The sequence below is a fragment of the Sneathiella sp. genome (assembly GCF_036844445.1).
Lineage (GTDB): Bacteria > Pseudomonadota > Alphaproteobacteria > Sneathiellales > Sneathiellaceae > Sneathiella.
Genome location: NZ_DAIUFV010000007.1, coordinates 1 through 112,535 on the forward strand (window position 1 = coordinate 1; position 112,535 = coordinate 112,535).

Consider the following 112,535-nt stretch of genomic DNA (forward strand, 5'->3'; position numbering starts at 1 on the left):
CTAATCTGCTTTCCGATATTTTATTCACCGAAATTCTCCGACTTCAGGCATTCTGGCTTCCATACCCCAATTCCAACGTGAGAATATGCCGGTATAGCCTGTCCGGGTGATACCTTGAGAAAGGGCTACAAACCACAAATTGCTTGCGAATAAAATATAATGTTATCGTTAATTATTCCTGAAACTATGACTTTAACCGCAAATGTCCGTCCTAAAAAATAAAATTTATATCAGCTACCGGGCCGCGTTTGCCGCATGGGTACTGGGGATCATTGTCCTGACGGTGCTTTCCCTGCTTCCGCCGGGGAATGAGCCTGAATTTACCGGGCTGGTGAATGATAAGATTCGTCATTTCTCCGCCTATGCCATTCTTGCCCTGATAGCCTGTCATGCGGGACGAAACTGGCGCGAGCGCCTTATCTTATGCCTGATAAGCTTTATGGTAAGCGTTGCGATCGAATTTCTCCAGCCTTTTACAGGGCGCGACTTCGAAGTTCTGGATATTGTGGCAAATTTGTCGGGGATTGTCGCCGGAACGGGCGTCATGGCGCATCTTCTCCATCGCCGCGCCCGCCGGGAGACCGCGGCCGGCACCTGAAAGAGCCAGAGCTGCATCATATCCGGCGCGGCCGCCTGTCATGCTGCGGTCCGCAGCTCCCGCCCCGTGCGGGCCACCTCCGCCATGATCGCCTCCGTCGTCTCGAGCCGGCGGATGGCGAGGAAGAGGTCGTTGGCCGCAGGATAGGTCCGGCCGAGCAGCTTGATCCATTGTTTAAGCCGACCGGCTTCGCGGGGCGGCGCCTGCATCTCGCGGATCTTTCCCTGATAGATGCCGATAAGCTCGAGGATGTCCGGCCACTCGAACGCGGCGCCGGAGGCCGGCGTCTCCGCACAAATTTCACGGCCGAGCGAGGGGCGCGCGATCACTCCCCGCCCGACCATCACATCCGCGCAGCCGCTCACTTCCCGGCACTTTTCATAGTCGGCCCGCGTCCAGATCTCCCCGTTGGCGACAACCGGGATGCGCAGGCGTTCGCGGATCGGTCGCAGATATTCCCAATGCGCCGGCGGACGATATCCTTCGAGCTTGGTGCGGGCATGGACCGTGAGCTTTATAGCCCCGCCCGCCTCCGCCGCCAGCGCATTATCGAGCGCAAGCCCCTTATCGGTGAAGCCGAGCCGCATCTTCGCACTGACCGGCACCTCGCGCGGCACGGCGCCGCGAACGGCGGAGACGATCTCATACAGGCGCTCCGGCCATTGCAGCAGGGTGGCGCCGGCGTCATGCCGGTTGACGGTTTTTGCCGGACAGCCGAAATTGAGGTCAATCCCGGGGGCGCCGAGCTCCGCGGCAAAGGCTGCGTTCTCCGCCATAACGGATGCCTCCCCGCCCATGATCTGGACATGCACCGGCACGCCAGCCGACGTTTTGCCGCCCGTTCTAAGCTCGGGGCAGAGCTGGTAGAAGACGGACGCAGGATAGACATGCTGGCTGACCCGCACAAATTCACTGACGCAGAGATCAAAGCCGCCGATCTCCGTCAGCATATCGCGCATATAAACGTCGACGACCCCTTCCATCGGGGCGAGCGTGAGAGTTGCCACCATTTCTTCCCTTATTTTCCCGATCCGAGTTTAATGGTAGAATCGGGCCAACTCCAGATAATTGAAGATGGGGCAGTCATAGGGGCGGCCCGAAGCAAAAGGAAGCGGAAAATGACGGAATTACTGAACGGCCTGGTCGGCACGCATGGAAATGTCACGGACCTTCAGGAATTCACCGATGAAGACGCCGCTTTTGAACGCATCCGCGTTCTTTACAGGGAGAATGCCGACAAGGTGAAACGCCGGTTCGGCGCATTCGAGGGCGGCGACAAGACCAGCCCGGCGGAGCCCGGCTTCTATCCCTATCTCGGGCTGACCGTGGAGACGACGGATATCAGCCGCACGGGCAAGCGCGCCTACGGAAAGATTGACGCAGCGGGAACCTTCGGAACGACGCTGACGCAGCCGGAGTTGTTCGAAAGCTATCTGAAAGAGCAGATAAGGCTGATCCTCGGCAATCATCAGCGCCCCGTCTATGTCGGCCTCAGCGATCGGCCAATGCCGCTGCCGTTCGTTATCGAGACCGCGTCGGCGAGTGTCTCCGCCGACGATATGCCGGCGCTTCAGACCATCTTCACCATGCCCGATCTTGCCAATATCAACGACAATATTGCGAACGGCACCAATGTCTGGGTGGAGGGAACGCCGCGCCCGCTCGCGCTTTTCCCGGCCGAGCGGATCGATTTCTCGCTCGCCCGGCTCTATCACTACACCGGCACCCAGCCGATGCATTTCCAGCGCTTCATCCTGTTCACCAACTACCAGCGCTATGTCGACGAGTTCGTCGAATTCGGCAAGAAGCAGGTGTCGGAAGGAACGGAATACACCGCCTTTGTCGAGCCCGGCAATGTAGTAACGCCCAACCCGCGCCTTTCCCCCGCCCCGCCGAGCGGGACCGCACCCGCTCACCTGCCGCAGATGCCCGCCTACCATCTGGTGGCCGAAAAGCATATGGGGATCACGCTCGTCAATATCGGCGTCGGGCCGGCCAACGCCAAAACCATCACCGATCATATCGCAGTTCTGCGGCCGCATTGCTGGCTGATGGTCGGCCATTGCGGCGGCCTGCGTCACAGCCAGCGCCTTGGCGATTTCGTGCTCGCCCACGCCTATGTCCGCGCCGATCATGTGCTGGATGAGGATATTCCGCCCGAAGTTCCCCTCCCCGCCATTGCTGAAATCCAGGTCGCGCTGACGGCGGCGGTTGCGCGCACCACCGACAGCGGCGGGGTGAAGGAGTATTTGCGCACCGGCACCGTCTATACGACCGATGATCGCAACTGGGAGCTGCGCCACAAGGAGCTTGCGGTCCGCTTCAACCAGAGCCGCGCCATCGCCGTCGACATGGAAAGCGCCACGATCGCGGCAAACGGCTTTCGCTTCCGCGTTCCCTACGGCACGCTCCTCTGCGTCTCCGACAAGCCGGTGCATGGCGAAATCAAACTCGCCGGCATGGCCAACAAATTCTATCAGGATCGCACGTCCATGCATCTGCATATCGGCATCGATACGTTGCAGCAGCTTTGTCGCCAGGGCGTCGAAAGCCTGCATTCGCGCAAGCTCCGCAGCTTTGAGGAGCCGGCGTTTCGCTAGAGGTGCGGCGCCGGCCGCTCAGCCGCGGCGGTGCGAGGTGAGATGGGGGATCAGAATGCCGGCGAGATGCGCGCAAAGGGCCGGCGACAGGTCGTGCCCCATGCCCGCGACCAGCTCGAGCCGGGCGCCCGGGATCAGGCGGGCCGTGTCTTCCCCCGCCGCATAGGGCACAAGCGGATCGTCGAGCCCGTGGATGACGAGCGTCGGCGCTCCGATATGCGGCAGTTCGGAGACCCGCGGGTTGGATGCGAGCACCGCCGCATACTGGCGCATGTAACCGCTCGGGCAATAGCAGCGCCGGACGCAGGCGCGAATATGCGCCTCCAGCGCCGCACGGTCCCAGCGATAGCCGGGACTGCCGATCACGTCATTGACCTGCAGGCCGAAGGCGACCACGTCATCCTCATTCTGGCTGGCCGGCGCCGCCATCAGGACCGAGGTCGCCGCCGCCGTCGGCGGCGGCAGGTGGCGGTTACCGCTCGAGGACATGATCGACGTCAGGCTGTAGAGCTTTTCGGGGTAAAAAATCGCCGCCAGCTGCGCAATCATCCCGCCCATCGACATGCCGACGATATGCGCCCGCTCAATGCCGAGGCCCGCGAGCAGCCCGGCGACGTCGGCGGCCATATCGCTCAGATGATAAGGGACGCTCGGCGTCTGCTGCGTCTGCACCTGCTGCAGGATCCGGCCCATGTCCGGGAGGCCCAGCTGCTCCATCTTCTGGGAGAGGCCGATATCACGGTTGTCAAAGCGGACGACATAAAAGCCCTCGGCGGCAATCGCCTCGCAAAAGGCGACGGGCCAGTCGATCAGTTGAAACCCGAGCCCGGCAATCAGCACCACCGCCGGATCGGCGGCCGCGCCGAATGTTTCATATTCGAGGGAAATACCGTTAGAGATCAGCTTTGCCATCGTCCCCGCGCCCCTTCAGCGGATAAAAAAGCGGACCAGAAGGCCCGCTTTTGTCGAAATCATCCGATTTTTGCGTCAGGACGCGGACTTGATCCAGTCCTCGATCGCGCTTTTCGGAGAGGCCCCGACTTTCGTTGCGGCGATTTGCCCGTCCTTGAACAGAATCAGCGTCGGAATGCCGCGTACGCCGTATTTGGTCGGGGTCTGCGGGTTCTCGTCGATGTTGATCTTGGCGACCTTGAGCTGCCCCTTCATCTCAGTGGCAATCTGATCCAGCGCGGGAGCGATCTGCTTGCAGGGGCCGCACCATTCCGCCCAGAAATCAACCAGAACCAGGCCGGAACTGTCCAGAACATCTTCCTTGAAGGAAGAGTCGGTAACTTTGGTAGTGCTCATAATTATCCTCTTTCAGGCAAAAAATCTGAGCCTCCTGCGCACCCGAGGGAGAACTCTTTGGTCGTAAATGTACGTGTCACATATTGTAACGTCAAGTGAACATGATCACATTCTGTCCGCCGGCAAGACCATCAAATGCGGCCCTTCAGTCCATAAAAGCGCGCATTTTACGGCCTTATCGGGGTGCATTTCCTGCATTGCGCGGCGGTAATGCGCCATCTGCCTTATATATATGAGCGGCACATCGGCAATGTCCCGGGGCGAGGGGCGGTTCGTTTTGTAATCGATTATCAGAATCTCCCGCTCCCCGATCAGAAGCCGGTCGATCTGGCCGGTGACGACGCGGCCATCGAAGACGCCGCTGATCGGAACTTCGGCAAGACTTCCCGGCGCAAAAATTGGCGCGAAATCGGGATCATTGATGACTTTCAGCGTCTCGTTCAAAATCTCCGCCTGCTGCTCTGCATCGAGCGCATGGAGCGGTCGGGCGAGCCAGCGCCGGGCGACGGTTTCGCGGTCCTCCGCCCGCACCGAGGGCAGGGTTTCAAGCAGCCGATGGATCAGCAGGCCGCGATGAAAGCGCCGTCCGCCGTCATCGCCAAGCGGGGAGCTGCCGGGTGTATCATCCTCCTCGCGCGAGGGCGCAAGCGGCCGGGACGGGATGGGCTCATCCGGCGCCTTTTCCCCGATCCATGCCGGCAGTGGCACCACTATGGTATCAGATGTCACCCTTTCCGGTGCCGTTTCGGTCACCTTGCCGCTCGACCACCGCCGCGCGACCTCGCCCCAGGGAAGCTCGACCTCATCGACCCCCTCACCGAACGCCGGATCGATCAGATTATACCAGCAATCAGCCGGGGGCCTGGTCTTGCCCTCCCAGCCGCAGATATAAAGGCGGTCTTCCGCCCGCGTCAGCGCCACATAGAGCAGGCGCTTTCGCTCCTCAAGCGCGCGCTCTTTGGCAAGCTCGCGCGCGGCCCTGGTCGCGGGATCGTCATTTTCCTTTTTGACCGGCCAGAGCGGGAATGCAGGCGCGTCCTCTGTCCACAGCAGCGGATCGCTCGCGCTCGTCCCCTGACAGGTGTCGGGAAGGAACACGATTGGTGCCTGCAACCCCTTGGATCCATGCACCGTGAGGACGCGCACCTCATCCCGCCCCTGCTCCATATCTCGCTTGATCTCCGCGGCGCCCGCCTCGATCCAGTGCAGAAAGCCCTGCAGCGAGGTTGCTTCGGTCCGCTGATAGGCGAGCGCAAGAGAGAGAAATTCCTCGATCGGTTCCGCCGCCTCCGCGCCAAGCCGCCGGAGCAGCGCCCGCCGCCCGCCGAGGCGGCCCAGAATATCGGCAAAGAACTCGTAAACCGGCACATAATCGGCGCGCGCCAGCAATTCGGAGAGGAGTGCGCGCGCGGTATCGAACAGCGCAAGCCCCGGCCTGTTTTCACGAAGCGCCCGCCACAGGCTGTCTTTGCGGCCATAGGCAAGTTCGAAAAGCTGGTTGTCGTCGCAGCCGACAAACGGGCTTTTCAGCACGACCGCGAGGTTGAGATCGTCCTCCGGCAGCAGCACGAAGCGGGCGAGCGCCATCAGATCCATCACCGCAAGCTGATCGGTCAGCACCATCCGGTCGGTCCCGGCGACGGGAATGTCGGCGAGCTTCAGCGCCCGCACCATACTTGCGAAGAACCGGTTGCGCTTTTGCACGAGGATCATGATGTCGCGCGGCCGAACAGGCTCGCCCGTCGCGCTCAAAACCTCACCGCTGTCGAGCCAGAGCCGGATCTGGCTCGCGATCCGCCGCGCCAGTTCAGCGGGAGGATTGCTATCGGGCGCCTGCGTCATCGGCGCGTTCCACGGATCGGCGTCGGTGTCTTCAGGCGGCTTGACCGTCGGCCATATCTCGACGAGGCCAGCCGCCCCCATGCGCCGGACGAAATGTTTCACCTCATCGCCTGCGGAGGTGAGCCCGCGGCGCGCCTCAACGGGCGCAAAGACGTCATCGACAAGCCTGAGTACGCTCATCGCCGAGCGGAAAGAAAGGTCGAGCGGAACGTTCCGCCATTCCTTGCCGGCCGCAGTGGCCTTTTCTTCAAAGCGCCGGCGCATGATATCGAACGTCGCCGGATCGGCGCCCTGAAAGGAATAGATTGACTGCTTTTCGTCGCCGACGACAAAGAGCGTCCGCTCGCTGCGCGCCGCCCCCTCGCCTGCAAAAAACTCCTCCGCCAGGGCGGCGATAACCTGCCACTGCTCCGGGCTCGTATCCTGCGCCTCATCGACAAGGATATGCTCGATGCCGCCATCAAGCTTGAACATGACCCAGGGCGTTACGCCATCACCGATAAGCAGATCGCGGGTTTTCAGGATCAGATCGTCATAATCAAGCCGTCCGCGACGGGTCTTTTCCGCCTCGTAGCGCTCGATCAGCGCAAAGCCGAGCCGCAGCAGCGCCGAGGTGGAGGAGAACACCCGCACCTTGTTTATCTGTTCTTTAAGCGTGATAATCCGCTGGCGCTCTTCCTCGAGGATGTCGAGAATTGACGGCCAGGCTTCGACGACTTTTTTTGTGGCGAGCCGCGCGACAGGCTTTCCATCCTTGGTGAAATAGGCGGAGCAGTAGTCGTCCATCAGCTCCGCGCGCCGCTCCGGCTGGCCGAGCCACAGCGCTATCTTTTCCGCCCGCGCGATATCTCCGTCGCTCCCCATCAGCAGATACTCGACCGCCCGGCGGAGCGCGGCGCCGTTGATAACCGCCTCGCTGGAGGCGCGAGCGATCACATGCGCCTCCGTTTCCATCGGATCGATGCCGATCCGCTCGGCGAGGTGGAGGATCACCGAGTTGACACTGCCGAAACGCCGGCGCAGGGACAGGAAACGGCTGCGCTCGCTGCTGACAACCTTGAGGAGCTTTTCGACCTGCTGCTCGGCGGATTTTTCACCGATCAGGCGGAGCGCATCGCCAAGCGCCGCATTTTCCGGCCGCTGGCTCGCAAGCAATGTGTCATCACGGGCGATCTGCATGATCTCGGTGGCGGTGCGCTCATCCATAACTTCAAAATTGGGCGCAAGCCGCGCTTCGAGCGGAAACCGGCCGAGGACGGATTCGCAGAAGGAATGGATGGTCTGGATTTTGAGCCCGCCCGGCGCATCGAGGACGCGGGCGAACAGCCGGCGCGCCGCAATCCGCTGCGCCTCAAGGGGCGATGTGCCGAGGAGATCGGCAAGATTCTGATCGAGCGCGGCGTCCTCAAGGATCGACCATTCCCCAAGAACAGCGTTCAGCCGGTTCGACATTTCTGCGGCCCCGGCCTTGGTGAAGGTGATGCAGAGGATTTTTTCCGGCGGCGTTCCGGCCAGCATCAGGCGAAGGCAGCGTTCGACCAGCACCCGCGTCTTGCCGGATCCGGCCGATGCCGACACCCAGACGGAGCTTGCCGGATCCGCGGCCCGCTTTTGCCGGGCGATGCCCTCGGCGACAAGTGCGTTATGCGTCATTCTCCCGCCCCTTCATCCCCGCTCGACCATTCCTTGACCCGGGCGAGATGCTCGTAATCATTGAAGCGATACGGCAAATCCGGGCGCGGCTGGCTCAAATAAGGCGTCGCCTGGCGGTCATATTGTGCGACCAGGCGTTGCAGCCCTTCATAGGCGTCGCGCGCCAGATCCTCGGCCGGCGGGGCCTTTGCGCCGCCCGCTTTCGAGAACTCCCCGGCCGGATCACCGCCGGTCAGCTTGACATAGGCAAGCTCCGCGACCGGCGCGGGATCAACGCCCGGAAACCCGTGCCGCGCCAGCATCGCCGCCTCCAGCGCGAGCTGCGGCGAGACGCCGGTTGTCACCTCCTTCACCGACGGCGGACTGCCGGTCTTATAATCGAGAATGGAGAGAGCCTCACCCGAAAGGGCGCGGTCGATCCGGTCAGCCGTGCCGCTTAACGTGAAGCTCGCCTCGGGCGCCGGGATGGAAATCTCACCCTTGATCTCCGTCAGGAGCGGCTTGTAATACCGCCGCCGTTCCGTCTCGAAGCGGACAAACCAGGCCGCGACACGCTCAAAACGCGGCCACCAGAATGCCCAGACGGACGGGTAGCTTATTGCATCACCAAAGGCCTCGCGGCCAAAGTCGATCAGCCTCGCCACCGAATCGGACGGCAGCCGGTCGGGATATGTCTTTACGAACTTCTCAAGCGCAGCGTGAATAAAGCTGCCGCGATCGGCCATCGAGGGATCCATCGCAATCTCATCGAGCGGCGTCAGCTTCAAGATCTGCTCGGCGAAGATCGAGTAAGGATCCTTGATCCATTTTTCAATCCTCGTCACCGAGAGGCGGCGCGGGCGGGCGGACACCGGCGGCGTCGGACGTGGCGCCGGGACGGGCGCATACTCCTCCGGCTGGTCAAGCGCGCGCTGCCAGCTCGCGATCCGCGCGGCATCGGCGCTTTCAAGTTTCAGGCCGAACTTCGCGAGCAGCGTCTCAAGCCGGAGCAGCCAGCGCGAGGGAACGGTCGGGGTTCCATCAACTTTTCCGGCGCGCGTCAGGACCACCTCGCGCGCGCCGAAGGCCTGCTGAAAGTCGTGCGCGGAAAGGCCAATTTTCTGCTCCGGCAGGGGCAGTCCGAATTTCTGCCGCATCGGACGACTCATCCATGGATCGCTACCCGAATCCGGCGGCCAGCTCCCCTCATTGAGGCCGCCGAGGATGACGAGATCGGCGCGCCCGAGCCGCCCTTCAATCGGGCCCCATATGCGAAGGCGCGGATGCAGGCCAAAGGGCGGGCGCACCATCCGCCCGCGCATCAGCGTGTCGAGGAGCTCCGGCCAGGCTGCAGGGCTGAAATCCTCAAGCACGTCGGAGGCACGGAGAAGCTCGGCGAGGAATGTCGCCGCCGCCTCGCCGAAGCTGCCCCGCCAGAGCGCGGACTTCGCCTCGCCCTCGGGCATTGAGAGCGCCTCGGCAAAGCGGATGAAATCCTGCAGAAACTCACTGAACGCGACGTCTTTTTCGCCTGCACGCGCTTCAAGCGGCGCGGCGCACTGACGGAGGTCGTCGAACCAGCCCTGCAACGCATCGCTCGCGGCGGAGCCGGCGAGGGCGCGGGCAATCCCGTCAAATCCCGGCGCCGGGCGCGGTCCGCGAAGGACAGCCCGCTCCAGATCACGGACATGACGGCGGAAGACATCTGCCGCCACGCCGCGCGCCGCAAGCGGATGCTTCAGCGCGGCAAGCAGGGCGACCGGCTCCGCCTCGCTCTCGATCATCCGCGCGACCAGCCGCAGGAAGACACCGGGCGGCGACTGGTCAAGGCTCGTTCCGGCGCTATCGTCCACCTCCACCTGCCAGCGCCGCAGCTCGGCCCCGACGCGGCGCGACAGATCGCGGTCGGGCGTGATCAGAACGGCTGTTTTCTCAGGAACTTCCAGCGCTTCCCGCATCAGGAGGGCAATCGACTGCGCCTCGCTTTGCGCATCCGGAGAGTTGAGAAGCCAGACCCCGGCAAGGGCATCCGCGGCCGGCGGAGCCGCCTCCTGCCATTCATCCGTGGTCTCGGCCGGGCGCAAGGCTTCGGAAAGAAAGGCCATCCGGCCGGCGCTTGAGGAAAGGGCCTCTGTATCCGTGAGATCGACGACATCGGCGCGCGTTATCCCGATCCGTTCCAGCAGCAGGGAAAGACCATGCTGGGCATGGGTCGGATCCTGCCGGACGGCCTGCCAGCCTTTGTCATCCATATGCCGATCGAGACCGGGGAGGACAATCGCGCCATTTTCCATCAAAGCCACCGTTTGCAGCAGATCCGCCGTCGCCGGGATCGATCCGGTCGAGCCGACCGCATAGACCGCGCCCGCGGGCGGCCTCTCCTGCCAGTGCCGGACTTGCGCGCGCAGCAGCAGATCGCGGCGGAACGCCGGGTCAATCGCGCCTTCCGCCGCAAGAATGGCGGGCCAGTGAACGCTCAATATCTCGAGAAACTGCAACGTGATCTGCCAGTGCGCGGCATATTCCGACGGAACGAGATGTTCAAGGTCCTTCAGGTCCAGCCCCTCGGTATGGACCTGATCGAGAAGGCGCGCGAGCGCCGCCGCGAGGCTTGCTGCCTCGGCAACGCCCATACCGCCTTCCGCCCGCGCCTGAATGAGACGGCTGAGAAGGAGCTGTCGGCGCAAGGGATCGATAGCGGGCGGCAGCGACAGCAGCGCTTCGCCAAGGTCGCCCGCGCCGATATCGCTCTCAAGCAACAACTCGTCTTCCTCGACATCCCCGATGGGGCGCATCCGCGGCAGGATCAGGGGCTTTCCGTCTGTCTCACGCAGGAACGCCTCCTGCAGCGCGCGCGCCGCGCGCCGCGTCGTGGTGAGGATGGTAACCGCGCTGAGATCCGGCCCCGCAGCGTCGTGACGGCGCAAAATCTCCCGCGCCAGCACATCAACGAAGCTGTACTCCGGCGGAATGTTGAATACCGTCGCTTTTTCTGCCTTGCCCGCCATTATCCCCCGTCAATCCTCCGAGTTGCTTCGCGCACCGCGTCGGGCGTTCCGACATGCAGCCACGCGCCGTCATGGACAAGACCGTATAGCCGCCCCCCGGCAAGCGCCCTGTCATAGATCACATTAAGGGAAAAGGCGCCCGCGGGCACCCGATCGAAAAGCGACGGGCGCAAAAGCTGCACGCCGGTAAAGAGGTACGGCGCCGCCTCCCCCGCTGCGCGGCGGCGAAGCCGGCCGTTTTCGTCAAGGTGAAAGTCGCCCGCCCCTGCGTAACCTACGGCGGTCGCGACCGGGTGCAGCAGGAGAAGCGCATCCATCTCGGCGTCGTTCCAGCGGCTGTGCATCCGGCGGAGCGCGGAGTTTGAGGGATCGCGGACAATCACATCCGAATTCATGACGAAAAAGGGATCGGGACCGAGGAGCGGCAGCGCCTTCTGCACCCCGCCGCCGGTTTCAAGGAGCGCCGCCGTTTCATCGGAAACGGAAATATCGAAACCCGTCATCTGATCGAGATAGGCGGAGATCTGATCACCAAGGTGATGCCGGTTCACCACCACCCGCCGGATGTGCGCGGCGCGAAGCAGATCGAAGCAATAATCGATGAGCGCACGCCCGGCGACCTTTACGAGCGGCTTCGGCGTCACATCGGTGATCGGGCGAAGCCGCATACCGAGCCCGGCCGCGAGGATCATCGCGCGCATCCTGTCGAGCGGCGGCAGGGCCGTCATGATTTCCCCTCCCCGATGGTAAGGCGCAGCCAGTTATCGAGCGCGGCGAGACCCGAGTGGGCAAGATTGGCGCCAAGATAGCCCTGCATGCGCGGGATCATCCCGAGATACCGCGTCTTGCCCTGCTCCCGGGCAAGGCGGATAAATATCCCCATGATCCTGAGCGCCCGATGCGCCCCGAGAATGGCATAGGAGAGCCGGAACTCCTGCTCCGGCAGGCCGGTCGCATCGAGATAGCGATAGATCATCTCCTCGGCCAGCGCATCATCGACCTGCCGGCGCGCGTCCTGCAGCAGTGAGGCGAGATCATAGGCGGGCGGGCCTTTGAGGGCATCCTGAAAATCGAGCAGGCCGAGCGCCTGCACCCCCTCCCGGTCTTTCAGATAGAGCAGGTTTTCCGAGTGGAAGTCGCGAAGCAGCATCACCTCGGGCCCGACACGAAGGCGCGGCAACAGATTGCGCCAGATATCCTCGTAAAAAATCCGCGCTGTGCTGCCAAGCGGCGCGCCAAGTTTCTCGGGCACGTAATAATCGAGAAACATTTCGTTCTGCGCCATGATATAGGCATCGGAAAACTCGGGCAGAAAATCAGGCGGCGGCATCTTTCCGAGATCAACCAGAAAATCAACGGCGAGGCGATAGAGCGCCGCTTCCGGCGCGCCTTTTTCCATCAGCCGCGCGAAAATATCATCGCCCAGATCCTCAAGCAGGAGGAGGCCGCTCTTTCGATCCTCGGCGAGGATCGCGGGCGCGCTGTAGCCGCGGAGGCGGAGAGCGACGGCGATATCGGCAAAAATCCCGACATCTTCAGGCGGCGGCGCATCCATCAGGATGAGGGGGCCGCTTTCCGTCCAGAGCCGCGCATACCATCGCGACGACGCATCGCCCGCGAGCGGCGTGATATCGGCGTCCGCATATCCCGCCGTGCGGAGAAACGGGAGGATCAGCTCATTGCGCACCGAGCATCTCCTCAAGCAGCAGCAGGCGTCGCCGCCACCGGCTGTCCCCGGCGAGGACGAAAAGACGCGCCTCCCCGCCCCCCTCGCCCGCAAGAGTGATGGTAATGCGCAAGTGATCCGGCGGGAGATAGCGACCGAGCCGGTCCGGCCATTCGATCAGCGATACGCCATTATCGAACGCCTCGTCTATGTCGAGTTCAAGCGCGTCATCGGGGCTTTCGAGACGATAAAGATCATAATGGTAGAGCGTGAAATCGGCAAAATCATAGACCAGCAGCAGATTGAATGTCGGGCTTGGCACGTCGATATCCTGCCCGGCCAGCGCCTGTATGAGCGCCCGGACAAATGCCGTCTTACCCGCACCCAGCGTTCCGTCCAGCGCAATCACATCGCCGGGCTGCAACAATCCGGCAAGCGCCGCCGCAAGTCGCGAGGTATCGGCGAGAGAGGCGCCACGAAAGCGATATATTTCCGGATCTGTCATGGCGCGTCAGGAATTTCCCGCCCTCGCCTGCACGGCGACGGCAATGGAGCGCGGCAGGTGACAGGAAACCGTAGTGCCGACATTCTCTTTCGAGGCCAGCTCCACATGTCCGCCATGCAGCTCGATGAAGCTTTTGACCAGCGAGAGGCCAAGGCCCGCACCGGCATTCTGCCGCGTCGTGTTGCCCTTCGTGAAGCGTTTGAAAATATGCTCAATCTGGTCCTCGGCAATGCCCTTGCCATTATCGCGCACGCTGATGACGAAGCTTTCCGGCGTCTTGCGCGCCGAAAGGGTGATTTCGCCCTTGGCCGGCGTGAATTTGATCGCATTGCTGAAGAGGTTGAAGACGACCTGCTTGATCCGCCGCTCATCGACCTCAAGCAAGCCGATGTCAGGATCGATGTCGGTGCGGATGTCAAGATAGCGGTTCTTCGCCCGCTCCTGTACCATCGCAACGACATTCTGAAGCGCAAGCGCGATATCGACAGGCTGCCGCTCCAGCTCCATCTTGCCGGCCTGGATATTCGCCATATCGAGAATATCGTTGATGAGCAGCAGAAGATGGCCGGAACTGTCGAGAATTCCCTTGCCATACTCCGCCTGCTTGTCGTTGAGCGGGCCGAAAAATTCCTTCACCAGAATTTCGGCAAAGCCGATGATGGTGTTGAGCGGCGTGCGCAGCTCGTGGCTGACGCTCGCGACAAACTCCGTCTTCATCCGATCCGCCGCCTCCAGCGCTTCGTTGCGCTCACGCAAGGCCCGCTGCGCGCGGAGTTCATGCGTCACGTCGATGTAGGTGAAAAGGACGTTCCCATCCGGCAGCGGGACGCGGTTGTAGTCGATGATGGTGTCGCCGATATATTCCAGCCGCCCGCTCGTCGCATCGCGGCGCGTGACGTTGGCGATAAACTTCTCGCGCACCTCCGCCGGCCAGATGCGGCCCGTTTTCTCCTGATGATATTCAATAATCTGCGAGATATGGAGCTCGCCGCGCAAAAACTCCTCCTCCAGCCCCCACATGTTGCAATAGGCGGCATTGAAGAGCTTTAGCCGCCCGTCCGCGCCGAACACCGCGACCCCTTCATAGAGATTGTCGAGCGTCGCACGCTGCACGGCAATCTGGGTGTTGCGCGCGCGCTCCAGCACCACCTTGTCGGTCACATCCTCGAAAAGGAATAAGAGGCCGCCGAAGGGATGCGGCGTGATCAGCGTGCGCAACACCGTTTCGTCGGGAAGCTGGACCAGCTCCTCCCGCGTCTCGATGACATTGGTGAAGAGGGCCCGGCGCTTTTCCTTATAGGCGGCGAAATCCGCCTGCTCCGGCAGGCGGCGAAGCTCGCGCTGCATATCCAGCACTTCGCTCAAGCTCGGCTTGCCATAGAGAAACTCATCATTGATCCGCCACAGCTTCACATAAGCCTGATTGAAAAATTCAAGCCGCTGGTCGGGGCCGTAGATCGCGATTGCCGTCGCGATATTCTCCAGCACATCGGCATGGCCGTCGATATGGCGTTTCAGCTCATCGGCAAGTTCCGCCTCGGCCGTCGTGTCGAGGGCGAAACCGGCAAGCTCGTTGTCGAATTCGAGCGGCGTTTCAATAACGGTGAAACTCCGCCGGTCGCCGTCAACGATATAGCGCCGCGTCTCGCTCTGGGTGAGGCCGGTGACGCGCGCCCGCGTCGCCAGCTTGCGGGCCTGATCGGGATCGCGGCTGGAGGCGAGCTCCGGCACCTGCGCCATCCCGTCTTCAAATTCGACGACCTCGCGATACTTGCGGTTCTGCCAGATGATCTTCGAGCTCTGGTCCCGCCGCCAGACCGGAATGGGGGCGGCATCCAGAAGCTCGATAAAGCTGTCGCGTTCAGCGCGCGCAGTCGCGAGGGAGGATTTGAGGGCGATGATATCGCTGCCGAGCCTGTCGCGCTCCGCATTCAGCGTCTCGATCGTCATTTCCAGCGACTGCAGCCGCTCCGCGTCGCGATCGCTCTGGCTGAGCAGGGAAAGTGCTTTCTTGCGCATCACATAGACGGCCATCAGCAAGCCGATAACGGCCAGTGTCAGCAGCCACAAGAAAACCAATTGTGTGGAAGTAAATTGTTCTATCATCCCCGCCGGCACATGAATTTCACTCTATCGCCCACCATTATGGCGCTGGCTTTTATGAATATGCCACCCCCCTGGTACGCATAACGCGCCAAAGAATAGAAAAAAAATGGCCGGAGGGATAGCCCCGCCAGCCATTTCTGTTATTTGGAGCGTGTCGGGCCCCGCCGCCTAGTAGCGATAATGGTCCGGTTTGAACGGGCCGGCCTGCGGAACGCCGATATAGTCAGCCTGCTTCTCGCTGAGTTCGGTCAGCTTCACACCGAGTTTGCCAAGATGCAGGCGGGCAACCTTTTCGTCGAGATGCTTGGGCAGCACATAGACCTCATTCTTGTACTCGGCATGGCGCTCCCAAAGCTCGATCTGCGCCAGCACCTGATTGGTGAAGGAGGCGCTCATCACGAAGCTCGGGTGGCCCGTCGCGCAGCCGAGATTGACCAGCCGTCCTTCGGCGAGCACGATCAGCCGCTTGCCGTCGGGGAATTCGACCTCATCGACCTGCGGCTTGACATTGTGCCAAGGGTAGTTGCGGAGCGCACCGATCTGGATCTCCGAGTCGAAATGCCCGATATTGCAGACAATCGCGCGATCCTTCATCTCCCGCATGTGATCGATGGTGATGACGTCGATATTGCCGGTCGTCGTGACGAAAATATCGGCGAATTTCGTCACGTCATCAAGATGCACGACCTCATAGCCTTCCATCGCCGCCTGCAGGGCGCAGATCGGGTCGATCTCCGTCACCAGAACGCGCGCGCCCTGGCTGCGAAGCGAGGCCGCGGAGCCCTTGCCGACGTCGCCGTAGCCGCACACGACAGCAACCTTGCCCGCGATCATCACGTCGGTGGCGCGCTTGATGCCATCCACGAGGCTTTCCCGGCAGCCATAGAGATTGTCGAATTTCGATTTGGTGACCGAGTCATTGACGTTGATCGCCGGAACTTTCAGCTTGCCAACCTTCGCCATCTCGTAGAGGCGATGAACGCCGGTGGTGGTCTCCTCGGAAATGCCGCGAACGTCCTTCATGAGACCGGGATAGCTGTCATGCATGACCTGCGTAAGATCGCCGCCGTCATCGAGAATGAGGTTCGGGCGCCAGCCGTTCGGCCCCTCGATCGTCTGGATGATGCACCAGAGCGCTTCTTCCTCCGTCTGTCCCTTCCAGGCGAATACCGGAACGCCCGTCGCGGCGATGGCAGCGGCGGCCTGATCCTGCGTCGAGAAGATATTGCACGAGGACCAGCGCACTTCCGCGCCGAGCGCGGTCAGCGTCTCGATCAGAACCGCCGTCTGGATCGTCATATGCAGGCAACCGGCGATTCGCGCCCCTTTCAGCGGCTTGGCATTGCCAAACTCTTCGCGCAAGGCCATCAGTCCCGGCATTTCCGTTTCGGCAATGGCGATTTCCTTGCGTCCCCAGTCGGCCAGCGACATGTCCGCAACCTTAAAATCCTCAAGTTTTGTCATATTAAATCTTTCGCTTTTACTATGAATTTAGCGGAACGCCCGGCCTGACGGGCGGATCATGGTTATTGGGGATGTATAGCAATCCCGCGAGCTCTAATCAATAGGCATATAAAGAAATCCTTATATCATTATAAGAATTTCCTCCAGCGGAAATCGCGTGATCGCAGTCACTCTTCGCCGAACTTGTTTTCGACAAGCTCGGTAAGCGCGGCGAGCGCTTTGCGGGCGTCCGGCCCCGACGCCGAGACCGAAATGGTCGATCCCGTCGCCGCCGCCAACATCATCAGGCCCATGATCGAGATCCCGGAGACCTCATTCTCGCCTTTCGTCACCACAACCTCAGCGTCAAACTGTTCGACGCATTTGACGAACTTGGCGGCCGCACGGGCATGCAATCCTCTGGCGTTCCGAATGACAAGATCACGTTTCAAGGGCAGAATTCTCTTAGAGGGGAATGTCGCCGCATATCGGCATCAGGATTTGCTGGCCAGCAGGTGGGATGCCACGTTGATATATTTGCGGCCGGACTCTTGCGCGGCGGCAACGGCGCTTTGCATGTCGTCATCGCCGCGAACACTCGCCAGCTTGATCAGCATCGGCAGGTTGATCCCGGCAATCACCTCGACATTCGCCTTCTCCATCACCGAGATGGCAAGGTTGGACGGCGTGCCGCCGAACATGTCGGTGAGCAGGATCACCCCTGACCCGGTTTCGACCTCCTCAATGGCATTCAGGATATCCTGGCGCCGCTGCTCCATATCATCGTCCGGTCCGATGGAGATGGCGCGCACCTGCGTCTGTGGTCCGACCACATGTTCGGTCGCATTGACGAATTCCTCCGCCAATCGCCCGTGGGTTACCAGCACCATTCCAATCATATCGCCCCCGTTATCAGTTGAATGGTATTTAATTATAGTGCGTTACTGTCTCTCGCGCCCGGCAGGTCGCGATGAACGCGATTTGCAAAATAGCCGGAATTTGCAACGAGGTCATGGATTTTCTCCGCGACCCATACCGAACGATGCCGCCCGCCGGTGCAGCCAAAGGCGATGGTCAGATACGACTTGCCTTCGTCGACATAGCGGGGCAACAGAAAGGTGATCAGCCCTTCAATGCGCGCCATGAATTCGTCATAGGCCGGATCGGCGGCAACGAATGCGCCGACATCGGGATCCTGCCCCGTCAGGGCGCGCAGATCATCCTTGTAATGCGGATTTTGCAGGAAGCGCACATCGAACATCAGGTCGGCTTCGCGCGGGATCCCTTTTGCGTAGGAGAAGCTCATCACCGTAACGCTCAGCCGCGACGCCGGTTGCAGGCTGAAATATCCCGTCAGGATGCGCTTCAACTCGGGCTGCGACAGATAGCTGCTGTCGATGCGGACATCCGCCGCCTCTTTCAGACCGGCGAGCCGCTCAATCTCCAGCCGGATGCCGTCGGCCACCGGCCGGTCCGCCGCGAGCGGATGTTTGCGGCGCGTTTCCGTAAAGCGCCGCTGCAGGATCGCTTCATCACAATCGAGGAAGAGAAGCCGCACCCTGTTGGTCCCGCGCGCGCGGAGTTCGCCGATAATCTCCAGCACCTGTTCCGTCGAGAAGCCGCGGGTGCGCAGGTCAATTCCGATGGCAAGATTGTCGCCCGCACCCCGTCCCGCCTCCTCCACCATGCGGGTCAGCAGGAACAGCGGGATATTGTCCGCGACCTCCCAGCCCATATCCTCGAACTGATGCAGCGCCGTGCTCTTTCCGGCGCCGGACAGGCCTGAAACAATGACGAGCTGATTTAAAGATCCCGACGCCGAATTCATGTCACTCATATCCCGTCAGCAACGGATCCTGCCGAAGCGCCAGCCGCACGATCGCCGGCGCCGACGCCATGAACGGATCGATCAGGCGCCGCGGCACCCCGGCTTCCGCGAACATCACTATATCGGGCTCCGGCACGCGGTCAATGCTCGCATAGGGCACCAGATCAAAGACGAGCGCGAGCGGAATATCGGAAATCGCGTCAAGCTGCATCAGCCCAAGGCCGCGAACTTCGATCTTGCCGAATATCGCCGGCGGAGACGACAGAAACGCGACGTCGCCGCGCACGTGGATCTCGGTGTAGTCATCCGCAATAAGCCGGGCGCCGCCATCGATCAAGCGCAGCGCGAGATCGGACTTCCCCGCCCCGGAAGGTCCGCGCAAAAGGACGCCCCGGCCGTCAATTTCGACGGAGCTTGCATGACATCGTATCATGCGCAGAACCTACGCCAGCGCCTCTACTTTGGCAACTTGATTAGGAAGATGGCGCCTCTCTTCACACCGTTGTCATCGAGGCGGTTGCTGGCCGTGATCGTCCCGCCATGCGCCTCGACGATCAGGCGGGAGATGCTGAGCCCGAGCCCGGAATGCCGGCCGAAATCCTCTGACTTCGGCCGTTCGGTATAAAAGCGGCTGAAAATGGCGTCGAGCTTGTTTTCCGGAATGCCGGGCCCGTCATCCTCGACCGAGAGCTCCGCCCCGGCCGGAGCCGGCCGCAGGCGAATTGTCACCTGGCCATGTTCGGGCGAGAAGGAAATCGCGTTGTCGATAAGGTTGCGCAGCACCTGCCCGAGGCGGCCCGGCAACCCGTTGACGATGACAGGCTGCTCGCCGCGGATAAAGTTGAAGGAGATCGAGGAGAACATCTGTGTTGTCCGATATCCATCAAGCACGCTCTCGACCAGCTTGCCAAGATCGACCGGCTCCCCTTCCGAGCGGGAGAGCTCCGCATCGATCCGGCTTGCCGCGGAGATGTCCGTGATCAGACGATCGAGCCGCTGCACGTCGCTTGCCAGCACGACCCGCAGGCGCTCGCGCGTCTCCTCATCCTTCACCCGCTCGAACGCCTGTACCGCCGTGCTGAGCGAGGTGAGCGGGTTTTTGAGCTCATGGGCGACATCTGCGGCGAACGCCTCGATCGCATCAAGCCGGTCATAAAGCGCCGATGTCATCGCCCGGAGCGACGTCGAGAGATCGCCAATTTCGTCTTTACGCTCCGAAAAGTCGGGAATGACGATACGCCGCCCGATACCGCGGCGCACCTTGTCCGCCGCTTCCGCCAGCATATGAATGGGCGCGGCAATGGTGCGCGCAAGGAAAAGTGACAGCAACAGCGTGATGACCAGCGTCACCGCAAAGACAATCAGCGTCGTGACCTGCGCCGAACGCACCGCCGCGTCGATGCTGCTGCCATTTTCGGTCAGCAGCAACCCGCCGAGAATATGTTTGAAACCCTGTACCGGCACCGAGACGGACAGCATCAGCTCCCCCTTCTGCGTCTGGCGCGTCATGCGCGCATTGTCGCCGTTAATGGCGATACCGACTTCCTGGAAATCGGCGCCGCTCGGAATAGGGTTGGTCGGGAACAGCGGATAGTCGTAATTGTCGGGGAAGAGCGCTTCCCAGCCGTCATAAAGCTCCTCGAAAAAGACCCGGATCGGGCTTTTCACTTCCGGCGGCGGCAACTCCTCGGAGACGATATTGCGGCCCGCCGAAATCAGCCGCCGGCTGTCCGCAATCAGCACACCCTCGCGATCAAACAGCAGCGCCGGCGTATTGGTAATGATCGAGAGGCGCCGCAGAACGCGTTTGATCTGGGTGGAATCAAGGGTCAGCGACTGCACCTGCCCGTCGATGGAGACTTCCTGCAACGCCGCCTCGCCGAGCGCGCCCGCGATCATCCGCCCGTTCGTCGTCAGCGACTGGAAACGGGCTTCGATCAGACCGTCGCGGAACTGGTCAAGGTAAAGGATCGCCCCGGCAAGAAAGACAACGGAAAACAGATTGATCGCCATGATCCGGCGACCGAGCGAAGAAAACGGCCCGCGCCGGATCTTCTGCTCTTTCTGCTTTTCCCGTCTTTGCGCCTTCCTAGCAGGAACGGATTTACCGATATAAGGCTTGGCGTCTGCGTTCATAACGTCCCAGCGGCTACGGGGTTATTTTTCCTTGAAGCGATACCCGACGCCATACAGGGTCTCGATAGCGGAAAATTCGGGATCAACCGACTTAATCTTCTTGCGCAACCGCTTGATATGGCTGTCGATGGTTCGATCATCGACATAAATATTGTCGTCATACGCCGCGTCCATCAGCTGATCGCGGCTTTTTACGTGACCCGGCCGGAGCGCGAGGGCATGCAGCAGCATGAACTCGGTCACCGTCAGGGTCACCTCCTTGGCATCCCAGAAGCAGGCATGCCGGATACTGTCAAGCTTCAGCTTACCGCGGACGAGGATATCCTCCTCCGCCTCGCCGTTGCTTTCCTTGACCGCGCTGTGGCGGCGCAAGACCGTGCGGATACGCTCGACCAGCAGCCTCTGCGAAAAGGGTTTGCGGATGTAATCATCGGCTCCCATTTTCAGTCCTAAGAATTCGTCGATCTCGTCATCCTTTGAGGTCAGGAAGATAACCGGCAGGCCGCTCACGCGTCGCAGCCGGTTCAACAGCTCCATCCCATCCATTCGCGGCATCTTGATATCGAGCACGGCAAGATCCGGCGGGTTATCGACAAGGCCCTTCAGCGCCTCTTCCCCATCCGAATATTTGGTGACTTCGAACCCCTCGCTCTCCAGCAGAATGGAAACGGTGGTGAGAATATTCTGGTCGTCGTCGACCAGGGCAACTTTCGTGGCCATTTCAGTCCCCGGTTTCATGTCATCACCCTATTCTATGACCTGTTGCTGTTCATTGCATCTACATTTAGTCAAAATAAGGCAAGAGAATGTCCAAAGCGCGGAAGGCTCCTTCTTCGGGCGCAAAAAATCCTCCGCCGGAAGAAATTTTCTTCCTCCGATGACTTTTTATTTGCCTTCCTGCGACTTATTCGCAATTACTGCCGTATGAATGACAAATCGAACACCGAAACTCGCACACGCACCGTGCAGGGCCTGATCCGGACCGCATCCACCGTGACGCTCGCGACCCGCATGGCCGCGGATGGAAGTCCCTATGCCTCCCTTGTCCTGATGGCGACGGATCCGCGCGGCCGCCCGTTGCTGCTGCTTTCCGATATGGCTGTTCACGGACAGAATATTGCAAAAGACCCCGCCGTTTCCCTGCTGATCGCGAGCGATCCAAAGGGGCGCGATCCGCTGACGCTGTCGCGCGTTTCCCTGCAGGGCACGGCGGAAGTCATTGCGGATGAGCGGCTGCTCGAACGCTTTATCCGCCGCTTTCCACCCGCGAAACTCTATGCAAAATTCAAGGATTTCAGGCTCTATCGGGTCAATGTCAGCGCCGGCCATCTGGTTGCCGGTTTTGGCGATATTCACTGGCTGGACCCGGCCGACTTCATCCTGCCGGAGGGAGCGCTGGACAACCCGGAGGTCGAGAATGGCGTGATGGATCATATGAATTCCGACCATGCGGACGCCGTGCAGGAGCTGGCCGCTTCAGTCAGTGATCATGCCGGGGAATGGGAAATCTGCGGCGTCGATGAAGCGGGAATCGACCTCAGATGCGGCTGGCTTTATGAACGGCTGCTTTTTGAGCAGCCGGCGACCGGCGCGGGCGACATGCGGATCCAGATCATAGAAATGCTCAAAAAAATCAGAAAATTAACGGATTTTTCAGTCCACATGCGCTAGTTTCGCGTCAACGGATCAAATATCCGCCTTTTCGGGGGGAATAATGTGGGTTTGCGGGCCGCTTTCGTGATCAGAGTGGTTGCGCCTTTATTTTGCCCCCATTATTCTGTATGGAAAAGCAAAGTCAAAGCCCCCCTCAAATAAAGCAGTGGAGAAATAAACGTGGAGCAATTCGGACCTCATAAAAGCCGCTTCGGGCTTGAAGCTAATGGTCTTGGCAAAGTTGGTCGGTCATACTGGAACCTGTCGGTGCCCGCCCTTTATCAGGAAGCAATCCGGAGGGGGGAGGCTTCACTTGCTGCGGGCGGCCCGCTGGTCGCCCTGACCGGGCAGCACACCGGACGTTCGGCGAACGACAAATTCATCGTCAAAGAGCCGGGCAGCGAGAAGAATATCTGGTGGGGCAGCGTCAACAAGCCGATCGAGCCCGCGAAATTCGCCGGGCTGCACAAGAAGATGCAGGACTATCTCGCCGGGCGTGATGTTTTTGTCCAGGATTGCTACGCCGGCGCTGATGTCAATCACCGGCTGCGCGTCCGCATCATCACCGAATGCGCATGGCACAGCCTTTTCGCGCGCAACATGTTCATTCAGCCGCCGGCGGAAGAACTCGCCGATTTCCAGCCCGAATTCACCATTCTTCAGATCCCGTCCTTCGAGGCCGACCCCAAAGTCGATGGCACCCGCTCGGAAGTCTTCGTTCTGCCGAACTTTGCCGACAAGCTCGTGATCATCGGCGGCACGTCCTATGCCGGGGAAATCAAGAAGTCCGTTTTCTCCATCCTCAACTATCTGCTGCCGGAGAAAAATGTCCTGCCGATGCACTGCTCGGTCAATGTCGGCGATGATGGTGCCTCTGCGGTCTTCTTCGGCCTCTCCGGCACCGGCAAGACCACCCTTTCCGCCGATGCCAGCAAGATGCTGATCGGTGATGACGAACATGGCTGGTCGGACGAGGGCGTCTTCAACTTCGAAGGCGGCTGCTACGCCAAGGTGATCAAGCTCTCCGCCGAGGCGGAGCCGGAAATTTTCGAGACCACCCGCCGTTTCGGCACCGTGCTTGAGAATGTCGTGATGGATCCGGACACCGGCGAGCTCGATCTCGACGACAACCGCTACACCGAAAATACCCGCGCGTCCTACCCGATCGACTTCATTCCGAATGCGTCCGAGACGGGCGTTGCCGGCAACCCGGCCAACGTCATCATGCTGACGGCCGATGCGTTCGGCGTTCTGCCTCCGATCTCCAAGCTGACGCCGGAACAGGCGATGTATCATTTCCTCTCCGGCTACACCGCAAAGCTCGCCGGCACCGAAAAAGGCCTCGGCAATGAGCCGCAGGCGACCTTTTCCACCTGCTTCGGCGCCCCCTTCATGCCGCGCCACCCCGCCGTCTATGCCAAAATGCTCGGCGAGAAGATCGCCAAGCACGGCGTCAACTGCTGGCTGGTCAACACCGGCTGGACGGGGGGCGAATACGGCACCGGTCATCGCATGCCGATCGCCCATACCCGCGCGCTGGTAAACGCTGCGCTCGATGGCACGCTCGCCAAGGTCGAGACGGTGAAAGATCCCTATTTCGGTCTCGCCATGCCGACCTCCTGCCCGGGTGTGCCCTCGGAGATCCTCAATCCGCGCAACACATGGGCGGACAAGGACGCCTATGATGCGAAGGCGCAGGATCTTGTCGGGCGCTTCATCAAGAATTTCGAGCAGTTCACCGATTATGTGGACGACGACGTCCTGCAGTCGGCGCCGAAAACCGCCTGATCTGTCAGGCGCGTGACGATCTACCCCGCCCGGCCCGGCCGCGGCGGGGTTTTTTTGCGCCTAGCGGCGAAGGAGTCCTTCCGGTTTTGTGACGAGGAAGAGCGTCAGCAGGCAGAACGCCGCAACATCGCGGTAGGCGAGATCGAGATAGGCCGACCAGGCGGTTTCAAAAAAACCAAGCGCCGCCGATGCGGCGAGCGCGCCTGAGAGCGAGCGCAACCCCCCAATCACCGCGATAAACATTGATTTAAGGCCGATCATCATCCCCATAGTGAAGCTCGCGCTCCCGTAGAGAAGCGCGATCAACGTCCCGCCGATGCCTGCCATCAACGTCGCAAGAACGAAAGACATGGTGAGGACGAACGACAGATTGACCCCGCAAAGGGCTGCCATCCTGATATCATCGGCAATTGCCCGCCATGCGCGCCCGAAGGAATGGCGCTGCATCGTGACAATCAGCAGGAGAACGGCGCCAAAACCGATGATGAGCGTCAGGATCTGCATCAGCGTTGCCTGCACGGGGAATGTCCCGCTCGCGACAATCGGGACGGGATCGGCAAATACCGGCCGCAACCAGAGATCGCGTGATCGGTTGATCAGCCGCATCCCCTCCTCCAGGGTGATCGCGACGGCAATCGTCGAAATCAGCATGATTTGCATGCGCCGCCCGATCAACGGGCGGATTACCGCATGATGCAGTGCAAAGCCGAGCAGCGCGGTGTTCGCAAGGGCGATTATGCCGCCCGCGATAACAATGAGAGAGAGCGGCCAGAACGTCACGCCCTCCAGCAGGGAGATCATCATAATCGTCACGCAGGCCGCCCACATGCCAAGCGCGCCGAAGGCGAAATTCAGACGGTTCGTAACGCCATAGAAAAGAACGAACGCGGCGGAAAACAGGGCATAGATCACGGTCACCTGAAGCGCGTTCAGAAGCTGTTGCAGGATGTAGAGCAAGGGCAACGCCGCTCCCCTCCTTCCGCATAGACAATTACCGCGGCGAAGCGTATCATAAAAAGATCATAGACCAGAGAGATTCCTTCCATGCGGAAACCGGCTCTGATCCTGTTGCTCGCGGGGTTCCTGCTGAGCGCCTGCGGCGAGGATACACAATCGCCCTATCTCGAATTTACCGGCGGCGGTTTCATCTTCAACTACCGCATCGCCGAGGCTTTTTATGGCTTCGTCGCCAAGCCGAAGCGCGCGATACCCGAGGGCAGCGAAATTATCGCCGAGTTTGAAAACCCGTCCGGCGGCGATCCGATCATTGTGACGGCAACCGTCAAACCCTCGCAACTGCAGTATATGCTGCGCACCCCGGGCGTTGAAGGCGTCGTGAAGGATCGCCCCTATAAAATCATCGTCACCTTGATGGAGCCCGGTAACCCCGCGCCGCTCGCGGTTTATGAAAAGGAATACCGGTCCAATATCACACAGGCGGATCTTCCCGCTGTTGCGCTCACTACCGGGCCCGGATATCATCCGAACCCGGAACTTTATGACGAAAAAGAAAAAGGCTTTGTGTTTCCAAAGACCGGCAGCCGTTAGAGATTTCTTTCTTGCGGAACCGCAATGTTGAGAGCGCAAACGCCAGTGTTGTGTGCGGCGTGACAGATAATGCGGGGAACAGCCGGGTATGTGGGAAATATCGCTCTCTGTCCTTCCCATATTTCTCCTGCTCGTCCTTGGCAACCTGTTGCGGCGAAACGGCTTTCCGGGCGGTGATTTCTGGCACTACGCAGATCGCTTCGTCTATTGGGTGCTCTTTCCGGCGCTTCTTTTCGTCAATACAACCACCGCCCCTTTCACCAATGAACTGCTTGGCACCTACGCCATCGCCCTTCCCGGCGCGCTGCTGATTACCGGCCTGCTGTCGCTGCTGACTGTCCGGCTGCTGAAGATTGATCCGCGGGTCGGCGGCTCGATATTCCAGGGCGCGACGCGGCACAATACCTTTATCGCCTTCGCCGTCGCCGAGTATCTCTTCGGGGCGGAAGGGCTACTGCTCGCGACCGTCGCAACCGCCGTGCTGGTGCCGCCGACCAATCTTTACTGCGTTTCCGTCCTTGTCGGCTATCAGGGCGGCGGGCACGGGACGTCGCTGAAACGCCGCCTCGTGCAGGAGCTGCTTCGTAACCCGCTGCTGATTGCCATTGCGCTCGGCGCTTTTCTCAACCTTTCCGGCATCGGCCCCCTTCCCGTCATCAGTACGGTCGCGGGTCTTCTTTCCAAGGCCGCCCTGCCCTTTGCGCTCCTTTGCATCGGCGCGGGCCTGCAGATGCGCGCGGTGCATACGGGCGCGGGCTATGTCGCGCTTTCGGCTGTTCTCAAGATGGTGGTTTTCCCGCTCGTCATCACGGGCGTCGTGCTCATCACAGGGCTTCAGGGAACGGCCGCGATGATCCTCATCATCTATGGCGTAATTCCGACGGCGAGTTCCGGCTACGCGCTCGCCAAGCTGCTCGGCGCCGACGCCGATGTCATGGCCGGGATAATCACGGTTCAGACATTGATCTCGATGATCACGATGCCGCTCTGCCTTACTCTTGCTGCCTATTTCTTCCTTTAGGCGCCGCTCAAGCCGGTGATCGTCGGATGATCGCCGCAAAGGGCGCAGGCGGGGTTCTTCGGGATGCGGATCTTACGAAATTCGGCGTTAAGAGAATCGTAGAGAAGCAGGTGCCCGGCGAGCCCTTCGCCGATGCCGAGGAGCTCTTTTACCACCTCCGCCGCCTGCAACGATCCGATCACGCCGGGGAGTGCGCCAAGCACCCCGGCTTCTCCGCAGGTCCGGGCAAGCTCCGCCGACGGCGGCGCAGGGTAGAGACAGCGGTAGCAGGGTTTGTCCGGCTCATATGCCTTGAAGCAGCTTACCTGGCCGTCGAATTGCAGCATGGCGCCTGAGATAAGCGGCTTTTTGGCGAAATAGCACGCATCGTTGAGCAGAAAGCGCGTCTCGAAATTATCGGTCCCGTCAGCGATGACGTCATAATCGGCGAGCAGGTCCAGCGCATTCTCGCTCGTCAGTCGCTCGTTGTAGCGGATAACCGTCACATCAGGATTTATTCGGTCGACCGACCTTGCGGCGCTATCGGTCTTGAAAGCACCGATTTCCGCCGTTCCATGGATAATCTGCCGCTGCAGGTTGGAAAGCTCGACATGATCATTATCGATAGCGCCGAGCGTCCCGACGCCCGCCGCCGCGAGATAGAGAAGCAGCGGCGCACCGAGACCCCCTGCCCCGACAACCAGCACTTTCGCACCCAGCAGCTTCTGCTGCCCCGCGCCGCCGATTTCCCGGAGGATGATATGGCGGGCATAGCGCTCCAGCTGGTCGTCGGTGAGCGCCATGGCTCAAAGCCCGTCGAAAAGCGCCGTCGTCAGATAACGTTCCGCGAAGGACGGAATGATCACAACGATGGATTTCCCGGCCATATCGGGACGCTCGGCAATCTCGAGCGCCGCCGCGACGGCCGCGCCGGAGGAAATGCCGACTGGAATGCCTTCGAGGCGCGCAACTTCGCGGGCGGTCTCAAACGCCGTCTCATTGCCGATGGTGAGAACTTCATCGATCAGGCTGACATCGAGGTTTTTCGGCGTGAACCCGGCCCCAATTCCCTGGATCTTGTGCGGCCCCGGCTGCCCGCCGGAAAGCACGGGACTGTCTTCCGGCTCGACGGCAACAATACGAACACCCGGAGCTTTCGCCTTCAGCACCGATCCGACGCCCGTCAGCGTGCCCCCGGTACCGACGCCCATCACGACCACATCGACTTTCCCGCCGGTATCGGCAAGGATTTCATCGGCAGTCGTCAGCTTGTGAATGGCCGGATTGGCGGGGTTTTCAAACTGCTGCGGGATGACCGCATTGCCGATCTCCGCCTTCAGCTCCTCGGCCCGCGCGATCGCTCCGTTCATACCCTTCGCCGCCTCGGTCAGCTCGAGATTGGCGCCGAGCAGCTTCAGCATCTTGCGCCGTTCCATCGACATGCTTTCGGGCATCACGAGCGTCAGATTATAACCCTTCGCCGCGCAAACGAACGCGAGCCCGATCCCGGTATTGCCCGATGTCGGCTCGATGATCGCCGTGTCCTTGTTGATGACGCCCGCCTCTTCCATGGATTCGATCATAGCCGCCGCGATCCGGTCTTTCACTGACGCCAGCGGGTTGAAGAACTCCAACTTCAGCAGGATGTTCACCTCATGCGGGATCTCGGCCGTCAGGCGCCGGACACGGACAAGCGGTGTCGCGCCGATGGTGTCGATAATGGAATCGTAAATCTTACCGCGTGGGGCATCAGTTTGCATGTCTTGCCTCAATTAATTGTTTCGTTTGTCAGATTTCAAAATGGGACGCATCGGCCGTGGATTCAACCTCGCCCTTTTCAAGCGCACGTTGACAGAGATCCTCCAGCGTGACCGCATCGAGCTGCGCGAGCATGGCGGCCTGCGCCTCCTCCCACAGTGGGCCGACGACCGTGCGGCCGATTTCGGAGGCGAAAATCTGCGTATCCTCTTCCACTTCGGCAGCGCTGATGACGCGAATGACATCGCCCGCCGTTATCCGGCGCCGCTCGCGCGCAAGGCGATAGCCGCCGCGCGGGCCGCGAACGCCCTTCAGAATTCCGCCATGCACAAGCTGCTGCATGACCTGTTCAAGGTAGCGCAGCGGAATGCCCTGACGCTTCGTCACTTCCTTGGACTGCACCGGATCGGGGCGGGCATTAAATGCGATATCGACGACAGCTTCCAGCGCATAGAGCATTTTCCTCGGCAGATGCAGCATCCTTATCCCGCCCTTTCCGTAACACCTGTTGAACCGAAGCCGCCGTCGCCGCGCGCCGTCTCATCAAGCGCCGAAACTTCCTGCCAGGCGGCCTGCAGCACCGGAGCGATCACCATCTGGGCAATGCGATCGCCGCGCGCCACGCGAAAGCTTTCCGCGCCGAGATTGAGAAGGATGATGCCCACCTCACCGCGGTAGTCCGCGTCAATCGTCCCGGGGGTGTTGGGCAGCGTGACGCCATTTTTAAGCGCAAGTCCGGAGCGCGGGCGGATCTGCGCCTCAAATCCGCGCGGCAACGCCATTTTGAAGCCTGTCGGGATCAGGGCCCGGCCGCCCGGCGGAATATCGACCGGATCGGTTACGGCGGCGCGAATGTCCATCCCGGCGCTTTGCTCGGTCTCATAGGCCGGCAGCGGCAGACCGGCGCCGTGCGGCAGGCGCGTTAAAGAAATCGTGATGCCTGTCATTCGCCATCCTCTTGAAAATACACGGAAATGCGGCGTGCAAGCTGTTGCGCCACGGCAACCTTGCTTTGCTTGGGCCAGTCCTCCACCTCCTCGCGGGTAATGAGGAAGATACGATTCTCATCGCCGCCGAAGGTTTCCGTTCCGGCGCTGACATCATTTGCGAGAATCCAGTCGCAGGCTTTTTTATCGAGCTTGGCGCGGCCATTCTCCACGATCTGCTCCGTCTCCGCGGCAAATCCGATCACGAGGGTCGGGCGCGCGTCGGTCAAACGACCGACTGTGGCCAGAATATCGGGGTTTTCGGTGAGCGGAAGGTCGGGCAGGCAGCCATCCAGCTTCTTGATTTTCTGCTTCGCTTCCGTTGCCACGCGCCAGTCCGCGACGGCAGCGGCGAAGATTGCGGCATCGGCCGGCAGCGCAGCCATGACGGCGGCCTGCATGTCTTTTGCCGATTCAACATCGTGCCGGCGTACGCCGCGCGGCGTCTCCAGCCGGGTCGGGCCGCTGACGAGTGTTACCTCAGCGCCGAGATCCGCGAGCGCCGCCGCGATTGCATATCCCTGCTTGCCCGATGAGCGATTGGCGATATAACGCACCGGGTCGATAGCCTCTCGCGTCGGGCCGGCGGTCACCAGAATTTTCCGCCCGCGAAGCGGCTGGTTCGCCGACCTTTTGAAGAAATCGACAATGGCCGCGCAAATCTCCTCGGGCTCGGCCATGCGGCCGGGGCCATATTCCCCGCAGGCCATATCGCCCTCATCCGGGCCAATGGTGAGGATGCCGTCCTGCTGCAGGGTTTGAATGTTGCGCCGTGTCGCCGGATGCTGCCACATCCGCACATTCATCGCCGGCGCGATCAGCACGGGCTTGTCCGTCGCGAGCAGTGCCGTCGTCGCCATGTCATTGGCATGGCCACCCGCCATCTTGGCCATCAGATCGGCGGTCGCCGGGGCGACAACGACGAGGTCCGCGCTTCGCGAAAGCTGAATATGGCCCATCTCCGCCTCGTCAATCAGCGAGAAAAGATCGTCATAGACCTTCTCGCCGGTCAGGGAGGCGACCGAAAGCGGCGTCACAAACTGCTTGGCCGTCGCGGTAAGGATTGCGCGGCTGCGAATCCCCTGCTTGGCGAGCAGGCGGATCAGCTCGAGCGACTTATAGGCCGCGATGCCGCCGCCGATAATCAGCAGAACCGTTCTGTTATCCATATTTGCGTCCAAACCAAGTCATTATAATTATTTTACTTATCTTTTATGTGAAAAATAATTATTCCACACTCTACAGGCAAGGAAATTTTTTGCAAAAACCGCAATTGATTGAAACGCGATTGCAACTCTTGCGTGGCTATACCAGCAACGCGATCAGGGAAGCGGCGGCGGCGCCGAGAATGCCGCCGCCCACGACATAGACAGCACGATCGCGCCGCCACTGCGCCAGCTTTTCGCGAAGCTCATCGAGATGGTCCCGGTTTCTTTCACGCGCCTCCATTTCCGAAAGCAGCGTATCCGCCTTGGTGACGATGGCGGGGAACTTCTGGAGCACGGCGAGCCCGTCTTTCACCACTTCTGCGGCATGCGCTTCGATGCCCATATTTTCCCGCATCCAGTGCGCGACGGTCGGCTCCGCTGCTTCCCAGAAGTTGATGTCCGGGTTCAGGCTCTGGGCGACGCCTTCGGCGGTCACCATGGTCTTTTGCAGCAGGAGAAGCTGCGGCTGGGTTTCCATCTCGAACGTTTCGGTGATCTGGAACAGCTGAACGAGCAGGCGGGCGATGGAGATTTCACTGACGGGGCGGCCGAGGATCGGCTCGCCGATGGAGCGGCAGGCCTGCGCAAAGCTGTCGAGCGATTTGTGCGGCGGCACGTAGCCGGCGCGAAAATGGACGTCGGCCGCGCGGCGATAGTCCCGGGTCAGGAAGGCATGCAGCATTTCCGCCATGAAAAGCCGGGTTTCCCGGCTCATCCGGCCCATGATACCGAAATCCACGGCGACGAGACGCCCGTCCGGCGTGACAAAAAGGTTGCCGTGATGCATATCCGCATGGAAAAAGCCATCGCGCAGCACCTGGTGCAGAAATACCCTTATGACAATATGCGAGAGCGCCTCGAGGTCATGTCCGGCAGCAATCAAGTCGGCTTTTTTGTCAATACTGATGCCGATCACCCGGCTTTGCGTCATGACGCGCTTGGCAGTCCGCTGCCAGTCAATTTCGGGGACACCGAAGGCGGGCTCATCGATGAAGTTTTCCGCCAGTTCGGACGCCGCCGCGGCCTCCATGCGCAAATCCATCTCCAGCTCGACGGAGTCGGCCAGCGTCTCGACAATTTTGGTGAGCCGCAGCCGCCGGGTCTGCGGCTGATACCGCTCCGCCAGTTCGGCAAGCCAGAAGAAAAGCCGCAAATCGCGCTCGAACGCGAGTTCGATGCCGGGGCGCAGGATCTTGACGGCGACATCGCGGAAGACCTCCTCAACCGCGTCGGGGTCATCCTCGGTCGGGGCGGGGACCAGCTCGCGGACCTTCGCGAAATGCACTTGCGCAATCGAAGCGGCCGCCGCCGGCTCACGCTCGAAATCGACAAAGAGCGACTCCAGCGGCGCCTGGAGTTCATATTCAATGGTCTCGCGCGCAACCTCAAAAGGGAAGGGGGGGAGCCGGTCGCGGAGATTGCCAAGATCCTGCACAAGTTCTTCGCCGATCAGGTCAGCGCGCACCGACAGCGCCTGGCCGAGCTTGATAAAACTCGGGCCGAGATCGCGAAGCGCGTTGGCGAGCCGCTCCCCCTCGCGCAGACCCTGGCTTCGTGATGCCCCGAAGGCGAAGAGCGGCATGACTTTCCGCAGAAGCACCAGCGCAATCGGCAGCCGCGGAAAGCGGTCGAGAAAAAACAGCGCATCGTGCCGGGCGAGGGTGCGGGCGACATAGAGCAGCCGCAGGGAATTGTTGATTGTCCGGATCACTGAAGGATGCTCCTCGGAAACGCCGGCCTAAAGGCGCCAGCCGGAATGCAGCGCCGCGATCCCGCCGGAGAGGAGACGATATTTGACCTGACCGAAGCCCGCCTCCCGCAACATTTCGGCAAAATTTTCAGCATCGGGAAAAAGCCTTATGCTTTCAACGAGATATTGATAGGACGCCTTGTCCTTGGCGACGATACCGCCGATTTCCGGCAAAAGTTTGAAGGAGTAGAAATCGTAAAACTGCTTGAGCAGCGGCGCTTCGACCTTGCTGAATTCGAGGCAGAGGAAGCGCCCGCCAGGTTTCAGCACGCGATAGGCTTCCCTTAGCGCGAGCGGGATGTCGGTCACGTTGCGGATGCCAAAGGCGATGGTGTAGGCATCCACCGATTTGTCAGTGAGCGGCAGCTTTTGCGCATCCCCATTAACCCAGTCGAGGCCATGCAGCCGCCCCTGGTCAATGGCGCGGTCCTGGCCGACGCTCAGCATCGCGTGATTGATGTCGAGGACGGTGACATGCCCCTCACCGCCCACGCGGTCGAGAAAGCGGAAAGCGATATCGCCGGTGCCGCCGGCAACATCGAGAAGATGCTGTCCCTTCTGCGGCATCAGCCAGTCGATCATCGCCGATTTCCACAGCCGATGGACGCCGGCGCTCATCAGATCATTCATCAGATCGTAGCTGCCGGCAACGCTGTCGAAAACGCCGCGAACCAGCCCCGCCTTCTCCTCCCGCCGGACTTCGCGAAAGCCAAAATGGGTGCTGTCCGATGAATTTTCCGTTGGTGTCATATGCGTTCCGCCCGCCGTCGCTGCAATGGCTTCTGTTTCCTCGAAACAAGAGCATAGCGCAAGGCGTAAAATAACGCTACTGTCGCGCCATGCCTGAATTGCCTGAAGTCGAAACCGTTTGCCGCGGTCTTGCCGACGCATTGATCGGCGACCGTTTTACGCGCATCACGCTGCGCCGCGAGAATCTGCGTTTTCCCTTTGCCGCAGGTTTCGCCGAAAGCCTGACGGGGCCGCGGATCGAGACGGTCGGTCGGCGCGCCAAATATATTCTGATGCAGTTCGAAGGAGACACGGCGCTGATCGGCCATCTTGGCATGTCGGGAAGTTTCCGGATTGAAAAGGATGTTGATCCGGGCACGCCGCTCGATCCGCACGATCATGTGATCTTTGAGACGGAGCGGGGGCTTCGCATTCGCTATCACGACCCGCGGCGGTTCGGCTTTCTGCTTCTTGCCGACCGGGCGAGCCTTCTTGATCATCCGCAGCTTCGCGGCATCGGCCCTGAGCCGCTCGGCAACGAGTTCAGCGGGCCGATCCTCGCCGAACGGCTGGCAGGTCGAAAATCGCCGGTCAAGGTCGCCTTGCTCGATCAGTCGGTTGTTGCGGGGGTGGGCAATATCTACGCCTGCGAAGCGCTGCACCGAAGCGGCATCTCGCCGCGGCGTCTCGCGGCAAATGTCGGGCGCGCCCGGGCGGAGCGACTCGCCGCCGCCATCCGCCAGGTGCTGGAGGAGGCGATCGCGTCCGGGGGCTCGACGCTTCGCAATTACAGCCAGACCTCGGGCGAGCTCGGCTATTTCCAGCATCATTTCGATGTCTATGATCGCGCCGGCACCCCGTGCACGACGGCGGATTGTACGGGCGTTATCGAGCGCATAACCCAGGCGGGCCGCTCGACTTTTTTCTGCCCGAAATGCCAGCGCTGACACCTGAGTTTAGCTGGACAACGATTTGTATCTGCCCATAATGGGCGGAATTTCGCGACAAGACAGAGGACAAGTCAATGGCCTATAAAAACATTATCACCGAGACGAAAGGCGCGGTCGGACTCATCCGTCTCAACCGGCCGAAAGCACTGAATGCACTCTGTGCGGAGCTGTTCGTGGAAATGGCGGACGCGCTCGACAAGTTTGAAGCGGACGACGCCATCGGCGCGGTCGTGGTCACGGGCTCGGACAAGGCGTTTGCCGCCGGCGCGGACATTCTCGAAATGCAGCCCAAGACCTATATGGACGTTTACATGGGCGATTTCCTTTCCAATGATGCGGAACGGCTCGCGCGGTTTCGCAAGCCGACGATTGCGGCGGTAGCCGGCTATGCGCTCGGCGGCGGCTGCGAAGTGGCGATGATGTGCGATTTCATCCTCGCCGCCGACAATGCGCAGTTCGGCCAGCCGGAAATCAAACTCGGCACAATTCCCGGGCTTGGCGGGACGCAGCGCCTGACCCGCGCCGTCGGCAAGGCGAAAGCCATGGAAATGTGCCTGACCGGGCGCATGATGGGCGCCGAGGAGGCAGAGCGCGCCGGGCTGGTCAGCCGCATCGTGCCGCTCGCCGATCTGGTTGATGAAGCCATCAAGGTCGCCGGCGAGATCGCCAAGCTGTCGCAGCCCATCGTCATGATGTGCAAGGAGAGCGTCAACAAGGCCTATGAGACCACGCTGAAAGAAGGAATCATGTTCGAGCGCCGGGTGTTCCATTCGACCTTCTCGACGGAAGATCAGAAGGAAGGCATGGCGGCCTTCGCCGAAAAGCGCGCGGCGAACTTCAAGAACCGCTGATTTTGCGCGCCATAAGCCGGCGAAATCCGCATTTTTCACGGGCGGGCCGGAATTTTCCCGATTCCGGCCGATTATTCCTATTCTTCTGTTGACGGGAAAATTTCCGCTGGTTATAACCCGGCTTCCGAATTTCGAAGCTAAAAGACAGGATTGTCATGGCGCATCATAAATCTGCATTGAAGCGGATCCGGCAGACCGAAGTCCGCACCGAACGTAACCGGGCTCGTCGCAGCCGCATCCGCACCTTCGTGAAGAAGGTCGAACTGGCTGTGACCGAAGGGGATCATGGCAAGGCAACCGAAGCCCTGCGCGCCGCGCAGTCCGAACTTGCCCGCGGCGTTACCAAAGGCGTTCTGAACAAGAACACCGTATCGCGCAAGATTTCCCGCCTTAACGCGAAGGTGAAAGCTCTCTCCGCCTGATCGGGAGAATCACGAGAATCAAACCGCGGCGCCCCTTCGGCCCGCGGTTTTTCTTTTGACCAAAACACGCGATTTGCGAGCAATGCCACATCCATTTACGCGCCAACTTTTACCAGTTAACGCGGTTCCATCGGAAGCCTTCACAACATATTGTGGGTCAAGAAGTTGTTTGGACAAGTGGCAAAATTATTTTTGTCAATTTCCGCTGCCCTCCCTTGCGCCCCTCTTGTGGATAAGATTAATCTGCCCTCCGTTCTCAAGTGAGAGCTCCCGAACCGTCATCACCTACAGATGAATGGCCACAGGACGGATTTGATCCGGGGGGACGGGTCGTATCCGGGCTGGTTGTTTCGGGTGTCTGGTGGATGAACGTAAGTGTTGCGTATGATGTCGGCGGCCGCTGGAGCCGTAGCAAAGTTGAGTTCTCATCAATCATGTTCGCACTAATCTGGACCATGTTCAGCATTGCAGTGAAGGGATCTTTGAATGACTAACGGGGGAACGTCCGGCGCAAACGCGACCTACGCCGGGGATATTACAGTTCAGGAAGCCTGGGAGATGCTAAAAAACGAGCCGGAGGCTGTCCTGATCGACGTCAGAACCAACGCGGAATGGGCCTATGTCGGCCTGCCGGACCTTTCCGAACTCGGCAAACAGGTCCAGCCCGTCTCCTGGGTGCTTTTTCCCGACATGGCGAAAAACCCCCAGTTCGTTGACCAGATTTCCGCCCTGCAACCAAACAAATCCGCCCCGATGATCTTCCTCTGCCGCTCCGGCGTGCGCTCCATCGCCGCCGCCGAAACCGCGACCCGGGCCGGTTACAGCCGCGCCTACAATATCCTCGAGGGATTTGAAGGCGGCCCCGATGCCGAAGGACACCGCGGGACAACAGGTGGCTGGAAAGCCGCCGGCCTGAAATGGAAACAAAGCTGATGACGTCACGTTCTGAGGCTTTTGCAATGACAGACAACGAGATCTGGAAAAGAATAAGAGAAAAACTGCGCAGCGAATTCGGCGAGGCGACCTTTAACTCCTGGCTGAAGAATATCGAACTCGAAAAGATCGACGGCGATACGGTCTCCCTCACCCTGCCGACGCGCTTCCTGCGCGACTGGGTATCCAACAATTACGCGACCCGCATTCGTCAGCTGTGGTGCGCCGCAGACAGCGCGATCCGCAATATCGAAATCCGCGTCAAGCCGCTCGATCGGAAAAACAGTGCCTCCCAGAAGCCGACCATCGGCTTCGCCGAGACCGGATCGCCCTTTATCGGCGGCGCCACGCCCATCATCACCGAGGTTGCGAACCCAGATCCGTCGCTGATGTCCTCGCTCGATCCGCGCCTGACGTTCGATAACTTCGTTGTCGGCAAGTCCAACGAGCTTGCCCATGCCGCCGCCCGGCGGGTGACCGAAGCGAAAGATTCAATTCCGTTCAACCCGCTCTATCTCTATGGCGGTGTCGGGCTTGGCAAAACACATCTGATGCACGCCATCGGCCACGCGATTGCCACCAATAGCCCGCAGAAGAAGGTGCTCTATCTCTCGGCGGAAAAGTTCATGTACCGCTTCATTCGCGCGCTGCGCTACAAGGACACGATGAACTTCAAGGAGCAGTTCCGCTCCGTCGATGTGTTGATGATCGACGATGTGCAGTTCATCGCCGGCAAGGACAGCACGCAGGAGGAATTCTTTCACACCTTCAACGCGCTGGTCGACCAGAACCACCAGATCATCATCTCCGGCGACCGCTCGCCGACCGACCTTGAGGGGATGGAGGAGCGGATGCGCTCGCGCCTCGGCTGGGGTCTCGTCGCCGATATTCACCCGACGGACTATGAGCTTCGGCTCGGCATCCTGCAATCGAAGGTGGAGCAGGGGAATATCGACATTGAGCCCCGCATCCTCGAATTTCTCGCCCATCGCATCACCTCGAACGTGCGCGAGCTTGAAGGCGCGCTGAACCGGGTGCTCGCCTATTCCGAGCTTGTCGGCCGGGCGGTCACGCTTGAAAGCACACAGGAGGTGCTGCGCGACCTGCTGCGCGCCAATGACCGGCGGATCACGATCGAGGAGATCCAGAAGAAGGTCGCCGAGCATTTCAACATCCGCATGTCCGACATGCATTCGGCCCGCCGCGCCCGCGCGGTGGCCCGGCCGCGGCAGGTGGCGATGTATCTTGCCAAGCAGCTCACCTCGCGCTCGCTGCCCGAGATTGGCCGCAAATTCGGCGGCCGCGACCATACGACGGTGATGCATGCGCTTCGCAAGATCGACCAGCTGCGGGAGCAGGACGTGGCGCTCTCGGAAGATATCGAGCTTCTGCGCCGGATGCTGGAATAAAGCGCCCATAGCGGCTATGCTCACCGCGTGCGCTACCGGATATCGCCGGGGCGGCTTCCGGCGCCGGTGACCGGATGTTGTTTGTATAGGAAGTTTTATGTCACAAGCCTCCGAGGAACGCGCCGTTCGCTGGGGTGAGATCCTCAACCGGGAATATGGCCTTGCGCTCGCGCTGGTCTCCCTCGGTATCTGGCTGCATGCGGCCGACAGCCTTCTCGTTGCCACCATGGTTCCCGCCATCGTCGCCGATATCGGCGGGGAGGAACTTATCTCCTGGACTGTCGCGCTTTACGGCATCGGCTCCATCGTCGCCGGCGCCGCAAGCGGCCTTCTCGCACTGCAGTTCGGGCTTCGCCTGCCGATGACGCTGGCGTCCTTCCTTTTCATGCTTGGCTGCATTGTCAGCGCCTTTGCCCCGGAGATGTGGGTAATGCTGATCGGCCGGCTGTTGCAGGGCATCGGCGGCGGCGGCCTGATGGCGCTCGCCTTTGTCGCGGTCAGCTCGCTTTTTCCCCGCCGGCTGATTGCCCGCGCGATGGGCGTTATCAGCACGCTTTGGGGCGTTTCGGCCTTTATCGGACCGCTGGTCGGCGGGCTGTTCGTGGAATATGGGACATGGCAGGGCGGCTTCTGGTTTTTCGCGGTGCAGGCGCTTCTGCTCACCATCTGGGTATGGGTTGCGCTCCGCCGTCACGGTCTGCCTGAAGAGCGCCTGCATTTGCGCTTCCCCGTCTGGCGGCTGTTCTGGCTGTCGATCGGCGTGCTTTTCATCGCTTTCGCCGGGATCGAAATCTCCCTCCTGAAAACAACGCTTCTCGTCGTCTTCGGGATCCTCGCGCTGATCGCCTTTTTCTACTTTGACGGCCGCGAGAGCGACAGCCGGATGCTGCCGGCGCGGCCACTTTCGCTGAAAAATCCGATCGGCGGCGCCATGATCCTCGTGCTCGCCTTTTCCGCGACGCTGAACGCGCTCTCCGTCTACGGTCCCTATGTGATCACGATCCTGCACGGCTATCCGCCGCTCGTTGGCGGGCTGATCATGGCCTGCATGTCCATCGGCTGGTCCGTCGTCTCCTTCATGCTGTCGGGCAGCCCGGAGACGCGCGACAATGCCATGATTGTACTCGGCATGCTGCTGATCACCCTCAGCCTGCCGGGCTATGCCTACAGCCTGCCGTTCGGACCGCTCTGGCTGATTGCGCTGTTCGCCGTCATGCAGGGGGCCGGGTTCGGCGCAGCCTGGACGTTCATCCTCCGCCGCGCCATCCGCCTCGCGCCGGAAGCCGATCATGAACGGGTCTCCGGCGCCATCCCGACACTGCAACGCCTCGGGATGGCCATCGGCGCCGCCTATGCCGGGATCCTCGCGAACGCCGCAGGCCTCGACGGCGACGCCGATCTCTCGGTTATTTTCACCGTCGCATGGCTGGTTCCCGCCGCCCTTCTGCCGGCCACCCTTGTCGGCCTTGTCGGCACTTACGCCTTTGTTCGCGCGCGAAATCACGGCTGACCCGGACTGACGGGGGCCACCCGGCCAAAGCCGCGCGGTCCGACCGTCAGGGCAGGGCGCAGGCTGGCCGCCACAACCCTCTGATAAGACAGGCTATTTTCACCTCGATCAAACGACCGATCGGGGATGCCGCCGAATATTGACCGGTGGTCGTGCAAAGACGCATGCCATGGCGCCTTCTGGCTCCCTCGGAATTTCGATTCAAGGTTAAGAATCAATTTCTTAACATTGACTCTAATTCCCGCGAAAAGGGGAGAAATAAGTTGATGTTAGGGGCCATTTTCGGGCATAATGGCGAACCTTTATGAGTAACAAAATCAAAGCTGATCGAGCCCATGAAACTGACTATCGAACGGACCGCCTTGCTGACTTCCCTGAGCCATGTGCAAAGCGTTGTCGAGCGCCGCAATACCATCCCGATCCTCGCCAATATCCTGATGGACGCACGCGACGGGTCGCTCGGCCTGACAGCAACCGATCTTGATATCGCGATCAATGAAAAGGCCGCCGCAACCGTGGCGCGCGAGGGCGCGACGACCGTTCCGGCGCATCTTCTCTACGACATCATCCGCAAGCTTCCCGAAGGCAGCCAGGTCGAGCTTGACTACGCGCCGGAGAAGGGCAAGATTTTCATCCGCAGCGGGCCGTCCAAATTCGATCTCGCCTGTCTGCCGCAGGATGATTTTCCGGTCATGGAAACGAACCAGCTTCCGGTCAATTTCACGCTGCCCGCGAAAACCCTTAAGCGGCTCATTGACAAGACCCGCTTCGCTATTTCGACGGAAGAAACCCGCTACTATCTCAACGGCATCTATTTCCACACGGCGGAGGCGAACGGCACGGCGATGCTGCGCGCGGTTGCCACCGACGGCCACCGGCTGGCGCGCGTTGAAACGCTAGCCCCCGCCGATGCGCAGCAGATGCCGGGCGTGATTGTGCCCCGGAAAGCGGTGAACGAACTCCTCCGCCTGCTCGATGAATGTGAGGATCCCGTCGCCATCTCCCTTTCCGAGACGCGCATCTGCTTCTCGTTTGATGACACCCTGCTGACATCGAAGCTGATCGACGGCACATTCCCGGACTATGAGCGGGTCATCCCGGCCAATAACGATCGCATGCTCGAGCTGGACGGCAAGACTTTTGCCCAGGCCGTTGACCGCGTTTCCACCGTTGCGACCGAAAAGACCCGCGCGATCAAGCTCTCGCTCAGCAACAATCTGATCACCCTCTCGGCAACCGGCGCGGATGCCGGCAGCGCGACCGAAGAGGTGAGCGCGACCTACGGTGCGGATGATATGGATATCGGCTTCAACTCGAAATATCTGCTGGATATCACGAGCCAGATCGATGGTGAGAACGCCCGCTTCCTGTTTGCCGACGCCGGCTCGCCGACCATTGTCCGGGACACGGCCGACGAGGGCTCCCTCTATGTTCTGATGCCGATGCGGGTGTAGTGCAATTCCCACGTCCTGCCCTCAGCCGGGTGTCCGGATGCCGGGTGTCGCCAGGGAGGAGCCGGTTGTGTCCGCCTATGTTATCACGCGTCTGATTTTGACGGATTTTCGCAATTATACACAGTTGAAAGTTGACGTTGATAACCGTCCTGTCGTGCTGACCGGCGCCAATGGCAGCGGCAAGACGAACCTGCTGGAAGCCATCTCCTTTCTGACGCCGGGGCGGGGGTTGCGACGCGCGAAACTGCTGGACGCGGCGCGGGCGAAAGGCGGCGGCGGCTGGGCCGTGGCGGCGGATGTTCATTCCGATGCCGGAGCGCACAAGCTCGGCACCGGCCTTGTGATTGAGGGCGCAGGCGGCGAGGCGATCGAGCGCCGGCAGGTGCGGATCGACGGGCAGACGATGAGCGGCACCGCGGCGCTTGCCGATCACCTGCATGTCGGCTGGCTGACGCCGCAGATGGACCGTCTGTTTCAGGAAGGCGCGGCCGGGCGGCGGCGCTTTCTCGACCGGCTCACCTTCGGGTTCGACCCGGCTCATGCCCGCCGCATGACCACGTTTGAAAAGGTGATGCGGGAGCGGAACCGGCTGCTCAAGGAAGGGCGGATGGACCCGCACTGGCTGACCTCGCTGGAGCGGAGCCTCGCGCAGACCGGAACGGCGATCGCGGCGGCACGGCGGGAGACGGTGGGGCGTCTCAACGGCATCATGGACGCCGCGGGGCCGGGATCCGGCGGCCGGGCCTTTCCGAAGGCGGTCCTCGAGACCGAGGGGCTGCTCGAAGGCTGGCTTGAGGATATGTCGGCCCTCGCGGCGGAAGACAGATATCGGGAGGTGCTGGAAGCCTCCCGGCGGCAGGATGCAATCGCCGGTGTTACGGGCCAGGGGCCGCATCGCAGCGATCTTGCCGTAACGCACAGGGAAAAGGGAATGCCGGCCGGGCTTTGCTCGACCGGCGAGCAGAAGGCGCTGCTGATCTCGATCATCCTCGGCGATGCGCGGCTGCAGGCGGGGCTGCAGGGACGGGCGCCGATCCTGCTGTTGGACGAGGTGACAGCGCATCTCGATGCGACGCGGCGCCGGGCGCTGTTCGACGAGATCGAGGAGATGGAGATACAAGCCTGGATGACAGGCACCGACTTTGCCCTGTTTTCCGAGCTGGGAGACCGGGCGCAATTTATGACGGTTGAGAACGGCACGCTTCGCCCGACAACCGATCGCTAAAAGGAATGACGACGTAATGAGTAGCGAAAATCAGTTGCAGACAACCGAATATGGCGCGGAATCCATCACGGTCCTGAAGGGCCTCGATGCGGTCCGCAAGCGCCCCGGCATGTATATCGGCGACACCGATGACGGCTCGGGGCTGCATCATATGGTCTATGAGGTGGTGGATAACGCCATCGACGAAGCGCTGGCCGGCTATTGCGATATGGTTTATGTGGCGCTGAACGGCGACGGATCGGTGACGGTGCGCGACAACGGACGCGGCATTCCGGTCGATATCCACGCCGAGGAGGGCGTCTCCGCAGCGCAGGTGATCATGACGCAGCTTCATGCGGGCGGCAAGTTCAACGACAACAGCTACAAGATCTCCGGCGGTCTGCACGGCGTTGGCGTCTCGGTCGTGAACGCGCTTTCGACACGCCTCGACCTCACCATCTGGCGCAATGACAAGGCGTATCGCATCAGCTTCTCGCATGGCGAGCCGCTCGGCCCGCTCGAGGTGGTCGGCGACGCGGTCGGCCGGACGGGGACGGAGGTTACCTTCACCCCGTCGCCCGAGACCTTCACCAACATCAAGTTCGACTATGCGACGCTGGAACATCGCCTGCGCGAGCTCGCCTTCCTCAACTCCGGCGTCTATATCCAGCTCAATGACCTCCGCTCGGCCGAGCCGGTCAAGACGGATCTGCACTATGAAGGCGGGATTGCGGCCTTCGTGAAATATCTCGATCGTTCGAAAACGCCGCTGATCTCCGAGACGATCAATCTGACGGCGGAGAAGGACGGCGTGACGGTGGAAGCGGCGCTCGAATGGAACGACAGCTATCACGAGAATGTCCTCTGCTTCACCAACAACATCCCGCAGCGCGACGGCGGCACGCATCTCGCCGGTTTTCGCGCGGCGCTGACCCGCGCGATCAACCAGTATGCAACGGCGAGCGGCATCACAAAAAAGGAAAAGGCGACAATTACCGGCGATGACGCGCGCGAGGGGCTGACCTGCGTTCTCTCGGTGAAGGTGCCGGATCCGAAATTTTCGTCCCAGACCAAGGACAAGCTGGTCTCGAGCGAGGTGCGGCCGATTGTCGAAAGCTCGGTTTATGATGCGCTCAGCCAGTGGTTCGAAGAGCATCCGGCGGATGCGAAAACCGTCATAGGCAAGGTGGTCGAGGCGGCCGCGGCGCGCGAAGCCGCCCGCAAGGCGCGCGAGCTGACCCGGCGCAAGGGCGCGCTGGATATCTCCAGCCTGCCCGGCAAGCTCGCCGACTGCCAGTCGCGCGATCCGGCGGTCTCCGAGCTGTTCCTCGTCGAGGGTGACAGCGCCGGCGGCTCGGCCAAACAGGGGCGCGACCGGTACAATCAGGCGGTTCTGCCGCTTCGCGGCAAAATCCTCAACGTCGAGCGGGCGCGCTTTGACCGGATGCTCTCGTCCAACGAGATCGGCACGCTCATCACGGCGCTTGGCACCGGCATCGGGCCGGAGGAATTTGATGTCGAGAAGGCCCGCTATCACAAAATCATCATCATGACCGACGCCGACGTCGACGGATCGCATATCCGCACGCTGCTGCTGACCTTCTTTTATCGCCAGATGCCGGAGCTGGTCGAAAAGGGCTATCTCTATATCGCCCAGCCGCCGCTCTACAAGGTGACGAAGGGGAAATCCTCCGTCTATCTCAAGGACCAGAAGGCGATGGACGATTACCTGATCGAACAGGGCATGGAAGACGTTATTCTCGAACTTGCGTCGGGCGAACAGCGCGGCGGCGAGGATCTGCGCAGCCTCGTCAACAGCGCCCGCCAGGCCCGCGACCTCATCGATGCGATTGCGCGCTTGCAGAACCGCGCCGTGGTCGAGCAGGTGGCCATTGCCGGCGCCCTCAATGACGAAGTGCTGAGCGACCCGGTTCGCGGACCCGAGGCGGCGGCGTTTATCGCAAGGCGCCTTGACGCCATCTCCTCGGAGACGGAGCGGGGCTGGACGGGCGAGGTCCTGCCCGATTTCGGCCTCAAGTTCAGCCGTGAGGTGCGCGGCGTGACCGAAGTCCGGATCGTCGACAGCAATCTGATCAACTCCGCCGAGGCGCGCCAGCTCGATCTCATGAAGGACGAGCTTCGCGTCATCTACGCGCAATCGTCGGTCTTTATCCACAAGGACAAGCGCGAGATCATCAACTCGCCGCTCGATCTGATGGAGGCGGTGACAAATCTCGGCAAACGCGGCCTGACGATCCAGCGCTACAAGGGCCTTGGCGAGATGAACCCCGAACAGCTCTGGGAAACCACGCTCGATCCAGAGGCGCGCACGCTGTTGCAGGTGCGCATCAACCATGGCGACGAAGCAGACGAGGTGTTCGCCACGCTGATGGGCGATGTCGTGGAGCCACGGCGCAATTTTATTCAGGACAACGCGCTGAACGTCAGCTTCCTCGATGCCTGACGGGGATATGGCCCCAGTCGGGGAGCGGGCGCGAGGGAACAGGACATGACACCCCCGCCCCCCTGTTCGCGGCGACGGTGGAGTTTTCAATCCCCGATCCCGATGGCAATTGTCTCGCCTTTCATGAAACGCAAGGCGGATAATGGCGCGCTTCGTTGTGCCTCGCGATAAAGGAGACGGGAAATATCTCATTTTTGCCTTATATCTCGAGTAATGCTGCTCGCGCGCTGGTGGCGTTGGCTGTGAGTAACAATCGAGTTTTGTAATGAAGAAGGCAACAAAAGGGTCGGGCAAGAAAACTTATCCGCAACGCGGAGCGGCGCCGGCAGCAAACAAGCCGGGAAAGAAGACGGCCCGCACCGGCGCGAAAAGCAGCGCGAAGGCGTCCGGCCAGCCGCGGCGGCGGAAGCCCGCCCGCAAAAGCAGCACGCGCAGCCTCTGGTCGCCAATCGTCAACTGGGGCGGGACGGTGCTCCTCTGGTGCCTGTTGATCGGCGGGCTTTTCATCGGATATTTCGCCCTCACGCTCCCCGACATTTCCGGCATCGGCGTCATCGAGAAGCGTCCGGCCATGGTGCTGGAGACCCGCGATCACGTCCGCTTCTCGACTTACGGTGATCTCTACGGCGATATGCTCTCGATTGATCAGATCCCGAGCAACATGAAACGCGCCATCCTCGCCACCGAGGACAGCCACTTCTACAGCCATTTCGGCATCAATCCGATGAGCCTCGCGCGCGCCGCCATCCGCAACTATCAGGCAGGACGCATCGTCCAGGGCGGCAGCACCATCACGCAGCAGCTTGCAAAAAACCTCTTCCTGACGCCGGATCGCACCATCGGGCGGAAAATCCGCGAAACCCTGCTCGCCTTCTGGCTGGAGGCGGAATACAGCAAGGATGAAATCCTCGCGCTTTACCTCAACCGCATGTATTTCGGCTCCGGCACCTACGGCATCGACGCGGCGTCGCGAAAATATTTCTCCAAGCCCGCGACGCAGCTCTCGACGGCCGAGGCGGCGATGCTGGCAGGCCTTCTGAAAGCGCCCACATATTATGCGCCAACGCGCAATCTGCAGCGCGCGCAGGAGCGGGCGAGCGTCGTCCTTGCGCGTATGGTGGATGAGGGCTTTCTCTCGGCGGCGGAAGCGCAGGCGCTTCGCGCAAAGCCGGCGGTTCTTGTCAACGCGAGCCAGGATTTCCGCAACGTCCGCTACTTCTCCGATTGGGTGGTGAGCGAGGTGCAGGCCTATATCGGGCGCACCGACAAGGATCTCATCATCACGACGACGCTCGATCTCGATATGCAGAGCGACGCCGAGCGCGCCCTCGAAGCGCGTCTCAAGGCGGAGGGCGCCAAAATGAACGTGAGTCAGGGCGCTCTTGTCGCCATGACGCCGGACGGTTCGGTGAAAGCCATGGTCGGTGGCCGGTCCTATTCCAGCTCCGTCTATAACCGCGCGACGCTGGCGCGGCGCCAACCCGGATCGGTCTTCAAGACCATCGTCTATACCGCCGCCTTTGAGAGCGGTCTCTCGCCCGATGATATTTTCAACGACGGCCCGATCAATATCAACGGCTGGACCCCTGCCAATTACAGCCGTCTCTATAACGGCGATATGTCGCTCCGCGAAGCGTTTGCCCGCTCCATCAATACGGTTGCCGTCAAGGTCACCGAGCATGTCGGCCGGGGCAAGGTCGCGGATATGGCGCGCAAACTCGGCCTCAGCGGCGACCTGCCGCTGCATCCGTCGATTTCACTTGGCACCAATGAGGTGTCACTCCTTGAGATGACCGCCGCGAATGCGGTGCTTGCTAATGGCGGAACTGCGGTGCTCCCTTACGCCGTGCTTGAAATTCGCGAGCGGGACGGCACCGTTCTTTACAAGCGTCAGTCGTCGGGGCAGGGCCGGATCGTCAGCCCCGCTACAGTGAACAAGATGCGCGATGTCATGAGCGCGGTCATCGAATGGGGCACCGGAAAGGCCGCGAACCCCGGCTTTGCCGCCGCCGGCAAGACCGGCACGACGCAGGACTACCGCGATGCGTGGTTTATCGGCTTCACCCCTGAACTTGTCGCCGGTGTCTGGTTCGGTAATGACGACGGATCGCCAACGAAAGGCGTGACGGGGAGCAATCTTCCGGCTGTCGCCTGGAAAGATTTCATCTCCCGCGCAGGGACGAGCAAGGCGGTCGCCTTCACCCGGCTCGAGGTTGAGAAGCAGGAGGAAGAAGGGGGGAGCCTGTGGGAGAAAATTGTCCGCGCCTTCTCCGCCCAGAATGCGTCGAGCAGCGGCTCAGAGCCCTCTGGAAGCGGCAGCGGCAGCAGTGGTGCCCGCAGCGGCGACGGCGCATCGGCGCCCGCGAAACGGCCCACAGAGCCTGATTTTCCGGGCAACGCGCCGCGCCCCTGAGCATCTATGATACGGGAGAGCTAGTTCTCCTCATGACCCTTTCGGCTGCCAATGAGCAGCCTGAAGGCGGCGACCGAAAGACATCCCATTGAGGCGATCGAGATGACAAGCGAATATTGCGTGCCGTCATAAAGCGCCGCGACGATATAGCCGAGCAGCGCCCCAAAGCCCATCATGATGAAGCCGGAAAGGGCGGAGGCGTAGCCCGCCAGCATCGGAAAGGGCGCCATAGCGCCGGCCTGCGTCTGCGGCAACACCATGCCGAGCCCGACCGCGGTGACGACCATGGGGAGAACGACCGAAAATTCCGTTCCGACGCCGGCAAGCGCAGCCCCCAACATGATAAGGCCGCCGACGGCAACGATCAGCGTGCCGATCCCGATTGAAGGATTCATGCCTTTTCGCTTCGTGAAATAGGGGCCGAGCAGCGTTCCTGTCATATATCCGAGCACCATGGCGGCAAAGTGGTAGCCGAAGACCTCCGGCGCGACGCCATAGACATTGATCAGGACAAGCGGAGAGCCGGAAATGAAGGTGAACAGCGCGCCAAAGACAAAGCCGCCCGTCAGCGAATAGCCGATGAACTCACGGTTGGCGAGAAGGCTGAGATAATTGCGCAGAATGCTGCCGGGCTTCATGGCATTAAAATTGAGCGTCCGCAGCGACTCTTCGACAAAGAGCGCGGTGACCAGCACCACGATCAACGCGACCATCGCCGGCACGATGAAAACCGCCTGCCAGCCATAGAGCACGGCGATATAACCGCCAAGCACCGGCGCAACCGCCGGCGCAAGGCCCATCACCGTTCCCATGCGCGACAGCTGGATCGCCGCCTGTTCGCGGACAAAAAGATCGCGAACCATCGCCCGCGGCGCGACAAGGCCGGCGCACACGCCGAAGGCCTGCATGAAGCGGAAAAAGGTAAGCTGCTCAATCGTTTGCGAGAATGCGCAGGCAAAGCTCGAAAGGACAAAGATCCCCAGCCCGAGAATGAGGACAGGCCGCCTTCCGAAACGATCGGTGAGGGGGCCGTAAATGAGCTGGCAGGCGCCAATCCCGAAGGTGAAAATACTGAGAGTGAGCTGCACATCCGCGGGGCTTGCGCTGAAATGTTTCGCAAGATCGGGGAAGGTCGGCAGGTACATGTCGGTCGAGAGCGGCCCGAGCGCGACGGCGGTGGCAAGGTATATCGTGAACAGCGCAGAGGCGGGATAGAGGGGTTTCATTGCACATACTCAAAAGGAAATCGCCCTCTCATAACCTGTCCTCAGGTTCCACGCCATATTTATGTAAGTCCGCGCCATTTATTCTCAGCCACTTGCGCGCCGCCGGGACGCCGGGGTGCATCTCGTCAACCAGCGCCCAGAAAGCGGCCGAATGGTCCATATGGCGAAGATGCGCAACCTCATGCGCGACGATATAATCCATCACCTCTTCGGGCATGAGCAGCAGCCGCCACGAGAAATTGAGCCGCCCGGTCGAGGAGCAGCTTCCCCAGCGCGACGCCGGATCGCGCAGCGTGATCCCGCTGTAGGATGTGCCGATGCGGGCGGCATATTTTTCGGCGCGATGGCTGATTTCCTCCTTCGCGACCTTGCGCGTCCAGTCGCGCACCCGGCGCGGCAGATGCTCCGCCCCGCCCGCCACGAGGATCTCGCCCGCTTCCCGCCAGACGAAGCCGCGCCGGTCCGGCGCATGGGTAATGCGATGCGGCACGCCGAGCAGCGGCAGCACCGCGCCGTCGCGGAACGGAACGGGCGCCGGTAGCCGGTCAAGATGGGCAACGATCCAGTCGAGCTCCCGCTCAACGAAGGCAAGCCCGGCCTTCAGCGAGACACGGGGAGGCAGATTGAGGACAATGCCGCGCTTCGGATCGATGCGAAGGCGAAGGCGGGCGGAGCGCGCAGAGCGCCTTATCTCCAGAAGATGGGTCCGTCCCGCGACCAGAAGATGCGGCCGCGGCCCGCCAACCAGGCGAGGGGCAGGCATCTCAGTCAACGTCGGCGTCCGGCCAATCAACAATGTGATCTTCCACATCCCCGGCGCGGCGCTCGGAGATGACGCGTCCACGCACGGAGACGCCCGCCGCATGCACCGTTTCGGGATCGCCCGAAATGAGCGGATGCCACCAGAGCAGGGGTTTGCCCTCATAGATCCGGCGATAGGCGCAGCTGCGCGGCATCCAGCGAAGGTTCGGGATAATGTCCGGCGTCAGCGTGACGCAATCGGGCACAAGGCGCGCGCGTTCCTCGTAGCGGGTGCACTGGCATGTGCCGAGATCCAGCAGCCGGCAGGCGACATTGGTATAGGAAAGCTCAAGCGTGTCTTCATCTTCCAGCTTGAGAAGGCAGCATTTGCCGCAGCCGTCGCAGAGCGACTCCCACTGTTCGCGCGTCATATCGTGCAGCGCGACAGTTTCCCAGAATGGTTTCTCATTCACCTGATTTCAGGCCTTTTCCGTTTGCGGGGGGCGTCACCGATCCTGTCGCGGTTTCGGTGAGGCCGGTTTGGCGACAACTTTACGCGCTGAGCGTTTTGCCGCTGTCGTCTTTGCCGCAGTTTTAGCCACTGCCGGCTTTTTTGCAACCCTTTCGGCCTTTGCTGCCGGAACGGGCGCGGGAGTGGCGGCTTTCACCGGAGCGGCCGCCGGGGCGGCGGCGGCTTTAGAGGCTGTCGCGCCCGGCTCGTGGCGGCGGATAAAGTCACTGATCCGCGGGGCAATTTCATTGTTGAAGCGACGGCCGTTGAAGACGCCGTAATGACCGACGCCCTTTTGCTCGTAATGGGCTTTCATACTGTCGGGAAGCGCCGTGCAAAGGTCATGGGCGGCGACGGTCTGACCGATGCCGGAGATATCGTCGAGCTCGCCCTCAACCGTCATCAGCGCGGTCCGGGTGATAAGCTCCGGCCGGATCAGGTGATCCTTGCGATACATCATCTCGCCCTTGGCGAGCGCCTGCTTCTGAAACACCGTCTCGATCGTCTGCAGATAATATTCCGCCGTCAGATCCATCACCGCGTTATATTCGGCATAGAAGGTGCGGTGCCGGTCGGCGCTGTCGCCGTCGCCTTTCACCAGATGCTCGAACTGCTTGATATGCGCTTCCATATGGCGGCCGAAATTCATGCTGACGAAGCCGGACAGCTGCAGGAAGCCGGGGTAGACGCGGCGAAAAACGCCCGGATGGCCGAACGGGACATACTGGATCACCGTCCGCTCAAACCACTCGATCGAATGGTTCATCGCGAGCTTGCAGGGCTCGGTCGGATGGCGGCGGGTATCGATGGGGCTGCCCATCAGCGTCATGGTGCGCGGCACATTCGGGTTGTTCCGCTCATGCATCAGCGCAATGGCCGCCAGCACCGGCACGCCAGGCTGGCAGACCGCCATCACATGCGTATCGGGGCCAAGAAAATTAAGATAATCAATGATATAATCAATATAGTCATCGAGGTCGAAGCGACCCTCGTAAATCGGCACATTGGCGGCATCGCGCCAGTCGGTGATGTAAACGTCATGCTCCTGCATCATCCGCTCGACGGTGCCGCGCAGCAGCGTCGCGAAATGTCCCGACATTGGCGCCACGATCAGAAGCTTCGGATCCTTGCGGCGCGTGTCGCGCTTGAAATGCTTGAGCTGACAGAAGGTCTTGCGATGGAGAATTTCCTCGCTGACCATCACCTCTTTCCCGTCGACCAGCGCATAGGTCAGCCCGAACGCCGGTTTTCCGTGATATTCCGTCGTTTCCACAAAGAGATCGAGCCCGGCCGCGAGGGTCTGGGCGGGAGGCGTTTCCGATGCCGGATTGAACGGGCTGCGCAGAATATTGCTATAAACCTGTGCCGCCATTCGGACAGGGGAAAGCGCCAGTTTCTGAAGTTCCTGGAGTTGATAAAGCATACTTCGCTCTCCTGATTGCCGCGGCATCCCGGTTCCGGGAGATGCACGCCGCATTTGCTAAATTTACGCCGCACCGCAACATAAATATAGGCACGCTTTCCGCTGTTGTCAGTATTTTTTGCCGATTTATCGAAAATTTGATTAGGATTGAGGCGCATAATTGTGGAGAATGAGCCATAAAAAACGACACGGGGCACGCAATGCGGTTCTGCTGGATTGCCGTTATACTGCTGTTTGTTGCGATACCACAGGGCTTCGCACAATCGCTGCTTGGCGAGGACCAGGTTTTTCAGAACGCCGCCTATGGCAATTCCGACGCGGTGGAACAATATCTGCTGACCGGAAACAATCCCAACAGCCGCGATCTGAAAAAGGTGCCGCTGCTGCATCATGCGGCGATTGCGGGCGTGCCGAAAACGGTACAGACGCTGCTGCGTCATGGCGCACAGGTTGATCTCACGGATTCCCTTGGCAATACCGCCCTGATGCAGGCCGCGGCTTACGGATCAACTGCGGCCGCGCTTATCCTGATTGAAAGCGGGGCAAAAGTGAATAGCGAGAACCGGCAGGGCGAAACCGCGCTGATGAAGGCGGCAAAAACCGGAAACCTTGAAATCGTGAAAATCCTGCTCGAGAACGGGGCGATAGCGGAGCGCACCGATTTCACGGGGAGGACGGCGCTCGATCATGCGCGGCAGAACCGTCATCCCCGTGTCGTTCAACTCCTCGGCAGCACGAAATCCTGACTGCCCGCGGGGGGATTACTTCCTCTCCGCTTTAAGCAGCGCTTCCTTGAGGCCTTCGGCCTGTGCGTTCGAGACGGTCCGCTCGATCACGATCTGGCGCGCGGAGGCCCGCTGACCGTAATAGGACTCGTTGGAGTCGGTGTTGGAGGAGAGCACCGATCCTTCCACCGATGCGCCGATGAACAACCCTTGAGAAATGGCGAAGGAGAAGACGTCGACATCGAGATTGGTTGTCGTCGAGGCGCCAAGCGTCGTGCCGACCGGGCCAACCGCGGCGCTGAGGTCGCCGCCGAGTTTCACCTGGTTGTTAATGATCGCTTCAAGGCCCTTCTGCGTCATGATGACGAGGATCAGCTCATTGACCTGGGCGCCGAACTGAAGGCCGACGCTACCCTGACCCATGGTATAGAAGGCGGGGGACGACCAGTTCCCTGCCTCATCCTTGGCAAGGAGAACGCCGCTGCCGCCCGCGCCGCCAACGAAAAAGCCAGCCTTGAAGACCTGCGGAAAGATGACGACACCCTTGGCGACGCCAAGAAGGGAACGGAACTGATCCATTTCAGATCGTGCAGCGACGTCCGAGACGGTGAACTTGGCTTTCTCAACCAGCTGGTCCTGCGCTTCACCGGCAAAGGCGACCGTGCCGGAGCCGAGCATGAAAGCACTGACACCCACGCCTGCGAGCGTCAGAAACTTGCGACGGTTTGCCGTTATTGTCGTATACATCTGGTTATTCCCTTTTGACTATTCGTTGGAAAACAGAATACTGATAAAATCCAAGATAGCGGAGCAAAAATGGCATTTATATGTCTAAAATTTCTGTTATATCGGCGCTGAGTTCAGAGTGCCTGTGAGTATTTCGCCCAGCACGCCGCCAGATCCGCTCGTGATCGAGGAGAGCGAGACCCTCGCCCTCGGTTCAAGCGGGGTGCGGCTTAAAACCCTCGTCTATATCCGCTGGCTTGCGGTTTTCGGCCAGGCACTGACGGTGCTTATCGTCCATTTTGTTTTTGCCCATCCGCTGCCGCTGATCCCGATCGGCCTTCTGATCGGCGCAAGCGCGATCCTCAATATCCTCGTCACGCTGAACAGCAAGCCTGCCGCCCGCATTCCCGATCGGGGGGCAATTTTATATCTCTTCTACGATATCCTGCAGCTCGCCGGCCTGCTCTATTTCACGGGCGGGCTGACCAACCCTTTTTCCGTCCTGTTTCTCGTTCCCGTCACCATTTCGGCGACCAACCTGCCGCGGCAGGGAACGGTGTTTCTCGGCCTCGTCACCTTCGCCTGCATCACGGTGCTTACCGTCTTTTTTGAACCGCTGCCGCTGCCGCCAGAGTCGCTTGTTCTCTCAAACACCTATCTTTTTGCGCTCTGGTCCGCGCTGGTCCTTGGCACCGCTTTTCTTTCCGGCTACGCCTGGCTAATCGCGACCGACTCGCGCAAGATGTATGATGCGCTGACCATTGCCCGCGCCGAACTTGCACGCGAGCAGCAGCTTTCGGCCGTTGGCGGTATCGCCGCCGCCGCCGCGCATGAGCTTGGCACGCCGCTCAACACCATCCTCCTGATATCGGAGGAGCTCCGCCATTCACTGCCCGCCGGGAGCGATGCGGCGACGGACGCCGAGCTCTTGCATGATCAGGCGCGAAAATGCGCGGCCGTCCTTGCGCAGCTGTCGCGCGGGCCGGAAACGGGCGAATTCCTGAAAGATTCCGCGCATCATAATTTCCTCGCCCTCAACAACCTGTTTTCTGTGATCGCCGATAAATATCGCGATCAGGGGAAACGGTTTATCATCCGCACCCATGGCGACGAGGCGGACATCCCGCATCTTTACCTCAATGCCGAGCTGCGCCACGGCCTTGGCAACCTGATCAGCAATGCCGCTGATTTTGCGCGAAGCCGGGTGACAATCGACCTTTACTGGACCGATCGGCTCGTCCGGGCGGAAATCCGTGACGACGGGCCGGGGTTTTCCGAAGAAATACTGAGCCGGCTCGGCGAGCCCTACATGTCGAGCCGCCTCGGCAAGGGTGGCATGGGGCTCGGCGTTTTTATCGCCGAAATGATGATCCGGCGGAGCGGCGGCGAGCTTGGGTTTCGCAATCACCCCGACGGCGGAGCGGTCGCGGAAATCATCTGGTCCCGCCGGACGCTTGAAAAATCTGATCCATTCAGTAACTGATTAATATATGCTAGTCTCCAAGCAGACTGCCGCGAGCGAAACAGGCCCGAACCAAAAAATGAGCGACGTATGAACGACAGCAAGTCCCTGCTTATCGTTGATGATGATGAAGTGTTTCTGAACCGTCTTGGCCGAGCGATGGAACGGAAAGGATTTTCACCGATCCTTGCGAACTCGGTCGAAGAGGGGAAGAAGCTGGCGGCGGAGCGCGTGCCTGAATATGCGGTGATCGACCTCCGGCTGGAGGATGGCAACGGCCTTGAGGTGGTGGAGGCCCTCCGCAAGGTGAATGAGGAGGCGGTGATCGTCATGCTGACCGGCTATGGCAATATCGCGTCCGCCGTTGCGGCGGTGAAGGCCGGCGCCATCGATTACCTTGCCAAGCCCGCGAATGTCGAGGACATCGTGAACGCGCTGATGGCAGAGAGCGACTCGCTGCCCATGCCGCCGGAAAATCCGATGTCGGCGGATCGCGTCCGCTGGGAGCATATCCAGCGCGTCTACGAGCTCTGCGATCATAATGTTTCCGAGACCGCGCGGCGTCTCAACATGCATCGGCGCACATTGCAGCGGATCATGGCGAAACGCTCGCCGCAATAGCAGAATGGATCTTGCAGTTCCAAAAAGCATTCTGGTGGCGGGCGATGCGGCAACGGAAATGGCCCGCCTCCGGACCGAAAGCGTCGATCTCATCATCGCGGATCCGCCCTATAATCTCGGCAAGAACTATGGCAACAATATCGATCTCAAGACGGCGCGCGACTACCGAAGTTTTACGGCGGCGTGGCTTCGCGAGAGCGTCCGCATCCTGAAGCCCGGCGGCTCGCTCTATTGCTTCATGGGGGTGCGCTTCATCGCGCGTCTCTATCTGATGCTGGAGGAGGAGTTTTCGCTCACCCCGCAAGGCTGGATCACCTGGCACTATACGCAAGGCATGGGGCGCAAGCGCGGCTTCTCTCCGCGTCATGAGGATATTCTCTGGTTTTCCAAGGGCCCGGATGCCTGCTTCAATCTCGACGACGTTCGCGTGCCGCAGAAATATTTTCGCAAGCGCAATAACATGGCCGGCGCCAACCCGGGCGATGTCTGGCAATTCAGCCATGTCCATTACTGCGCGGCGGAGCGATTGCCGCACCCGACGCAGAAGCCCGAAGCGCTGATCGAGCGCATCGTCCGCGCGTCCTCCTGCCCGGGCGATCTCGTCCTCGATCCCTTTTTGGGGAGCGGCACCACGGCGCGCGTTGCGAGCGTGCTCGGCCGCAGCAGCATCGGAATAGATATCAACCCTGATTATATCGATATGGCGAAAGCCCGCCTTGCCGCGCCGTTCGATGGTTTCGACAGCACCGACCCGCGGGCGGCGCGCATCTCGAAAGACCTGCCAAAGGAATGAGAAAGCAGGGATTGCGCACTCGGTATTTGCAGGTCGGGCAAGATTATACTAACTATACTTCGTTCTTTTCTTTTTAGGCGTGAGGCTGCTTGGACCCGCTAGACTACTTTAACCGCGAGCTTGACGATCACCGGGCGGTGCAGAACCGAACGCAAGAGACGCTGGCCGCGCCGTTTCAGGAGATGCTCCGTCTCTGGGTCGCGGCGATCGAGCGCGGCAACAAGATCCTGTTCTTCGGCAATGGCGGCAGCGCCGCGGATGCGCAGCATCTCGCCGCCGAACTTGTCGTCCGCTTTATCTCCGATCGCAAACCGATCGCGGCGATTGCGCTCAATACCGATACCTCGGCGCTTACCGCCGGCGCGAATGATCTTGGTTATGATGAGGTTTTCGCCCGCCAGATCGACGCCCTCGGCGCGCCCGGCGATGTTGTGGTCGGCATCACCACCTCGGGCACCAGCCCCAATGTGGTGAAAGCGCTCCAAATGGCGCGGGCAAAGGGTCTTGTGACGACTGCCTTGACTGGGCGCGACGGCGGGCTGATGCCGGAGCTTGCCGATGTCGCGCTGATTGTCCCGGCGACCTCGACCCGCCGCATCCAGGAGATGCACATCACCCTTGGTCACATGCTCTGCGGAGCGCTTGAAAAATCGCTGAAACTGGTTGACTGATCACATGGAAAACCGCTCCTCTCTCCTCGACATCATGGATCGTGCGGCGACGATCGAGGCGCTCGTGATCGGTGACGTTATGCTCGACCGCTTCGTCTACGGCCGCGCGCGGCGTATTTCACCGGAAGCGCCCATTCCCATCCTCAGCATCACGCATCAGTCGCAGATGCCGGGCGGTGCCGGCAACGTGGTCCGCAATATCGCCTCCCTCGGCGGGCGGGCGCATCTTGTCTCTGTCGTTGGCGATGATGCCGAAGGGCGGGAGCTGGAGGCGCTGTTCAACGCCCATGCCGCCATGACGCCCCATCTGGTCAAATCGGTCGGTCGTCCGACCACGGTCAAATCGCGTTTTGTTGCCGATGGCCAGCAACTTCTGCGCAGCGATCATGAAGCGACGCACCAACTGCAACCGAAAACCGCCGGGAACCTGCTCAACACCTTTCATGACGTCGTGACATCGGCGGATATCATCGTTCTATCCGATTATGCGAAGGGCGTCCTCTCCGATACCGTGCTCCGTCATATCATCGCTTACGCCAATGAGAAGAAGATTCCCGTCATCGCCGACCCCAAATCCCGGGATTTCAGCCGTTATCGCGGCGTCACGCTGCTGACGCCGAACCGAAAAGAGATGGTCGAGGCGAGCGGTATGCCGTGCGATACCAATATCGAGGTCGAAGAAGCGGCGCGCAAGATGATCGAGACGGCGAAGATCGAGGCCATCCTCGTCACCCGCTCGGAAGCGGGCGTGAGCCTTATCACCCGGACGGAGGCCCATCACATCAGCGCCGAAGCGCGCGAAGTGTTTGATGTCTCGGGCGCGGGCGACAGCGTGGTTGCCGCGCTCACCCTCGCCTTTGCCGCCGGGGCATCGCTCCTTGACGCCGCGCGCATCGCCAATCTCGCGGGCGGGATTGCCGTTTCCAAATCCGGCACCGCCGCCGTCACCAAGGCCGAGATCCGCCAGACGCTACAGGCCATGGAGATGGGCGGCGTCGATGCGAAGGTCGCCCCGCTTGAGAGCGCGCTCGAGCGGACACGGGACTGGCGCTCGCGGGGGCTGAAAATCGGCTTCACGAACGGCTGCTTCGATCTTCTGCATCCCGGCCATATCTCGCTGATCCGCCAGGCGAAAGCCGAATGCGACCGGCTGATCGTCGGCCTCAACACCGATGCCAGCATCCGCCGGCTGAAAGGCGAGGGGCGGCCGGTCACCCATGAGAGCGCGCGGGCGATCGTGCTCGCCGGTCTTGCCGATGTCAATCTTGTCGTCCCTTTCGACGAGGACACGCCGCTTCGCCTGATCGAGGCGATCCGGCCCGATGTGCTGATCAAGGGCGCCGATTACACGCGCGAAACGGTCGTCGGCGCGGATATGGTTGAGGCCTACGGCGGGCGGGTTTTCCTTGCCGCGCTGGAGGAGGGTTTCAGCACGACCCGCACCATCCAGAAAATGCTCGGCAAATCGTAAGGAGCAGGCAGACATATGGCAAATCTGGTACTTGTCACCGGCGGCGCGGGGTTTATCGGCTCCAACATCGTGGCCGCCCTGTCGACACGCGGCGAGAAAATCATCGTCTGCGACTGGCTGGAATCCAGCGACAAATGGAAAAACATTGCTAAATCGACGATTTATGACATCGTCTCGCCGGATGATCTCGACAGCTGGTTCTTGCGCAACGACAGCCGACTCAAGGCGATCATTCACATGGGCGCGATCTCGGCAACCACGGAAACCAATGGCGACCTTATCGTGAAGCGCAATTTCGCGCCGACGCGCCTTCTCTGGCGCTTTGCGACCGACAATGCGATCCCCTTCATCTACGCCTCCTCCGCCGCGACCTATGGCGATGGCAGCGCCGGTTTCGACGATGTGATGAGCGAGGAGGCGCTCGCCCGGCTGCAACCGCTCAATCTCTATGGCTGGAGCAAGCACGCATTTGACAAATTCGTTGCGCGCGAGCTCGCCAAAGGCGCCGTGACGCCGCCGCAGTGGGCCGGACTCAAATTTTTCAATGTCTACGGGCCGAATGAGTATCACAAGGGCAGCATGAAAAGCGTCATTGCGCAAAGCTACCCGAAAGTCATCGCGGGCGAGGCGGTGACGCTCTTCAAATCTCACCATCCGGATTATGAGGACGGCGGCCAGCTTCGCGATTTTGTCTATGTCAAAGACTGCGTCGACGTGATCCTCTGGCTGCTCGACAATGCGCATGTCAGCGGGCTGTTCAACCTCGGCACCGGCAAGGCGCGCAGCTTCCACGACCTCGCCGCCGCCGTTTTCAAGGCCGCGGGCAAGCCCGAAAACATCACCTATATCGACACGCCGCTCGAGATCCGCGACAAATACCAGTATTTCACCGAAGCCAATATGCAGAAACTCCGCGCAGCCGGCTTCGGCGGCAATTTCCGGAGTTTGGAGGATGGCATCACCGACTACGTCCAAAACTATCTCGCGAAAGCTGATCCGTACCGGTGACGCCACATCCATTGGCGACAGTCGCCTAAAGCAACTGCAACCTGTCGTTTATGGAGAGTTCACCCGCAAGCAGCCGCCTCGCGGCGATGCGGGCGAAGCGGAGGGTGACGTTGCGGCGGCGCGCGGCGTTAAGCTGGAAATCCATCGAGGGGCGGAGGATGGCGCCGGTAAAACCGTCGGTGATAATGAGGCCGTTTTCTTCCGGGATCAGGGTTTTCGGGAAATCCGCATCGACGGCGAAATAGAATGCGTCGCAGAATTCGAGATAATCGCTCCATTTCTCATCGACGCGGTAATCGGCCGGCCCGGATTTCACTTCCACGATGATGATCCGTCCCTTGTCATTGATCCCCATCACATCAACGCGCCGGCGGGTGCGGAGTTTTACCTCCCGCAGGCTGTCATAGCCCATGTCGTAGAGCAGTTTCTGCACGCCGCGGGCGATGCGCGCCGCCTTGCCGCCGTCTGGCGCGCTCATCGCTTCTCCTCACTGCCGATCGATTTGAGATAGGCCAGCATTTCGCGCAAATGCCGCTCGGGAAGATCGCGAATTTTAAGCGCGAGCAGGTTGGCGTATTCGGTGGCAAGCGGGCTGAGGCCGCTGGTATCCACCGTGACCTTGGGATGGGAGAGGGAGGCGAGGCGCTGCAGCTCCTCCGCCTCGTCCCAGATGATATTGAAATAGTCGCAGATCTGCGCCACCAGCGACCAGGACGGCCGGCCACGATGGCCATGCTCCAGCGCCGACAGATAGGCCGCGCTGATCTCGAGATCGGCCGCCATCTGCTTCAGCGTGATATTGCGGCTTTTGCGCAATCCCCGCACGCGAAGGCCAAAGGGTGTCATTGCTCACTTCCTCTGCTTGTTTCCCGTCTCATCGCCGCCTGCGCAGCAAGACGTAAAGCGCGCCGCTGCCGCCATGTTTCGGCTGCGCATGGCGGATGTCAACGATGAGATGGGCGAGATCGGGGGCGGAGAGCCATTGCGGCACCGCCTCGCGGAGGATGCCGCTTCGCCCCGTGCCCATAAAGGCCGCATCGTCGGTTTTCTGGCGCGACGAGCCTTTGCCTGTGATCACCAGCACGCAGCGCATGCCGCGGATATGCGCGGCGCTGATGTAGCTGCGAAGTTCGCGGTGCGCTTCGGCGCGGGTGAGGCCATGCAGATCAATACGCCCGTCGATCTCCATCTGGCCTTTGCGAAGCCGCTCCGCCGTCCGCCGGTCCAGCCCCGGTACATTCTGGCGCCGCGACGGCGTTGGCTCGGTTTCCCTGCCTTTCGCCATGTCCGCGCCCTGCCAGCCGGTCATCGCCCGGGCAATATCCTCGGCGCGGATCGGCGGGCGGGCAGGTGTAAAATCCTCGGGACCGGCGGCTATGTTATCGCCCGCGCGCTTTTCCGTATGCGACGGCGGCGAGCGCATCAGGCTCTCTTCCAGTTCGCGGGTGAAGCGGTTGGAATCGATGGGGGAAACGCTTCGGGCGACATGATCCCATAGCACCCTGTCGGCTTTTGAGAGCCCCCGCGCGCGGTCAGATTTCCGGGTCATCATCAACAATCAGAATATGCAGGCGGCGCGGCCCGTGCGCCCCCATGATCAACATCTGCTCGATATCGCCCGTTCGCGACGGGCCAGAGACGAGATTAACCGTGCGCGGCAGCTTGCCCGCGCCGAATCTCTCGCGAAGCCGCGCCCAGCTTTCCTCCATCGTGCCGACAATCTCGCTGGCGCGGACCAGCGCGATGTGATTTTCGGGCAGGAAATTGAGCGTTGAAGGCGTCTCTCGCCCCGAAACAAGGCAGAGCGTTCCCGTCTCGGCAATGGCGGTAAAAACCGGCGTCAGGCTGGCCGTGTCGATAAGCTCCGCGGTCCCGCGCGTGACCTCAAGCATCGGCACCGCATCGAAGCGAAGCCGGTCGAGCGCGGGATCGGGCGACATTTTTATCCGCATCGGAAGATTATGCGCGGCGAGATAGTCGCGTACCGCTTCGGGCACAAAGCTTTCCGCCGCAAGGCGCGTAACCGTCGCGCCGAGGGCTTCGGCCTTCGCCGTGAAAAGCCCGATCTGGTCGGCATGGCTGATTTGCGCCCGCGCCGGGATGAGGTGGGCCCTGGGCGTATCAAGGCGTGCGCGCAAGGTCGCGGCCTCCTTTTCATCGAGCGGCCCCGTCCGGCCGAGATTGCGCCGGATACGGTCGAGAATTCGCTCGCGCGCGGGCATCAGCGTCTCCCCCGCTGCTGGTTTTTCCATTGTTCCATAAAGGTTTTCCCTTCGGGCGCCGGAAAATCCCTGACCGACGTCCAGCCAGAGAGAAGCGGCAGGCGGGAAATCGCGCCTTTACGCCCGGCCATCCATTTCAGCCCGCGCGCGGCAACCGCGCTCGCAACGCGGTAAAGCGCCGGACGCTTTGCGAAATAGGCCCACAGACCAATACCCCAGCGCTCCGGTTTCGGCGTCACCTGCCGCTCGAACGCCTCCTCGCGCCAGTGGCGCATGATCTTGGGCAGCGGAATACGCACCGGGCAGACCTCCTCGCAGCGACCGCAGAAGGTTGAGGCGTTCGGCAGGTGCCGCGCCTCCTCGATCCCGACCATATGCGGGTTGAGCGCCGCCCCGATCGGTCCGGGGTAGACCCAGCCGTAGCTGTGGCCGCCGACGGCCTGGTAGACCGGGCAGTGATTCATGCAGGCCCCGCATTTCAGGCAGCGAAGCAGCTCCTGCTTATTGGTGCCGAGAAGGTCACTCCGCCCGCTGTCGACGAGGACGACATGAAAGCGCGCCGGGCCATCAAGATCGTCCTTGCGGCGCGGGCCGGTGGAAAAAGTGGTGTAGACCGACATCTCCTGCCCCGTGGCGGAGCGGGCGAGAAGGCGAAGGAAAAGGCTGGCATCCTCAAGTGTCGGGACGACCTTTTCAATGCTGGAGACGACGATATGCGTTCCCGGCAACGACTGCGTGAGATCGCCATTGCCCTCATTCGTGACGATCACCGTCGAGCCCGTCTCGGCGATCAGGAAATTCGCGCCCGTGATGCCGACATCCGCCGCGGCATATTTGTCGCGCAGCACCTTGCGCGCCTCGCCGACCAGCGCCTGCGGATCGGTGACACGCTCGGTAAAGCCATATTTTTCATGATGCTGCACGAAAAGATCGCTGACCTGATCCTTCGTCTTGTGCAGCGCCGGCGCGATGATATGGCTCGGGTATTCATGCGCGAGCTGGATGATATATTCGCCAAGATCCGTCTCGATCGGCTCGATATCATGGGCGAGCAGATAGTCATTGAGCGCCATCTCCTCGGTAATCATCGATTTTCCCTTGGTCACCGTCTTCGCATCGACCGCGCGGCAGATGCCGAGAACCGCCTCACGCGCCTCCGCATAGGTCGCGCACCAATGGACCTCGCCGCCTGCCCGCTGCACCGCCGCTTCAAACGTCTCAAGATAATAGTCGAGATGCGCGAGGATATGATCTTTCAGATCGCGCGCCTGATCGCGAAGCGCTTCAAACTCCGGAAGGGCCGCCGCCGACTGGGCCCGCGCGCGCGGAAAACCGCTTTTGACGCGCGAGAAGGCTTTCTGGATATTTTCATCCTGCAGCGCCTGTTGCGCCTTCTCCTTGAAGCGGCGGGAGGTGACCTGCATCAGCGCCCTCCCTCGCCAAGACCCGGCGCGTCGCCCATCCCGGCAAGAATTTCAGCGACATGCAGCACCTTCATCGCCGCGCCACGGCGCTTCAGCCGCCCGGCGATATTCATCAGGCAGCCAAGATCGCCGGCCGCCAGCGTGTTGGCGCCGGTTGCCAGCAGGTTATCGATCTTGGCATCGACCATCGCCTCGGAAATTTCAGAATATTTGAGGCAGAAGGTGCCGCCGAAGCCGCAACAGGCGGCTGCATCCTCCGCCTCATGAATTTCGAGGCCCTCCACCGCCGAGAGCAGCGCCCGCGGCTGATCGCGCACCTTCATCTCGCGAAGCGAGCTGCAGCTGTCATGATAGGTGAGACGGGCGGGATAGTGGATATCGGCGGGCCGGTAGCCGCAGATATCATGGAGAAAGGCGGTCAGCTCATGGGTGCGGGCAGCGAGCGCGTTGACCGCCACCATGATGGTGTCATCGCCCTCAAAAAGCTCTGCATAATGCTTTGTGATCATCCCGGCGCAGGAGCCGGAGGGCACAACCACATGGTCAAAGCCGTCGAAGGCGCGAAGAACCGCGCGGGCAATGGCCTTGGCGCTTTCCTTATCACCCGAATTGTAGGCAATCTGGCCACAACAGGTCTGCTCCGGCGGCACCACAATGGTGCAATCCGCCGCTTCCAGAAGCCGGATGGCCGCAAACGCGACGGACGGGCGGTTCAGATCGACCAGACAGGTGACGAATAAAGCCACATTCTTTTTTATCGCCGGTTGGGGCATGCAATTCTCCTGTTGCGCGCGAAAAACTATACCCCTCACGCGGCGCTTTCGCCAGAAGTTAGCGCGTCTCGACTGCTTTTATTGCTGCGGCAAGCGCGTTGGGGAGGAGCATCCAGATCCGCCCCTCGCTTTTCATCCCGCCCGACATGTCATAGGCATAATCGCCATGGCCCCAGAATACGTCGCCGCGTACCGGGCCGCGAATGGCGCCGCCGGTATCCTGCGCCATCATCAGGCGCTCGAACTTTTCAACTTCCGCCGGGCTGCTGGCGGGCGCAACCACAGTTGAGAGCCAGACAGGCACGCCGAGCGGCCAGAATTTGCGGTCGACCGCGATACTCCGCTCCGGTGTCAGCTCCACCCCTTGCGCGCCGATCGGGCCGCCCGTGAGAAGCTCACGGAAGAAGACGAAGGACGCGTTTTTCTGCATCAGCGCATCGGCCTTGTCGGGGTTTGCCTCCAGCCAGTCGCGAATGGCCTGCATCGACATCTCCTCGCGCGGGACATAGCCCTGCTCGATCAGGTCGCGGCCGATCGCGAAGTAGGGATGGCCGTTCTGCGCCGCATAACCGACGCGAAGCTCGCTGCCATCATCCATTTCGACAACGCCCGATCCCTGGATATGCAGGAAAAAGGCGTCAACGGCGCTATCGACCCAGACAAATTCGAGTTCGCGGCCCGAGAGCGCCCCCTGATCGATGGCGGCGCGGTCGGCGAAGGGAACAAGCGTGCCGTCTTCGACCCGGCCGGCAATGCGGTGGCCTTTCAGCTCCTCGCGGAAGCGGCCAAGCTCGACCATCACCAGCTCGGGCGGGCGCAGATAAAGCGGCGTGAGATAGGGCGGCTTCCGCTCGCGGCTGCCCTTGAGGCTCGCCTCGTAATAGCCGGTGAAAAGACCGCTCGGCTGGTCATTGTTATAAACGCTGACGGGCGTGAAGACGGCTTCAAAAAAGCTCCGCCACGCGGCCGGATCATGGGTAAGGGCGCGCGCCTGCTCGCAGATCGGCTGCCAGTCGCCAGCGGTACCCGCCATGCCGTCGCCGCCCATGGCGCGCTCAGCCGGGAGCGCGGCAATTTTATCGCAGGATTTGAAGAAGGCCGCCGCGAAATTGGCAAAATCCTCTTTGTCCCAGCCCGGAAGCTCGGAAAACTGCGCCGGGCGGAGAACAAGCCGCTCCTCCGGCGCTTCAATCAAGGGGGAAACTTTCAGCAGCCACCAGCCGCCAAAGGCGGCAACCAGCAGCAAAATAAGCGCGGCAAGACCGAGCTTTGTCCGCCTGCCTTTCGATTGGAACAAACCGGAGAGGCCCATGCCGCAACAGGTCAGTCAGCGCGGCGCGTGGCGATCAGCAGCCAGTTGGGGTTGCGCGACTTCAGATCACGCGCAAAGGTCCAGAGCTCATGCACCATATGCGGCTGCGGATCGCCGGCGACGACCACGCCCTCCCGATCCTTGGTCATGGTGATCATCTCGGCATCAAAGCGGACGGTGATTTCGGCGTCGCGTCCCTGCAGCGAGGCATCGGTGATCTCGGCCCCGCGAATGGCGACGATATCGGTGGACATGGTTTCCTGCCGCTCCTCACGCGTCGTGATGGACGCATCGAAGCTCTCATAAACCGTGTCGGAGAGCAGCATCTTCAGTGTCGGGCGGTCGCCGCGCGCAAAGGCGATAACGATGGCCTCATAGGCCGCCTGCGCCCCCTGGACGAACGTCACAGGATCAAAATTGCGGTCGAGACGACGGATTTCGCTGAAGGTGCGGTGCAGCGGCGTATCGGGAAAAAGTTCCGCATCCGCGCCGCGCTTCTTATCGCCAAGAAGGATCACATTGTCGTCAGACGGCTTTTCGTCGAAATTCCCCTTGTGCCCTTCCACGGGGCGCGGCGCCCGCTCTTCGGGTCTTGATTGTTCATGGCCCATCCGCCGGCCCAGCACGCTGCGCAATCGCAGGAAGATAAACCCAGCGACCGCCGCAAGCAGAATGATGTCCAGGAACTGAAAGCCGTTGTCCATGATAATATCTTCAAATTGGGTTTGGTAAAACTTCCAACACCCCTTATGTAAAGGGTAGATCTGTAAAAGAAGTTAATGGGTTCCAGGTCCAAGGTCCAGTACCTTGTGGCGTTATCCCGCTTCTCGCGCATCTGATTGTAACATAGGATTTTATCAGGGATAAACAAGCTTGGCACTGCTGTTTTTGGCGGCCTTGATCGGAATTCCGCTGATCGAGATTTACGTCTTTGTTCAGGTTGGAAGCGAGATTGGCGCATTTGCCACCATATTGCTCACCATCGTCACCACTGTGATCGGTATTGCATTGACGCGGGTGCAGGGCCTCGGCATTCTGTTGCGGGCGCGCGATGCGCTCGACAAGCGGGAAAATCCGGTCACGGAAATGTTTGAAGGGTTCCTGCTGGCGGTCGCCGGCCTGTTCCTGCTGATCCCCGGATTTGTCACCGATACGATCGGCCTGCTGCTGCTGATTCCCTTTCTCCGCCATCTGCTGGCCGGCGCGATCGCCCGGCGCGCGCATGTGGTGAGCGCCGGCTTCTACAGCGGGCCCGCGCGGCCCCGCGATACCGTGATCGACGGCGATTACGAGATTGTCGAAGAGGATCCGGAAAAAATCGGGCGAAGCGCCGATCGCGATCCTGAAAGCCCCTGGTCGCGGGAAAAATAACCGCTTCTCTCTTGTCGGGTGCGCCCATCCGTGATAGCCAGTTCGGCAACATTTCATCCGGCTTTCCGGCCGTATCATTTAAGGAGAAACCCGTACATGGCAGACGAAGGACAGGCAAAGACCGCCAATGGCGGCGCCGGGGGAGAGGCCGCGTCGAAGCAACCCTCACTCGCCATTCTGCGCCAGTATGTAAAGGATATGTCGTTCGAAAATCCGAACGCGCCGGCAAGCCTCGACCCTGAGAAGGGCGCGCCGGAGGTGCAGCTTGCGGTCAATATCCAGGCCCGCACCGGCGGCAACAATCTCTATGAGATCGAACTTCGGCTCGAAGTGAAGGCGCAGCACGGCGACCAGGTGGCTTTTATCCTGGAGCTGGTCTATGGCGGCCTGTTCGCGCTTCGCGATTTCCCGCAGGAAGCCGTCGAGATGGTCTGCATGATCGAATGCCCGCGGCTGCTCTTCCCGTTCGCCCGGCGGGTTGTTGCCGATGCGACGCGGGACGGCGGCTATTCACCGCTGATGCTGGAGCCGATCGATTTCGCAAGGCTCTTTCACGACCACCGTCAGCAGCAGGCGGCTGGCCGGAACTGATCCGCGATACGCCGGCGCGCCGCTGTAACGAAAAGCGGGCCGGCGTCAGATATATTTTCGCCAGATCGGATCGGTGATCTTCTCAAGAAACGCCTGATGCGCTGCGAGCTCCTCGGCGCTCACCGCATGGGTGCGCGCGGGCCGGATATCGCGAACGACGATCAGGGTTGCTTCTTCTTCAATTTCCTCAAGCGACAGCCCGTGCTGACGGCCGCCGATCAGCTCAAGATAAACCTCCGCCAGCAATTCCGCATCGAGCAGCGCGCCGAGTTTTGTGCGCGCCGAGTTGTCAATTCCGAAACGGCGGCAGAGCGCATCGAGATTGACCTGCGCGCCGGGAAGCCGCTCCCGGGCCAGCAGCACGGTATCAAGGCTTTGCGACATCGGCAGAAGCGGGCGCTTCAGGCGGGCGAGCTCGGCGTTCAGGAACTTCATATCGAACTGGGCGTTATGGATAATCAGCCGGTCATTGCCGATAAAATCGAGAAAGCCGTCGATCTCCTCGGCCATCACTTTATGGCCGCGGAGAAATTCCGCGCTCAACCCATGGACGCGATAGGCGGCATCCGGCATATCGCGCTCGGGGTTGATGTAGCGGTGATAGACATTGCCGCTCGGGATATGGTTGATCAGCTCGATACAGCCGATCTCGACGATCCTGTCTCCCTCTTCGGGGTAAAAGCCTGTCGTTTCCGTATCAAGAACGATTTCACGCATTGTTCAGGTCTTCCACCAGCTTTTTCACCTGCTCGAATGTTTCCTCATAGCTGCAATGGGTATCAATCACGAAGTCGGCGCGCCGGCGCTTTTCCGCGTCATCGACCTGGCGGGCGAGGATGGCCTCGAATTTGTCCTCGCTCATGCCGGGGCGGGCGAGAACCCGGGCCCGCTGCACATCGGACGGGGCGGAGACGACGGCAATCTTGTGAACGCGACCCTCGCCATTTGTCTCAAAAATAAGCGGAATGTCGAGAACGACGAGCGAATGTCCCTCCGTTTCCGCCTTTGCAAAAAATTCCGCGCGCCCCTCGGCGAGGAGCGGGTGAATGACCTTTTCAAGCCGCTGGATCTCCGCTTCATTTCCCACGACGATCTTGCTGAGGCGGGCCCGGTCGACGGCGCCGTCCACCACGGCCTCGGGAAAAGCAGCCCGGATCGGTTCGACCCCGGCGCCGCCTTTGGCATAGAGCTTGTGGATCTCCGCATCCGCGTCATAGACGGGAATGCCGAGTTTTCGGAACATTTCGCCGACCGTCGATTTTCCCATTCCGATTGAGCCGGTAAGCCCGAGAAGCAGCATGTTCTTAATCCTTTTTCCCTGCAAGGACATGACGGCGGAGCGCCTCCGTCACCTCCGGTTCTACGCCGAACCAGGCGGCAAAGCCGGCTTTTGCCTGATGCAGCAGCATGCCGAGCCCGTCGATGGCGATATTGCCGCGCGAGCGCGCCGCTTTCAAGAGGCCGGTTTCCAGCGGAACATACACGATATCCGCAACAACAGCCGATTTTTTGAGCGCTTCCAAAGACACATCGAGCGGTGGCTGGCCGGTCATGCCAAGACTGGTGCAGTTGACAAGAAGATCCGCATCGGCGAGGAGGGCATCGCGCATCTCCCAGTCGGCCGCTTCTGCGCGGGTCCCGAGGTGCCCGGCAAGCGCCTCCGCCCGCGCGCGGGAGCGGTTGCAGAGATAGATCTTCGCCATGCCCATATCGATCAGCGCGACGGCCACAGCGCGCGCCGCCCCCCCGGCGCCCAGCAGCACGGCCGTGCCGCCCTTAAATCGCCCGAGATCCACCTTTTCGGCAAGCGAGTCGCGAAAGCCGATCCCATCCGTATTGCGTCCGGTCAAACGACCGTCCGACCCGATTACAATCGTGTTGACCGCCCCGATCCGTTCGGCCGAGGGATCAATGATATCAACGATCTCGAACGCCTTTTCTTTCAGCGGAATGGTGAGATTTGCGCCGCGAAAGAGATTTCCCTCCGCCTCGCAGTCGGCGGCGAGCTGCCTCAGCGTTGCGGCGAGGTCTTCCGGCTTTACCGGCCAGGCGCGATATTCCGCTGCCAGCGCGTATTTGTCGATCCAGAAGCCATGCAGGCGCGGCGACAGCGAATGGCTGATCGGCCAGCCCATGACCCCGGCGATCTTGTTCTTATGTGGCGTCATGACGTCAATCCGATTTTATGGCCGCGCAGAAAATCGAGAAGCGGCAACAGGGGAAGCCCGAGAATGGAGAAGAAATCCCCCTCAACCCGGGAGAAAAGATGCGCGCCGAGGCCTTCAAGGTGATAGGCCCCGACGGAATTCAGGATATCGTCACCCGCGCGGGCGAGATAATCATCGAGGAACGTCGCATCGAAGGATCGCATGGTCAGGCGGGCGATATCGACATGCCGCCAGATGACTGCCCCGTCCTTGGCGATGGCGACCGCATTTGCAAGGCGGTGCATCCGCCCTTTCAAGGCGAGCAGATGTGCGCGGGCATGTTCCATATCACCCGGCTTGTCGAACCAGATGCCGCCGCATTCCAGTATCTGATCGGCGCCGATCACAAACGCACCGGGCACCCGGGTCGAGATGCGCGTTGCCTTCAGCTCGGCGAGCGCCGTCGCGGCATCGCGCGCCGGCGCCTTCATCGCCAGAAGAGATTGCTTGATCTCATCTTCATCGACATGCGCGGGCACAATATGAAAAGTGAAGCCCGCGTTCTTCAAAATCCGCGCGCGCGAGACACTCTGCGACGCCAGAACAAGTTCTTTTTCCACCGTCATGCCTGCTTCTTCAGCTCTTCCTGCCGCCGGCTGTAGAGTGTCACGATCTGCGCCGCCGTCTCCTCGACCGAGCGGCGCGTCACATCGATCACCGGCCAGCCTTCGCGGTTGAAGAGTTTGCGCGCGAAAATAACCTCCTCCTTGATACGGTCACGGTCAATATAGTCGGTTTCCATTTTCTGATTGAGACTGAGAAGGCGGTTGCGGCGGATTTCCGAAAGCCGGTCCGGGCTGGTCGTCAGCCCGAACACCATCGTCCGCGGGTTAAGCGCAAAGAGCGACTCAGGGAGAGCAATGCCGGGAACGATCGGAATATTCGCCGTTTTATAGCCGCGATGGGCAAGATAGAAGGAGGTCGGCGTTTTCGACGTGCGCGAGACGCCGACGAGGATGATCTGCGCCTCATAAAGATCGTCGGTCATCTGGCCGTCATCGTGCGCCATAGTGAAGTTGAGCGCCTCGATCCGGCTGAAGTAGTTTTTATCCAGGATATGCTGACGCCCCGGAAGGCGGCGGATTTCCTTGCCCAAAAAGGCGGAAAAAGCGGTGAGGACGGGATCGAGCACCGAAACGCACGGTACACCGACGCGTTCGCAGCCGAGCTCCAGAACGTCGCGCATTTCCTTGCTGACCAGCGTATAGAGGACGAGGCCCGGCTTGCTCATGATCGATTCAAGGATATCATCGAGTTGACGCAGCGTTCGCGTCAGGGTCCAGACATGTTCGACCGGGGTGACGCCTTCAAACTGGACAAGCGCCGCCTTGGTCATGGACTGCAGCGTTTCGCCGGTTGAGTCAGAAACCAGATGAAGATGAAATTCCACCATATCGACCGAGAGAAGCTGTGAATAACGTGAATAACAGGGATAACATGGCTTATTTGAAATGGGTAAAAATTTTCTCCCCGATGCCTGTTTTTTTACCGCCGCCTTATGCGGCTGTGGACGACGCGGTATCTTTTATCGTGCATCCCGTGGATAAAGTGGAAAAGCGTGACAATAAAAAAAGTTATCCCCGTTATCCCCGGTTTTATTAACAGCCCCCGCCTTGCATTTCACGGCAATATCCCGAAATAACCGAAGGGGTGGATTTTATCCCCAGAAATCCTATAAAGGGCGGGGACAGATTTTAATCCCCAAGACCCACAGCCATAAACAGCAACTACTACCTTTTTATATAAATATATATAGAAAGGGATAACTCGGAAGGGACCAAGGTGAGCGTTTCACAAACCAAGCCGCTGCTCAAAAGCCTGCGCGGAGAAACTCAGGCAACCCCGCCATTCTGGCTGATGCGCCAGGCCGGGCGTTATCTTCCGGAATATCGGGCAACGCGCGAACAGGCCGGCAGCTTTCTTGATCTATGTTACTCGCCCGAGCTTGCCGAGGAAGTGACCCTGCAGCCGCTTCGCCGCTATGGCATGGATGCGGCGATCCTCTTTGCCGACATCCTGCTCATTCCGCATGCGCTTGGTCAGCCGCTCAGCTATCGCGAAGGGGAGGGGCCAGTTCTGGACCCGGTCCGCTCCGCTGCTGGTCTCGCAAAATTTGATCTTGGCCGAATTCACGACACGCTGGCGCCGGTCTATGAAACGGTGTCCCGTCTCAGCTCCTCCATTCCGAAAGACTGTACGCTGATTGGCTTTGCCGGGGCGCCCTGGACGGTGGCGAGCTACATGGTGGAAGGGCGCGGCTCCAAGGATTATACGCATATCAAGCGCTGGATTTTCAAGGATCCTGAAGGGTTTGCGGCGCTGATCGATATTCTTGTCGCCTCGACTACTGATTATCTCCTCCGCCAGGTCGAGGCGGGCGCGGAAGTCATCCAGATTTTCGATACCTGGGCCGGCGTGCTTCCCGATGATGAGTTTCGCAAATGGTCCATCGAGCCAACGCGGCGGATTGTTGACGGGCTTCGCGCCCGCTATCCCGCCCTGCCGGTTATCGGTTTTCCGCGCGGCGTCGGGGCGAATATCATCGATTATGTGAAAGAAACGGGGGTGACGGCTGTCAGTCTCGATACGGGAACGCCGCTTGCCTGGGCCGCGCGGGAGGTGCAGTCGCTTGTTCCCGTGCAGGGTAATCTCGATCCGCTGCTGCTGGTCGAGGGCGGTGCGGCGATGGAACGCCGGATTGCCGAGATTATCGCGACCTTCGGTGACAAGCCCTTTATCTTCAATCTGGGTCATGGCATCACGCCGCAGACGCCGCCTGAAAATGTGGCGCGGCTTGCCGAGCTGATCCGCGGAAAATAGGCGTAAAATGGCAAAAAAGGCGGTTATCCTCTTTAATCTCGGCGGCCCCGACAGCCCCGAGGCGGTAGAGCCTTTTTTGTTCAATCTTTTTAATGATCCGGCGATTTTGCGCGTGCCGCAGCCGCTCCGCTGGCTGCTGGCGAAGCTGATATCGCGCCGCCGTGCGCCGCTTGCCAAAGGGATCTATGCGGAGCTTGGCGGCGCATCGCCGATTGTCCCCGAAACCGTTGCACAGGCCCATGCGCTTGCGGATGTCTTGAATGAGGCGGGCGGCGACAGCTACCGCGTCTTTATCGCGATGCGCTACTGGCATCCCTTCGCCAAGGAGACAGTGCGGCAAGTGAAGGAATGGCAGGCCGACGAGGTGATCCTGCTGCCGCTCTATCCGCAGTTCTCGACAACGACGACGGCCTCGTCCTTTCTCGACTGGAGCCGCGCGGCGAAGGCGGCGGGCCTCAGTGTCCCGACCCGCGCGATCTGCTGCTATCCGGAGGAACCTGGCTTTATCGAGGCGGAAGCCGCGCTGATCGCCCCGATCCTGCAGCGAATGGAGGGGAAGCCGGTCCGGCTGCTCTTCTCCGCCCATGGCCTGCCGCAGAAGATTGTAGATGCGGGCGATCCCTATCAGAAGCAGGTGGAACGAAGCGTCGCCGCTGTCGTCGCAAGGCTTGGCGCTCCGGCGCTCGATTGGCGTCTGTCCTATCAAAGTCGCGTCGGGCCGCTGAAATGGCTGGAACCCGCGACGGATGCGGAAATTATCCGCGCCGGCAAAGAAGGGGTGTGCGTGATCATTGTCCCCATCGCGTTCGTCTCGGAACATTCGGAAACCCTCGTCGAGCTTGATATCGAATATGGGAAACTTGCGCGCGACAGCGGTGTCCCGGACTATTACCGCATCCCGACGGTGAGCGTGGAAGATGCCTTTATCCGCGGCCTTGCCCGCATGGTGGTCGAATTATCGGCGCCTGCGCGCGCGCCGGGAGAGGAGATTTTTTTTGCTGCGGATAATCCCTGCGACTGTTTGACGCTGGCGTCGTGACGCAAAATTGCCTACAACTGTCCTATTCCTGATGACAGCCGCGCCCGGACGGGCATTTCACGGACCCTACCCATGTTTGACTTTCTCGCCGATGCTTATCTCTGGACCAAATCCCTGCATATCATTTCAGTGATCGCGTGGATGGCCGGCATGTTCTACCTGCCGCGCCTTTACGTCTATCATGCGGATGCGGAAGTCGGCTCGGACAAGTCCGAAACCTTCAAGATTATGGAGCGGCGCCTGCTCCGCGCCATCATCAACCCGGCGATGATCATGACCTTCATTTTCGGCGGCCTGCTGCTGCTGACGCCGGGAATCGTCGATTGGAGCGACATCTGGATCTGGCTGAAACTCTCGCTCGTCTTTCTGCTATCGGGATATCACGGCTATCTATCGCGCTGGCGGCGGGAGTTCGAGGCGGACGCCAACCGTCGCCCCGCGAAATTCTATCGCCTCGTCAATGAGATACCGACGGTGATGATGGGCGCGATTGTCATTCTGGTGGTCGTAAAACCGTTTTGAAAACCGCCTGCTCGCGCATATTTCATTTGACTAATGGCCAGAGAACTGGCAAAGATGCGAAAATTCTCCGAACGGTTTCTGTTCCCCAATCTCATTGCATCAATCGTTTCTTGTCAGACAATCCTTTTCGGAGCATCGCAGCGGCGACTGCTGACATTCTTGTCGCTCGTTTTTGCCTTTAATCCCTTTTTCCCACTGTTTTATCATAGACAAATACATGAACCTTCAAGAGCTCAAGAAAAAAACTCCCTCTGAAATTCTCGAACTTGCCGAAGCGCGGGATATTGAAAACGCCTCTACCCTGCGCAAGCAGGAGCAGCTCTTCGCCATTCTCAAATATGAGGCGGAGAACGGCGCGGAAATTACCGGCGGCGGCGTTCTTGAAATCTTGCAGGACGGGTTCGGCTTTCTGCGATCGCCCGATGCCAACTATCTTGCGGGGCCCGACGATATTTATGTGAGCCCGAGCCAGATCCGCCGCTTTTCGCTGCGGACCGGCGACACGGTCGAAGGGCAGATCCGCAGCCCGAAGGATGGCGAGCGTTATTTTGCGCTTCTGAAGATCCAGAAAATCAACTTTGAAGATCCCGACAAGGCGCGCCACAAGATCAATTTCGACAATTTGACGCCGCTTTATCCCGATGAGCGGATCCGCCTCGAAACCCCGGATCCGACGGCCAATAACATCAATTCCGCCCGCGTGATCGATCTCGTCGCGCCGCAAGGCAAGGGCCAGCGCGCGCTGATCGTCGCGCCGCCCCGCACCGGTAAGACGGTGCTCCTGCAGAATATCGCCAACTCCATCACCACCAATAACCCGGAAGTCTATCTGATCGTTCTGCTGATCGACGAGCGCCCGGAAGAGGTGACGGATATGAAGCGCTCGGTTCGCGGGGAGGTCATCAGCTCCACCTTCGATGAGCCAGCCGCCCGTCACGTCCAGGTTGCCGAGATGGTGATCGAGAAGGCAAAACGTCTCGTCGAGCATAAGCGCGACGTGGTGATCCTGCTCGACAGCATCACGCGGCTCGCCCGCGCCTATAACACCGTTGTCCCGTCGAGCGGCAAGGTTCTCACCGGCGGTGTCGATGCCAACGCCCTGCAACGGCCCAAGCGCTTCTTCGGCGCCGCCCGTAATATCGAGGAGGGGGGCTCGCTCACCATCGTCGCGACCGCACTCATCGATACCGGCTCGCGCATGGATGAAGTTATTTTTGAAGAATTCAAGGGCACCGGTAACTCGGAAATCATTCTTGACCGGAAACTCTCGGACAAGCGCGTCTTCCCGGCGATTGATATCACCAAATCCGGCACCCGCAAGGAAGAGCTGCTGGTCGACAAGGCCACGCTGCAGAAGATGTGGGTCCTCCGCCGGATCCTCAACCCGATGGGGACAACCGACGCCATGGAATTCCTGCTCGACAAACTCCGCCACAGCAAGACCAACGACGATTTCTTCGATTCCATGAATACGTAAGGGAAATCAACTAGCATCAAAAAATGAATCTAAATCAAGTACTTAGTATATCTTATTGATTCTATTGACATATTATATTTTAGTTGATATGTTTATTGTGTGGGACGCCGGACAACTCGGGTCGCTGACATTCTGATCAGTGGCGTCTATGGGGATGGTTGGAGATATTGATTCCGGCCTATTGACCCTTGCGATTAGACGAGCCCGGGTCCCACCATTCGTATGGGTAGCCATAATAGCGAAAAACTTCTTCTTGTGTCGGATCGAGGTTAGCCGTTCTGAGGTTGGGCATTAGTTTGACGCCATATCCGGCAGCTTTTTCTCGAGCCTGATCTTTAAACCTTGCAATTTTTGGTGCAAGTAACATGGCAAATCTCGGATCACACGCACCGGTATTATAGATATCACAAGCTTTGAAGAACGAACTTGCGACGACGTCAGCTAATTGTAGGCCTGCTCTTTCTTCAGCTGCGTAGACTTTAAGAAGTTCATATTTTAGTACTTCCCAGTATATCTTTCCTGCCTTTAAAAAAGTGTTATCTCCTTGATATCTAATCCAGTCGTAGTAAGCGCTCATTTGCGAATAGGAGAGACCTCCACGGCTACTATATTCGATTTTAACTTTTTGGGGTGTTCCGGTTTCTTTTATCGAATGCCAATGGACAAAATGTGTCACCCTTTCTAGTAAAATTCGTGTCAACCAACAATAAAACCAATTGGTAGAAGGAATTTTTGACGCGCGGGGATTCTCATATCGCAACATATTTTTTTTGTTTGAACAGACGACAAAATATCGCGCTCCGAGCTTTGATAAAGCATCGCACACGAATAACTTCTTGTTCTGATTCAGTTTCGCGAAATGAATAGTTTTGGAGTGATAGTTCCAAAGCTCATCTTGAATGCTTTTAACCCAGCCTTTGACTTCTTGTTCTCGCTCCGCCCTCACAACAACGGCCGAAAGAATCAACCATTCACTGGAGCCACTTTGATCCATTGGCCTGATCACTTTGAGCCCGTCGTCACCAGCTTCGTCAATATAAGCGACATACTTATACAATAAACGGCTTCCCTCCGATCCATAGCAAGAAATTGAAACGATAACATACAATTTAGAAGGTTAGAACATACGAAAAAAAGGCGCCCTAAATGAGCGCCTTTTTTGTTGGGTGTCGCGGTGAGACTAGACCGTCAGAATCGTCGATCCCGTTGTTTTCCGCGCTTCCAGGTCGGCGTGGGCTTTTGCCGCCTCTTCGAGCGGGTAGCGCTGGTTGATGCTGACCTTGATCGCGCCGCTTGCAACGAGGGCCATCACGTCGCCGGCGGATTTTTCCAGCTCTTCGCGCGTTGCGTTATAGGTCATCAGTGTCGGACGGGTGACATAGAGCGATCCCTTGGCGGCGAGGATGCCGAGATCGACGCCTCTCACCGGTCCCGACGCATTGCCGAACGAGACCAGCAGCCCGCGCGGGCGGAGGCAGTCGAGCGATTTCTCGAATGTCTCCTTGCCGATGCTGTCATAGACGACCGGGACGCCCTTGCCGTCCGTTATTTCCATCACGCGCTTGTGGAAATCCTCGGTCCGGTAATTGATGACATGGGTGCAGCCGTGGGCTTTGGCGAGTTCGCCCTTTTCCTCCGATCCGACGGTGCCGATCACGGTTGCGCCGATATGACGGAGCCACTGGCAGGCGAGAAGGCCGACACCGCCTGCCGCCGCGTGAAAGAGCACCGTCTCGCCCTTCTTCACGGGGTAGGAGCGCTGCACGAGATATTCCGTCGTCATGCCCTGCAGCGTCATCGCCGCCGCCGTCTCGTCATCGATGTTGTCCAGGAGGACGATGAGATTCTTCACCGGCATGATCCGCGCCTCTGCATAGGCGCCGATGGGCTGGCAGGCGTAGGAGACGCGATCACCCACCTTGAAGCCGGTGACATCCGGCCCCAGCTCCTCGATCACGCCGGCCGCTTCCATGCCGGTCGTGAGCGGGAGCGGCGCCGGGTAAAGGCCGGTCCTGTAATAGACATCGATGAAATTGAGGCCGACCGCCGTGTGGCGGATGCGCGCCTCCCCCGGGCCCGGTTTGCCGAGGGTGACATCTTCCCATTTCATCACTTCCGGCCCGCCATATTCGCGTTGAATAATTGCTTTCACCATTTCCGTCTCCTTCTGAATGCGCCTGATTATCTGTATATATCAAATCGTTGCTGCTTGGGAGGCAAGGCCTTTTCAAGCCGGAGCAAGGCGACTTTCGTCTCCAGCCCGCCGTCGCCCGAATACCCGCCGAGCCGCCCGCCCGCCGCAACGATGCGGTGGCAGGGGATGAGGATCGGGATCGGGTTGGCGCCGCAGGCCGTGCCTACGGGCTGTGCGGCGGAGCCTAAAATCTTCGCAATTTCGCCGTAGCTCCGCGTCTCCCCGGCCGGGATTTTCAGCATCTCCGCCCAGACCTTTTTCTGAAACGCGGTTCCCGGCGGATCGAGCGGGAGATCAAACGCGCCAATCTCGCCGTCGAAATAGCGGTTGAGCTGCCAGGCGGCGCGCTCAAGGAGCGCCGTTGACTGTTGCCATTCGGCCGGCACCCATCCCCAGTCGAGGGAGATGATCCTGCCGTCCTCCTCCGTCACGGTGAGGTCGCCGACGGGGCTGTGAAGGCTAAGCTGCGCCATGGCTGTCCGCCTTTCTGAGAAGCGCCGTAAAATCCCGGGCGCTGGTGACGGGGAGCGAACAGGTCGGCCCCGTGCAGAGATAGGCCGTTGGCTTGCCATCGACGCGGCCCTTTCCCTTCGCCGGATGATCGAAGGGGAGGCCGTCCGTGTCCGCCAGGATATTGATGACTTTCGTTGGCATGCTGAAATCCTTCAGCACATTTATGAGATCGATGACGCCCGCCTCGCTGCGCTCGCCGACGATAATCACCTGCTGCGCATTGATCAGCGTCTCGAAATTATTGAGAAAGGTCGAAAGCGGGAAGAAATTCCGCCCAAGTTCCGCCGAAAAACAGCGCACGAGCGAGAGCGCCGTCTCGAAGGGCTCGCGCGCGCCGGTCAGCAGATGCAGTTTCGCCAGAACCTCGAGCATGACGCCGTTTCCGGAGGGCACCGCATTGTCCATCGCGTTCTTGGTGCGGACAATCAGCGCCTCGGCATCATCGGCGGTGTAAAAGAAGCCGCCCGCCGGATCCTCAAAATGCGTGCGGAGTATCTCTACCCATTCCTCCGCCCGGGTGAGGTAGAAGCCTTTTCCCGTCACCTCGAAAAGGACGAGTGCGGCCCGCGCCATGTTGGCGTAATCATCGAGAAGGCCGGTGTGCATGGCCCGGCCGATGCGGTAGCTGTGATAGAGCCGGCCATTTGGTTCCATGGAATGCGTTGTAATGGCGACAAAGGCACGCTCCGCCGCATCGATCCAGTGCGCCTCGTCGAAATAATGTCCGGCGCGGGCGAGGGCGGCGATCATCAGGCCGTTCCAGTCCGTCAGCACCTTATCATCGAGCGCCGGGCGGCGGCGCATTTCGCGTGCCTCGAAAAGTTTCTGGCGTCCTGACGCCAGCTTCTCCTCAAGCGCGTCATCGAGCCGGTGCGGATATTTCAAGCGATTGAGAATATTGGTATTTTCCCAATTCCCTTCAGGCAGGACGCCGTATATTTCACAAAAATGCGCACCGTCGTCACCGAGAATTTCCTCAATCTCGGCTTTCGACCAGACATAAAACCGCCCCTCTTCCCTTTCGGAATCGGCGTCGATCGTGGCGGAAAACCCGCCCTCGCTTGTTACCATTTCGCGAAGCAGCCAGCCGATGGTCTCAAAAATGCGCGCTTCAAACAGCTCCGATTTCGTCTCGTGATGCACGGTCAGCAGCAGATCGAGGATCTGCGCATTGTCATAAAGCATTTTCTCGAAATGCGGGGCGAGCCAGGCGGCGTCGGTGGAATAGCGTGCATAGCCGCCGCCGAGATGGTCGTAAATGCCGCCCTGCGACATCGCCGTGAGCGCCTTGATCACCACCTCGCTATGGGCCGCATTCCGCGTGCGAAGATAGCTTCGCCAGATATTTTCAAGAACGTAGACTTGCGGGAATTTCGGCGCCGAGCCAAGGCCGCCGTGAACGGGATCCGCTTCCTCGGCATAGCGGGCGGCGATACGGTCCAGCACCTCGAGCGTCAGCTTCGGCCGGTCGCCGTCCGGCGCGTCATTGAGCTTCTGGAGCGCGGATTTCAGCGCGTCGCGGTTGGCGCTGACCTTTTCCGGCTCATTTTTGAAGATTTCCGCAACCGTCGAGAGGACATTCCTGAAACTCGGCCGGCCATAGGCGGCTTCCGGCGGGAAATAGGTGCCGCCCCAGAAGGGCTCCCCGCGTGAGTTCAGAAACATCGTGAGCGGCCAGCCGCCCTGTTCGCCGAGCAGCGCAAGCGCGCTTTGATAGATCTGGTCGATATCGGGCCGCTCCTCCCGGTCAACCTTGATATTGACGAAGAGCTCGTTCATCAGCGCCGCCGTCTCCGGGTCTTCAAAGCTCTCATGCGCCATGACGTGGCACCAGTGGCAGGCGGCATAGCCGACGCTGAGCAGGATCGGCTTGCCGTCCCGCTTTGCCCGCGCCAATGTCTCCGCGCTCCAGGGTTGCCAGTGAACGGGATTGTCTTTATGCTGCAGAAGGTAGGGGCTGGTCTCCGCGCCCAGTAAATTTCTCATCGCGATCCCCTGTTTTGCGGATGGCTTTCCCTCCGGGGGAAGATATATTACTCTGTTGTAGCAGAGCAGCCGCCGCGGGATCAATGAGGAGTGACCGACCGATGAAAATTACTTTCGATATCGACTGCACACCGGAAGAGGCGCGGCGTTTCTTCGGTTTGCCGGATGTTCAGAAGATGCAGGACGCAGTGATGCAGGAATTGCAGGCGAAGATGCTCGAAAATATCGCAAATCTTGATCCCGAGCATATGATGAAGACCTGGCTCCCCGCCGGGATGGAGGGGTTTGAGCAAATGCAGAAGCTTTTCTTCTCGCAATTTGCCCCCGCGGCCAAATCGGGCAAAGAAACATAACCGCGCCCTGATCGGACAATCACATGAGTTATTCGGAGACTATTTTCGCCCTGGCGTCGGGCCGGGGGCGGGCAGGCGTTGCGGTCATTCGCCTGTCTGGGGCCGGCGCGGCCGATGCGCTTGTGAAACTGACGCGCAAGGACCTGCCCGAAGCGCGCCGTGCGGTGCGCCGCGCGTTATATAGAACGTCAGACAATTCCGTTATAGATCAATCACTTGTCATTTATTTTCCGGCGCCGAACAGCTTCACCGGCGAGGATGTGGTGGAATTTCACCTGCATGGCGGGCCGGCCGTAATCTCCGGCCTCTTCAGTGAACTCGCGCGCTTATCCCGCTTTCGCCCGGCCGAGCCCGGCGAGTTTACCCGCCGTGCGTTCGAGCATGGCAAGATGGATCTCACCGCGGCCGAAGGTCTCGGCGATCTCGTCAATGCGGAGACGGAGGCGCAGGCGCGTCAGGCGCTCCGTCAGATGCAGGGCGAACTTGGCGCGATCTATGAGAGCTGGCGGATCCGGCTGATCACCGCGCTCGCCCATCTTGAGGCAGATATCGACTTTCCCGATGAGGATCTGCCGGAGGGGGTTGCGGCCGCGATCGCGCCGAAAGTCGCCGAACTTAAGGCTGAAATCCTCCAACATCTCGCCGACGGACGGCGCGGGGAGAAGATCCGCGATGGGCTCGATGTGGTGATCCTCGGCCAGCCGAATGTCGGAAAATCCAGCCTTCTCAATGCGTTAGCGCGGCGTGATGCGGCGATTGTCTCGGATCAGGCGGGCACGACGCGTGATATCATCGATGTGCCGATGGATCTTGCCGGCTATCCCGTCACCATCGCCGATACGGCGGGGCTCCGCGTTACGGGCGACGCAATTGAGCGCGAAGGCGTCCGCCGGGCGCGGGAGAGGGCGGCGCGCGCGGATATCCGCCTTTTCATGACAACCGCCGACGCGCCGGAGATCCCGTCGGAATTTGCCGATCTTTTGCAGGCAAAGGATTACCGGCTTGTCAACAAAACAGACCTGTGTCCGTATGCGGCGGATGCGGCCACGGAAGCGGACGGCCAGCGGGTTTTCCCGCTTTCGGTCCGGTCGGGCAGCGGGGTTGAAGAGTTTCTGGAGGCGCTGGAAAAAGATGTCACCGCGCGGCTTGACCTTTCGGGCGCGCCGGCGCTGACGCGTCTTCGCCACCGCCAGGCGCTGGAGGAATGCGCAGCCTCGCTCGATCGGTTCGCGCGGGCCGGCGCGCCTGAACTTGCAGCGGAGGATGTCCGCCTCGCGGTGCGCGCGCTCGGGCGGATTACGGGCCGGGTGGATGTTGAAGATATCCTCGACGTTATTTTCGGAGATTTCTGTATCGGGAAGTGATTTGCGGAATGTTTCACGTGAAACATCGGATGCCCGCCTCCGCCTGTTGTTTCACGTGAAACATTTTCCGCGGCGGCAACCGCGTGTTTCACGTGAAACATTGCAGGCCGCGCCGATTCCGCCCTTGTCAAAAACCCTGACTCCCTATATTAAAAGCCGGTAATTCAGGAGGTTTCATGACCCGATTTGATGTCATTGTGATCGGCGGCGGCCATGCGGGCTGCGAGGCGGCAGCGGCGGCCGCGCGGTTTGGGGCGGCGACGCTTCTGATCACGCATAAGATTGAAACCATTGGCGAAATGTCCTGCAATCCGGCCATTGGCGGCCTCGGCAAGGGCCATCTTGTTCGCGAAATCGACGCGCTCGATGGGGTCATGGGCCGTGTCGCGGACGCGTCCGGCATTCAGTTTCGCCTCCTCAACCGGCGAAAGGGGCCGGCAGTGCGCGGCCCCCGTGCGCAGTCGGATCGCAAACTCTATCGCGAGGCGATGCAGGCCGCGCTTCTCGCCCAGCCGAATCTCGAGATTCGTGCTGCCGAAGCCGATGACCTGATTGTCCGGGACGGCGCGGTCCACGGCGTTATTATGGCCGATGGAACCGAGATCGCGGCGGGGAAGGTTATTCTCGCCACGGGGACATTCCTGCGCGGCCTTGCCCATATGGGGGAGCGGAAGTTCGCCGCCGGGCGCATTGGCGATGCGCCGACCTATGGTCTTTCAAAGACGCTGTCGAGGGCGGGGTTTCCGCTCGGGCGGCTGAAAACGGGAACGCCGGCGCGGCTCGACGGTAAAACGATCAACTGGTCGATCCTGGAGGAGCAGAAGGGCGACGCGGAGCCGGTGCCGTTCTCGTTCCTCACCGACCGGATCACGACGCCGCAGATTTCCTGCTATATCACGACGACGACTGAGGCGACGCATCGCATTATCCTCGACAATCTGCATCGCGCGCCCATGTATTCGGGGCAGATTGAAAGCATCGGCCCGCGCTACTGCCCCTCGATCGAGGACAAGGTGGTGCGCTTTGCCGATAAATCCGCGCATCAGATCTTTCTGGAGCCCGAGGGGCTCGAGGATGACACGGTTTATCCGAACGGCGTCTCCACCTCCCTGCCCGAGGAGATCCAGATGGCGTTTCTTCGCACCATCCCGGGGCTTGAAAAGGTCGAATGGTATCGCCCGGGCTATGCGATCGAGTATGATTATGTCGACCCGCGGGAGCTGAAGCCGACGCTCGAGACGCGGCGGCTGAAAAACCTCTATTTCGCGGGGCAGATCAACGGCACGACCGGCTATGAAGAAGCTGCGGCGCAGGGGCTGATGGCCGGGCTTAACGCAGCGCGGGAGGCCGGGGGCGGGGAGAGCGTCGTGCTAGATCGCGCCGACGCCTATATCGGTGTGATGATTGACGATCTCGTGACGCGCGGGGTGACCGAGCCTTACCGGATGTTCACCTCGCGCGCCGAATATCGTTTGATCCTCCGCGCGGATAATGCCGATCAGCGCCTGACCGCCCGGGGCGAGGAGATGGGAATTGTCGGCGCCGAGCGGGCGGCAGTGTTCCGGGGAAAAATCGCGGCGCTCAGTGAGGCGCGGGCGCTTTTCGCCGCGCTCACGCTGACGCCGAACGAGGCGCGGCGGCAGGGGCTCAATGTCAATCAGGACGGCGTTCGCCGCTCCGCTGCCGATCTGCTCGCCTATCCCGACATCAATCTCGACGATATCGCGCGAATCTGGCCCGAAACCTCCGCCATTCCGATGCCGCTCCGCGAGCAGCTCGCCATCGACGCGCAGTATAGTGGCTATCTGGAGCGGCAGAAGGCGGACGTTCGCGACTTCCGTAAAGACGAAATGCTGCAGCTTCCGGAAAACATCCGCTTTGAAGAGGTCGCGGGGCTCTCGACCGAGATCCGGTTGCGGCTTTCCGAGGTCCGACCGTCAACCCTTGGCCAGGCCGCGCGGATTTCGGGCGTAACGCCGGCCGCGCTGACGGCGCTTCTCTCGCACGTCAAGCGGCGCGCCCATCGCTCCCATGGCTGACGTGGATCCGATTCTCGGCGCGGCAGGGTTTCACGCCGCCAGCAATGTTTCACGTGAAACATTGGCAAGGTTACAGAGTTACGCGGACCTGCTGACTAAATGGCAGAAGGCAATCAATCTCGTCGGGAAATCGACGCTGCCGGATCTCTGGCGGCGCCATATGCTGGATAGTTTTCAGCTTTTGTCGCTCCCGTCGGTAACAGGTGGCCGCTGGCTCGATCTCGGGAGCGGGGCGGGGTTTCCGGCCCTCGTTGTCGCCATTTGCGGAGATTTCGACGTGCATGCGATTGAAAGCGACCAGCGGAAATGTCTTTTTATGGGAAATGTTTCACGTGAAACATCGGCGAATCTGACGGTCCATCGCGGCCGGATTGAGGAAATTTCACCCTTTCCGGCGGACGTTATCTCCGCCCGGGCGCTGGCGCCGCTGGATCGGCTGCTGGAACTCGCGGCGCCTTTCGCGCATGCGGGGACGGAATTCCTCTTTTTAAAGGGACAAGATGTAGATGAGGAATTGACCAAAGCTTCTAAATGTTGGAATATGGAAGTCGAAAAGCACCGTAGTGTAACGAGTGAAGACGGCTCGGTTCTCAAAATCACCCGCTTATGCCGCCGTTCACCTCCAGAAGAGGCAGACAATGACAATGGATAAGGCAGGTTTGAAGGTTCCGGCGACGGCGCGAATCCTGGCAATTGCCAATCAGAAGGGCGGCGTCGGCAAAACCACCACGGCAATCAATCTGGCAACGGCGCTTGCCGCGATCGGGCAGCGTGTGCTCATCATCGATATCGATCCGCAAGGCAATGCGTCGACCGGCCTCGGCATCGAGCGCGACGATCGCGAAAAGAATGTTTACGGCGTTCTGATGGGGGAGACGCCGATCCGCGCCGCCATCCACAAGAGCAAGATCCCGCTGCTTGATCTCGTGCCCTCGACGGCCGATCTCTCGGGCGCAGAGCTTGAGCTGATCGAACTGCCGCGGCGGAGCCACCGGCTCTATGACGTGGTCTCGGAGCTTCGCGCCGATTATGATTATATCCTCGTCGACTGCCCGCCGTCGCTCAACCTGCTGACGCTGAACGCAATGGTCGCCGTGCATGCCGTGATTGTGCCGCTGCAGTGCGAGTTTTTCGCGCTCGAAGGGCTCAGCATGCTGATCAAGACCATCGAGCGGGTGCGCGCAACGCTTAATCCGGGGCTTGAAATCCAGGGCGTCGTGCTGACCATGTTCGACCGGCGCAACAACCTCTCGCTGCAGGTGGCGCAGGATGTGCGCGACTTCCTCGGCGACAAGGTGTATCGGACCGTTATCCCGCGCAACGTGCGGGTTTCGGAAGCCCCGAGCCACGGCAAGCCCGTGCTGATCTATGATCATCGCTGCGCCGGAAGCCAGGCCTATATCCGCCTTGCAAGCGAAGTGATCCGGCGTGAACGTCATCTGAACGCGGCCTGAAAGGCCTCAACATGCGGCTGAACCCATGAGCGAAGATATTTCAAAGAAGAAACTCGGACGCGGCCTTTCCGCCCTGCTCGGCGATGATATGGCGAGCGACTATGCCGATCTCGACAAGGTGCGCTCGACCAAGGAAGTGCCGGTTGAGCAGCTCCGCGCCAACCAGTATCAGCCCCGCCTCGACTGGGATCAGGACGCGCTCGACAGCCTTGCCGCCTCCATTGCGGAAAAGGGCGTTCTTCAACCTATACTTGTGCGTCGCAACCCCACAAAAGACAGCGAATATGAAATTGTCGCCGGCGAGCGGCGCTGGCGCGCGGCGCAAATGGCGCAGCTTCACCAGGTGCCGGTCATCATCAAGGAGCTGACCGACGCCGAGTCGATGGAAATCGCGCTGATCGAGAATATCCAGCGCGAAGACCTCTCTCCCATCGAAGAGGCGGAGGCGTATCGCCGCCTGATGGCCGAATTTGACCACACGCAGGAGAGCCTGGCGCAGCATGTTGGCAAAAGCCGGGCCCATGTCGCCAATATCATGCGGCTGCTGACGCTGCCGGCCTCCGTTCAGAAGCTGGTGCGCGACGGCAAGCTCGCGGCCGGCGCGGCGCGGACGCTCATCAATCATGAGGAGGCCGAAGCGCTCGCAAAAAAGATTGTCGAGCAGGGGCTTAGCGTTCGCGCGGCAGAAAAGCTGGCGCAGCGCAAAAAGATAGATCTTTATACCACCGACGGCTCCGGCCCGCCCGGCAAGATGGCGCGGAAGTTTGCAAAAGAAGCGGCAAAAAGCGCCGATGTGCGGGCGCTGGAATTCGACCTCAGCGCCGCGCTCGGCATGGAAGTCGATATCGATCACATGTCGGATGGGCATGGCATTATCACCATTCGCTACGCCAACCTCGACCAGCTCGACGATGCCTGCCGCCGCCTGACCCGCGAGCCGCTGCATATGCTCCGCGACGCGGAGGAGGATCCGCTCGAAGACGGCTGGGACCTCGACGACGGGGACTATGACGCCTCGGAGCTCGATGAGGATGGCTTCTATCGCGAGCCGAACGCCCAGAGTGCATCCGACACATCGGAAGATGACCCCCACCAGGACGCCGCCGATTTCAATGATGAGATCAAGGACGCCCTTGGCGCCGCGCTGAAAGACTGATCAACCTGAAATTGTGCCGCGTTGCACCGATCAATCGACCGATTGAGGGGGCTTCGCGCCGTCGAAGGGCAGGGCCTGGCCCGGCGCGTAAAAATCGTCTGTTGCCTCCATTGACGAGGCCCTTTCTCCGCCCGATATAAAGAGGACGGGTGCAACAGCGCCCGCCGCCACCTCGGTCGCTGCCCTTGCCGGGAGCCGGCAATGACCCTCCGCTCCCGTCGGAGAAATGCACATATTGCGGTGCAACATAGATTCCAGATGACGATTTCGCGTCTTCTAAATAACTGATATGTAGCGAAAAATTCTCCTGTCCATTCGTTATCCACAAGGCTGCTATGCAAAATTAGGCCTTTATAATGGTGCGGCGCACCATAAGTATTGATTATGAGGTTGTGCAGCATGCACGGCCAGACGTGCGATAGAATAGGAGCAGGACGATGAGAACAGACAAAGACGGTTTGATTCCGGCCGAAACCCTTGCTTCTCTCGCGAAGCAGGAACGGTATGCCCGCACATTGCAGGGCATTGAGATGCGCCGCCTCGGCAGCCGCATGGGCGAGGGCTTTAAGCGGGCCCGTCACGCCGTCGCGGACGTCACAGCGCGCGCGTTCGCATGGCTTGCGGCCTCCACCCAGGCCCGCGCCGAAAAACTCCAGCGAAGCGGGCTTTTCTATGAATAACACATTGGTCACGGTCGAGTTTGGGGCAACGCCCGCCGAAGGGCGCCCGGTTTTTCGCGAACTTGCGCCCGCGGAGCATGGCTTGCTTCAGGAACATATCCTGCGGCTCAGCCCCGAAAGCCGCCTGATGCGCTTTGGCTGCCCGACGTCCGATTATATGCTTGATCGCTACTGCGCCAATCAAAACCAGCCGACGCCTGTCATGTGCGGCGTGTTTATCGATGGCACACTCCGCGGCGTGATCGAGCTTCGTTTCGGTGGCAACCTGCCGGAAAACTCGGCGGAGATCGGCATCAGCGTCGAGGATGCGTGGCGAAGCCGCGGCTTTGGCGCAAAGCTGATGGCGCTTGCTTTTGAGATTGCGAAAGAGCGTGGCCTCACCCTGCTGGAGATGAACTTCGTGCCGCATAACGGGCCGGTCCGCAGGCTTGCCCGACGGTTCGGCGGCGTCCTCTCCAACCAGATGGGTCTCGTCCGGGCACGCTTTACGCTCGCCGCAGACGCGGCTTCGCCCATCGACGCGCCGGTTGCGGCTTAAGCTCAGACGTACGCCTCTGTAAAATCTGATCGGGCGGCGGGACAATTTATCTTCCCGCCGCCCGAAATTTTATCCGAAGCCGCCAACTAAAAGCCCGCCCACTGCAGGCGAGGCATGCTCGTGCCTCTAGCGCTGGCGGTTTGCGATGGCGATGCGCATCAGGGCGCGCCGGCAGATCGCCTCATCCGGGTATCCCGTTGATTTGCAGCCGATTTCGGCTTCCATCGTGATCTTGAGACATTTGGCCAGATGGCGGCTCGCGGCGCTGCCGGCGGCGGCTTTTTTGTGCCGCGCTTTCAGCTGGTTCTGGAGGAACCGCAGCATCCCGATCGGGCTATCGCCGGCGGAAAAGGCCTTGTTGAGATGCTTCTCCAGCGCCCGCACGTTCCCCGCCATAGTCGCGTTCATGATATCAAAAATGCTCTGCGCGGAGGAATCGCCGATCACCGCCCGCACATCCGCAAGAGAAAGCGGCCCGCTCTTCCCCTGCATATAAAGCGTCAGCTTTTCCAGCTCGCGGCGCGACACGGCGCGGTCACCGCCGAGGTTGTCACGAAGATAGTCGATAATCTCGGGCGAGGCCGTCAGCTTTGCCGCGCCGAGCATCTCGCGGATGAGGGCGTCGATATCGCTCGCCTTGTCAAGCTCGCAGCGCACCGAAACACCTTGTGGCGCGGCCGCAATCATCTTCACAAGGGCGCTGTCTTTACGGATATCGCCCGCTTCAATCACAACGATGCTGGCCTGAAGATCGAGAGCGAGAAGCGGTTCGATCAGGTCTTTGGAGTTTGCCGTCGCGCCCCGGACGCGCACCACCCGCTCGCCGCCCATCATCGAAAGCGCCGTCGCTTCATCGGCAAGGCGCGCGGGATCTGCCAGCAGCGTCGCGATATCAAGCTCGATATAGCCGAACGGATCGTCAAGCGTGCCAAGAACGCTGATAGAGAGTGCGCGGGCCAGCTCGCGCACCAGCCCGTCATCAGGGCCGTGGAACAGAAAAATCCGGTGTTGCGGCGCGCGGGACTTGAGATAGGCGGGAAAGCGGCCGCTTGCGATATCCACGGGATCAGCGCCCCGAGAAGAAAACCGAGAGCTGCTGGTTGATCTGCTCGGCGGCAACCAGCGCGGCACGGCGGCGGGCATTATTGCCGGCGGCAAGGTTGGCAAACTCGGATTCCACGACGTTATAGGCCGCGATATTCTGGGTCGAACCGGAATAGATGACCTGCTGCGTCGCAAGATCGACCAGATCGAAGCGGCTGTGCAGCATCATGTTGAAGCGCGTCCGCGTATCGTCATCCTGAATGGCAAGACCTTCGGATTGCTCCTCAAGCCGGATCGTCAGCCGGTAGGCGGGGTCCGCCGGGCTGCCGTAAGGATTGGCGAGATCCAGCAATTCATTGCGGAGCGTCTGGCCGGTGCGGCCGGGGATTGGCTCGATATAGGTGCGCGCGAGCTTCTCCTGCACATCGGCGTTGCGGGTTGCGCTTCCGTAAAGCGGCTGGAACCCGCAGGCCGAGGCCAGCGACAGCATGAGCAGAATGAAAGCGGCCCTAAATAACGACATTCACCACCCGACCCGGCACAATGATAATCTTGCGGATTGCCGCATCTCCGATCGCATTCTGAACGGTTTTCTGCGCCAGCGCAATCGCCTCAATCTCTTCATTCGTCGCATCTTTCGCCACCTCTATGGTGGCGCGGAGCTTGCCTTTCACCTGAACGGCCAGCTTTGCCCGGTCTTCGACAAGCAGCGCCGGATCGGCCTCGGGCCAGGGCGCATCCACCAATAAGGTGTCATGGCCGAGCGTCTGCCAGAGTTCTTCGGCGAGATGCGGCATCATCGGACCGACCAGCTTGACGATCGTCTCCATGCTCTCGCGAAGCGTCCAGCGGATATCGTCCGCGTCGGTGAATTTCACTTCGTTCAGCGCATTCATGAACTCGTAGATACGCGCGATGGCGCTGTTGAAATGAAGCTGTTCGACATTTTCGGTGACCTGCCGGACAATGCGGTGCGCGGTTTTGCGCAACGCCTGGGCGGCTTGCGAAAACTCCATTGGGGCCGGCGAGCCGATCGGCGCAATCGCCCCCGCATTCTCGGTGATATAGCGATGCAGCCGCTGCACGAAGCGCCAGGCGCCGGTTGCGCCCGCATCGGTCCATTCCATATCACGATCGGGCGGGCTGTCGGAAAGCACGTACCAGCGGGCCGCGTCGGCGCCGAACTTGTCGATGATCGCGCCGGGATCAACGACGTTCTTCTTCGACTTCGACATTTTCTCAACGCCGCCGACGGTGACCGGCGCCCCGGTCGCAATCTCGATCAGATTGCCGGCATCGTCGGTCGTGACTTCATCAGGCAGCAGCCATTCGCCCTTCGCGCTTTTATAGGTCTCATGCGTGACCATGCCCTGCGTGAAGAGGCCGGCAAAGGGTTCGTCCACATGCGACCAGCCCGTCGCTTTCATGGCGCGGGAATAGAAGCGGGAATAGAGAAGATGCAGGATGGCATGCTCGATCCCGCCGATATACTGATCGACCGGGAGCCAGTAATCGACCTTGTCGCGCTCGACCGGCTGATCGGCGCGGGGACTGCAAAAGCGCGCGAAATACCAGGAACTGTCAACAAAAGTGTCCATGGTATCGGTCTCGCGCACCGCCTTGCCGCCGCATTCCGGGCAGCTCACATGCTTCCAGGTGGGGTGATGGGCAAGCGGGTTGCCGGGCTTATCAAAAGTGACGTCATCTGGCAGCAGGACGGGGAGGTTTTCCTCCCGTTCCGCCACCGTGCCGCATTTTTCGCAGTGGATCATCGGGATCGGGCAGCCCCAGTAGCGCTGGCGCGAGAGGCCCCAGTCGCGCAGGCGATAATTGACCTTCTCCGTTCCCTTGTTCATTGCCTCAAGGCGGCGGATGATCTCGGATTTGGCGGCCTCAACCTCCATCCCGTTGAGGAAATCGGAGTTGATGATTTTTCCCGGACCCGTATAGGCGACATTGCCGATCTCGGCGGCATCCTCGCCTTCCGGCGCGACGACGCGAGTTACCTCAAGCCCGTATTTCCGGGCGAAGTCAAGGTCGCGCTGGTCATGCGCCGGGCAGCCAAAGATCGCGCCCGTGCCATATTCCATCAGCACGAAGTTGGCGACATAGAGCGGCAGCGTCTTGCCCGCGATGAAGGGATGGGCAACTTTAAGCCCCGTATCGATGCCTTTCTTCTCGGCCTTCTCGATCGCTTCCTCGCTGGTGCCCATGCGGTGACATTCGGCCACAAAGGCGGCGAGCGCGGGGTTGTCCTTCGCAAGGCGCTGCGTCAGCGGATGGTCTGCCGACATCGCCATGAAGCTTGCGCCGAAAAGCGTATCGGGCCGCGTCGTGTAGATATTGAGCGGCTCATCCTCGCCAAGAATGTCAAAGGCGACATGCGCGCCCTTGCTGCGGCCGATCCAGTTCTGCTGCATCAGCCGGACGCGATCGGGCCAGCGATCGAGCTTGTCGAGGGCGGTGAGCAATTCCTCGCTGTAGTCGGAGATGCGGAACATCCACTGGTTCAGTTTCCGCTTCTCCACCACGGCGCCAGAGCGCCAGCCCTTGCCGTCGATCACCTGCTCGTTGGCGAGAACGGTCATATCGACCGGATCCCAGTTGACCCAGCTCTCCTTGCGATAGACGAGGCCTTTTTTAAAGAAATCGAGAAACAGCTTCTGCTGGTGGCCATAGTAGCCGGGGTGGCAGGTGGCGATCTCCTTGCTCCAGTCGAGCGAGAGGCCCATGCCCTTCAGCTCGGCCCGCATGTTGGCGATATTGTCATAGGTCCATTTGGCCGGATGAATGCCCTTGTCGCGGGCCGCATTCTCGGCCGGCAGGCCAAACGCATCCCAGCCCATCGGATGCAGCACGTTGAAGCCTTGCGCCCGCTTGTAGCGCGCCACGACGTCGCCCATTGTATAGTTGCGCACATGGCCGATATGAATGCGCCCGGACGGATAGGGAAACATTTCCAGCACATAGTATTTGGGCCGGCTGGGATCAGCCTCGACGCGGAAGCTTTCCTTTTCCGCCCAGACGGCCTGCCATTTGGCTTCGATTTCTTTCGCATTGTAGCGGGACATAGCTGCTTCCCGTTTAATCCTGAATAAAGATAACAAAAATCAGGCCGCATACCCTCGCCCCTCCGCCGCCGGGGCGGCCCGGGCAAGGACGGCCTGATGAATTTAAAGAGTTATTCGCCTTCGCGCGCAACCCGAAGTTCGCGCGCCCTGGCAAGAATGGCATTCTCGACGTCGGTTGTCACGCTGGGCGACAGGGTGACGGGAATCCACTGGTTGTTGACATCGAGATTCTGCTTGAAGGCCGTGACGCGCAGGCCATCCGCGCGCAGCCGCCTGTCAAGGATATAGACGGTGACCTTGAAGCGCTCGTTGGGCGAATCGGGCGAGGTGTACCAGTCCGTGATGATCACGCCGCCAAACGGATCGGCAGACGAGAGCGGCATGAACGACAGGGTATCGAGCGAGGCGCGCCACAGATACGCATTGACGCCAAGACCACCGCCGCCGCCCGCATCGTCCTGCAGGGATTTGCTGCTGCCGAACAGGCCGCCTTCGCCGAATATCGTGTCGGTCGGGACGTTGCCGGTCTGATATACTTCGCCGCGCCGTGACGTCGGGAAAGTGGAATCGGTGCCCAGATCAGATTCGCACGCTGCAAGCGTCAGCGCCAGGAGACAGCCTCCCACGGAAGCGAATATCCGATGTCGTGTCATAGTTGAGAAGTCCTTTGTCTTTTTGCCATTGGATAATCCAAATCGGGCGAAATCAAGGTAGGGACTTTATGCCAGCTTTCGCGCCCGAACAACAGTAGAAAATTGCGGAAATCAGGCCTGCCCGGCAGGGCGAAGCCCCGGTTGCCGCCAAGCCAGGGGCATGTTTTGTGGCTTTTTTGGCACAGTCGGGTGAATTTGGCCAAATCGTCAACGTCTTGCGCTTGACCGGGACGGGCATAAGCGCCTTAACTTACCTTCGACTAACAGGCCGTGAGGTCTTGCGTCTGTATTTTAATCTAGTTCTCTGGCTTTCAATTGGAGCAGAGGGGAGACAAAATGAAAAAAGCAATCTTGGGTACAACAGCCCTCGTCGCCGTAGGTGCACTTGCTGCAACGTCGGCTTCCGCGGCTGAAAAAATCAAGCTCGGCCTTGGCGGCTACTTCCAGAGCACCTACTTCTATCAGGATTCCGACGAGCCGGCAGGTACGCCGAGCCGTGCATCCGACCGTGTAACGCATGAAGGCGAAGTCTTCTTCACCGGCGAAACCACGCTCGACAACGGCATCAAGTTCGGTGTCAATATCCAGCTCGAAGCTTACACCACGAGCGACCAGATCGACGAAACCTACATCTATGTTGACGGTTCCTTCGGTCGTATCCTGGTCGGTTCTGAAAACGGTGCAGCATACCTGATGCACTACACCAGCCCGAACCCGACCCCGATGTTCTATGCTGATACCCCGAACATCTATCCGACGGGCCAGGTTATCACCACCCGCCCGAACATGTTCTCCGACGCTGACAAGATCACCTACTTCACGCCGCGCTTCGTCGGCTTCCAGCTCGGTGCATCTTATATTCCGGACGGAACCTCTGAAACCGCCAACGTTGGCAACAGCCAGTATCAGGCACCCAACTATGACAACGGCCTTGATCGCGGCTGGTCCGTAGGTCTTAACTACGTCAACAAGTTTGGCGGCGTTGACCTGGCTGCTTCTGCTGTTTACCAGGAAGCTGACACGACGGTTGTCATCACCCCGGCTGCAGGCTTCGCAATCAACCCGGCTACCGGTGCGATCACCGCAGCAACCCCGGCTGTTACGGGTAGCGGCGAAGACCAGTACGAATATGCCTTCGGTCTCTCCGTTGGCTTCGCTGGCTTCACGGTTGGTGCCGGCTACGGCGTTGACCGCAACATCGGCGGCGTCAAGAACGTTGACTCCGACCAGTGGTCCGCTGGTGTCAAGTACGGCGCAGGCCCGTGGGCAGTTGGCGTTCAGTACGCCTCGCAGACCAACGAAGCTCCGGGTGTTGCCGACTTCGATATGGACACGTGGGTAATCGGTGGTACGTATGACCTCGGCCCGGGCATCACCGCTTTCGGTGGCCTGCAGATCGACGACAACGACCTGGCTGCAAGCACTGCAACCCGCATGGCTGGCAAGACCAATACCTTCTTCATTGGTACGGCTCTCTCCTTCTAATCGAAGGACTGCTATCCGAGAAAGGGCGGGATTTCCCGCCCTTTTTTGTTGCTGCTGCCCGGCCGTTGCGCCGGTAGGATGTAAAGGGATGATTTAATGGGCGGAATAATCTGGCTGGCCTCTTATCCGAAATCGGGAAACACCTGGACGCGCACCTTTATCCACAACCTGCTTCTCAATCCCGAAGGCCCGATCGCGGTCAACAGTATCGATGCCTTTGTTCTGGGCGATATGGGAAAGGCGGGTTTCGCCAAGATCGCCGGCAAGCCTTTTGAGGAGCTCTCCCGCCTCGAGATTGCCAGGCTGCGACCGCAGCTCCATGAGTCCTTCACCAGGGCGCATCCCGATTCTGTCTTCGTCAAGACCCACAGCTGCCTTGGCAGCGCGTTCAATATTCCGTTGATCACAATGGAATATACGGCCGGGGCGATCTATGTTGTCCGCAACCCGCTCGATGTCGTGATTTCGCTCGCCGATCATTTCGGCGTAGGCCTTGATGAGGCCATCGAAATACTCAACGACCCGCGCGCTGTAACGAAAGAGACGGAGGCGCTCTGGGAGTTCGCCCTCGGCTCCTGGTCCGGCCATGTCCGCTCCTGGATGCAGTTCGACAGAAAATACTGTTTCTGGATGCGCTATGAGGACATGCTTGAAAAGCCCGTGCCGACATTCGGCGGTCTTGTCAAGTTTCTCGGCCTCAACCCGCCGGAAGAGCGGCTTTTGAAGGCCATCGATTTCTCCTCCTTCGACGTTGTTCAAAAGCTCGAGGAACAGACCGGCTTCAAGGAAAAGCCCGATACGAACGAACGCTTCTTCCGGGTCGGCAAGTCCGGGCAGTGGAAGGAAGTGCTGAGCGATGCGCAGATTGACCGGATCGTGAAAACCCATCATGACACGATGAAGCTATTTGATTATCTTCCTAAATAATATGGACGATATCGGGAACGACTTATGGGCGGAATAATCTGGCTGGCCTCCTATCCGAAATCAGGAAACACCTGGGTTCGCACATTCCTGCATAATCTGCTGCTGAACGCGGACCGCCCCGCGGATCTCAACGAGCTTTCCAGATTTACCATCGGCGATGGCAACAAGGGCTGGTATGAGCAGGTGACGGGAAAGCCGTTCGACAGCTTTACGCCGGAGGAAATCGCCGCGCTGATCCCGAAAGTGCACCGCGCCTATGCGATGTCGCGGCGCGACTCCGTCTTCGTCAAAACCCATAACATGTTCGGCAAAATCCATGGCGTGCCGCTGATCACGCCCGAATATACGGCGGGCGCGGTTTATATCCTTCGCAATCCGCTCGATGTGGTGATCTCGCTGTCCGATCACTACGGCATGGATATCGATCAGGGCGTTGAGATGATCACCAACCCGGACGCGTTCAGCGCCGAGACGGACCGCAAGCTTGCCGATTATCTCGGATGCTGGTCGACACATGTGACGTCATGGATGACCATGGAGAAATCGCGCCTGCATCTCATGCGCTATGAGGATATGCTCTTCAAGCCGGAGCCGACCTTTGGCGCCCTTGCGAAATTTCTCGGACTGAAGCCGCCGAAAGACCGGCTGCGCCGGGCGATCAAATTTTCGTCCTTCAAGGAATCACAGAAGCAGGAGCAGGAGAAGGGCTTCGTCGAGCAGTCGGACAGGGCCGAGAAATTTTTCCGCGTCGGCAAGGCCGGGCAATGGAAAACCGTCCTGACAGAGGCGCAGATCGCCGCAATCGTGGCCGCCCATCGCGACCTGATGGAGAAATTCAAATATATGCCGCCGGGTTATAAATAGGGCATCTGTCGAAATACGCCCGTAAAGACGGCATAAATGCCCAAAATGACGCGTTAAATAGCAAAAAATGCAGAAAAACATGGTTAATAGAAAGAGGCAGGCATGACGGAGGACGCCGCTGCAACGCGCGCGGAGATCGCGGAGAATTTCGCAGCTATTCGACGGCGGATGAACGCGGCTGCGAACAAATGGGACCGCGACGCGAAAGATATCGACCTGATCGCGGTCAGCAAGCGCCAGCCCGAGACGCTCATTGAAGCGGCGCTTTTAAACGGCCATCGCCAGTTTGCCGAGAACCGCGTACAGGATGCGGCGGCGATATGGCCTGCCTTTCGCGCCCGATTTCCGGATGTCGAGCTTCGTCTCATTGGCCCGCTACAGACAAATAAAGCAAAGGAGGCCGTTCGGCTCTTCGATATTATTGAGACGGTCGACCGCCCGAAACTTGCGGGCGTCCTGACCCGGGAGATGAAGGCGGCGAACCGGTCGCTGCCCGTCTATATTCAGGTGAACACCGGTGAGGAGCCACAGAAAGCCGGCATCGCGCCAAAGGATGCCGATGCGTTCATCCGGGAATGCCGCGAGACGCACGGGCTCAATGTCGTCGGGCTGATGTGCATTCCGCCCGCCGAGGAGCAGCCGGCGCCGCATTTCGCCCTGCTTGCGCGGATTGCGGCGCGCAACGGCCTCTCCCGTCTCAGCATGGGGATGAGCGGTGATTTTGAAACCGCCATCCAGTTCGGGGCAACGTCGGTGCGCGTTGGAACCGCCCTGTTTGGACGGCGCGACGACTGATTTCGCCGGCGCGGGCACCCGCGGGCTTTAAGGCGCGTGAATGCGAATGGCGCAGCCCGCCTCCAACGCGCCAAGAAGCGTGAGCAGATCCTCTTTCCTCAGCGCGACGCAGCCTTCCGTCGGGCCGTAACCCTCGCGCGCGACATGCATGAAAATGCAGCTTCCCGCGCCTTTGACGGGCGGTTCATCGTTATGGCCAAGAACAATGATGAGATCGTAAAGATCATCCTCCCGCCACAGCGTCTCGTGCCGCACATCGGCGGGCAGGCGGATATGGCGGTTGTATAAGTCGCTCGACGGATCATCGCACCAGCCGTCATGGGGCGCAATTTCCTGAACGGGAAGCCGGGTCTGGGGCGGGTTGAGTTTGTCGGCGCGATAGAAAAGACGGCGGAGTGCAAAGCGGCCGGCCGGCGTTGCGCCGTCGCCCTCGCGCTTGTCCCGGCGCACCCCGCCCTTTCCGAGCGCACAATCAAATTGCAGGGCGCCGTAGCGCAGGATGCCGCGCGTCCCCTCGGTTGCTGTCACTTCGATATCCATGGCGAGAGCTTAGTCGGGGCGGCGCAAATTGTCATGCCCCGTTTGTCAGCGACTGATGCCCGTGCGCGCGGGCGCGCTCCGCTGCATGGCGTCCGTCCGCTGCTGATAGGCCGCGCTTCCAACGCCGGCGCTCACCGGCGCGGCATCGCTTGCGCCGGCCTGGGCCCGGAAACTCTGGAAGAGAAGATGAAGCTGCTCTTCCGTCAGCTCCTGCGCGCTCGCCTGCGTTACCTGTTGCAGGATCGGCGGGGCCTCGCCCTTCCACTCAAGCCCGCTCGCAACGGCGCGCCGGGCCGCGTCCTGCGCTGACGCCTCCGCGGCAGTCGCTGCGGCATTCTCGGCCCGCTCGGGCAACTTCAGCGCGGCGGGGCTGATAAAGGGCGCGACAAAGGGCTGGCCCGCCCCGTCACCGAAAGAGGTTGCCGGCAAAATCGCGCCGGTTGGCGCCACGGCGCCCTCCATGGCGACATTCGCTGCGCTCGCCGCATCCGCCGGGGTTTCAGCGATCATAACGGCGGCGTCGGGCGCGGTTTCCGTGGCATCGTCTGAAAAAAGGGCAACCATATGCTCCCCGACATCGCGGCCGGTCGCATCCTCGACTGCGGAATTGATGAGGGAGGCGACAAAGCCGATGGGACCGCCGAAAAGGGCGCCGCCAATCATCCGCGACCCCGGGCTTATCTCATCGCCCGTCAGTTCGCGGTAAAATGTCGAAAGACCCGGGATATGCTGCAGCGGATTGAGGATATCGAGAAAGTCGTCAAAGCCGAACCCGTCCTCGCCAAAGCCGCTATCGGCTGCAGTCTCTTCGCCCGCCGTGCCCATCTTGTCCTTCGGAACATAGCGGTCAATGGGATCCCCCATCAGCGCCCGGCCGAGATAAGCATAAGGGTCATGCGTTATGGTGTTGCTGAACATATCGGTCTCCTCGATATGCTTGAAGCAAGGAGCGTGCCAGCAAATAGGCCGCAAGAGCGGCGAAAGGGCGGCAGATGGCCAGGAAAGGCGGCAAAATCTGCCGACGCGTGCCGTCTCAACTGTTACAAATAATGCCCACTGCGCTTCTTCTTGGTCAGCAGGTAAAGCTCATTGTGGGTGTTGGAGGGGAATTTATGCGCGACGCGCTCCGTCACCTCGATGCCGCGCCGGGTAAGCCCCGCGACCTTCTCGGGATTATTGGTGAGAAGGCGGATGCGGCGGATCCCGAGCTGCTTCAGCATCTCCGCCGCCGGATGGAATATCCGCTCATCGGCGTCAAACCCAAGCCGCTCGTTGGCGTCGATGGTATCGAAGCCCTGCTCCTGCAGCTTGTAGGCGCGAAGCTTGTTGATCAGCCCGATGCCGCGCCCTTCCTGCGCGAGATAAAGAAGGACGCCGCCGCCCGCCTCGTCGATCGCCTTGAGCGCACCGCGAAGCTGCTCCCCGCAGTCGCATTTCAGCGAGCCGATCAGATCACCGGTAAAGCATTCCGAATGCAGCCGCGCGAGGACGGGCGCGCGCCGGTCCGGGTCGCCAACGACGATGGCAAGATGCTCGATGCCGCCGTCTTCGGGGCGAAAGGCGTGAATGGTTGTATTCTCCGCCGCCTGAAGCGGCACTTTCGCCGCGGCAACCTTCTTCAGGCGGAGCGCCGCCGTCTCCTCGAACAGCAGAATATCCGCAACGTCGAGCCGGACAAGATCTTCCGCTTCGGCAAGCGCCCCGGCCTTCTCCGGCGACAGCGGCGCGGCCAGCACCGAGGGCAATAGCCGGCCGAGCTTCGCGAGCTTGATGGCGGCGGAAAAGCTCGGCGGCAGGGCGCCCTTGAGGCGCGTGAACGGACCGCGGAGCGGCTGGTCAAGATCATAGACCGCATCCGCAAGGGCGCGCATCATCGGCGCATCCATCCATGTGTCGATGCGGATGCGAATGGCGTCATCTCCCGTCGGCTGGATGTGAAGGACATTCGCCCGGTGTGCGGTGAGAACGAGGACTGGCTCCTCGCCGCTGCGTTCGGCAAGGGTTGCAAGCTCCGGATCATAGGCCATTTCGGTCGCAAGAACGAGCGCCGCTTCACCGTCGCCGCAGATGATGACGCTGAGCCCGCGGCGCAGATCGGCGATGGCGCGATCCACCGCGCGCAGGCGGCCAAGCTCGTTCTTGTCTTTATTATTCCTGGTCATTTCTGCTGAACCCGGTCGCAATAAATGAGTGTGCAAGAGTATTAGCAGGCGAGGGCGTCCTGCCGCAAATGTTAAGTTATAACAATTGCGGTTGCAGCGGGCCTTTTCCGGCCTATGCTGGAGGGGCGGCGCGGCGACAATTGCCGAGAATGATCACGCAATGGTGAGAAAGCGGCGCTCCGGCGCGTTCTTGCCCTTGAATATTGCGCTATGCTACCAATTTTTCACAACATACGGATGAAACAGGTCTTTGATTTCTTGAACCGGAAAGGACGCCAATGACGGGGCCCAAAAAAATTCTTCTGGTCGATGACGATGTCGCTCTCAGGGAAACGTTGTCCGAGCAGCTTGATCTTCACGAAGAATTCGAGGTGAAGCAGGCCGGCACCGCCGCCGAAGCGATGGCGACGCTGAAGGAGAGCCACTTTGACCTTGTCCTTCTCGATGTCGGCTTGCCGGACATGGACGGGCGCGAGGCCTGCAAGCTGATCCGCAAAGGCGGCAACCGGACGCCGATCATCATGCTGACCGCGCAGGACAGCGATGCCGATCAGATCGTCGGGCTGGAAGCGGGGGCCAATGATTATGTGGCGAAGCCTTTTCGCATCGGCGTCCTACTTGCGCGCGTCCGCACCCAGCTGCGCCAGCATGAGCAGAGCGAGGACGCGGTATTCCGGATCGGTCCCTACAAATTCCGCCCCGCCGCCAAACTGATGCTGCACAAGGATACGGGCCAGAAGGTGCGCCTGACGGAAAAGGAAACCTCGATCCTGAAATATCTTTACCGCGCCGGGAACAAGGTGGTGACGCGCGATATCCTGCTCAATGAAGTCTGGGGGTATAACGCCGGCGTCACGACGCATACGCTTGAGACGCATATCTATCGCCTTCGCCAGAAGATCGAGGAGGAGCCGTCCGCGGCAACGATCCTGATTACAGAGCCGGGCGGCTATCGGCTGGCGCCGTAGCGGCGTTATCTGTTGTCGCGAAGCACCTGGCCGGCGAGATAAAGGCTGCCCGTGATGAGGAGGCGGCAGGGACCGCGCCGGAGATCCGCCTGCAAATCGTCGATCGCGGCCATAAGGGAGGCGGCGGGGTGCGCATCAATCCCGCCTTTTTGCGCATATCCGGCAAGCTCGTCCGCGGGCGTCGCCGCGGCCTCGCCCGGAATGGTGATGCAGCATCCTTTTTCTATTACCGGCGCGAGATGGCGGAAAAAGGACGTCTGGTCCTTCGTTTTCAGCATTCCTGACACCATAAAGGTGGGTTTCGGCGTCGCCTCGTTCCAGGCGGTGAAGCTTGCCGCGATCTCGCGCGCGGCGGCCGGATTATGCCCGCCGTCCAGCCAGATCTCAACGTCGCCCGGCAGCGCCGCGGCGATCGGCCCGTGCGTCAGCCGCTGCATCCGGCCCGGCCACTCAACCCGGCGGAGGCCTTCGCGGCGGGCGGCGGCATCGACCGTGAAAGCCGGCAGCCTCTCAAGGCAGGCGATCGCCGTCGCCGCGTTTGCGACCTGATGCGTGCCATGGAGCGCCGGAAAAGGCAGCCTTTCCGCCCCCTCCGCGCCCCGATATTCCCAGTCCGTGGCCGCGGCTTCGGCAAACCAGTCCTCACCATATATATAAGTTGGCGCCTTCAGCGTTGCCGCCGTCCGTTTTAATACATCAAGGGCGATCGGTTCCTGCGGGCCGATCACGATCGGCCGTTCCGCCTTGATGATGCCGGCCTTTTCGCCGGCGATCGCCGCGAGATCGGTGCCGAGAAAATCCGCGTGATCGTGAGAGATCGGCGTAATTGCCGTAAGCGCAGGGCGCGCCACCACATTGGTGGCGTCAAAGCGCCCGCCAAGCCCGGTCTCCAGCAGAAGAATGTCGGCTTTTGTCTCGGCGAAGGCCTTGAACGCCGCAATCGTCGTAATCTCGAAATAGGTGATGGGCGTGTTGCCATTCGCCCTCTCGCAGTCCCCGAGCACGGCGGCGATATGCGCCTCGTCGATAATTTCGCCGGCAAGCCGGATCCGCTCATTGAAGCGGACGAGATGCGGCGAGGTGTAGGCATGGACGCGGTAGCCGGCGGCCTCCAGCATCGCGCGAAGATAGGCGAGAAGCGATCCCTTGCCGTTGGTGCCCGCGACATGGACAACGGGCGGCAGGCGCCGTTCGGGATGACCGAGCTTTTCCAGCAGCGGCATCATACGATCCAGCGTCAGGTCGATGATCTTCGGATGAAGCGACATCATTCGGGCAAGAATGCGGTCGCTTTCCTGGGCGTTCATAGCGAAATGCCGGCTATTTGACGGGTTTGACAGCGGGGGGTGTTGCGCCGCCATCCGTGCTCTCTCCACCTTCCGCGGCCCGCGCGGCGGCGTTCTTTTTCCCGTTGCTTTTGCTCGTCGCGGGCGGAAGCTTCAGCTTGCTCGCAAGCAGATCGATGATCCGGCCAAGCGTGTCGCGAAGCTCGCGGCGGTGGACAACCATATCCAGCATGCCGTGATCGAGCAGGAATTCCGACCGCTGGAACCCCTCGGGCAGCGTCTCGCGGATGGTTTCCTCGATCACGCGCGGCCCGGCGAAGCAGATCAGCGCGCCGGGCTCGGCAATCTGGATATCGCCAAGCATCGCGTAAGACGCCGTGACGCCGCCGGTAGTGGGATCGGTGAGGACGACGATAAAGGGCAGGCGATGCTCTTTCAGGCGCTGCACGGCAACCGTTGTGCGCGGCATCTGCATGAGCGAGAGAATACCTTCCTGCATGCGCGCGCCGCCGGCCGCGGAGAAGAGGATCAGCGGCGCCTTCTGCAAAATCGCAAGTTTGGAGGCGGCAACGATCGCCTCGCCGACCGCGAGACCGAGCGATCCGCCCATGAAATCGAAATTCTGCACGGCGATGACGGCGGGATTGCCCTTGAGGCGGCCGTGCGCGACCTTCATTGCATCCTTGTCGCCGGTTTTGCTGCGCGCATCCTTCAGCCGATCCGTATAGCGTTTGGAATCGCGGAATTTGAGCGGGTCAAGCGGCACATCCGGCAGTTCGATCAGGTCGTATTTCGCGTCGTCGAATAGCGCATCGAAGCGATCCTTGGGGGAGACGCGCATATGATAGTCGCAGTGCGTGCAGACATTCTGGTTGGCCTGCAGGTCGCTGTGGAAAATCATCTGGCCGCAATCGGGGCATTTAACCCAGAGATTGTCCGGTACTTCCTGTCGTGTCGTCAGCTGCCGGAATTTCGGCAGGACCTTGTTCGTCAACCAGTTCATAATCGCGTCCTGTTACGTCTTTTTCACACTCCGGATGCCCGCGGAAATCTCCTGCGCCAGAGCAAGCACCCGTTTTACCGCATCTTTACCATCGCTGCCAAGGGCGACCTGTTCGACCAGCGCCGTACCGACCACCGCGCCGTCGGCGATCTTCGCAATCTCCGCCGCCTGCGCGCCCGTCCGGATCCCGAAACCGACGCAGATGGGCAGATCGGTCTTCTGGCGGATACGCATTACGGACCGGGCAACGTCGGCGGGCTCCGGCGCGGCGGCGCCGGTCGTGCCCGCGATTGAAACATAATAGAGAAAGCCCGACGAGTTGGCGAGAACGGCGGGGAGGCGCTTATCATCCGTCGTCGGCGTCGCGAGGCGGATGAAGTTGAGCCCGGCCGCGCGCGCCGGCAGGCAAAGCTCGGCATCCTCCTCGGAGGGGAGGTCGACGACAATCATGCCATCAACGCCGGCCGCGCGCGCATCGACAAGAAAGCGGTCCACGCCGTAGGAATAGATCAGATTGTAATAGCCCATCAGGACAATCGGTGTCACATCGTCGCCTTTGCGAAATTCCGCGACGAGATCGAGGGTTTTGCGCAGCGTCGTCCCGGCGGCAAGGGCGCGAAGCCCGGCCTTCTGAATAGCCACGCCGTCCGCCATCGGATCGGTGAAGGGAAGGCCAAGCTCGATAATATCGGCGCCCGCGGCGGGCAGGCCTTTGACAATCTCAAACGCGCTTTCAAGGTCGGGATCGCCGGCCATGATATAGGTGACAAACGCGGCGCGCCCCTCGGCCTTCAATGCGCGAAAGCGACGATCGATACGGGTTTCGCTCACAACTCAACTCCCAAAGCCTTGGCAACGGTGAAGATATCCTTATCGCCGCGCCCCGACAGATTGACGACGATGATGTGGTCTTTCGGCCGGTTCGGCGCGATTTCGGCAAGATGCGCGAGCGCATGCGAGGATTCAAGCGCCGGGATGATCCCTTCCAGCCGGCAGCAGAGCTTGAACGCGTCGAGCGCCTGCTGGTCCGTGGCGTTGACATATTTCACCCGCCCGACATCATGCAGCCAGGAATGCTCCGGCCCGATACCGGGATAGTCGAGCCCGGCGGAAATAGAGTGCGCTTCCAGGATCTGCCCGTTGTCATCCTGCAAAAGATAGGTGCGGTTGCCATGCAGCACGCCGGGGCGCCCGCCCTTCAGCGAGGCGGCGTGTTTTCCCGTCTCGATGCCGAGGCCCGCAGCCTCCACACCGACAATCTCGATATTCTCCTCATCGAGGAAGGGATGGAAGAGGCCCATCGCGTTCGATCCGCCGCCGATGCAGGCAAGCAGCGTGTCCGGCAGGCGGCCTTCGGCCTCCATGATCTGGCGGCGGGTTTCCTCGCCAATGACGCATTGGAAATCGCGGACAAGCTGCGGGTAGGGATGCGGGCCTGCGACCGTGCCGATGATGTAGAAGGTATCGGCGACATTGGTGACCCAGTCGCGAAGCGCGTCGTTCATCGCATCTTTCAGCGTCCGCGCGCCGGATTTAACCGGCACCACCTCGGCGCCGAGGAGCTTCATGCGAAAGACGTTGGGCTTCTGCCGCTCGATATCCGTCTCGCCCATATAGATCGCGCATTTGAGGCCAAAGCGCGCGGCGACGGTGGCGGTCGCGACGCCATGCTGCCCGGCGCCCGTCTCGGCGATAATGCGGGTTTTGCCCATGCGGCGGGCGAGCAGGATCTGCCCCATGCAGTTGTTGATCTTGTGCGCGCCGGTATGATTGAGATCCTCGCGCTTCAGATAGATTTTCGCGCCGCCATAATGCTCGGTCAGCCGCTCGGCGAAATAAAGCGGCGATTCGCGCCCGACGAAATGTTTCAGCAAGCCGGAAAGTTCACGGGCGAATTCCGGATCCTTCTTCGATTCCTCATAGGCGGCATCAAGCTCAAGGATCAGCGGCATCAGCGTCTCGGCGACGAACCGCCCGCCAAAAATACCGAAATGACCGGTTTCATCCGGGCCGGTACGATAGCTGTTCAAGGTCGACATGTCCGTTTATGCCTCACGCTTCTACTTTGTTTCAATTGCCGCGACGGCCTTCAGGAAAGCCTCGATCGCGGCGGGGTTTTTCCGCCCCGGCGCAAATTCGACGCCGGACGAGGTATCGACAATGCGCGTCCCCGAAATTCGCACCGCCTCGGCAACATTCCCGGCATCGAGACCGCCCGCCAGCATCCAGGGCGTTGCAATCCTTATCCCCGCCAGCAACTGCCAGTCAAAGGCGAGGCCGTTGCCGCCCGGCAGGGCGTCGGCCTTGTTTTTAGGCTCTTTTGCATCGAACAGCAACATGTCCGCGACATTCTCGTAGCGGGCAATTTCGTCAAGCGAGGCGAGGCTGTCAATCTTTATGGCTTTAAGGACCGGAAGGCCGAATTTCGCCTTGATCTCGCGCACGCGCTCGGGGCTCTCGGTCCCGTGAAGCTGAATATAGTCGAGCGAAAGCTTCTCCAGCACGGCGGCAATGAGCGCATCCTCGGGATCGACAAAGAGGCCGACTTTCTGAACACCGCCCGTGACGCCTCCGGCAAGCGCGGCGGCTTCATCGGGGCTCACATTTCGGGGCGAGGGCGGGTAGAAGACGAAACCCACGAACGCGGCGCCATGACGCACGGCCGCGGCCACCGCGACAGGATCATTGAGACCGCAAATTTTGGCGCGAACAGTCATTCAGGCGGCTATGTCCCCGATGATGGCGCGTGCGGCCTCGGCCGGGTCGGGCGCGGCGGTAATCGGTCGACCGACCACGAGGAAGCTTGCGCCGTCGCGGATCGCTTCAACCGGCGTTTTGGTCCGCTTCTGATCGCCTGCGGCGGATCCTGCGGGACGGATGCCGGGGACGACCAGCTTGAAATCAGGTCCGCACGCCTGGCGGAGCGCCTTGATTTCCTGCGGGCTGCAAATCACCCCGTCAGCGCCGTTCGCTTGCGCGAGCGTTGCAAGGCGAAGCACCTGGTCGGCGACCCTGCCCGCGACGCCGGTTGCGGCGAGATCGGCCTCATCAAGGCTGGTGAGGACCGTTACGGCGAGGATCAGCGGGCGCGCCTCGCCAAACTCGGCCGCGGCATCGGCGGCGGCGCGGATCATGGCGGGTCCGCCGCTCGCATGAATGGTCAGCATATTGGGCGCCATAGTCTTTGCCGCCGCGCGCACCCCGCCGGCGACGGTGTTCGGAATATCGTGGAACTTGAGATCGAGAAAGAGCGGCGTCTCGGCGCCGGCGATGGCGAGAACCCCCGCCGGGCCGTGCGCGGTGAAAAACTCCTTGCCGAGCTTCAACCCGCCGCAGATGGCCGCAAGGCTCCGCCCGAGCGCTGTCGCAGCGGTCAGATCAAGGGTATCAATAGCGGTAAAAACGGCGTTTTTCGGCGACTGTCTCATGTCCGGACTTTCTTGACCCAGGATATAGGCGAAATCTGCGGCGATAATAGAGGCTTTTGCCAAAATGAAAAGCGATAGCGGCGGGTTTTTCCCCGATTTTTGCCTTTGTCAGGCCCTGTTCGCCTCGAAAGCGAGGATGGCCGCCGCGAGATCCTCGAGCGCCGCGCCCGTGGATTTGAAAAGCGTAATCTCATCCTCGGATGTGCGGCCGGGATGCGTCCCGCGGCAAAGATCATAAAGATCGGCGCGAATATCGCTCTCATCGATCAGGCCGGCCTTCAGCGGCTGGATGATATCGCCCGCTTCGTTAAGGCCGCCGGTCCGCGTATCAACAAAAAGGCTGGCGCGCAGCACCGCCTGATCGTCGCTCTCGCGCATGGCAGGGGTGAAGGCGCCGACGAGATCGAGATGGGCGCCGGGTTTCAGCCAGTCCCCCCGGATAAGCGGCGCGGAGGAGAGCGTCGCGGTGCTGATGATGTCCGCTTCGCCCGCCGCTGCCTCGATGTCGAGGGCGGCGCGAACGGGGAGGCCTTCGGCTTTGAGCGTGGCGGCAAGCCGCTCCGCCTTCTCTGCGTTGTGGTTCCAGATGGCGATGTCGGTGAGCCGCCGTCCCGTCGCATGGGCGCGGATCAGGCAGGGCGCCATGGCGCCCGCCCCGACCATCAGCATTTTTTCGGCCGATTTCCGGGCGAGATAGGTGGCGGCGAGGGCGGAGGCCGCCGCGGTCCGCCGGCTTGTCAGTTCCTCCGCCGCCATCAGGGCAAGCGGCGTTCCGCTGTCCCGATCAAAAAGGAGATAGACGCTCTGGATGGAGGGCAGTCCCTTCGCGCTATTTTCCGGCATCACGGTCAGGGTCTTGAGGCCGAGATAGCCATCCGCCTGCCACGCCGGCATCAGCAGCAACATGCCGCTTTGGCTGTTGTCAGGATCGAGCGCGTGATGGTGACGGAGCGGCTGGTTGCAGCCTTCGGTGAACATTTTCCGCAGCGCAGCCATGAGCGCGGGATAGGCAAGGGCAGCCGCGACGTCGGCATTTTCAATAATCCGCATCGCGCTACCCGGTATGGGCATGATGTTCAAGCTGCCGCTCCGTCGGCGCGGCGGCGGCGGGCCCTGCGGTCATCATGGCGCTTTTCGCGCGCTCCTCCTCAAGCTCGCGCATGAGGGCGCTCTCGCGCGATTTCAGCGCCGCCACGTCGCGGCGCAGCGCCCGGCTTTCCATCGCCGCCGAGGTCTTGCGCAGCCACACCGACAGCGCCCCGATGACAAGGCCGAGAAAGCCGGCGGCGAGAAGCAGGATATAAAGCGGCAGATCGAACAGGAAGGGAAGCGGATCAAGGGAGAAGGTGACAATCTCCCGATTCGCAACGCTGAGCATTGCGATGACCAGGGCGACAATCAGGAATATGATCCAGGAGATAAATTTTACCATGTTCGCCTTCCGGTTCGGACGCCTGCTGTCACCAGACTTACCAGATCAAACGGAGCCGGTAAAGGCGATCAGCTATCGCTGTTGAGCCGGTCCCGGAGTTCCTTGCCGCATTTGAAATAGGGCACAAACTTCTTCTCGACCTGCACGGCTTCGCCGGTGCGGGGATTGCGCCCAACGCGAGAGGCGCGCTCTTTCGTGGAAAAGGCCCCGAAGCCGCGCAGCTCGACCCGATCGCCGCGCGCCAGGGCATCTGAAATCTCGTCAAAAATCGTCGTTACGATTCGCTCCACGTCCCGCTGATACAGATGGGGATTGTTTTCAGCGATGACGGCTATGAGCTCGGATTTTATCATATGACTCTCCCCCGTTCAGTATTGCCGATGCCATTGTCCGGAATTTTCTGACGTTCATTCAGGTTGCCAAAGGGAAAGCAGTCCGTCAAGTGTAAGCCTTTCTGACAAAACACTTTTCCCCATCATCTGGCTGAAAAGCCGGGCAATCAGGGGTTTCGGTTCACTATAATCAATGCTCCGGACCGGCAGACCCTGTGCGATACCGCGCTCCGATTCCAGCCAGCCTCGCGCCTCCTCCAGTCCGCCGATCTCGTCGACAAGCCCGTTTTCCACCGCGATCAGCCCGATCATGACCCGTCCGTCGGCGAGCTGGCGGGCGTCGGCCTCGGCAATCGGGCGGCGATCCGTGACAAGGGCGAGGAACCAGTCATAGGTCGCGCTCACCATGCTCTGGAGATTTTCGCGCGCCGCCGCGGAGAGCGGCTTGAAGGGGGAGGGTTCGCCTTTCAGCTCGCCCGAGGTGATAGCGGTCGCGGAGACGCCGACCTTCTTCATCAGCTCCGAGACCTCGGTCAACTGGACCATCACGCCGATGGAGCCGACGATGGAGGATTCGCCCGCAAAAATGCGCTCCCCCGCGAGCGCCGCCAGATAGCCGCCGGATGCGCCGACCGTGCCGATGACGGTGACGACCGGCTTCGCCTCGCTGACCCGCCGCAGGGATTTATAGAGAATTTCGCTGCCGTAAGTCGAGCCGCCCGGGCTGTTGATATAGACGATCAGCGCCTTGGCAGAAGGGTCATGCTCGATATGGTCAATGGCTTCCTGTCGCCGGTCGTCCTCCACGATGATCTCGGTGATATCGAGGCGGGCGATGTGATCGCCGGGCGTCGCGGACTGCCAGTCAACGAAGAGCCAGAGCCCCAATCCGATAACGAGCAGGAGGGTGACAACGCGCCAAAAATTCAGGCGCCGCTTGAGGCGGCGCCTGTCAGGATCATGACGGCTATCGACCGGCATTTTCGGTCCTTTCGGGAAAATGAAAATCGATAGCGCGTCGCATGGATATGGGTCCTGTTACTCGGAAGCCTCGTTTTCGTCGGCCGCCTTGCGCATGGCCGCGCCGAGGATATCCCCGAGCGATGCCCCAGCGTCGGACGAGCCGTACTGAGCGACTGCTTCCTTCTCTTCCTCAACCTCACGAGCCTTGATCGACAGCGTGACTTTACGGGTCTTGTTGTCGATGGCCGTGATCTTGGCGTCGATCTTGTCGCCAACGGCGAAGCGGTCCGGACGCTGTTCCGCGCGGTCGCGGCTCAGCTCGTTCTTGCGGATGAAGCCGACGAGGCCGTCACCGATTTCAACATCGAGGCCGGCGTCCTGTACCTTGGAGACGGTGCAGGTGACGACGGCGCCCTTGCGAAGTTCGGCGGCGCCCGCGAACGGATCTTCGCTCAGCTGCTTGATGCCGAGGCTGACGCGCTCTTTCTCGACATCAATGTCGAGAACCTTGGCTTTGACGACATCGCCCTTGTTATAGGTCTGGATTGCCTGCTCACCCGGCGTGTTCCAGTCGATGTCGGACATGTGAACCATGCCGTCAACGTCGTTGTCGAGGCCGATAAAGAGACCGAACTCGGTGATGTTCTTGACCGTGCCTTCAATGGTGGAGCCAACCGGCGTGGTCTGCGCGAAGCTGTCCCACGGATTGTCCATGCACTGCTTCAGACCAAGGCTGATGCGGCGACGCGCCTGATCGACCTCGAGAACCATCACTTCCACTTCCTGGGAGGTGGAAACGATCTTGCCCGGGTGGACGTTCTTCTTCGTCCAGCTCATTTCGGAGACGTGAACGAGACCCTCAACGCCGGCTTCCAGCTCCACAAAGGCGCCGTAATCGGTGATGTTGGTGACGCGGCCCGTGAATTTCGCGCCGACCGGGTATTTGGCTTCAAGCGCTTCCCACGGATCTTCCTCAAGCTGCTTCATGCCGAGGCTGATGCGCTGGGTGTCCTTGTTGAGGCGGATGACCTGAACCTTGACCGTTTCGCCGATGCTGAGTGCTTCGGACGGATGGTTGACGCGGCGCCAGGCAATGTCGGTGACATGCAGCAGGCCGTCCACACCACCGAGATCGACGAAGGCGCCGTAATCGGTGATATTCTTGACGACGCCTTCCAGCGTCTGGCCTTCTTCCAGCGTGCCGATCAGCTCGGAGCGGGCTTCGGCGCGGCTTTCTTCCAGAACGGCGCGGCGGGAGACAACGATGTTGCCGCGGCGGCGATCCATTTTCAGGATCTGGAAGGGCTGCGGAATTCCGCGCAGCGGGCCGATGTCGCGGACCGGGCGGACGTCCACCTGGCTGCCGGGCAGGAAGGCGACGGCGCCGGAAAGATCGACGGTAAAGCCACCCTTGACGCGGCCAAAGATGATGCCGTCGACGCGTTCGTTCTTCTCGAAAGCGACTTCCAGCTTTTCCCAGGCTTCTTCGCGGCGGGCCTTGTCGCGGGAGAGGACGGCTTCGCCGGCGGCGTTTTCAATTCTCTCCAGAAAGACCTCGACGACGTCGCCGACTTTGAGATCTGCGTCCTGACCGGGGCCGGCGAATTCTTTGAGCGGAACGCGCCCTTCGGATTTCAGGCCAACGTCGATAACGGCAAGGTCATTTTCGATGCCGATGACCGTTCCTTTGATGACGGTCCCTTCAAGGCTGTCGCTCGCGCCATAGGATTCGTCAAGAAGAGCCGCAAAATCCTCAATGGCGGGCATGCCTTCTTCGGCAAAAGTAGTATCTGTCATATGTGATTTCCCTTTTTTGATCCCGTATCAGGCCAAACCGGTCGTCCGGCGGATCCATGGCCACCTGCTTCTCCAAAATCAGGATACGCACGCGAGAGAAGCGTTGTTGATCATCTGTTCCGGCGTGGTCGGAACGGTCACTCCATTGTCTTTAAGCAATATATAATATTCAGGCCGTGTCAATAATGTGGCAGGCAGCCTTGAATGCCGCCTCTATATCCAATTTCGACGTGTCTAGCAAGTGGGCATCGGGCGCTTTTTTCAAGGGCGCCGCGCCGCGACCCATGTCGCGGGCGTCGCGCGCCAGCAGATCGGCGAGCACCGCGGCATAGGTCGTCTCGACGCCCTTTCCTTTAAGTTCGGCAAAGCGGCGCTCGGCGCGGACCTCCGCGCTCGCGGTCACATAGAGCTTCACATCCGCGTCCGGGCAGACCACGGTGCCGATGTCGCGGCCGTCGAGAACCGCGCCTTCCGGGCGTTTTGCGAACGTCCGCTGATAGCGAAGCAGCGCGGCGCGCACATCCGTGTTGGCGGCAACGATCGACGCCGCCTCGCCCGTCGCCTCGTCGCGAAGCGCCGGATCGGTGAGCGCAATTTCCTCAACCCGCTGCGCCGCGGCAAGGGCGACGGCCGGATCTGACGGGTTGCCCCCCTCGCGCAGGATTTTCAGCCCGACCGCGCGGTAAAGCGCGCCGGTATCGAGATAGGCAAGGCCGTAATGGGCCGCGATTCGCCGCGCGAGAGTGCCTTTTCCCGCGGCGACCGGGCCATCAACGGCGATGATCATGCACCTCTCCCGCGCGTCACGGTGGCGCCGAGGGCATTTATCATCTCAACGAAACCGGGGAAGCTCGTCTCCATCACCCGCCCGTCATCGATCGTGACCGGTGTTTGCGTGGCAAGCCCCAGGATGAGGAATGACATGGCGATGCGGTGATCAAGATGCGTTTCGATGACGCCGCCGCCCTTCGGCGGTGTGCCGTCGGCGTCGATGATGAGACCGTCCTCAAGCTCCTCGAAAGCGACGCCGCAGGCTTTGAGCCCCGCCGCCATGGCGGAAAGACGGTCCGATTCCTTGACCCGCAGCTCGTGCAGGCCGCGCATTGTCGTGCGCCCCTTGGCGAAGGCCGCGGCAATGAACAGGACGGGATATTCGTCGATCATCGACGGCGCGCGCTCGGGCGGCACCTCGATGCCGTGCAGCGTACTGGCCCGGATGCGCAGATCGCCAACGCGCTCCCCCGCCTGCTCGCGGAGATTAAGGATCTCGATATTCGCGCCCATTTCCCTGAGCGTGATGAAAAGTCCGTCGCGCAGCGGATTGAGGCCGATGTTGGAGAGCGTCACGTCCGACCCCGGAAGGATCGTCGCGGCAACCGCAAGGAACGCGGCGGAGGATGGATCGCCCGGCACGATGATATCGGCGGCGGTCAGCTCCTGCTGTCCGCGATAGGCGATGCTGCGCCCGCCGTCCGCGTTTTCCGTCACGGTGATCTCGGCGCCAAAATGACGCAGCATATTTTCCGTGTGATCGCGTGTCCGCTTGCCCTCCCGCACCCGGGTGATGCCGGGGGTATCGAGCGCGGCCAGCAGGATGGCGGATTTGACCTGGGCCGAGGCGACGGGAAGCTCATAGTCGATCGGGATCAGGGACTGGCCCGTGATCGCGAGCGGAAAGCGCCCGCCGGACCGGCTGATGATCTTCGCGCCCATCTCCTCGAGCGGGACGCGGACGCGGCCCATCGGCCGTTTGTGCAGGCTGGCATCGCCCATGAAGAAGGTCGTGAAGGGCGCGCTCGCGACCAGCCCCATCAGCAGCCGCGCCGCGGTGCCGGAATTCCCCATGTCGAGCACCTCATCGGGTTCACGAAGCGCGCCGACGCCACAGCCGGTGATGCGCCAGACGCCGTTCTCGCCGCGCTCCACGTTTGCGCCGAACTGGCGCATGGCGGCGGCGGTGCGAAGCACGTCCTCCCCCTCGAGAAGGCCGGAGACGGTCGTTGTGCCGACCGCGACGCCGCCGAAGATGAGCGCGCGATGAGAAATCGATTTGTCGCCAGGGACCCGGGCTGCGCCGCTAAGCGGGCCAGACGGGCGAGCGGTGACGGGAACGGGAAATTGCGTGTCAGATGTCATAGGTACAGAGCCGGATTTGCTCGCATTATTTGGTGATGACGGAAACTGCTGACCCGGGGTTGTAGCAAGCTTTTTCACCGCTGTCACATAAAGCTGCAAACAAATGAAAGAAACTTTTGACACCGCCCCTTTATTCTGGCAATTCACCCCCTTCAAAGGTGAGTCTCTGGCGCCATTTCAACGGGCATGGCGCCTGCAAGAAAGCGAGGTGACCATGGCAAAGCCGGAATGGGGCGAAAAGCATCGATGCGGTAGTTGCGGTAAACCATTTTACGATATGAAGAAAACGCCGATTATTTGTCCGTCTTGCGGAACGGAACATACGCCCGAGCGGTTGTTGAAGCCGCGGCGTTCGGTCGGTGCGGCCGCGGCGGAGGCCACCAAGAAGGCGGCGGCTCTCAAAAAGAAATCCAGCGACCTGCTCGATGACGAGCTCGATGATGATGATCTCGATGCGGATCTCGATGATGACCTGATCGATCCGGATACGGTCGATCTGGCCGATGATGATGAGGACGAGGACGATCTCTCCGGCGTTATCAGTGCCCCGAAGGCGGACGACGACGTCTGATTTTGACGGCGCTGTATTTTTGACTTGAATCTGAACGGGCTTCGGCCTAGGTTCCGATCCCGCGGCGGGGGTATCCGCCGAAAAGGGGCCATAGCTCAGTTGGGAGAGCGCTTGAATGGCATTCAAGAGGTCGTCGGTTCGATCCCGATTGGCTCCACCAAGATTCAAAAAGCTCAGCTGGAAACAGCTGAGCTTTTTTCTTTCCCGGCAGATCCGCCGGTTTGACGACGCGGTGCGGGCTATCGCGGGGTGTGGATATCGAAATCGATCCAGAACTGGCGCGCGCCGCCTGCATCGGGGGCGTTTTCGATGACGGCGTCGAGAAGCGCGCTTTTCACCTCATCGATGTCGGCGATAAAATTCTGAACGACAACGAGATAGGCGTCCCGCAGGGTGTTATTCGCATTGGCTTTGGGTCCGCTCCACAACCCGCCCGCATCCCAGATCGCGGCATTACTGAAACTGCGGATTTTGTGATTCTCGACCTGGATTTCGTCAATGCTCAGCGTGTAGACATCGAATGCGTAGTAGACGGTGCAAAGGTCATCCGTGTCGAGCGCGAAGCCGATACTGGAAAGAATTATGACGATGTTTGCGGACGAGGGGTCGTTCACCTCATACCCGTTCAGGGTCATCTCCCGCTCGACAGCGGCTTTAACCTCGTCCTGATTGGTCCAGCAGCCGCCTTCGACGTTGTCAATGATCCTAACCCGCACCGTCGAGTTTCGATCAATCTCCAGCCAGCGCGCCGATTCTCCGACGATCGTGGTCAGTGTTTCGCTCGCGGCGGCGGCAAAGGTCAGGCTGAAAATATTGAGTGCGACAAGTCCGAACAATGAAATGATGCTTGTTTTCCACATCTTTGCCTCCCATAAATCAGGTCTCATATCGTTGTAAAATGAAGATTGGCCCGGCAGTCCGCTGCCGGTTTGAAAAAAGGCCTGAGAAGACCCAGGCCTTTTG

The 112,535-nt window shown here is 60.6% G+C and carries 110 protein-coding genes and 1 tRNA gene; 44 read left to right on the top strand and 67 right to left on the bottom strand.

Translation table 11 applies throughout. The features are described from left to right. The first annotated feature begins 202 nt into the window (after positions 1–202). Positions 203–598 (top strand): VanZ family protein, encoded by a 396-nt coding sequence (locus V7Z56_RS13250; protein WP_334129985.1) that lies wholly within the window; start codon positions 203–205, stop codon positions 596–598. Positions 599–636: 38 nt separating this feature from the next. Here the strand turns inward: V7Z56_RS13250 and V7Z56_RS13255 are convergent, their stop codons facing one another. Next, positions 637–1,608, bottom strand: a complete 972-nt coding sequence (locus tag V7Z56_RS13255; RefSeq protein ID WP_334129986.1) for a tRNA dihydrouridine synthase — start codon at positions 1,606–1,608, stop codon at positions 637–639. A 108-nt stretch (positions 1,609–1,716) separates the two neighbouring features. Between V7Z56_RS13255 and V7Z56_RS13260 the strand changes: the two genes are divergently transcribed. Continuing rightward, entirely contained in the window at positions 1,717–3,198 is a 1,482-nt protein-coding gene (locus V7Z56_RS13260; protein ID WP_334129987.1) for an AMP nucleosidase, read from the top strand. 18 nt (positions 3,199–3,216) lie between these two features. On the opposite strand, the gene V7Z56_RS13265 is transcribed toward V7Z56_RS13260, so the two are convergent. The 15 genes from V7Z56_RS13265 to V7Z56_RS13335 all read right to left on the bottom strand — a co-directional run bounded on the left by V7Z56_RS13265 (position 3,217) and on the right by V7Z56_RS13335 (position 21,392). After that, complete coding sequence (locus tag V7Z56_RS13265; RefSeq protein WP_334129988.1) at positions 3,217–4,110, bottom strand: alpha/beta fold hydrolase; 894 nt, start codon at positions 4,108–4,110, stop codon at positions 3,217–3,219. A gap of 75 nt (positions 4,111–4,185) precedes the next feature. Then, positions 4,186–4,506, bottom strand: coding sequence for a thioredoxin TrxA (gene trxA / locus V7Z56_RS13270; RefSeq protein WP_334129989.1), 321 nt, complete (start codon positions 4,504–4,506; stop codon positions 4,186–4,188). A 105-nt stretch (positions 4,507–4,611) separates the two neighbouring features. Further along, positions 4,612–8,001, bottom strand: a complete 3,390-nt coding sequence (gene addA / locus V7Z56_RS13275; protein ID WP_334129990.1) for a double-strand break repair helicase AddA — start codon at positions 7,999–8,001, stop codon at positions 4,612–4,614. After that, positions 7,998–10,988 (bottom strand): double-strand break repair protein AddB, encoded by a 2,991-nt coding sequence (gene addB, locus V7Z56_RS13280; protein WP_334129991.1) that lies wholly within the window; start codon positions 10,986–10,988, stop codon positions 7,998–8,000. The genes addA and addB overlap by 4 nt, the downstream gene beginning before the upstream one ends. Then, complete coding sequence (locus tag V7Z56_RS13285) at positions 10,988–11,716, bottom strand: nucleotidyltransferase family protein (protein WP_334129992.1); 729 nt, start codon at positions 11,714–11,716, stop codon at positions 10,988–10,990. The genes addB and V7Z56_RS13285 overlap by 1 nt, the downstream gene beginning before the upstream one ends. Then, positions 11,713–12,675 carry an aminoglycoside phosphotransferase family protein gene (locus V7Z56_RS13290; RefSeq protein WP_334129993.1) on the bottom strand — a complete coding sequence of 321 codons (963 nt, stop codon included), beginning with the start codon at positions 12,673–12,675 and terminating at the stop codon, positions 11,713–11,715. Before V7Z56_RS13290 ends, V7Z56_RS13285 begins: the two co-directional genes overlap by 4 nt. Then, positions 12,665–13,159, bottom strand: a complete 495-nt coding sequence (gene tsaE / locus V7Z56_RS13295) for a tRNA (adenosine(37)-N6)-threonylcarbamoyltransferase complex ATPase subunit type 1 TsaE (protein ID WP_334129994.1) — start codon at positions 13,157–13,159, stop codon at positions 12,665–12,667. Before tsaE ends, V7Z56_RS13290 begins: the two co-directional genes overlap by 11 nt. A gap of 6 nt (positions 13,160–13,165) precedes the next feature. Then, the gene (locus V7Z56_RS13300; protein ID WP_334129995.1) at positions 13,166–15,229 is read right to left on the bottom strand and encodes an ATP-binding protein; all 2,064 of its coding nucleotides are present in this window, start codon (positions 15,227–15,229) and stop codon (positions 13,166–13,168) included. A 204-nt stretch (positions 15,230–15,433) separates the two neighbouring features. Further along, positions 15,434–16,729: an adenosylhomocysteinase gene (gene ahcY / locus V7Z56_RS13305; RefSeq protein WP_334129996.1), complete on the bottom strand. Its 1,296-nt coding sequence runs from the start codon at positions 16,727–16,729 to the stop codon at positions 15,434–15,436. Positions 16,730–16,896: 167 nt separating this feature from the next. Continuing rightward, positions 16,897–17,160 (bottom strand): HPr family phosphocarrier protein, encoded by a 264-nt coding sequence (locus V7Z56_RS13310; RefSeq protein ID WP_334129997.1) that lies wholly within the window; start codon positions 17,158–17,160, stop codon positions 16,897–16,899. Between the two features lie 42 nt (positions 17,161–17,202). Next, positions 17,203–17,607 carry a PTS sugar transporter subunit IIA gene (locus tag V7Z56_RS13315; RefSeq protein ID WP_334129998.1) on the bottom strand — a complete coding sequence of 135 codons (405 nt, stop codon included), beginning with the start codon at positions 17,605–17,607 and terminating at the stop codon, positions 17,203–17,205. A 32-nt stretch (positions 17,608–17,639) separates the two neighbouring features. Then, a complete protein-coding gene (gene rapZ / locus V7Z56_RS13320) occupies positions 17,640–18,545 on the bottom strand; it encodes an RNase adapter RapZ (RefSeq protein WP_334129999.1) in 906 nt (301 codons plus the stop codon). After that, positions 18,538–18,969 (bottom strand): HPr kinase/phosphorylase, encoded by a 432-nt coding sequence (locus V7Z56_RS13325; RefSeq protein ID WP_334130000.1) that lies wholly within the window; start codon positions 18,967–18,969, stop codon positions 18,538–18,540. Before V7Z56_RS13325 ends, rapZ begins: the two co-directional genes overlap by 8 nt. 23 nt (positions 18,970–18,992) lie before the next feature. Then, positions 18,993–20,672 carry a sensor histidine kinase gene (locus V7Z56_RS13330; protein ID WP_334130001.1) on the bottom strand — a complete coding sequence of 560 codons (1,680 nt, stop codon included), beginning with the start codon at positions 20,670–20,672 and terminating at the stop codon, positions 18,993–18,995. A 21-nt stretch (positions 20,673–20,693) separates the two neighbouring features. Further along, positions 20,694–21,392, bottom strand: coding sequence for a response regulator transcription factor (locus tag V7Z56_RS13335; RefSeq protein WP_334130002.1), 699 nt, complete (start codon positions 21,390–21,392; stop codon positions 20,694–20,696). 204 nt (positions 21,393–21,596) lie between these two features. Between V7Z56_RS13335 and V7Z56_RS13340 the strand changes: the two genes are divergently transcribed. Beyond that, on the top strand, positions 21,597–22,343 hold the full coding sequence (locus tag V7Z56_RS13340) for a HugZ family pyridoxamine 5'-phosphate oxidase (protein ID WP_334130003.1): 747 nt from the start codon (positions 21,597–21,599) through the stop codon (positions 22,341–22,343). Positions 22,344–22,505: 162 nt separating this feature from the next. Then, on the top strand, positions 22,506–24,113 hold the full coding sequence (locus tag V7Z56_RS13345) for a phosphoenolpyruvate carboxykinase (protein ID WP_334130004.1): 1,608 nt from the start codon (positions 22,506–22,508) through the stop codon (positions 24,111–24,113). Between the two features lie 60 nt (positions 24,114–24,173). Here the strand turns inward: V7Z56_RS13345 and V7Z56_RS13350 are convergent, their stop codons facing one another. Then, positions 24,174–25,076: a branched-chain amino acid ABC transporter permease gene (locus V7Z56_RS13350; protein WP_334130005.1), complete on the bottom strand. Its 903-nt coding sequence runs from the start codon at positions 25,074–25,076 to the stop codon at positions 24,174–24,176. A gap of 81 nt (positions 25,077–25,157) precedes the next feature. Here V7Z56_RS13350 and V7Z56_RS13355 point away from each other — a divergent pair, with 81 nt between their 5' ends. After that, positions 25,158–25,661, top strand: coding sequence for a hypothetical protein (locus V7Z56_RS13355; protein WP_334130006.1), 504 nt, complete (start codon positions 25,158–25,160; stop codon positions 25,659–25,661). A gap of 88 nt (positions 25,662–25,749) precedes the next feature. Continuing rightward, positions 25,750–26,682, top strand: a complete 933-nt coding sequence (locus V7Z56_RS13360; protein WP_334130007.1) for an AEC family transporter — start codon at positions 25,750–25,752, stop codon at positions 26,680–26,682. Here V7Z56_RS13360 and moeB read toward each other — a convergent pair. The 7 genes from moeB to ubiE all read right to left on the bottom strand — a co-directional run bounded on the left by moeB (position 26,679) and on the right by ubiE (position 33,113). Further along, positions 26,679–27,464 carry a molybdopterin-synthase adenylyltransferase MoeB gene (gene moeB, locus V7Z56_RS13365; protein WP_334130008.1) on the bottom strand — a complete coding sequence of 262 codons (786 nt, stop codon included), beginning with the start codon at positions 27,462–27,464 and terminating at the stop codon, positions 26,679–26,681. The two genes, V7Z56_RS13360 and moeB, sit on opposite strands and share 4 nt — an antisense overlap. Before the next feature lie 3 nt (positions 27,465–27,467). Then, the gene (cysK, locus tag V7Z56_RS13370) at positions 27,468–28,421 is read right to left on the bottom strand and encodes a cysteine synthase A (RefSeq protein WP_334130009.1); all 954 of its coding nucleotides are present in this window, start codon (positions 28,419–28,421) and stop codon (positions 27,468–27,470) included. Between the two features lie 28 nt (positions 28,422–28,449). Continuing rightward, complete coding sequence (locus V7Z56_RS13375; protein WP_334130010.1) at positions 28,450–28,899, bottom strand: RrF2 family transcriptional regulator; 450 nt, start codon at positions 28,897–28,899, stop codon at positions 28,450–28,452. Between the two features lie 2 nt (positions 28,900–28,901). Further along, on the bottom strand, positions 28,902–29,366 hold the full coding sequence (gene dut / locus V7Z56_RS13380; protein WP_334130011.1) for a dUTP diphosphatase: 465 nt from the start codon (positions 29,364–29,366) through the stop codon (positions 28,902–28,904). Next, complete coding sequence (gene coaBC / locus V7Z56_RS13385; protein ID WP_334130012.1) at positions 29,363–30,574, bottom strand: bifunctional phosphopantothenoylcysteine decarboxylase/phosphopantothenate--cysteine ligase CoaBC; 1,212 nt, start codon at positions 30,572–30,574, stop codon at positions 29,363–29,365. The genes dut and coaBC overlap by 4 nt, the downstream gene beginning before the upstream one ends. Before the next feature lie 136 nt (positions 30,575–30,710). Further along, positions 30,711–32,324, bottom strand: coding sequence for a 2-polyprenylphenol 6-hydroxylase (gene ubiB / locus V7Z56_RS13390; protein ID WP_334130013.1), 1,614 nt, complete (start codon positions 32,322–32,324; stop codon positions 30,711–30,713). 27 nt (positions 32,325–32,351) lie between these two features. After that, positions 32,352–33,113 carry a bifunctional demethylmenaquinone methyltransferase/2-methoxy-6-polyprenyl-1,4-benzoquinol methylase UbiE gene (gene ubiE, locus V7Z56_RS13395; RefSeq protein ID WP_334130014.1) on the bottom strand — a complete coding sequence of 254 codons (762 nt, stop codon included), beginning with the start codon at positions 33,111–33,113 and terminating at the stop codon, positions 32,352–32,354. Between the two features lie 89 nt (positions 33,114–33,202). Here ubiE and mutM point away from each other — a divergent pair, with 89 nt between their 5' ends. From mutM to V7Z56_RS13445, 10 genes are all read left to right on the top strand, one after another. Beyond that, the gene (gene mutM / locus V7Z56_RS13400; protein WP_334130015.1) at positions 33,203–34,039 is read left to right on the top strand and encodes a bifunctional DNA-formamidopyrimidine glycosylase/DNA-(apurinic or apyrimidinic site) lyase; all 837 of its coding nucleotides are present in this window, start codon (positions 33,203–33,205) and stop codon (positions 34,037–34,039) included. Positions 34,040–34,116: 77 nt separating this feature from the next. Next, complete coding sequence (locus V7Z56_RS13405; RefSeq protein ID WP_334130016.1) at positions 34,117–34,893, top strand: enoyl-CoA hydratase; 777 nt, start codon at positions 34,117–34,119, stop codon at positions 34,891–34,893. 155 nt (positions 34,894–35,048) lie between these two features. Next, positions 35,049–35,315: a 30S ribosomal protein S20 gene (rpsT, locus tag V7Z56_RS13410; protein ID WP_334130017.1), complete on the top strand. Its 267-nt coding sequence runs from the start codon at positions 35,049–35,051 to the stop codon at positions 35,313–35,315. A 486-nt stretch (positions 35,316–35,801) separates the two neighbouring features. Beyond that, positions 35,802–36,248, top strand: coding sequence for a rhodanese-like domain-containing protein (locus tag V7Z56_RS13415; protein ID WP_334130018.1), 447 nt, complete (start codon positions 35,802–35,804; stop codon positions 36,246–36,248). A gap of 26 nt (positions 36,249–36,274) precedes the next feature. Beyond that, on the top strand, positions 36,275–37,657 hold the full coding sequence (dnaA, locus tag V7Z56_RS13420) for a chromosomal replication initiator protein DnaA (protein WP_334130019.1): 1,383 nt from the start codon (positions 36,275–36,277) through the stop codon (positions 37,655–37,657). 97 nt (positions 37,658–37,754) lie between these two features. Further along, on the top strand, positions 37,755–39,167 hold the full coding sequence (locus V7Z56_RS13425; RefSeq protein WP_334130020.1) for an MFS transporter: 1,413 nt from the start codon (positions 37,755–37,757) through the stop codon (positions 39,165–39,167). Positions 39,168–39,502: 335 nt separating this feature from the next. Next, on the top strand, positions 39,503–40,621 hold the full coding sequence (gene dnaN, locus V7Z56_RS13430) for a DNA polymerase III subunit beta (protein WP_334130021.1): 1,119 nt from the start codon (positions 39,503–39,505) through the stop codon (positions 40,619–40,621). A gap of 67 nt (positions 40,622–40,688) precedes the next feature. After that, on the top strand, positions 40,689–41,846 hold the full coding sequence (gene recF / locus V7Z56_RS13435) for a DNA replication/repair protein RecF (protein WP_334130022.1): 1,158 nt from the start codon (positions 40,689–40,691) through the stop codon (positions 41,844–41,846). A 16-nt stretch (positions 41,847–41,862) separates the two neighbouring features. Then, a complete protein-coding gene (gyrB, locus tag V7Z56_RS13440; protein ID WP_334130023.1) occupies positions 41,863–44,289 on the top strand; it encodes a DNA topoisomerase (ATP-hydrolyzing) subunit B in 2,427 nt (808 codons plus the stop codon). 265 nt (positions 44,290–44,554) lie between these two features. Continuing rightward, positions 44,555–46,702 carry a transglycosylase domain-containing protein gene (locus V7Z56_RS13445; protein WP_334130024.1) on the top strand — a complete coding sequence of 716 codons (2,148 nt, stop codon included), beginning with the start codon at positions 44,555–44,557 and terminating at the stop codon, positions 46,700–46,702. 20 nt (positions 46,703–46,722) lie between these two features. Here V7Z56_RS13445 and V7Z56_RS13450 read toward each other — a convergent pair whose 3' ends face one another. From V7Z56_RS13450 to V7Z56_RS13465, 4 genes are read right to left on the bottom strand one after another with little or no spacing between them, the layout of a single operon-like run. Next, positions 46,723–47,928 (bottom strand): multidrug effflux MFS transporter, encoded by a 1,206-nt coding sequence (locus V7Z56_RS13450; protein WP_334130025.1) that lies wholly within the window; start codon positions 47,926–47,928, stop codon positions 46,723–46,725. 28 nt (positions 47,929–47,956) lie between these two features. Continuing rightward, positions 47,957–48,691: a M48 family metallopeptidase gene (locus V7Z56_RS13455; RefSeq protein ID WP_334130143.1), complete on the bottom strand. Its 735-nt coding sequence runs from the start codon at positions 48,689–48,691 to the stop codon at positions 47,957–47,959. 1 nt (position 48,692) lies between these two features. Continuing rightward, positions 48,693–49,142: a YcgN family cysteine cluster protein gene (locus tag V7Z56_RS13460; protein WP_334130026.1), complete on the bottom strand. Its 450-nt coding sequence runs from the start codon at positions 49,140–49,142 to the stop codon at positions 48,693–48,695. A gap of 33 nt (positions 49,143–49,175) precedes the next feature. Then, the gene (locus V7Z56_RS13465; RefSeq protein WP_334130027.1) at positions 49,176–50,603 is read right to left on the bottom strand and encodes a polyhydroxyalkanoate depolymerase; all 1,428 of its coding nucleotides are present in this window, start codon (positions 50,601–50,603) and stop codon (positions 49,176–49,178) included. Positions 50,604–50,803: 200 nt separating this feature from the next. Here V7Z56_RS13465 and V7Z56_RS13470 point away from each other — a divergent pair, with 200 nt between their 5' ends. Next, positions 50,804–51,349 carry an ankyrin repeat domain-containing protein gene (locus tag V7Z56_RS13470; RefSeq protein ID WP_334130028.1) on the top strand — a complete coding sequence of 182 codons (546 nt, stop codon included), beginning with the start codon at positions 50,804–50,806 and terminating at the stop codon, positions 51,347–51,349. Between the two features lie 15 nt (positions 51,350–51,364). Here V7Z56_RS13470 and V7Z56_RS13475 read toward each other — a convergent pair whose 3' ends face one another. Beyond that, positions 51,365–52,075 (bottom strand): lipid-binding SYLF domain-containing protein, encoded by a 711-nt coding sequence (locus tag V7Z56_RS13475; protein ID WP_334130029.1) that lies wholly within the window; start codon positions 52,073–52,075, stop codon positions 51,365–51,367. Positions 52,076–52,199: 124 nt separating this feature from the next. Between V7Z56_RS13475 and V7Z56_RS13480 the strand changes: the two genes are divergently transcribed. The 6 genes from V7Z56_RS13480 to rfaD all read left to right on the top strand — a co-directional run bounded on the left by V7Z56_RS13480 (position 52,200) and on the right by rfaD (position 58,080). After that, positions 52,200–53,537, top strand: a complete 1,338-nt coding sequence (locus V7Z56_RS13480) for an ActS/PrrB/RegB family redox-sensitive histidine kinase (RefSeq protein WP_334130030.1) — start codon at positions 52,200–52,202, stop codon at positions 53,535–53,537. 69 nt (positions 53,538–53,606) lie between these two features. Then, a complete protein-coding gene (locus tag V7Z56_RS13485) occupies positions 53,607–54,137 on the top strand; it encodes an ActR/PrrA/RegA family redox response regulator transcription factor (protein ID WP_334130031.1) in 531 nt (176 codons plus the stop codon). 4 nt (positions 54,138–54,141) lie between these two features. Continuing rightward, positions 54,142–54,930, top strand: coding sequence for a DNA-methyltransferase (locus tag V7Z56_RS13490; protein ID WP_334130032.1), 789 nt, complete (start codon positions 54,142–54,144; stop codon positions 54,928–54,930). A gap of 89 nt (positions 54,931–55,019) precedes the next feature. After that, positions 55,020–55,601 (top strand): D-sedoheptulose 7-phosphate isomerase, encoded by a 582-nt coding sequence (locus tag V7Z56_RS13495; protein WP_334130033.1) that lies wholly within the window; start codon positions 55,020–55,022, stop codon positions 55,599–55,601. A gap of 4 nt (positions 55,602–55,605) precedes the next feature. Further along, positions 55,606–57,072: a D-glycero-beta-D-manno-heptose-7-phosphate kinase gene (gene rfaE1, locus V7Z56_RS13500; protein WP_443023819.1), complete on the top strand. Its 1,467-nt coding sequence runs from the start codon at positions 55,606–55,608 to the stop codon at positions 57,070–57,072. 15 nt (positions 57,073–57,087) lie between these two features. Then, positions 57,088–58,080, top strand: coding sequence for an ADP-glyceromanno-heptose 6-epimerase (gene rfaD / locus V7Z56_RS13505; RefSeq protein WP_334130035.1), 993 nt, complete (start codon positions 57,088–57,090; stop codon positions 58,078–58,080). Positions 58,081–58,105: 25 nt separating this feature from the next. Here rfaD and V7Z56_RS13510 read toward each other — a convergent pair whose 3' ends face one another. Genes V7Z56_RS13510 through V7Z56_RS13545 form a run of 8 tightly spaced genes read right to left on the bottom strand, consistent with a single transcriptional unit; the run spans position 58,106 to position 64,515 of the window. After that, complete coding sequence (locus tag V7Z56_RS13510) at positions 58,106–58,558, bottom strand: MmcB family DNA repair protein (RefSeq protein ID WP_334130036.1); 453 nt, start codon at positions 58,556–58,558, stop codon at positions 58,106–58,108. Continuing rightward, positions 58,555–58,926, bottom strand: a complete 372-nt coding sequence (locus V7Z56_RS13515; RefSeq protein ID WP_334130037.1) for a helix-turn-helix domain-containing protein — start codon at positions 58,924–58,926, stop codon at positions 58,555–58,557. The genes V7Z56_RS13510 and V7Z56_RS13515 overlap by 4 nt, the downstream gene beginning before the upstream one ends. A 28-nt stretch (positions 58,927–58,954) precedes the next feature. Continuing rightward, on the bottom strand, positions 58,955–59,629 hold the full coding sequence (locus V7Z56_RS13520; RefSeq protein WP_334130038.1) for a Smr/MutS family protein: 675 nt from the start codon (positions 59,627–59,629) through the stop codon (positions 58,955–58,957). Beyond that, positions 59,613–60,332 (bottom strand): LutC/YkgG family protein, encoded by a 720-nt coding sequence (locus V7Z56_RS13525; protein WP_334130039.1) that lies wholly within the window; start codon positions 60,330–60,332, stop codon positions 59,613–59,615. The genes V7Z56_RS13520 and V7Z56_RS13525 overlap by 17 nt, the downstream gene beginning before the upstream one ends. Next, the gene (locus V7Z56_RS13530; protein WP_334130040.1) at positions 60,302–61,726 is read right to left on the bottom strand and encodes a LutB/LldF family L-lactate oxidation iron-sulfur protein; all 1,425 of its coding nucleotides are present in this window, start codon (positions 61,724–61,726) and stop codon (positions 60,302–60,304) included. The genes V7Z56_RS13525 and V7Z56_RS13530 overlap by 31 nt, the downstream gene beginning before the upstream one ends. Then, positions 61,726–62,499, bottom strand: coding sequence for a (Fe-S)-binding protein (locus tag V7Z56_RS13535; protein ID WP_334130041.1), 774 nt, complete (start codon positions 62,497–62,499; stop codon positions 61,726–61,728). The genes V7Z56_RS13530 and V7Z56_RS13535 overlap by 1 nt, the downstream gene beginning before the upstream one ends. A 58-nt stretch (positions 62,500–62,557) precedes the next feature. Beyond that, positions 62,558–63,796, bottom strand: coding sequence for a murein transglycosylase A (gene mltA, locus V7Z56_RS13540; protein ID WP_334130042.1), 1,239 nt, complete (start codon positions 63,794–63,796; stop codon positions 62,558–62,560). Between the two features lie 26 nt (positions 63,797–63,822). Further along, positions 63,823–64,515, bottom strand: a complete 693-nt coding sequence (locus tag V7Z56_RS13545; RefSeq protein ID WP_334130043.1) for a Tim44/TimA family putative adaptor protein — start codon at positions 64,513–64,515, stop codon at positions 63,823–63,825. Positions 64,516–64,684: 169 nt separating this feature from the next. Between V7Z56_RS13545 and V7Z56_RS13550 the strand changes: the two genes are divergently transcribed. Together V7Z56_RS13550 and secB are read left to right on the top strand one after the other, a co-directional pair. Beyond that, positions 64,685–65,182, top strand: coding sequence for an FxsA family protein (locus V7Z56_RS13550; protein ID WP_334130044.1), 498 nt, complete (start codon positions 64,685–64,687; stop codon positions 65,180–65,182). Between the two features lie 96 nt (positions 65,183–65,278). Then, positions 65,279–65,773 carry a protein-export chaperone SecB gene (secB, locus tag V7Z56_RS13555; RefSeq protein WP_334130045.1) on the top strand — a complete coding sequence of 165 codons (495 nt, stop codon included), beginning with the start codon at positions 65,279–65,281 and terminating at the stop codon, positions 65,771–65,773. A 45-nt stretch (positions 65,774–65,818) separates the two neighbouring features. On the opposite strand, the gene dnaQ is transcribed toward secB, so the two are convergent. The 5 genes from dnaQ to V7Z56_RS13580 are packed head-to-tail and all read right to left on the bottom strand — an operon-like array spanning position 65,819 to position 69,373. Then, entirely contained in the window at positions 65,819–66,490 is a 672-nt protein-coding gene (dnaQ, locus tag V7Z56_RS13560; RefSeq protein ID WP_334130046.1) for a DNA polymerase III subunit epsilon, read from the bottom strand. After that, complete coding sequence (gene coaE, locus V7Z56_RS13565) at positions 66,483–67,073, bottom strand: dephospho-CoA kinase (protein WP_334130047.1); 591 nt, start codon at positions 67,071–67,073, stop codon at positions 66,483–66,485. The genes dnaQ and coaE overlap by 8 nt, the downstream gene beginning before the upstream one ends. 4 nt (positions 67,074–67,077) lie before the next feature. Then, on the bottom strand, positions 67,078–67,941 hold the full coding sequence (locus V7Z56_RS13570) for a shikimate dehydrogenase (protein ID WP_334130048.1): 864 nt from the start codon (positions 67,939–67,941) through the stop codon (positions 67,078–67,080). Beyond that, the gene (locus V7Z56_RS13575; protein WP_334130049.1) at positions 67,938–68,546 is read right to left on the bottom strand and encodes a Maf family protein; all 609 of its coding nucleotides are present in this window, start codon (positions 68,544–68,546) and stop codon (positions 67,938–67,940) included. Before V7Z56_RS13575 ends, V7Z56_RS13570 begins: the two co-directional genes overlap by 4 nt. Continuing rightward, entirely contained in the window at positions 68,543–69,373 is an 831-nt protein-coding gene (locus V7Z56_RS13580) for a pyruvate, water dikinase regulatory protein (RefSeq protein ID WP_334130050.1), read from the bottom strand. Before V7Z56_RS13580 ends, V7Z56_RS13575 begins: the two co-directional genes overlap by 4 nt. A gap of 389 nt (positions 69,374–69,762) precedes the next feature. Here V7Z56_RS13580 and hemE point away from each other — a divergent pair, with 389 nt between their 5' ends. The 4 genes from hemE (at position 69,763) to rho (ending at position 73,838) form a co-directional block, all read left to right on the top strand. After that, positions 69,763–70,800 (top strand): uroporphyrinogen decarboxylase, encoded by a 1,038-nt coding sequence (gene hemE, locus V7Z56_RS13585; protein ID WP_334130051.1) that lies wholly within the window; start codon positions 69,763–69,765, stop codon positions 70,798–70,800. A gap of 7 nt (positions 70,801–70,807) precedes the next feature. Further along, on the top strand, positions 70,808–71,839 hold the full coding sequence (gene hemH, locus V7Z56_RS13590) for a ferrochelatase (protein ID WP_334130052.1): 1,032 nt from the start codon (positions 70,808–70,810) through the stop codon (positions 71,837–71,839). 72 nt (positions 71,840–71,911) lie between these two features. Further along, positions 71,912–72,361, top strand: a complete 450-nt coding sequence (gene hemJ, locus V7Z56_RS13595) for a protoporphyrinogen oxidase HemJ (protein ID WP_334130053.1) — start codon at positions 71,912–71,914, stop codon at positions 72,359–72,361. 217 nt (positions 72,362–72,578) lie between these two features. Next, positions 72,579–73,838 carry a transcription termination factor Rho gene (gene rho, locus V7Z56_RS13600; RefSeq protein ID WP_334130054.1) on the top strand — a complete coding sequence of 420 codons (1,260 nt, stop codon included), beginning with the start codon at positions 72,579–72,581 and terminating at the stop codon, positions 73,836–73,838. A 178-nt stretch (positions 73,839–74,016) separates the two neighbouring features. Here the strand turns inward: rho and V7Z56_RS13605 are convergent, their stop codons facing one another. From V7Z56_RS13605 to V7Z56_RS13620, 4 genes are all read right to left on the bottom strand, one after another. Further along, positions 74,017–74,895: a DUF3800 domain-containing protein gene (locus V7Z56_RS13605; protein WP_334130055.1), complete on the bottom strand. Its 879-nt coding sequence runs from the start codon at positions 74,893–74,895 to the stop codon at positions 74,017–74,019. A gap of 123 nt (positions 74,896–75,018) precedes the next feature. After that, positions 75,019–75,993, bottom strand: coding sequence for a quinone oxidoreductase family protein (locus tag V7Z56_RS13610; protein ID WP_334130056.1), 975 nt, complete (start codon positions 75,991–75,993; stop codon positions 75,019–75,021). 26 nt (positions 75,994–76,019) lie between these two features. Beyond that, positions 76,020–76,505, bottom strand: coding sequence for a methylated-DNA--[protein]-cysteine S-methyltransferase (locus V7Z56_RS13615; RefSeq protein WP_334130057.1), 486 nt, complete (start codon positions 76,503–76,505; stop codon positions 76,020–76,022). Beyond that, entirely contained in the window at positions 76,492–78,531 is a 2,040-nt protein-coding gene (locus tag V7Z56_RS13620; RefSeq protein WP_334130058.1) for a thioredoxin domain-containing protein, read from the bottom strand. Before V7Z56_RS13620 ends, V7Z56_RS13615 begins: the two co-directional genes overlap by 14 nt. Before the next feature lie 101 nt (positions 78,532–78,632). Here V7Z56_RS13620 and V7Z56_RS13625 point away from each other — a divergent pair, with 101 nt between their 5' ends. From V7Z56_RS13625 to V7Z56_RS13660, 8 genes are all read left to right on the top strand, one after another. After that, positions 78,633–78,884, top strand: a complete 252-nt coding sequence (locus tag V7Z56_RS13625; RefSeq protein WP_334130059.1) for a DUF6489 family protein — start codon at positions 78,633–78,635, stop codon at positions 78,882–78,884. A gap of 23 nt (positions 78,885–78,907) precedes the next feature. Next, on the top strand, positions 78,908–80,248 hold the full coding sequence (gene mnmE / locus V7Z56_RS13630; protein WP_334130060.1) for a tRNA uridine-5-carboxymethylaminomethyl(34) synthesis GTPase MnmE: 1,341 nt from the start codon (positions 78,908–78,910) through the stop codon (positions 80,246–80,248). 176 nt (positions 80,249–80,424) lie between these two features. Continuing rightward, the gene (mnmG, locus tag V7Z56_RS13635; protein WP_334130061.1) at positions 80,425–82,287 is read left to right on the top strand and encodes a tRNA uridine-5-carboxymethylaminomethyl(34) synthesis enzyme MnmG; all 1,863 of its coding nucleotides are present in this window, start codon (positions 80,425–80,427) and stop codon (positions 82,285–82,287) included. Then, a complete protein-coding gene (gene rsmG, locus V7Z56_RS13640; RefSeq protein ID WP_334130062.1) occupies positions 82,280–82,939 on the top strand; it encodes a 16S rRNA (guanine(527)-N(7))-methyltransferase RsmG in 660 nt (219 codons plus the stop codon). The genes mnmG and rsmG overlap by 8 nt, the downstream gene beginning before the upstream one ends. Then, positions 82,926–83,741, top strand: coding sequence for a ParA family protein (locus tag V7Z56_RS13645; RefSeq protein ID WP_334130063.1), 816 nt, complete (start codon positions 82,926–82,928; stop codon positions 83,739–83,741). The genes rsmG and V7Z56_RS13645 overlap by 14 nt, the downstream gene beginning before the upstream one ends. Positions 83,742–83,766: 25 nt before the next feature. Further along, complete coding sequence (locus V7Z56_RS13650; RefSeq protein WP_334130064.1) at positions 83,767–84,897, top strand: ParB/RepB/Spo0J family partition protein; 1,131 nt, start codon at positions 83,767–83,769, stop codon at positions 84,895–84,897. A gap of 437 nt (positions 84,898–85,334) precedes the next feature. Beyond that, positions 85,335–85,577 carry a hypothetical protein gene (locus tag V7Z56_RS13655; RefSeq protein WP_334130065.1) on the top strand — a complete coding sequence of 81 codons (243 nt, stop codon included), beginning with the start codon at positions 85,335–85,337 and terminating at the stop codon, positions 85,575–85,577. Next, on the top strand, positions 85,570–86,115 hold the full coding sequence (locus tag V7Z56_RS13660) for a GNAT family N-acetyltransferase (RefSeq protein WP_334130066.1): 546 nt from the start codon (positions 85,570–85,572) through the stop codon (positions 86,113–86,115). The genes V7Z56_RS13655 and V7Z56_RS13660 overlap by 8 nt, the downstream gene beginning before the upstream one ends. Positions 86,116–86,241: 126 nt before the next feature. Here V7Z56_RS13660 and holA read toward each other — a convergent pair whose 3' ends face one another. The 4 genes from holA to V7Z56_RS13680 form a co-directional block, all read right to left on the bottom strand. Beyond that, positions 86,242–87,177 carry a DNA polymerase III subunit delta gene (holA, locus tag V7Z56_RS13665; protein WP_334130067.1) on the bottom strand — a complete coding sequence of 312 codons (936 nt, stop codon included), beginning with the start codon at positions 87,175–87,177 and terminating at the stop codon, positions 86,242–86,244. A gap of 4 nt (positions 87,178–87,181) precedes the next feature. Continuing rightward, positions 87,182–87,682 (bottom strand): hypothetical protein, encoded by a 501-nt coding sequence (locus tag V7Z56_RS13670; RefSeq protein ID WP_334130068.1) that lies wholly within the window; start codon positions 87,680–87,682, stop codon positions 87,182–87,184. Beyond that, positions 87,669–90,230 (bottom strand): leucine--tRNA ligase, encoded by a 2,562-nt coding sequence (gene leuS, locus V7Z56_RS13675; RefSeq protein ID WP_334130069.1) that lies wholly within the window; start codon positions 90,228–90,230, stop codon positions 87,669–87,671. The genes V7Z56_RS13670 and leuS overlap by 14 nt, the downstream gene beginning before the upstream one ends. A gap of 110 nt (positions 90,231–90,340) precedes the next feature. Next, positions 90,341–90,856: a DUF3576 domain-containing protein gene (locus V7Z56_RS13680; protein WP_334130070.1), complete on the bottom strand. Its 516-nt coding sequence runs from the start codon at positions 90,854–90,856 to the stop codon at positions 90,341–90,343. Between the two features lie 363 nt (positions 90,857–91,219). Between V7Z56_RS13680 and V7Z56_RS13685 the strand changes: the two genes are divergently transcribed. The 4 genes from V7Z56_RS13685 to V7Z56_RS13700 all read left to right on the top strand — a co-directional run bounded on the left by V7Z56_RS13685 (position 91,220) and on the right by V7Z56_RS13700 (position 94,954). Next, positions 91,220–92,368, top strand: coding sequence for a porin (locus V7Z56_RS13685; protein WP_334130071.1), 1,149 nt, complete (start codon positions 91,220–91,222; stop codon positions 92,366–92,368). Between the two features lie 96 nt (positions 92,369–92,464). Then, positions 92,465–93,295 carry a sulfotransferase domain-containing protein gene (locus V7Z56_RS13690; protein WP_334130072.1) on the top strand — a complete coding sequence of 277 codons (831 nt, stop codon included), beginning with the start codon at positions 92,465–92,467 and terminating at the stop codon, positions 93,293–93,295. A gap of 24 nt (positions 93,296–93,319) precedes the next feature. Then, the gene (locus V7Z56_RS13695; protein ID WP_334130073.1) at positions 93,320–94,159 is read left to right on the top strand and encodes a sulfotransferase domain-containing protein; all 840 of its coding nucleotides are present in this window, start codon (positions 93,320–93,322) and stop codon (positions 94,157–94,159) included. Positions 94,160–94,261: 102 nt separating this feature from the next. Next, positions 94,262–94,954 (top strand): YggS family pyridoxal phosphate-dependent enzyme, encoded by a 693-nt coding sequence (locus V7Z56_RS13700; RefSeq protein WP_334130074.1) that lies wholly within the window; start codon positions 94,262–94,264, stop codon positions 94,952–94,954. Between the two features lie 27 nt (positions 94,955–94,981). On the opposite strand, the gene V7Z56_RS13705 is transcribed toward V7Z56_RS13700, so the two are convergent. The 3 genes from V7Z56_RS13705 to ribA all read right to left on the bottom strand — a co-directional run bounded on the left by V7Z56_RS13705 (position 94,982) and on the right by ribA (position 97,656). Next, positions 94,982–95,482 carry a L,D-transpeptidase family protein gene (locus tag V7Z56_RS13705; RefSeq protein ID WP_334130075.1) on the bottom strand — a complete coding sequence of 167 codons (501 nt, stop codon included), beginning with the start codon at positions 95,480–95,482 and terminating at the stop codon, positions 94,982–94,984. 57 nt (positions 95,483–95,539) lie between these two features. Next, positions 95,540–96,412, bottom strand: coding sequence for a hypothetical protein (locus V7Z56_RS13710; RefSeq protein WP_334130076.1), 873 nt, complete (start codon positions 96,410–96,412; stop codon positions 95,540–95,542). Between the two features lie 122 nt (positions 96,413–96,534). After that, positions 96,535–97,656, bottom strand: a complete 1,122-nt coding sequence (ribA, locus tag V7Z56_RS13715; protein ID WP_334130077.1) for a GTP cyclohydrolase II — start codon at positions 97,654–97,656, stop codon at positions 96,535–96,537. A 278-nt stretch (positions 97,657–97,934) separates the two neighbouring features. Between ribA and V7Z56_RS13720 the strand changes: the two genes are divergently transcribed. Continuing rightward, complete coding sequence (locus tag V7Z56_RS13720; RefSeq protein WP_334130078.1) at positions 97,935–98,624, top strand: response regulator transcription factor; 690 nt, start codon at positions 97,935–97,937, stop codon at positions 98,622–98,624. 5 nt (positions 98,625–98,629) lie between these two features. Here V7Z56_RS13720 and V7Z56_RS13725 read toward each other — a convergent pair whose 3' ends face one another. The 13 genes from V7Z56_RS13725 to aroA form a co-directional block, all read right to left on the bottom strand. Continuing rightward, entirely contained in the window at positions 98,630–99,931 is a 1,302-nt protein-coding gene (locus V7Z56_RS13725; RefSeq protein WP_334130079.1) for a bifunctional folylpolyglutamate synthase/dihydrofolate synthase, read from the bottom strand. A gap of 13 nt (positions 99,932–99,944) precedes the next feature. Beyond that, a complete protein-coding gene (gene accD, locus V7Z56_RS13730) occupies positions 99,945–100,913 on the bottom strand; it encodes an acetyl-CoA carboxylase, carboxyltransferase subunit beta (protein ID WP_334130080.1) in 969 nt (322 codons plus the stop codon). A gap of 12 nt (positions 100,914–100,925) precedes the next feature. Then, positions 100,926–101,744 carry a tryptophan synthase subunit alpha gene (trpA, locus tag V7Z56_RS13735; RefSeq protein ID WP_334130081.1) on the bottom strand — a complete coding sequence of 273 codons (819 nt, stop codon included), beginning with the start codon at positions 101,742–101,744 and terminating at the stop codon, positions 100,926–100,928. After that, on the bottom strand, positions 101,741–102,952 hold the full coding sequence (trpB, locus tag V7Z56_RS13740; protein WP_334130082.1) for a tryptophan synthase subunit beta: 1,212 nt from the start codon (positions 102,950–102,952) through the stop codon (positions 101,741–101,743). Before trpB ends, trpA begins: the two co-directional genes overlap by 4 nt. Before the next feature lie 21 nt (positions 102,953–102,973). After that, on the bottom strand, positions 102,974–103,630 hold the full coding sequence (locus V7Z56_RS13745) for a phosphoribosylanthranilate isomerase (RefSeq protein ID WP_334130083.1): 657 nt from the start codon (positions 103,628–103,630) through the stop codon (positions 102,974–102,976). Further along, entirely contained in the window at positions 103,631–104,341 is a 711-nt protein-coding gene (pyrF, locus tag V7Z56_RS13750) for an orotidine-5'-phosphate decarboxylase (RefSeq protein WP_334130084.1), read from the bottom strand. A 108-nt stretch (positions 104,342–104,449) separates the two neighbouring features. Then, positions 104,450–105,391: an ornithine cyclodeaminase family protein gene (locus V7Z56_RS13755; RefSeq protein ID WP_334130085.1), complete on the bottom strand. Its 942-nt coding sequence runs from the start codon at positions 105,389–105,391 to the stop codon at positions 104,450–104,452. A gap of 4 nt (positions 105,392–105,395) precedes the next feature. Then, positions 105,396–105,773, bottom strand: coding sequence for a lipopolysaccharide assembly protein LapA domain-containing protein (locus tag V7Z56_RS13760; RefSeq protein ID WP_334130086.1), 378 nt, complete (start codon positions 105,771–105,773; stop codon positions 105,396–105,398). A gap of 68 nt (positions 105,774–105,841) precedes the next feature. Continuing rightward, entirely contained in the window at positions 105,842–106,126 is a 285-nt protein-coding gene (gene ihfB / locus V7Z56_RS13765; RefSeq protein WP_334130087.1) for an integration host factor subunit beta, read from the bottom strand. A gap of 54 nt (positions 106,127–106,180) precedes the next feature. Then, the gene (gene sppA / locus V7Z56_RS13770) at positions 106,181–107,086 is read right to left on the bottom strand and encodes a signal peptide peptidase SppA (protein ID WP_334130088.1); all 906 of its coding nucleotides are present in this window, start codon (positions 107,084–107,086) and stop codon (positions 106,181–106,183) included. A gap of 57 nt (positions 107,087–107,143) precedes the next feature. Then, positions 107,144–108,865: a 30S ribosomal protein S1 gene (gene rpsA, locus V7Z56_RS13775; protein WP_334130089.1), complete on the bottom strand. Its 1,722-nt coding sequence runs from the start codon at positions 108,863–108,865 to the stop codon at positions 107,144–107,146. 169 nt (positions 108,866–109,034) lie between these two features. Further along, positions 109,035–109,652, bottom strand: a complete 618-nt coding sequence (gene cmk / locus V7Z56_RS13780; RefSeq protein WP_334130090.1) for a (d)CMP kinase — start codon at positions 109,650–109,652, stop codon at positions 109,035–109,037. Beyond that, entirely contained in the window at positions 109,649–111,001 is a 1,353-nt protein-coding gene (gene aroA, locus V7Z56_RS13785; RefSeq protein ID WP_334130091.1) for a 3-phosphoshikimate 1-carboxyvinyltransferase, read from the bottom strand. Before aroA ends, cmk begins: the two co-directional genes overlap by 4 nt. 214 nt (positions 111,002–111,215) lie before the next feature. On the opposite strand from aroA, the gene V7Z56_RS13790 reads away from it, so the two are divergent. Further along, positions 111,216–111,572, top strand: coding sequence for an FYDLN acid domain-containing protein (locus V7Z56_RS13790; RefSeq protein WP_334130144.1), 357 nt, complete (start codon positions 111,216–111,218; stop codon positions 111,570–111,572). Between the two features lie 84 nt (positions 111,573–111,656). Next, positions 111,657–111,732, top strand: a tRNA-Ala gene (locus V7Z56_RS13795). 79 nt (positions 111,733–111,811) lie between these two features. Here V7Z56_RS13795 and V7Z56_RS13800 read toward each other — a convergent pair. Beyond that, a complete protein-coding gene (locus V7Z56_RS13800) occupies positions 111,812–112,432 on the bottom strand; it encodes a hypothetical protein (RefSeq protein WP_334130092.1) in 621 nt (206 codons plus the stop codon). Positions 112,433–112,535: the final 103 nt, after the last annotated feature.

Excerpts from the sequence above, each read along its gene's own strand:
- V7Z56_RS13250 (WP_334129985.1), top strand. The coding sequence starts at position 203 with ATGTCCGTCCTAAAAAATAAAATTTATATCAGCTACCGGGCCGCGTTT.
- V7Z56_RS13255 (WP_334129986.1), bottom strand. The coding sequence starts at position 1,608 with ATGGTGGCAACTCTCACGCTCGCCCCGATGGAAGGGGTCGTCGACGTT.
- V7Z56_RS13260 (WP_334129987.1), top strand. The coding sequence starts at position 1,717 with ATGACGGAATTACTGAACGGCCTGGTCGGCACGCATGGAAATGTCACG.
- V7Z56_RS13265 (WP_334129988.1), bottom strand. The coding sequence starts at position 4,110 with ATGGCAAAGCTGATCTCTAACGGTATTTCCCTCGAATATGAAACATTC.
- trxA (WP_334129989.1), bottom strand. The coding sequence starts at position 4,506 with ATGAGCACTACCAAAGTTACCGACTCTTCCTTCAAGGAAGATGTTCTG.
- addA (WP_334129990.1), bottom strand. The coding sequence starts at position 8,001 with ATGACGCATAACGCACTTGTCGCCGAGGGCATCGCCCGGCAAAAGCGG.
- addB (WP_334129991.1), bottom strand. The coding sequence starts at position 10,988 with ATGGCGGGCAAGGCAGAAAAAGCGACGGTATTCAACATTCCGCCGGAG.
- V7Z56_RS13285 (WP_334129992.1), bottom strand. The coding sequence starts at position 11,716 with ATGACGGCCCTGCCGCCGCTCGACAGGATGCGCGCGATGATCCTCGCG.
- tsaE (WP_334129994.1), bottom strand. The coding sequence starts at position 13,159 with ATGACAGATCCGGAAATATATCGCTTTCGTGGCGCCTCTCTCGCCGAT.
- ahcY (WP_334129996.1), bottom strand. The coding sequence starts at position 16,729 with ATGACAAAACTTGAGGATTTTAAGGTTGCGGACATGTCGCTGGCCGAC.
- V7Z56_RS13315 (WP_334129998.1), bottom strand. The coding sequence starts at position 17,607 with ATGATTGGAATGGTGCTGGTAACCCACGGGCGATTGGCGGAGGAATTC.
- rapZ (WP_334129999.1), bottom strand. The coding sequence starts at position 18,545 with ATGAGTGACATGAATTCGGCGTCGGGATCTTTAAATCAGCTCGTCATT.
- V7Z56_RS13325 (WP_334130000.1), bottom strand. The coding sequence starts at position 18,969 with ATGATACGATGTCATGCAAGCTCCGTCGAAATTGACGGCCGGGGCGTC.
- V7Z56_RS13330 (WP_334130001.1), bottom strand. The coding sequence starts at position 20,672 with ATGAACGCAGACGCCAAGCCTTATATCGGTAAATCCGTTCCTGCTAGG.
- V7Z56_RS13335 (WP_334130002.1), bottom strand. The coding sequence starts at position 21,392 with ATGGCCACGAAAGTTGCCCTGGTCGACGACGACCAGAATATTCTCACC.
- V7Z56_RS13340 (WP_334130003.1), top strand. The coding sequence starts at position 21,597 with ATGAATGACAAATCGAACACCGAAACTCGCACACGCACCGTGCAGGGC.
- V7Z56_RS13355 (WP_334130006.1), top strand. The coding sequence starts at position 25,158 with ATGCGGAAACCGGCTCTGATCCTGTTGCTCGCGGGGTTCCTGCTGAGC.
- V7Z56_RS13360 (WP_334130007.1), top strand. The coding sequence starts at position 25,750 with ATGTGGGAAATATCGCTCTCTGTCCTTCCCATATTTCTCCTGCTCGTC.
- moeB (WP_334130008.1), bottom strand. The coding sequence starts at position 27,464 with ATGGCGCTCACCGACGACCAGCTGGAGCGCTATGCCCGCCATATCATC.
- cysK (WP_334130009.1), bottom strand. The coding sequence starts at position 28,421 with ATGCAAACTGATGCCCCACGCGGTAAGATTTACGATTCCATTATCGAC.
- V7Z56_RS13375 (WP_334130010.1), bottom strand. The coding sequence starts at position 28,899 with ATGCTGCATCTGCCGAGGAAAATGCTCTATGCGCTGGAAGCTGTCGTC.
- dut (WP_334130011.1), bottom strand. The coding sequence starts at position 29,366 with ATGACAGGCATCACGATTTCTTTAACGCGCCTGCCGCACGGCGCCGGT.
- coaBC (WP_334130012.1), bottom strand. The coding sequence starts at position 30,574 with ATGGATAACAGAACGGTTCTGCTGATTATCGGCGGCGGCATCGCGGCC.
- ubiE (WP_334130014.1), bottom strand. The coding sequence starts at position 33,113 with ATGACACCAACGGAAAATTCATCGGACAGCACCCATTTTGGCTTTCGC.
- mutM (WP_334130015.1), top strand. The coding sequence starts at position 33,203 with ATGCCTGAATTGCCTGAAGTCGAAACCGTTTGCCGCGGTCTTGCCGAC.
- V7Z56_RS13405 (WP_334130016.1), top strand. The coding sequence starts at position 34,117 with ATGGCCTATAAAAACATTATCACCGAGACGAAAGGCGCGGTCGGACTC.
- rpsT (WP_334130017.1), top strand. The coding sequence starts at position 35,049 with ATGGCGCATCATAAATCTGCATTGAAGCGGATCCGGCAGACCGAAGTC.
- V7Z56_RS13415 (WP_334130018.1), top strand. The coding sequence starts at position 35,802 with ATGACTAACGGGGGAACGTCCGGCGCAAACGCGACCTACGCCGGGGAT.
- dnaA (WP_334130019.1), top strand. The coding sequence starts at position 36,275 with ATGACAGACAACGAGATCTGGAAAAGAATAAGAGAAAAACTGCGCAGC.
- V7Z56_RS13425 (WP_334130020.1), top strand. The coding sequence starts at position 37,755 with ATGTCACAAGCCTCCGAGGAACGCGCCGTTCGCTGGGGTGAGATCCTC.
- dnaN (WP_334130021.1), top strand. The coding sequence starts at position 39,503 with ATGAAACTGACTATCGAACGGACCGCCTTGCTGACTTCCCTGAGCCAT.
- gyrB (WP_334130023.1), top strand. The coding sequence starts at position 41,863 with ATGAGTAGCGAAAATCAGTTGCAGACAACCGAATATGGCGCGGAATCC.
- V7Z56_RS13445 (WP_334130024.1), top strand. The coding sequence starts at position 44,555 with ATGAAGAAGGCAACAAAAGGGTCGGGCAAGAAAACTTATCCGCAACGC.
- V7Z56_RS13450 (WP_334130025.1), bottom strand. The coding sequence starts at position 47,928 with ATGAAACCCCTCTATCCCGCCTCTGCGCTGTTCACGATATACCTTGCC.
- V7Z56_RS13455 (WP_334130143.1), bottom strand. The coding sequence starts at position 48,691 with ATGCCTGCCCCTCGCCTGGTTGGCGGGCCGCGGCCGCATCTTCTGGTC.
- V7Z56_RS13465 (WP_334130027.1), bottom strand. The coding sequence starts at position 50,603 with ATGCTTTATCAACTCCAGGAACTTCAGAAACTGGCGCTTTCCCCTGTC.
- V7Z56_RS13470 (WP_334130028.1), top strand. The coding sequence starts at position 50,804 with ATGCGGTTCTGCTGGATTGCCGTTATACTGCTGTTTGTTGCGATACCA.
- V7Z56_RS13475 (WP_334130029.1), bottom strand. The coding sequence starts at position 52,075 with ATGTATACGACAATAACGGCAAACCGTCGCAAGTTTCTGACGCTCGCA.
- V7Z56_RS13485 (WP_334130031.1), top strand. The coding sequence starts at position 53,607 with ATGAACGACAGCAAGTCCCTGCTTATCGTTGATGATGATGAAGTGTTT.
- V7Z56_RS13490 (WP_334130032.1), top strand. The coding sequence starts at position 54,142 with ATGGATCTTGCAGTTCCAAAAAGCATTCTGGTGGCGGGCGATGCGGCA.
- rfaE1 (WP_443023819.1), top strand. The coding sequence starts at position 55,606 with ATGGAAAACCGCTCCTCTCTCCTCGACATCATGGATCGTGCGGCGACG.
- rfaD (WP_334130035.1), top strand. The coding sequence starts at position 57,088 with ATGGCAAATCTGGTACTTGTCACCGGCGGCGCGGGGTTTATCGGCTCC.
- V7Z56_RS13510 (WP_334130036.1), bottom strand. The coding sequence starts at position 58,558 with ATGAGCGCGCCAGACGGCGGCAAGGCGGCGCGCATCGCCCGCGGCGTG.
- V7Z56_RS13515 (WP_334130037.1), bottom strand. The coding sequence starts at position 58,926 with ATGACACCCTTTGGCCTTCGCGTGCGGGGATTGCGCAAAAGCCGCAAT.
- V7Z56_RS13520 (WP_334130038.1), bottom strand. The coding sequence starts at position 59,629 with ATGACCCGGAAATCTGACCGCGCGCGGGGGCTCTCAAAAGCCGACAGG.
- V7Z56_RS13525 (WP_334130039.1), bottom strand. The coding sequence starts at position 60,332 with ATGGAAAAACCAGCAGCGGGGGAGACGCTGATGCCCGCGCGCGAGCGA.
- V7Z56_RS13530 (WP_334130040.1), bottom strand. The coding sequence starts at position 61,726 with ATGCAGGTCACCTCCCGCCGCTTCAAGGAGAAGGCGCAACAGGCGCTG.
- V7Z56_RS13535 (WP_334130041.1), bottom strand. The coding sequence starts at position 62,499 with ATGCCCCAACCGGCGATAAAAAAGAATGTGGCTTTATTCGTCACCTGT.
- V7Z56_RS13545 (WP_334130043.1), bottom strand. The coding sequence starts at position 64,515 with ATGGACAACGGCTTTCAGTTCCTGGACATCATTCTGCTTGCGGCGGTC.
- secB (WP_334130045.1), top strand. The coding sequence starts at position 65,279 with ATGGCAGACGAAGGACAGGCAAAGACCGCCAATGGCGGCGCCGGGGGA.
- dnaQ (WP_334130046.1), bottom strand. The coding sequence starts at position 66,490 with ATGCGTGAAATCGTTCTTGATACGGAAACGACAGGCTTTTACCCCGAA.
- coaE (WP_334130047.1), bottom strand. The coding sequence starts at position 67,073 with ATGCTGCTTCTCGGGCTTACCGGCTCAATCGGAATGGGAAAATCGACG.
- V7Z56_RS13570 (WP_334130048.1), bottom strand. The coding sequence starts at position 67,941 with ATGACGCCACATAAGAACAAGATCGCCGGGGTCATGGGCTGGCCGATC.
- V7Z56_RS13575 (WP_334130049.1), bottom strand. The coding sequence starts at position 68,546 with ATGACGGTGGAAAAAGAACTTGTTCTGGCGTCGCAGAGTGTCTCGCGC.
- V7Z56_RS13580 (WP_334130050.1), bottom strand. The coding sequence starts at position 69,373 with ATGGTGGAATTTCATCTTCATCTGGTTTCTGACTCAACCGGCGAAACG.
- hemH (WP_334130052.1), top strand. The coding sequence starts at position 70,808 with ATGGCAAAAAAGGCGGTTATCCTCTTTAATCTCGGCGGCCCCGACAGC.
- hemJ (WP_334130053.1), top strand. The coding sequence starts at position 71,912 with ATGTTTGACTTTCTCGCCGATGCTTATCTCTGGACCAAATCCCTGCAT.
- rho (WP_334130054.1), top strand. The coding sequence starts at position 72,579 with ATGAACCTTCAAGAGCTCAAGAAAAAAACTCCCTCTGAAATTCTCGAA.
- V7Z56_RS13610 (WP_334130056.1), bottom strand. The coding sequence starts at position 75,993 with ATGGTGAAAGCAATTATTCAACGCGAATATGGCGGGCCGGAAGTGATG.
- V7Z56_RS13615 (WP_334130057.1), bottom strand. The coding sequence starts at position 76,505 with ATGGCGCAGCTTAGCCTTCACAGCCCCGTCGGCGACCTCACCGTGACG.
- V7Z56_RS13620 (WP_334130058.1), bottom strand. The coding sequence starts at position 78,531 with ATGAGAAATTTACTGGGCGCGGAGACCAGCCCCTACCTTCTGCAGCAT.
- V7Z56_RS13625 (WP_334130059.1), top strand. The coding sequence starts at position 78,633 with ATGAAAATTACTTTCGATATCGACTGCACACCGGAAGAGGCGCGGCGT.
- mnmE (WP_334130060.1), top strand. The coding sequence starts at position 78,908 with ATGAGTTATTCGGAGACTATTTTCGCCCTGGCGTCGGGCCGGGGGCGG.
- mnmG (WP_334130061.1), top strand. The coding sequence starts at position 80,425 with ATGACCCGATTTGATGTCATTGTGATCGGCGGCGGCCATGCGGGCTGC.
- rsmG (WP_334130062.1), top strand. The coding sequence starts at position 82,280 with ATGGCTGACGTGGATCCGATTCTCGGCGCGGCAGGGTTTCACGCCGCC.
- V7Z56_RS13645 (WP_334130063.1), top strand. The coding sequence starts at position 82,926 with ATGACAATGGATAAGGCAGGTTTGAAGGTTCCGGCGACGGCGCGAATC.
- V7Z56_RS13650 (WP_334130064.1), top strand. The coding sequence starts at position 83,767 with ATGAGCGAAGATATTTCAAAGAAGAAACTCGGACGCGGCCTTTCCGCC.
- V7Z56_RS13655 (WP_334130065.1), top strand. The coding sequence starts at position 85,335 with ATGAGAACAGACAAAGACGGTTTGATTCCGGCCGAAACCCTTGCTTCT.
- V7Z56_RS13660 (WP_334130066.1), top strand. The coding sequence starts at position 85,570 with ATGAATAACACATTGGTCACGGTCGAGTTTGGGGCAACGCCCGCCGAA.
- V7Z56_RS13670 (WP_334130068.1), bottom strand. The coding sequence starts at position 87,682 with ATGTCGTTATTTAGGGCCGCTTTCATTCTGCTCATGCTGTCGCTGGCC.
- leuS (WP_334130069.1), bottom strand. The coding sequence starts at position 90,230 with ATGTCCCGCTACAATGCGAAAGAAATCGAAGCCAAATGGCAGGCCGTC.
- V7Z56_RS13685 (WP_334130071.1), top strand. The coding sequence starts at position 91,220 with ATGAAAAAAGCAATCTTGGGTACAACAGCCCTCGTCGCCGTAGGTGCA.
- V7Z56_RS13690 (WP_334130072.1), top strand. The coding sequence starts at position 92,465 with ATGGGCGGAATAATCTGGCTGGCCTCTTATCCGAAATCGGGAAACACC.
- V7Z56_RS13695 (WP_334130073.1), top strand. The coding sequence starts at position 93,320 with ATGGGCGGAATAATCTGGCTGGCCTCCTATCCGAAATCAGGAAACACC.
- V7Z56_RS13700 (WP_334130074.1), top strand. The coding sequence starts at position 94,262 with ATGACGGAGGACGCCGCTGCAACGCGCGCGGAGATCGCGGAGAATTTC.
- V7Z56_RS13710 (WP_334130076.1), bottom strand. The coding sequence starts at position 96,412 with ATGTTCAGCAACACCATAACGCATGACCCTTATGCTTATCTCGGCCGG.
- ribA (WP_334130077.1), bottom strand. The coding sequence starts at position 97,656 with ATGACCAGGAATAATAAAGACAAGAACGAGCTTGGCCGCCTGCGCGCG.
- V7Z56_RS13720 (WP_334130078.1), top strand. The coding sequence starts at position 97,935 with ATGACGGGGCCCAAAAAAATTCTTCTGGTCGATGACGATGTCGCTCTC.
- V7Z56_RS13725 (WP_334130079.1), bottom strand. The coding sequence starts at position 99,931 with ATGAACGCCCAGGAAAGCGACCGCATTCTTGCCCGAATGATGTCGCTT.
- accD (WP_334130080.1), bottom strand. The coding sequence starts at position 100,913 with ATGAACTGGTTGACGAACAAGGTCCTGCCGAAATTCCGGCAGCTGACG.
- trpB (WP_334130082.1), bottom strand. The coding sequence starts at position 102,952 with ATGTCGACCTTGAACAGCTATCGTACCGGCCCGGATGAAACCGGTCAT.
- V7Z56_RS13745 (WP_334130083.1), bottom strand. The coding sequence starts at position 103,630 with ATGACTGTTCGCGCCAAAATTTGCGGTCTCAATGATCCTGTCGCGGTG.
- pyrF (WP_334130084.1), bottom strand. The coding sequence starts at position 104,341 with ATGAGACAGTCGCCGAAAAACGCCGTTTTTACCGCTATTGATACCCTT.
- V7Z56_RS13755 (WP_334130085.1), bottom strand. The coding sequence starts at position 105,391 with ATGCGGATTATTGAAAATGCCGACGTCGCGGCTGCCCTTGCCTATCCC.
- V7Z56_RS13760 (WP_334130086.1), bottom strand. The coding sequence starts at position 105,773 with ATGGTAAAATTTATCTCCTGGATCATATTCCTGATTGTCGCCCTGGTC.
- ihfB (WP_334130087.1), bottom strand. The coding sequence starts at position 106,126 with ATGATAAAATCCGAGCTCATAGCCGTCATCGCTGAAAACAATCCCCAT.
- sppA (WP_334130088.1), bottom strand. The coding sequence starts at position 107,086 with ATGCCGGTCGATAGCCGTCATGATCCTGACAGGCGCCGCCTCAAGCGG.
- rpsA (WP_334130089.1), bottom strand. The coding sequence starts at position 108,865 with ATGACAGATACTACTTTTGCCGAAGAAGGCATGCCCGCCATTGAGGAT.
- cmk (WP_334130090.1), bottom strand. The coding sequence starts at position 109,652 with ATGATCATCGCCGTTGATGGCCCGGTCGCCGCGGGAAAAGGCACTCTC.
- aroA (WP_334130091.1), bottom strand. The coding sequence starts at position 111,001 with ATGACATCTGACACGCAATTTCCCGTTCCCGTCACCGCTCGCCCGTCT.
- V7Z56_RS13790 (WP_334130144.1), top strand. The coding sequence starts at position 111,216 with ATGGCAAAGCCGGAATGGGGCGAAAAGCATCGATGCGGTAGTTGCGGT.
- V7Z56_RS13800 (WP_334130092.1), bottom strand. The coding sequence starts at position 112,432 with ATGTGGAAAACAAGCATCATTTCATTGTTCGGACTTGTCGCACTCAAT.